The 86476-nt window shown below is 46.7% G+C and carries 80 protein-coding genes, 2 tRNA genes and 1 riboswitch (1 of these 83 only partly in view); of the genes, 44 read left to right on the forward strand and 38 right to left on the reverse strand.

The genetic code is table 11. The annotated features are described in order from the left end of the window. Positions 1 to 131, reverse strand: partial view of an ATP-dependent RNA helicase RhlB gene (gene rhlB / locus CWI81_RS11745; RefSeq protein WP_126785501.1) — the 5' end (the start) only. It extends 1138 nt beyond the left edge of the window; the window shows 131 of its 1269 coding nt (coding positions 1–131); the start codon lies at positions 129 to 131; its stop codon lies off the left edge, out of view. Positions 132 to 226: 95 nt separating this feature from the next. On the opposite strand from rhlB, the gene trxA reads away from it, so the two are divergent. The 8 genes from trxA to CWI81_RS11785 all read left to right on the forward strand — a co-directional run bounded on the left by trxA (position 227) and on the right by CWI81_RS11785 (position 9246). Continuing rightward, a complete protein-coding gene (gene trxA, locus CWI81_RS11750; protein WP_126785502.1) occupies positions 227 to 553 on the forward strand; it encodes a thioredoxin TrxA in 327 nt (108 codons plus the stop codon). Between the two features lie 278 nt (positions 554 to 831). Beyond that, positions 832 to 2100: a transcription termination factor Rho gene (rho, locus tag CWI81_RS11755; RefSeq protein ID WP_126785503.1), complete on the forward strand. Its 1269-nt coding sequence runs from the start codon at positions 832 to 834 to the stop codon at positions 2098 to 2100. 5 nt (positions 2101 to 2105) lie between these two features. Continuing rightward, on the forward strand, positions 2106 to 3578 hold the full coding sequence (ubiD, locus tag CWI81_RS11760) for a 4-hydroxy-3-polyprenylbenzoate decarboxylase (protein WP_126785504.1): 1473 nt from the start codon (positions 2106 to 2108) through the stop codon (positions 3576 to 3578). Beyond that, positions 3579 to 4280: an NAD(P)H-flavin reductase gene (gene fre, locus CWI81_RS11765; RefSeq protein WP_126785505.1), complete on the forward strand. Its 702-nt coding sequence runs from the start codon at positions 3579 to 3581 to the stop codon at positions 4278 to 4280. It begins immediately after the preceding gene. 39 nt (positions 4281 to 4319) lie between these two features. Continuing rightward, positions 4320 to 4420, forward strand: a riboswitch (TPP riboswitch). A 57-nt stretch (positions 4421 to 4477) separates the two neighbouring features. Then, on the forward strand, positions 4478 to 6598 hold the full coding sequence (locus CWI81_RS11770) for a TonB-dependent receptor (RefSeq protein ID WP_126785506.1): 2121 nt from the start codon (positions 4478 to 4480) through the stop codon (positions 6596 to 6598). Between the two features lie 8 nt (positions 6599 to 6606). After that, on the forward strand, positions 6607 to 7215 hold the full coding sequence (gene pnuC, locus CWI81_RS11775; protein WP_198678680.1) for a nicotinamide riboside transporter PnuC: 609 nt from the start codon (positions 6607 to 6609) through the stop codon (positions 7213 to 7215). Then, entirely contained in the window at positions 7212 to 7937 is a 726-nt protein-coding gene (locus CWI81_RS11780; protein ID WP_126785508.1) for a choline/ethanolamine kinase family protein, read from the forward strand. The genes pnuC and CWI81_RS11780 overlap by 4 nt, the downstream gene beginning before the upstream one ends. Further along, positions 7930 to 9246, forward strand: coding sequence for an MFS transporter (locus CWI81_RS11785; RefSeq protein WP_126785509.1), 1317 nt, complete (start codon positions 7930 to 7932; stop codon positions 9244 to 9246). Before CWI81_RS11780 ends, CWI81_RS11785 begins: the two co-directional genes overlap by 8 nt. A gap of 19 nt (positions 9247 to 9265) precedes the next feature. Here CWI81_RS11785 and CWI81_RS11790 read toward each other — a convergent pair whose 3' ends face one another. After that, entirely contained in the window at positions 9266 to 9466 is a 201-nt protein-coding gene (locus CWI81_RS11790) for a DUF3185 family protein (RefSeq protein ID WP_126785510.1), read from the reverse strand. 171 nt (positions 9467 to 9637) lie between these two features. Here CWI81_RS11790 and CWI81_RS11795 point away from each other — a divergent pair, with 171 nt between their 5' ends. Beyond that, the gene (locus CWI81_RS11795; RefSeq protein WP_126785511.1) at positions 9638 to 12103 is read left to right on the forward strand and encodes a TonB-dependent receptor plug domain-containing protein; all 2466 of its coding nucleotides are present in this window, start codon (positions 9638 to 9640) and stop codon (positions 12101 to 12103) included. 55 nt (positions 12104 to 12158) lie between these two features. Here CWI81_RS11795 and CWI81_RS11800 read toward each other — a convergent pair whose 3' ends face one another. Both CWI81_RS11800 and trhO read right to left on the reverse strand, forming a co-directional pair. After that, complete coding sequence (locus CWI81_RS11800; protein WP_126785512.1) at positions 12159 to 12635, reverse strand: Dps family protein; 477 nt, start codon at positions 12633 to 12635, stop codon at positions 12159 to 12161. Positions 12636 to 12693: 58 nt separating this feature from the next. Next, positions 12694 to 13623: an oxygen-dependent tRNA uridine(34) hydroxylase TrhO gene (gene trhO / locus CWI81_RS11805; protein ID WP_126785513.1), complete on the reverse strand. Its 930-nt coding sequence runs from the start codon at positions 13621 to 13623 to the stop codon at positions 12694 to 12696. A gap of 84 nt (positions 13624 to 13707) precedes the next feature. Here trhO and CWI81_RS11810 point away from each other — a divergent pair, with 84 nt between their 5' ends. Further along, on the forward strand, positions 13708 to 14469 hold the full coding sequence (locus CWI81_RS11810) for a sulfite exporter TauE/SafE family protein (RefSeq protein WP_126785514.1): 762 nt from the start codon (positions 13708 to 13710) through the stop codon (positions 14467 to 14469). Here CWI81_RS11810 and CWI81_RS11815 read toward each other — a convergent pair. Both CWI81_RS11815 and CWI81_RS11820 read right to left on the reverse strand, forming a co-directional pair. Then, entirely contained in the window at positions 14413 to 15432 is a 1020-nt protein-coding gene (locus tag CWI81_RS11815; RefSeq protein WP_126785515.1) for a CNNM domain-containing protein, read from the reverse strand. The two genes, CWI81_RS11810 and CWI81_RS11815, sit on opposite strands and share 57 nt — an antisense overlap. Positions 15433 to 15457: 25 nt before the next feature. Then, the gene (locus CWI81_RS11820; RefSeq protein ID WP_241970429.1) at positions 15458 to 16063 is read right to left on the reverse strand and encodes a YqaA family protein; all 606 of its coding nucleotides are present in this window, start codon (positions 16061 to 16063) and stop codon (positions 15458 to 15460) included. A 127-nt stretch (positions 16064 to 16190) separates the two neighbouring features. On the opposite strand from CWI81_RS11820, the gene hemH reads away from it, so the two are divergent. The 3 genes from hemH to CWI81_RS11835 are packed head-to-tail and all read left to right on the forward strand — an operon-like array spanning position 16191 to position 18364. Further along, positions 16191 to 17306 (forward strand): ferrochelatase, encoded by a 1116-nt coding sequence (hemH, locus tag CWI81_RS11825; RefSeq protein ID WP_126785516.1) that lies wholly within the window; start codon positions 16191 to 16193, stop codon positions 17304 to 17306. A gap of 34 nt (positions 17307 to 17340) precedes the next feature. After that, on the forward strand, positions 17341 to 17811 hold the full coding sequence (locus CWI81_RS11830) for a retropepsin-like aspartic protease family protein (RefSeq protein WP_241970430.1): 471 nt from the start codon (positions 17341 to 17343) through the stop codon (positions 17809 to 17811). A 16-nt stretch (positions 17812 to 17827) separates the two neighbouring features. After that, positions 17828 to 18364 carry a type VI secretion system-associated protein TagO gene (locus CWI81_RS11835; protein WP_126785518.1) on the forward strand — a complete coding sequence of 179 codons (537 nt, stop codon included), beginning with the start codon at positions 17828 to 17830 and terminating at the stop codon, positions 18362 to 18364. On the opposite strand, the gene CWI81_RS11840 is transcribed toward CWI81_RS11835, so the two are convergent. After that, the gene (locus tag CWI81_RS11840; protein ID WP_126785519.1) at positions 18357 to 21017 is read right to left on the reverse strand and encodes a putative bifunctional diguanylate cyclase/phosphodiesterase; all 2661 of its coding nucleotides are present in this window, start codon (positions 21015 to 21017) and stop codon (positions 18357 to 18359) included. The genes CWI81_RS11835 and CWI81_RS11840 overlap by 8 nt on opposite strands. A gap of 148 nt (positions 21018 to 21165) precedes the next feature. After that, positions 21166 to 24051 carry an insulinase family protein gene (locus CWI81_RS11845; protein ID WP_126785520.1) on the reverse strand — a complete coding sequence of 962 codons (2886 nt, stop codon included), beginning with the start codon at positions 24049 to 24051 and terminating at the stop codon, positions 21166 to 21168. Positions 24052 to 24198: 147 nt separating this feature from the next. Here CWI81_RS11845 and CWI81_RS11850 point away from each other — a divergent pair, with 147 nt between their 5' ends. Continuing rightward, positions 24199 to 24657, forward strand: a complete 459-nt coding sequence (locus CWI81_RS11850; protein WP_126785521.1) for a YaiI/YqxD family protein — start codon at positions 24199 to 24201, stop codon at positions 24655 to 24657. Between the two features lie 57 nt (positions 24658 to 24714). Here the strand turns inward: CWI81_RS11850 and CWI81_RS11855 are convergent, their stop codons facing one another. The 3 genes from CWI81_RS11855 to CWI81_RS11865 all read right to left on the reverse strand — a co-directional run bounded on the left by CWI81_RS11855 (position 24715) and on the right by CWI81_RS11865 (position 29305). Continuing rightward, the gene (locus tag CWI81_RS11855; protein WP_126785522.1) at positions 24715 to 25476 is read right to left on the reverse strand and encodes a hypothetical protein; all 762 of its coding nucleotides are present in this window, start codon (positions 25474 to 25476) and stop codon (positions 24715 to 24717) included. A gap of 32 nt (positions 25477 to 25508) precedes the next feature. Continuing rightward, complete coding sequence (gorA, locus tag CWI81_RS11860; protein ID WP_126785523.1) at positions 25509 to 26861, reverse strand: glutathione-disulfide reductase; 1353 nt, start codon at positions 26859 to 26861, stop codon at positions 25509 to 25511. 125 nt (positions 26862 to 26986) lie between these two features. Further along, positions 26987 to 29305, reverse strand: coding sequence for a S9 family peptidase (locus CWI81_RS11865; protein ID WP_126785524.1), 2319 nt, complete (start codon positions 29303 to 29305; stop codon positions 26987 to 26989). A gap of 158 nt (positions 29306 to 29463) precedes the next feature. On the opposite strand from CWI81_RS11865, the gene prlC reads away from it, so the two are divergent. Further along, positions 29464 to 31509, forward strand: a complete 2046-nt coding sequence (prlC, locus tag CWI81_RS11870) for an oligopeptidase A (RefSeq protein ID WP_126785525.1) — start codon at positions 29464 to 29466, stop codon at positions 31507 to 31509. A 9-nt stretch (positions 31510 to 31518) separates the two neighbouring features. Here prlC and CWI81_RS11875 read toward each other — a convergent pair whose 3' ends face one another. Both CWI81_RS11875 and CWI81_RS11880 read right to left on the reverse strand, forming a co-directional pair. Continuing rightward, positions 31519 to 31731: a DUF2970 domain-containing protein gene (locus CWI81_RS11875; RefSeq protein WP_126785526.1), complete on the reverse strand. Its 213-nt coding sequence runs from the start codon at positions 31729 to 31731 to the stop codon at positions 31519 to 31521. Then, a complete protein-coding gene (locus tag CWI81_RS11880; protein WP_126785527.1) occupies positions 31731 to 32057 on the reverse strand; it encodes a hypothetical protein in 327 nt (108 codons plus the stop codon). Before CWI81_RS11880 ends, CWI81_RS11875 begins: the two co-directional genes overlap by 1 nt. A 131-nt stretch (positions 32058 to 32188) precedes the next feature. On the opposite strand from CWI81_RS11880, the gene rpe reads away from it, so the two are divergent. From rpe to CWI81_RS11935, 11 genes are all read left to right on the forward strand, one after another. After that, positions 32189 to 32866: a ribulose-phosphate 3-epimerase gene (gene rpe / locus CWI81_RS11885; protein ID WP_126785528.1), complete on the forward strand. Its 678-nt coding sequence runs from the start codon at positions 32189 to 32191 to the stop codon at positions 32864 to 32866. Between the two features lies 1 nt (position 32867). Then, positions 32868 to 33875 (forward strand): tryptophan--tRNA ligase, encoded by a 1008-nt coding sequence (trpS, locus tag CWI81_RS11890; protein ID WP_126785529.1) that lies wholly within the window; start codon positions 32868 to 32870, stop codon positions 33873 to 33875. Between the two features lie 7 nt (positions 33876 to 33882). Beyond that, the gene (locus CWI81_RS11895; protein ID WP_126785530.1) at positions 33883 to 35943 is read left to right on the forward strand and encodes a putative bifunctional diguanylate cyclase/phosphodiesterase; all 2061 of its coding nucleotides are present in this window, start codon (positions 33883 to 33885) and stop codon (positions 35941 to 35943) included. Next, complete coding sequence (locus CWI81_RS11900; protein ID WP_126785531.1) at positions 35943 to 36542, forward strand: anthranilate synthase component II; 600 nt, start codon at positions 35943 to 35945, stop codon at positions 36540 to 36542. Before CWI81_RS11895 ends, CWI81_RS11900 begins: the two co-directional genes overlap by 1 nt. Beyond that, positions 36543 to 37718 carry an HDOD domain-containing protein gene (locus CWI81_RS11905; protein WP_126785532.1) on the forward strand — a complete coding sequence of 392 codons (1176 nt, stop codon included), beginning with the start codon at positions 36543 to 36545 and terminating at the stop codon, positions 37716 to 37718. A 206-nt stretch (positions 37719 to 37924) separates the two neighbouring features. Further along, entirely contained in the window at positions 37925 to 39148 is a 1224-nt protein-coding gene (locus CWI81_RS11910) for an aspartate aminotransferase family protein (RefSeq protein ID WP_126785533.1), read from the forward strand. Positions 39149 to 39163: 15 nt separating this feature from the next. Next, on the forward strand, positions 39164 to 40186 hold the full coding sequence (gene astA, locus CWI81_RS11915) for an arginine N-succinyltransferase (protein WP_126785534.1): 1023 nt from the start codon (positions 39164 to 39166) through the stop codon (positions 40184 to 40186). 14 nt (positions 40187 to 40200) lie between these two features. Further along, the gene (gene astD / locus CWI81_RS11920) at positions 40201 to 41670 is read left to right on the forward strand and encodes a succinylglutamate-semialdehyde dehydrogenase (protein ID WP_126785535.1); all 1470 of its coding nucleotides are present in this window, start codon (positions 40201 to 40203) and stop codon (positions 41668 to 41670) included. A gap of 12 nt (positions 41671 to 41682) precedes the next feature. Beyond that, complete coding sequence (locus tag CWI81_RS11925; RefSeq protein WP_126785536.1) at positions 41683 to 42024, forward strand: DUF3802 family protein; 342 nt, start codon at positions 41683 to 41685, stop codon at positions 42022 to 42024. A gap of 8 nt (positions 42025 to 42032) precedes the next feature. Beyond that, positions 42033 to 42452: an OsmC family protein gene (locus CWI81_RS11930; protein WP_126785537.1), complete on the forward strand. Its 420-nt coding sequence runs from the start codon at positions 42033 to 42035 to the stop codon at positions 42450 to 42452. After that, positions 42449 to 43306 carry a 23S rRNA (adenine(2030)-N(6))-methyltransferase RlmJ gene (locus CWI81_RS11935; protein ID WP_126785538.1) on the forward strand — a complete coding sequence of 286 codons (858 nt, stop codon included), beginning with the start codon at positions 42449 to 42451 and terminating at the stop codon, positions 43304 to 43306. The genes CWI81_RS11930 and CWI81_RS11935 overlap by 4 nt, the downstream gene beginning before the upstream one ends. Before the next feature lie 3 nt (positions 43307 to 43309). On the opposite strand, the gene CWI81_RS11940 is transcribed toward CWI81_RS11935, so the two are convergent. From CWI81_RS11940 to CWI81_RS11950, 3 genes are read right to left on the reverse strand one after another with little or no spacing between them, the layout of a single operon-like run. Further along, positions 43310 to 44209 (reverse strand): phosphoribulokinase, encoded by a 900-nt coding sequence (locus CWI81_RS11940; protein ID WP_126785539.1) that lies wholly within the window; start codon positions 44207 to 44209, stop codon positions 43310 to 43312. A gap of 54 nt (positions 44210 to 44263) precedes the next feature. Next, positions 44264 to 44494, reverse strand: coding sequence for a SlyX family protein (locus CWI81_RS11945; RefSeq protein WP_126785540.1), 231 nt, complete (start codon positions 44492 to 44494; stop codon positions 44264 to 44266). Between the two features lie 3 nt (positions 44495 to 44497). After that, positions 44498 to 45493, reverse strand: coding sequence for a WD40 repeat domain-containing protein (locus CWI81_RS11950; protein ID WP_126785541.1), 996 nt, complete (start codon positions 45491 to 45493; stop codon positions 44498 to 44500). A gap of 95 nt (positions 45494 to 45588) precedes the next feature. Here CWI81_RS11950 and fkpA point away from each other — a divergent pair, with 95 nt between their 5' ends. Continuing rightward, positions 45589 to 46347: an FKBP-type peptidyl-prolyl cis-trans isomerase gene (gene fkpA, locus CWI81_RS11955; RefSeq protein WP_126785542.1), complete on the forward strand. Its 759-nt coding sequence runs from the start codon at positions 45589 to 45591 to the stop codon at positions 46345 to 46347. Between the two features lie 45 nt (positions 46348 to 46392). Here the strand turns inward: fkpA and rsd are convergent, their stop codons facing one another. Continuing rightward, positions 46393 to 46869, reverse strand: coding sequence for a sigma D regulator (rsd, locus tag CWI81_RS11960; RefSeq protein ID WP_126785543.1), 477 nt, complete (start codon positions 46867 to 46869; stop codon positions 46393 to 46395). A gap of 92 nt (positions 46870 to 46961) precedes the next feature. On the opposite strand from rsd, the gene nudC reads away from it, so the two are divergent. The 4 genes from nudC to CWI81_RS11980 all read left to right on the forward strand — a co-directional run bounded on the left by nudC (position 46962) and on the right by CWI81_RS11980 (position 53173). Next, the gene (nudC, locus tag CWI81_RS11965; protein WP_126785544.1) at positions 46962 to 47768 is read left to right on the forward strand and encodes an NAD(+) diphosphatase; all 807 of its coding nucleotides are present in this window, start codon (positions 46962 to 46964) and stop codon (positions 47766 to 47768) included. 44 nt (positions 47769 to 47812) lie between these two features. Further along, positions 47813 to 48883 (forward strand): uroporphyrinogen decarboxylase, encoded by a 1071-nt coding sequence (hemE, locus tag CWI81_RS11970; protein ID WP_126785545.1) that lies wholly within the window; start codon positions 47813 to 47815, stop codon positions 48881 to 48883. A 132-nt stretch (positions 48884 to 49015) separates the two neighbouring features. Further along, on the forward strand, positions 49016 to 50071 hold the full coding sequence (locus tag CWI81_RS11975; RefSeq protein ID WP_126785546.1) for an efflux RND transporter periplasmic adaptor subunit: 1056 nt from the start codon (positions 49016 to 49018) through the stop codon (positions 50069 to 50071). A 3-nt stretch (positions 50072 to 50074) separates the two neighbouring features. After that, complete coding sequence (locus tag CWI81_RS11980; protein WP_126785547.1) at positions 50075 to 53173, forward strand: efflux RND transporter permease subunit; 3099 nt, start codon at positions 50075 to 50077, stop codon at positions 53171 to 53173. A gap of 6 nt (positions 53174 to 53179) precedes the next feature. Here the strand turns inward: CWI81_RS11980 and CWI81_RS11985 are convergent, their stop codons facing one another. From CWI81_RS11985 to rsgA, 3 genes are read right to left on the reverse strand one after another with little or no spacing between them, the layout of a single operon-like run. Beyond that, complete coding sequence (locus CWI81_RS11985) at positions 53180 to 53911, reverse strand: glycerophosphodiester phosphodiesterase (protein WP_126785548.1); 732 nt, start codon at positions 53909 to 53911, stop codon at positions 53180 to 53182. Next, positions 53908 to 54777, reverse strand: coding sequence for an archaetidylserine decarboxylase (gene asd, locus CWI81_RS11990; RefSeq protein ID WP_126785549.1), 870 nt, complete (start codon positions 54775 to 54777; stop codon positions 53908 to 53910). The genes CWI81_RS11985 and asd overlap by 4 nt, the downstream gene beginning before the upstream one ends. A 5-nt stretch (positions 54778 to 54782) precedes the next feature. Continuing rightward, positions 54783 to 55826: a small ribosomal subunit biogenesis GTPase RsgA gene (gene rsgA, locus CWI81_RS11995; RefSeq protein WP_126785550.1), complete on the reverse strand. Its 1044-nt coding sequence runs from the start codon at positions 55824 to 55826 to the stop codon at positions 54783 to 54785. Between the two features lie 72 nt (positions 55827 to 55898). Here rsgA and orn point away from each other — a divergent pair, with 72 nt between their 5' ends. The 4 genes from orn (at position 55899) to CWI81_RS12015 (ending at position 58304) form a co-directional block, all read left to right on the forward strand. Next, entirely contained in the window at positions 55899 to 56453 is a 555-nt protein-coding gene (gene orn, locus CWI81_RS12000; protein WP_126785551.1) for an oligoribonuclease, read from the forward strand. 42 nt (positions 56454 to 56495) lie between these two features. Beyond that, positions 56496 to 58037 carry a BCCT family transporter gene (locus CWI81_RS12005; RefSeq protein ID WP_126785552.1) on the forward strand — a complete coding sequence of 514 codons (1542 nt, stop codon included), beginning with the start codon at positions 56496 to 56498 and terminating at the stop codon, positions 58035 to 58037. Positions 58038 to 58119: 82 nt separating this feature from the next. Then, positions 58120 to 58194: transfer RNA gene (locus CWI81_RS12010), tRNA-Gly, on the forward strand. A 35-nt stretch (positions 58195 to 58229) separates the two neighbouring features. After that, positions 58230 to 58304 (forward strand) — tRNA-Gly (locus tag CWI81_RS12015). A 9-nt stretch (positions 58305 to 58313) separates the two neighbouring features. On the opposite strand, the gene CWI81_RS12020 is transcribed toward CWI81_RS12015, so the two are convergent. Together CWI81_RS12020 and CWI81_RS12025 are read right to left on the reverse strand one after the other, a co-directional pair. Next, the gene (locus CWI81_RS12020; protein ID WP_126785553.1) at positions 58314 to 59246 is read right to left on the reverse strand and encodes a histone deacetylase family protein; all 933 of its coding nucleotides are present in this window, start codon (positions 59244 to 59246) and stop codon (positions 58314 to 58316) included. 27 nt (positions 59247 to 59273) lie between these two features. Beyond that, the gene (locus CWI81_RS12025) at positions 59274 to 61124 is read right to left on the reverse strand and encodes a GNAT family N-acetyltransferase (RefSeq protein ID WP_126785554.1); all 1851 of its coding nucleotides are present in this window, start codon (positions 61122 to 61124) and stop codon (positions 59274 to 59276) included. A gap of 180 nt (positions 61125 to 61304) precedes the next feature. Here CWI81_RS12025 and CWI81_RS12030 point away from each other — a divergent pair, with 180 nt between their 5' ends. Together CWI81_RS12030 and CWI81_RS12035 are read left to right on the forward strand one after the other, a co-directional pair. Beyond that, positions 61305 to 63308 (forward strand): tetratricopeptide repeat-containing diguanylate cyclase, encoded by a 2004-nt coding sequence (locus CWI81_RS12030; protein ID WP_157983308.1) that lies wholly within the window; start codon positions 61305 to 61307, stop codon positions 63306 to 63308. Further along, on the forward strand, positions 63305 to 64522 hold the full coding sequence (locus tag CWI81_RS12035) for an Nramp family divalent metal transporter (protein ID WP_126785556.1): 1218 nt from the start codon (positions 63305 to 63307) through the stop codon (positions 64520 to 64522). The genes CWI81_RS12030 and CWI81_RS12035 overlap by 4 nt, the downstream gene beginning before the upstream one ends. A gap of 39 nt (positions 64523 to 64561) precedes the next feature. Here CWI81_RS12035 and CWI81_RS12040 read toward each other — a convergent pair whose 3' ends face one another. Next, the gene (locus CWI81_RS12040) at positions 64562 to 65557 is read right to left on the reverse strand and encodes a DUF4382 domain-containing protein (RefSeq protein WP_126785557.1); all 996 of its coding nucleotides are present in this window, start codon (positions 65555 to 65557) and stop codon (positions 64562 to 64564) included. Positions 65558 to 65733: 176 nt separating this feature from the next. Between CWI81_RS12040 and CWI81_RS12045 the strand changes: the two genes are divergently transcribed. Continuing rightward, entirely contained in the window at positions 65734 to 66105 is a 372-nt protein-coding gene (locus CWI81_RS12045; RefSeq protein WP_126785558.1) for a MaoP family protein, read from the forward strand. Positions 66106 to 66112: 7 nt separating this feature from the next. On the opposite strand, the gene CWI81_RS12050 is transcribed toward CWI81_RS12045, so the two are convergent. The 12 genes from CWI81_RS12050 to cutA all read right to left on the reverse strand — a co-directional run bounded on the left by CWI81_RS12050 (position 66113) and on the right by cutA (position 78655). Further along, entirely contained in the window at positions 66113 to 67843 is a 1731-nt protein-coding gene (locus tag CWI81_RS12050) for a bifunctional diguanylate cyclase/phosphodiesterase (RefSeq protein ID WP_126785559.1), read from the reverse strand. A gap of 126 nt (positions 67844 to 67969) precedes the next feature. Beyond that, positions 67970 to 69250 carry a phosphoribosylamine--glycine ligase gene (gene purD, locus CWI81_RS12055; RefSeq protein ID WP_126785560.1) on the reverse strand — a complete coding sequence of 427 codons (1281 nt, stop codon included), beginning with the start codon at positions 69248 to 69250 and terminating at the stop codon, positions 67970 to 67972. An 8-nt stretch (positions 69251 to 69258) separates the two neighbouring features. Then, positions 69259 to 70113 carry a class I SAM-dependent methyltransferase gene (locus CWI81_RS12060; RefSeq protein ID WP_126785561.1) on the reverse strand — a complete coding sequence of 285 codons (855 nt, stop codon included), beginning with the start codon at positions 70111 to 70113 and terminating at the stop codon, positions 69259 to 69261. A gap of 86 nt (positions 70114 to 70199) precedes the next feature. After that, entirely contained in the window at positions 70200 to 71765 is a 1566-nt protein-coding gene (gene purH / locus CWI81_RS12065; RefSeq protein ID WP_198678683.1) for a bifunctional phosphoribosylaminoimidazolecarboxamide formyltransferase/IMP cyclohydrolase, read from the reverse strand. Positions 71766 to 71842: 77 nt separating this feature from the next. Continuing rightward, positions 71843 to 72136: a DNA-binding transcriptional regulator Fis gene (fis, locus tag CWI81_RS12070; RefSeq protein ID WP_105307351.1), complete on the reverse strand. Its 294-nt coding sequence runs from the start codon at positions 72134 to 72136 to the stop codon at positions 71843 to 71845. 7 nt (positions 72137 to 72143) lie between these two features. Further along, positions 72144 to 73115: a tRNA dihydrouridine synthase DusB gene (dusB, locus tag CWI81_RS12075; RefSeq protein WP_126785563.1), complete on the reverse strand. Its 972-nt coding sequence runs from the start codon at positions 73113 to 73115 to the stop codon at positions 72144 to 72146. Between the two features lie 139 nt (positions 73116 to 73254). Further along, entirely contained in the window at positions 73255 to 74136 is an 882-nt protein-coding gene (gene prmA / locus CWI81_RS12080) for a 50S ribosomal protein L11 methyltransferase (protein WP_126785564.1), read from the reverse strand. A 4-nt stretch (positions 74137 to 74140) separates the two neighbouring features. Then, positions 74141 to 75490, reverse strand: coding sequence for an acetyl-CoA carboxylase biotin carboxylase subunit (gene accC / locus CWI81_RS12085; RefSeq protein ID WP_126785565.1), 1350 nt, complete (start codon positions 75488 to 75490; stop codon positions 74141 to 74143). A gap of 36 nt (positions 75491 to 75526) precedes the next feature. Beyond that, positions 75527 to 75994: an acetyl-CoA carboxylase biotin carboxyl carrier protein gene (accB, locus tag CWI81_RS12090; protein ID WP_126785566.1), complete on the reverse strand. Its 468-nt coding sequence runs from the start codon at positions 75992 to 75994 to the stop codon at positions 75527 to 75529. A 19-nt stretch (positions 75995 to 76013) separates the two neighbouring features. After that, positions 76014 to 76475, reverse strand: coding sequence for a type II 3-dehydroquinate dehydratase (gene aroQ / locus CWI81_RS12095; protein ID WP_126785567.1), 462 nt, complete (start codon positions 76473 to 76475; stop codon positions 76014 to 76016). 153 nt (positions 76476 to 76628) lie between these two features. Further along, complete coding sequence (locus CWI81_RS12100) at positions 76629 to 78338, reverse strand: protein-disulfide reductase DsbD (RefSeq protein ID WP_126785568.1); 1710 nt, start codon at positions 78336 to 78338, stop codon at positions 76629 to 76631. Next, a complete protein-coding gene (gene cutA / locus CWI81_RS12105) occupies positions 78335 to 78655 on the reverse strand; it encodes a divalent-cation tolerance protein CutA (protein WP_126785569.1) in 321 nt (106 codons plus the stop codon). The genes CWI81_RS12100 and cutA overlap by 4 nt, the downstream gene beginning before the upstream one ends. Before the next feature lie 207 nt (positions 78656 to 78862). On the opposite strand from cutA, the gene CWI81_RS12110 reads away from it, so the two are divergent. From CWI81_RS12110 to CWI81_RS12120, 3 genes are all read left to right on the forward strand, one after another. After that, complete coding sequence (locus CWI81_RS12110; protein ID WP_126785570.1) at positions 78863 to 79153, forward strand: co-chaperone GroES; 291 nt, start codon at positions 78863 to 78865, stop codon at positions 79151 to 79153. Positions 79154 to 79210: 57 nt separating this feature from the next. Continuing rightward, positions 79211 to 80857, forward strand: coding sequence for a chaperonin GroEL (groL, locus tag CWI81_RS12115; protein ID WP_126785571.1), 1647 nt, complete (start codon positions 79211 to 79213; stop codon positions 80855 to 80857). A gap of 148 nt (positions 80858 to 81005) precedes the next feature. After that, positions 81006 to 81524 (forward strand): DUF3016 domain-containing protein, encoded by a 519-nt coding sequence (locus CWI81_RS12120; RefSeq protein ID WP_126785572.1) that lies wholly within the window; start codon positions 81006 to 81008, stop codon positions 81522 to 81524. Here the strand turns inward: CWI81_RS12120 and priC are convergent. Beyond that, entirely contained in the window at positions 81521 to 81841 is a 321-nt protein-coding gene (gene priC, locus CWI81_RS12125) for a primosomal replication protein PriC (RefSeq protein WP_126785573.1), read from the reverse strand. The genes CWI81_RS12120 and priC overlap by 4 nt on opposite strands. A gap of 12 nt (positions 81842 to 81853) precedes the next feature. Continuing rightward, a complete protein-coding gene (gene epmB, locus CWI81_RS12130) occupies positions 81854 to 82891 on the reverse strand; it encodes an EF-P beta-lysylation protein EpmB (RefSeq protein ID WP_126785574.1) in 1038 nt (345 codons plus the stop codon). Positions 82892 to 82996: 105 nt separating this feature from the next. Here epmB and efp point away from each other — a divergent pair, with 105 nt between their 5' ends. From efp to CWI81_RS12145, 3 genes are all read left to right on the forward strand, one after another. Further along, positions 82997 to 83566: an elongation factor P gene (gene efp / locus CWI81_RS12135; protein ID WP_126785575.1), complete on the forward strand. Its 570-nt coding sequence runs from the start codon at positions 82997 to 82999 to the stop codon at positions 83564 to 83566. A 5-nt stretch (positions 83567 to 83571) separates the two neighbouring features. Next, a complete protein-coding gene (gene epmA / locus CWI81_RS12140; protein ID WP_126785576.1) occupies positions 83572 to 84552 on the forward strand; it encodes an elongation factor P--(R)-beta-lysine ligase in 981 nt (326 codons plus the stop codon). An 87-nt stretch (positions 84553 to 84639) separates the two neighbouring features. Continuing rightward, on the forward strand, positions 84640 to 85047 hold the full coding sequence (locus CWI81_RS12145) for a MerC domain-containing protein (protein ID WP_126785577.1): 408 nt from the start codon (positions 84640 to 84642) through the stop codon (positions 85045 to 85047). Here the strand turns inward: CWI81_RS12145 and trmA are convergent. After that, positions 85040 to 86149, reverse strand: coding sequence for a tRNA (uridine(54)-C5)-methyltransferase TrmA (trmA, locus tag CWI81_RS12150; protein WP_126785578.1), 1110 nt, complete (start codon positions 86147 to 86149; stop codon positions 85040 to 85042). The two genes, CWI81_RS12145 and trmA, sit on opposite strands and share 8 nt — an antisense overlap. Between the last annotated feature and the right edge of the window lie 327 nt (positions 86150 to 86476).

Raw genomic sequence — 86476 nt, forward strand, 5'->3', positions numbered from 1 at the left:
AGTGCAACGGGAAGACTTAATGCCTGGATTGGAGTACAATGCTCAAATCCGGCGCTGCTAATAGCTTGCTCAATCTGCGGGTGTAAGCCGAGTTCGGCAAAGCGTGTTTCTGTAAGATGTGTTTTAGTCATAAGTTATAAGCATATCAGTTTGCGCTTGTATTCAAAAACATAAATAATAGTATTTCGAAAAATATTTCCACGCGAAGAAAGTAGCGGAGAGTAACATGAGTGACGTAATTGTTCAGCTAAGCGATGACAGTTTTGAAGAAGATGTCATCAAATCCGATAAACCCGTTCTGGTTGATTTCTGGGCTGAGTGGTGTGGCCCTTGCAAAATGGTTGCTCCTATCTTGGATGATATCGCCGGGGAGTATGCCGGTAAATTAGTAATAGGAAAGCTGAACGTCGACCATAATGATCAGACTCCACCGAAGTATGGAATACGTGGTATCCCAACACTGTTATTATTCAAAAACGGTGAAGTGGTGGCGACTAAAGTTGGCGCACTGTCGCGTGCTCAACTCACAGAATTCCTTGACCAGCACGTATAAGTGGTTAACAAAACGGCGCAACGTGCGCCGTTTTTAGTTAGTTTTTGCTCAAATGAGGGCCGAAAACTGGACGAAACCAAAATTTAATGGTAGCTTTTGTTCATAAACTAGACATCTAGGTGATGCTCACCACCAAATCACCCAGAAATCAGGCTTTCAGCTTTTGGCTTCGCGCCTCGCGAAATCTAAACCAAATATAGCATTACATTAAAGAACGTAACCCTTAACAGAGTCATACTGACTTATATTCTATTAATCGATAACTCGAAAACCCTCCTATGAATCTAACAGAACTTAAAGAAAAACCGGTAAATGAACTTGTCGAACTTGCAGATAGCATGGGCCTTGAAAATATGGCTCGTCTTCGCAAGCAAGATATTATTTTTGCGATATTAAAAGCCCATGCCAAAAGCGGTGAAGATATTTATGGTGGTGGTGTGCTGGAAATCTTACAAGATGGCTTCGGCTTCTTGCGTTCAGCAGACTCCTCGTATTTAGCCGGGCCTGATGATATTTACGTTTCACCTAGTCAAATTCGACGCTTTAACTTACGCACAGGCGACACCATCGGCGGTAAAATCAGGCCACCAAAGGACAGTGAACGCTACTTTGCTCTGTTAAAAATCAGAGAAGTTAACTTTGACAAGCCAGAAAACTCCCGTAATAAAATCCTCTTTGAAAACCTAACACCGCTGCACGCCGATGAGCGTTTTCGCTTAGAGCGTGGTAATGGTAGTAAGGAAGATATCACGGCGAGAGTACTGGATTTATCGGCTCCTATCGGCAAAGGGCAACGTGGCTTGATCGTTGCTCCACCCAAAGCGGGTAAAACGTTACTGCTGCAAAATGTCGCGACATCGATAGCCGCTAATCATCCTGATGCCGAGCTAATCGTATTGTTGATAGACGAGCGACCAGAAGAAGTGACCGAAATGCACCGTCTGGTGAAAGGTGAAGTTGTTGCTTCAACTTTCGATGAGCCGGCTAACCGCCACGTTCAGGTCGCCGAAATGGTTATTGAAAAGGCAAAACGTCTGGTCGAGCACAAAAAAGATGTGGTTATATTGTTGGATTCGATCACTCGCCTGGCGCGTGCTTACAACACTGTAATTCCTAGCTCAGGCAAGGTACTGACCGGTGGTGTTGATGCTAACGCATTACATAAGCCAAAGCGTTTCTTCGGTGCAGCGCGTAACGTTGAAGAGGGTGGTAGCTTAACCATTATCGCCACGGCACTCATTGATACCGGCTCTAAAATGGATGAAGTTATCTACGAAGAGTTTAAAGGAACCGGTAATATGGAGCTGCATCTGAACCGTAAGATCGCTGAACGCCGTGTATTCCCTGCCATCGACTTTAACCGTTCTGGTACTCGCCGCGAAGAGTTGCTGACGTCGCCGGAAGAGCTGCAAAAGATGTGGATCTTACGGAAGATAATGCATCCAATGGGCGAGGTTGAGGCAATGGAATTTTTAATTGATCGTCTGCAGATGACCAAGACTAACGACGAATTCTTTGAGTCCATGAAGCGCCAACGTAATAGTTAGGCCACATGAAGTATCAAGACCTTAGAGATTTCATCGCCCAGCTTGAACAGCGAGGCGAGTTGAAACGCGTTAAGCAGGAAATCGATCCCTACTTAGAAATGACAGAGATTGCGGACCGAACGTTAAAAGCGGGCGGTCCGGCTTTGTTATTCGAAAATGTAAAAGGCCATTCCATTCCCGTATTGGCAAACTTGTTTGGCACGCCTGAACGAGTAGCTTTAGGCATGGGCCAAGAGTCAGTAACCGCTTTGCGAGATGTTGGTAAGTTACTGGCGTTTTTAAAAGAGCCAGAGCCACCAAAAGGTTTTAAAGACGCGCTGAGTTTGCTGCCTACCTATAAAAAAGTACTGAGCATGTCGCCCAAACAAGTAAAAAAAGCGCCATGTCAGGACGTCGTGCTAACGGGTGACGATGTAGACTTAACTCAGCTGCCGATACAGCACTGCTGGCCTGGTGATGCTGCTCCGCTGATTACCTGGGGATTGACAATAACCAAGGGTCCGCACAAGGAACGACAAAATCTGGGGATTTATCGGCAACAGTTGCTGGGGCCTAATAAGTTGATCATGCGGTGGTTGTCTCACCGTGGCGGAGCCCTTGATTTTCAGGAGTGGTGTCAGCAACACCCTGGTGAGCGGTTTCCGGTATCGGTAGCATTAGGTGCAGATCCGGCAACTATTCTAGGTGCTGTTACACCGGTTCCCGATAGCTTATCTGAATATGCCTTTGCAGGCTTACTGCGTGACGGTAAAACACATGTCACCACTAGCATAAGTAACGATTTACAAGTGCCTGCGCACGCTGAGATGATTCTTGAGGGGTACATTGAGGCAGGCGAAACAGCACCTGAAGGTCCCTATGGCGACCATACCGGTTATTATAACGAAGTTGATGACTTCCCAGTTTTTACAGTGACTCATATCACCCACCGTAAAGATCCGATTTATCATAGTACTTATACGGGCCGCCCACCGGATGAACCTGCCGTGCTAGGTGTGGCGCTTAATGAAGTGTTTATTCCGTTATTGCAAAAGCAGTTCCCTGAGATCGTTGATTTCTACCTACCCCCAGAGGGGTGTTCATACCGCCTGGCGGTGGTGACAATGAAAAAGCAATATCCGGGTCATGCCAAACGAGTAATGATGGGTGTGTGGTCTTTTTTGCGACAGTTTATGTATACCAAGTTTGTCATTGTTTGCGACGATGACGTAGATGCGCGTGACTGGAAAGATGTGATTTGGGCGATGACGACCCGAATGGATCCGGCTCGCGACACCACGTTGGTGGAAAACACGCCAATCGACTATCTGGACTTTGCTTCGCCGGTATCGGGGTTAGGTTCGAAAATGGGTATGGATGCAACCAACAAATGGCCGGGCGAAACGGATCGGGAATGGGGTGAACCGATAACCATGACCGACAGCGTTAAACAGAGAGTCGATGAATTGTGGGAACAACTCAATATTCTGGAGAAGTAAATGGCAGAGCAATTCACTTGTCAGGCAGGTATTAGCCGACAGCTAGCCGAATATGTTTGGGAAGTTAATGTCGAATTGCCTAAAGCGGTCGAGTTTAAGGCAGGTCAGTATTTACAAGTAGTGATGGGCGAGCGAGATAAACGGCCATTTAGCATCGCCTCAGAGCCGTCAGAGCATCACCAATGGTTACTGCACGTAGGGGCTACGCCTGATAATGCTTATGCTGGCGAAGTGCTGGAACGAATAAAGCGAGATGGGCAGTTAGTTATCGAAGCTCCTGACGGAGATGCATTCCTGCAATTGCCACAACAGCACCCAATTATATTGATCGCTGGCGGCACTGGGTTTTCTTATACTTATTCTATTTTACAAAAGTTACTTAAAGAAGGCCTGCAACAGCCAGTTTATCTATATTGGGGCGCCCGCGCACGGCAGGATTTGTACTTGCATGAACGGTTACAAACATTAGCTTCCGATCATCCGTTGTTTCACTACAGACCGGTTCTAGAAAGTGCCGATAGTGACTGGCCTTATGCCATAGGGCTGGTGCATCATGCGGTCGTTACTGAGCGCGATGACTTGAGCCAATGCCATATTTATATGGCGGGCCGGTTCGAGATGGTCCGTGTTATCCGCGATGACTTCGTTACACGAGGCGTGTCGTTGCAACAGTTACACGCTGATGCGTTAGCATTTATTTAAGATAAGTTGATTCATAGAATTTGCGCGTTATACTAGCGCGGCGTTACCAAGGGGTGCCCGTTTGGGCTGAGATGCAATCTAGCGAACCCTTTGTACCTGATCCGGTTAATACTGGCGTAGGGATGGTAGACAATTTTATACGCTCTCCATTTTAGCCTTACCGGATCGTTTCTTGCTAATAACAAAGGAAATGATCCATGAAACGAATACCTCTAATATCTTTATTATTTGGCTCCACGGTTGCGGCAGCAACGCCGTTACAACAGGACTCATCGGTTGATTCTTCAACGATAGAAGTTATTAACGTAAGTGCTGACTTCCAGCAACAAACTCTTAATGAGATCCCGCAAAGTATTGCAATATTAGATGCTGAAGCGATTGAACAGCGCAACGCAGAACATTTGCAGGGGGTGCTTAACGCCGTTGCAAACGTGAACTTTTCCGGCGGTACGTCAACCGCTCGATTCATTCAAATTCGTGGCATCGGCGAGCGCTCGCAATTCGTCGACGCTGTTAACCCGTCGGTAGGTTTACTCATTGACGGAATCGACTATTCCGGTCTTGGTGCTGCAGCAAGCCTGTTTGATATCGGTAAAGTCGAAGTTTTCCGTGGTCCACAAAGTGGTCGCTTTGGTGTAAATGCGTTGGCAGGTATGATTGTTTTAGATAGCGAAACGCCAACCGAGATGACGACTGGGGAATTCATGCTGTCCGCTGCTAATTATGATGAGTACCGCGGTGGATTGGCTATTGGCGGTAACCTCGGTGCGCTTGGCAACGCGCGCTTTTCAGTATCCAAATTCGCTAACGATGGATTTACCGAAAATACCTTTTTGCAACGCGATGACACCGAAAAGCGTGATGAATTAGCGGTACGTTTCGGCTTAGAATCCGAGCTCACAGACGACTGGCGTTTGAACAGTTACCTGCATCATATCAATACCGATAACGGTTATGATGCTTTTAGTTTAGAAAATAATCGGGAGACGCTGTCTGATGAGCCCGGCACCGATGCGTTGCAATCAACAGCAGTAAGACTGGTCGCCACGTACGGGGCATTAGATGACAGTGAAATCCAACTGTCAGTCAGCCAGCTTAATGCGGATAGCGAGTATAGTTTTGATGAAGACTGGACGTACGTTGGAATCGCTCCAGGTTGGGAATACTCATCTTTTGATGCCTACTTTCGCGATCGTGATGATACAACGTTAGAAGCGCGCTGGCGCTCAACGGAACCCGCTAATTTGTTTGGATACGAAACAGAATGGACCGCTGGAGTCTACTATTATCGTAAGCAAGAGCAACTTGTCCGGGATTATTTTAATTGGGATCTTGGTCAGCCCAGTATTTTCGAAAGCGAACAGGACCGTAACCACTGGGCAATTTATGGTGAGTTAATTCAACAGTTGGACAAGCGTTGGTCTTTACTGACAGGGTTAAGGCTGGAGCAATATGACACCGACTACCAGGACAGTAATGCGGTCAATGAACAACCTAACGATACAATGGTTGGCGGTACATTGAGCTTGCGCTACCAATATGCCCCAATGAGTTACTGGTATACAACCTTATCTCGGGGTTATAAAGCGGGGGGCGTTAATGGTGAAGCGCTGGGTCGAGCTAAAGATCAACAGTTGCAAGAGATAGAAGACTACTTGCTTGAGCGCGCCACCTTTAAGCCGGAAATTCTATGGAATCTTGAGTCTGGCGTTAAATGGATGAGCCCTTCGCAGGGCCTATCCGCGCAGGTGTCACTGTTCTATAACCAGCGAGACGATGTGCAGTTAAAAAGCTGGGTCAATCGTGATCAGTCGTTTGTCGGCTTTCTGGAAAATGCAGCGGAAGGCACGAACTATGGACTGGAAGCGGAAATTGACTGGCGAATCACAGACAACCTGACTGCGTTTTCTTCGTTAGGCTGGCTAGAGACTGAAATCGATGGGTTTACTACCGAAGACGGACAGGATATGAGTGGGCGTGATCAGGCGCATGCACCTCAATATCAAGCCAACGTTGGACTGCGTGGACAGTTATCGGAACATTGGGAATGGAGCGTTCAGGGTGACTTTAAAGACAGCTTCTATTTTTCCAACTCGCACAATCAACAAGCCGAATCTAGCGCTTTACTGCATGCACAGTTGAGCTACATTTGGCAAAACTGGCAAATCAGTCTTTGGGGTAGAAACTTAACGGACGAGGAAACAGAAATTCGCGGCTTCTACTTTGGTAATGACCCTCGCGATGAGTATGTTACAGAAACCTATCTGCAGTATGGCGAGCCTCGTCGCTACGGTATTACTGCACATTATCGGTTTTGAGCCAATTAATGATTCAGGAACTAATTGATCAATTATTATTGAGTTCGGTCTGGGAGCTAATAGCACTGCTATTAGCTCTAGCTTATTTGTTGTTCGCTGCTCACCAGCGCCAATGGTGCTGGTTGGCAGCGGGGATTAGTTGCACTATATACGCGATTATTTTTTGGCAAGCACGGCTTTATATGGAGGCACTGTTACAAGTGTTTTATATTGTAATGGCCGGCTATGGCTGGTGGCAATGGCAGAAATCAGTGATTGCTACGGAAGGTCCAAAACGCAAATTCAATTGGCGTTGGCACGCGTTACAGTGGGCATGGGTTATTCCTGCAGGTACGATTATCGCGATATTGCTTGACGTGTACACAGATGCCGATGCGGTATGGCTCGACACCTACACCACGTTATTTAGTTTGTTGGCAACTTGGCTGATTACACAAAAAGCGTACGAAACCTGGTGGTATTGGTTGGTCATTGATAGCGTTTATGTTTACTTGTACTGGAGTAAGGGCTTTGTTGCTACGGCGCTATTGTTTGTTGTTTATGTGATATTGGTGGTGTATGCGATGTATCGCTGGCGAGCCGATCAACAGAATCAGTGGGTACTGGAGAATCAATGATTGAAAGACCGGTAGAAGTTGTTCCTCTGGATGCCGGTCAGGCAAACGAAGTTCTGCTTTTAAAAGGCACTAATGAATCTTATGTTTTCAAATGGTTGCATCACTCAGCGACCCTTGGATTGGACCGTCGTAGCGAATTTGAGTTGCAGCGAGAATTGTCGAAATCCGGTTTAGCCCCCAAAGTTATTGGGTTTGATCCCAAACGTTGGGTGCTGCAGGAATACGTAGCGGCGACGCCTGTTTCAGCGGGTAGTTTACGCTGCGATCAAAAGCTCAGGTTAACCGCTAAGGCTTTAGCAAAAACCCATCAACAGACCCCCCGCTGGCAGGGCGCCTCTCTCTGGCAAAAGTTAGAGTATTACGTTGCAAAGCTAGGTGTTGTTGAACAACAGCAGTTAAAACGCTTTAAGGACCAGCTGAGTAGTAATGAGCGTCGTGTTTTGTGCCACCTTGATTTGGCATTTGACCATATTTTATGGCATGACTCGCTTACTATTATTGACTGGGAGTATGCCAGCTGGGGTGATCGAATGACGGACATCGCCAGTACCATTGAAATAAATCAGCTTGATAGTAGCAGTGCGGATAAGCTTTGTTATTATTATCAGCTAGAGACAGGTTATCGATTTGATAACACACAACTCGGCGCCCACCGTTCGTTTGTTCAGTGGATTAATCATCAGTGGCTACGACTTTTAAAACAGGGAATCCAGCATGAGTGATAAGGATTTAACGAAGCGCGTGTACGGCTATCTCGCGGAAGACGAAGATGCCCGTGTTTGTAAAGATATTCCGGATTCTGCCTGTAACCATCAACCACGCTCGTTTGTACTAATGCTACTGTCGTTAACTCTAACTAAACTTGGCGATACGCTAGTTAGTGCGCGACTTGTTTTACCGTGGATGCTGAGTGCATTAGGAGCTCCTGCAGTATTTATCAGCGCATTAGTGCCGCTACGGGAGTCATTAGCGCTGTTACCTCAGCTTTTCGTCGCGCAAAAGCTACGTCAGCAACCAGTACGAAAATGGTTCTGGGTTGCTGGCAGTTTTGGCCAGGCAATCTCTTTGGCACTGATGATAGTCGCGGTAGCCACCCTAAACGGGTCACCACTCGGCTGGAGTGTGGTCATTTTGCTTGCGTGCTTCTCGCTTTCTCGGGGTATTTGTTCAGTCGCTAACAAAGATGTGACCGGGAAGACCGTTTCTAAAACCCGCCGGGGTAGGCTATCGGGAGTGGCTGCTTCAGCCGCCGGTGTACTAACTTTACTAACTGCTATTACTATCGTGCTAAGTCCGGAAGTAGAAGGACAACGCTGGCTTTTCTTAATGTTATTGGGAGCGGGTGTTTTACTCTGGACAGCAGCCGCGCTGCTGTATGCTGGCATCCCCGAAGTCGCCGGCTCCACTGAAGGCGGCGGTAACGCCATAACTGAAGCCTTAAAATCGATTAGTATATTATGGAAGAATGGCCAGTTCGGGCATTTTGTATTAACTCGGGCATTGCTAGTTTCGGCTGCTTTTGCCATTCCCTACATCGTAGTGCTAATTCAACGAGAGGGTGACGCGGGGCTGACTAGCCTCGGCAGTTTGTTGTTAGCCAGTGGATTGGCTGGAATGCTGGCTGGGCGTTTTTGGGGGCGCTGGTCAGACACCGCAAGCCATCATGTAATGGCTGCTGCATCGGCAATGTCGACAGCGGTTATGTTATCAGCTCTGATTGTTTACTATTGGGTGCCTGAGGCATTATCAATGCAACTCGTTGCCGGTGGCTTATTATTCTTTTCAGCAGTGGCACATCATGGTGCAAGGGTTGGCCGAAAGACCTATTTGGTGGATATGGCCAATCAGAAAAATCGGGCTCAGTTAACGGCTGTATCTAATACAGTGATGGGTGTTATTCTATTGGCTGGTATTGCTTTAGGTTGGTTAGATGCTGCCTTTGGTACCGCTGCTGTGCTTTGGTTTTTGGTCGGGGTCGGAATACTGGCGTTGATTTCGTCACTTTCTCTACCAGATGTCTCCGGGGATTAATCCCCCGGAAACATTGTTATCATTTTTTACCTTTAAGTACCGCGTACAATCCAATAATTACTGCAGCGATGCCGCCAATCAAGTACCACATGGTGCTATCTGTAGGCTCATTCATAACAGCTTGAGATGCCTCTGACGCGAGTGATTCTGACGCCTGATACGACATATATAGCAAAATAGCGCCGACAATAACCAGTACTAATCCTATTGCCTTGTTCATCTTTTTCTCCCAGTCCTCTGATTTTTTTATTATTTCCTAATTCAATGTAGCACAGCTTATTGCATCTGCAAGTGTGTTGACGTGCACGTTACGTCATTTGACATATATCAAAACCACTAACTGCCGCGTAGAAAATGAAAGAGCCGACCCTTAATTTAGCGAGCGAAAAGAATGAAAAAAATACTAACAAAAACAACTTTAGCTTTAGCCGTTAGCTCGGTCTTATATGGGCCGTCTATCTGGGCACAACAGACGGACGAGGCCACAGCAGATACTAACAATATAGAACGCATCGTTACCTTAGGATCGCGTGTCAATGGAAGAACGGCGACAGAGTCGACATCGCCAATTGATATAATCTCTGGTGAGCAATTGGCAAGTACGGGTGCGAGCGAATTGGGTAAAGCACTGCAGATGAGTGCACCATCATTTAATTTTTCGACAACCACTATCTCTGACGGGTCTGACATTATTCGTCCTGCAACGTTGCGAGGCCTCGGTCCAGACCAAGTTTTGGTGCTGGTTAATGGTAAACGTAGGCACCAGCAGGCGTTGGTCAATGTGCAAGAAACAATTGGTAAGGGCTCGGCTGGCTATGACATTAACGCAATTCCGATATCGGCAGTGGCGCGGGTAGAGATTTTGCGTGATGGAGCCGCAGCTCAGTACGGGTCAGATGCCATTGCGGGTGTTATTAATATCACCTTAAAAAGTGGTGATGGAGGAAGTTTTAATGCCGAAGTGGGTCAAACCTATGAGGGAGATGGTGAGATCGCTCAGGTTGGTTTAAATGCGGGGCATGCGACCAATAATGGGTTTGTGAATTTCACTCTGGAGTACCGGGATCGGGGCATGACAAACCGAGCGTCTCCGGCGACATTGGAAGCTACCGGTGGTCAGCTTATTGGCGATTGGCTTGACCGTGATGGCGATCCAGTGGTGCGGTTACATGTTGGCGATGCCGACTCTGAAAACTATTATGCTTGGCTAAATGCTGGTTATAACATCAATTCAACTACAGAGCTTTATGCCTTTGGCGGCTGGTCAACCCGTGACGGCGGGTCTGCCGGGTTTTTCCGCGGCCGTGGACATCCAAGAACGATTGAGGCGTTATACCCTGATGGTTTTTTGCCTCAGTTAAAAACAGAGGCCGACGACCAGTCGATAGCCGTTGGTATTCGCGGTGATTTACCGAATGCCTGGTTATGGGATGCGAGTGTGGTCTATGGGCGCAACGACTTTGGTTTCAACTCAGCTAACTCGGCTAACGTCAGCTGGTATTATGAACCTGACGGCAACGGCGGTATTTATGCGGATACACCGACAGAAGCATTTGACGGAGAACTGGTTTTTGAGCAGACCACGTTCAATTTAGACTTTAACGGTACCATCGACATTGGAAATGAACTGCTGTATTTAGCCACCGGCTTAGAGTTTAGAACAGATAGCTATGCGATTAATCCGGGCGATCCTGTGTCTTGGGCATACGGGCGTACTAATGATCCGAGCATTGAAATTTTAACACCATCCGGGGCTCCGGCAGAGGCAGGAATACAAGGCTTTCCAGGCTTTAGTCCTGGCCAAGCGGTTGATGCGGACCGAGATAGCTATGGTGTTTACGTTGATGCAGAGTATTATTTAACCCCTGAATTTTTGGTCGCGGGTGCAGTGCGATACGAGGACTACGATATCGCAGGCGGTAACGTTTCCGGTAAGTTATCACTGCGTTATGACGTTGACTCTGACTTTTCTGTGCGCGGCACACTCGCGACAGGTTTTCGCGCTCCAGGCGTGCAGCAAATCTATTACAGTCAGGTACTGACCAACATCGTCAATGGCACCCTGGTACAAACAGGAACGGTGGCGAATGACGATGAGGTTGCTCGCCAATTCGGTATTAATGAGTTGGAAGAGGAGACCTCAGAAAGTATTAGCCTGGGGCTGGTCAAGCGTTGGGACAATGGCTTTGATTTGACCGCCGATATTTATCAAATAAATATTGATGAACGGATTGTTATTTCCGAGCCATTAACGGCATCAATTGGGCCTGAATTTGCTGATGTTTTGGCCGCTAACAACCTGGGAGCCGCTCAGTTTTTTACGAATTCGGTTGATACCAAAACTACGGGCGTCGATATCATTGGTTCATATCCAACCGAGCTTTTTGAGGGCAGCCTTGATCTGACCGCGGCTATTAGTTTTATGGATACCAATGTTGAACGGGTTAACTCGGTGTCATCATTGATCCCAGCTGAGCAAATTTTTAACCAAACGCAAGTATTACGGATAGAACAAGGCCAGCCGGGTGAGAAGGCTACCTTTAGCGGCAAGTGGCAGCGCAATGACTGGACTGTAAACTTGGCATTAAACTATTTTGGTTCAGTTGAGGGTCAGGCATTTACCGGTATTCGTCACGAGTGGAGTGCTAAGTGGTTAACCGATGTATCGGTAGCCTATGACTTAACCTCAGACTTCTCGGTTATGGTAGGCGCTAATAATGTGTTTGATACCTACCCTGACGAGTGGGGCGATGCTGGCATACCATTCTCACAAGCTGGCTTTAAATATGGCTGGGAGACATTGCCGTTTGGTATTAACGGAGGCTATTACTACGCACGTTTTAATTATCAGTTTTAATAAAAAACGCCCGCTTGCTGAGCGGGCGTTTCCTATTTATTTGTTACCGATAGTCTTAGTCACCTAAGTACGACGTCAACATCCAGGCTGTCTTTTCTTGCTCACGAATGTAGTCACTCATTAGTGCAGAAGTACCTTCATCGCCGGCATCGTCGGCAACTCGTTGGATATCGCGTTGCAGGCGTATAACGGTCTGATAACTGTCGAGAATGTTACCAACACAAGCACGGCCTTCGTGGACATCCTTGACTTCCTCAATCTCGCTCGCCTTAATGTAGGTTGAGTATGCGTGCATTGGGCGTTGTCCCAAAGTAAGAATACGCTCGGCGATTTCGTCAATTTTCATCAGTAAGTCATCGTAAGTTTCTTCAAACTTAGCGTGTAACTCGAAAAATTGTTGACCCTTGATATTCCAATGGTAGCCACGAACATTCATGTAAAATATTTGGTAATTTGCCAACAGCTCATTTAATCTTTCTGATAAATTCTCTGCTTTTTTCTCGTCGAGACCAATCACTTGTAGTTGCTTCATTGCGTCCTCCGCATTGACTTTTTGATACTACTATCTTACGAAATTACGGCAAATTCGATCAGCTTTTAGCTGAATCTTCGCGTTTACCGTCCCTGATATGTTGTTCTCCACGCAGTTTGGCCAGCTGAATTTGACGCTCTCGTTCGGCAAAGCGAGATTTCTGTTCGGCGGTTGTCTTCGCGTAACAATGCGGGCAGCTAACGCCTTTTTGATAATGCTCTGACTGCTTTTCTTGCTCTGTAATGGGCATCCGGCAGGCGTAACACTGGTCATAGTTGCCCTGTTCCAGGCCATGCTTAACGGTTACCCGTTGGTCAAAGACAAAACAGTCGCCATTCCAGCTGCTGCTACTCTCGGGGACCAGCTCCAGGTATTTCAAGATACCGCCCTTTAAGTGGTAGACCTCGTCAAACCCTTGCTCTTTTAAGTAAGCGGTCGATTTTTCACAGCGTATCCCACCCGTGCAAAACATAGCGACTTTTTTATGCTTTTGGGGATCTAAATGTTCTTTGACATAATCCGGGAACTCGCGAAAAGCTTCAGTTTTTGGATTTATCGCACCCTCGAAAGTACCTACCGCATATTCATACTCGTTGCGCGTATCAATAACCAGCACTTCAGGATCGGCTATTAATTCGTCCCACTGTTCTGGCTCCACGTAAGTGCCGACCGTGTGCTTGGGATCAACCCAGTCGACGCCCATAGTAACGATTTCTTTCTTTAACTTGACCTTAGTCCGGTAAAAAGCCTGAGTGTCGCTGGGCGATTCTTTGTGTTCAATATCGGCTAAACGCTTATCGTTAGCAAAATAAGCCAACACGTTATCAATAGCTTGGCGAGTACCACAAATGGTGCCATTAATTCCTTCGCGTGCTAAAAGCAGGGTGCCTTTAACGTCGTTATCAATTAAAGTTTGATACAGGGGCTCACGAAGTTGCTCATAATCGTTGAGCTCGACAAATTTATACAGTGCCGCGCAAATATACATAATAAAATACCTTCAGCTGTCCGGACCGTAAATCCGGGGCGTTTAAAATCGCGCGAATTATAACCGCAACGGGAGTTTTGCTCAATGGCCGCCAATGATGCTCTGTTTTGGCTACTGGTTGTTATTTCAAGTGTTACGTCGCTACTCACCGCGGTGGCGGGTGCTGGTGGTGGCGCTGTACTTATCGCAATTTTGGCTTTGGTGTTACCGGGGCCAGCGATTATTCCAGTTCATGGTGCTGTGCAAATGGGATCGAATATTGGTCGGACAGCGCTAGCGTGGAAATATATCGATTGGCCGACTATTGCATGGTTTGTGCCTTTTGGGCTGTTAGGTACATTGTTGGGGAGTCTGCTGTTGGTGCAGCTGCCGGCGACTTTATTACAGCTGAGTATCGCCCTTTTTTTATTGTACTTAACTTGGGGCCCCCCGTTACCGAGAGTTATGCTCGGTAAAGCTGGGTTAATGGCGGGAGGCTTTGTCACCGGCTTTATCTCGTTATTTGTAGGAGCTTCAGGACCCGTGGTGGCGGCTTTCATCAAAGCTCGTTTTACTGAACGAATGACGACAGTAGCCACCTTTGCCGCAGCAATGAGTATGCAACATGCGCCGAAAGCCTTGGTATTTGGTTTTGCTGGTTTTGTTTTTAAAGAATGGTTACTTTTAATTCTAGCGATGATGGTGGCCGGTTTTATTGGTACCTGGGTGGGGCTTAATTGGTTAAAGCGAATAACGAACTATCGCTTTAACCAAATTTTTCGTTGGATCATTACGTTGCTGGCGTTGCGGCTACTTTGGGTCGCTTTTGAGTCGTTTATCCCAGCGCTGGCGAGCATAACGTCGTAGGCTGGGTACATTATCGGTCTCATCCATAATTGGGGTTCCAAGGATAGTCTCGATAATATCTTCCAGGGTAATTAAACCTAGCCAGCTACCATGTTCGTCATACACCAGACATAGATGTTGACGCTCTTTCAGCAGATACGCCATTAAATTCTCAATACTGACCGTTTCGCTAACAATTTCTACCGGGCGTGCTAAGTCAGCCACCGTTTGCCCCTCGTCTGCATCCAGCGCATCACTTCGAAACAAGAGACCGTGCGGCTCTTCTTCGGCATCAATTAAAGGAAATCGAGAAAAAGGTAATGCCCGGGCTTTGTCGGCAAATTCGCGTACTGTCATATCAGGGCTGATAGTTTCGCAGACCGTGCGCGGTGTCATGACCTGCTTCACCCGAATGTCGTGTAGGTCGAGAATATTCCAGATAACCCGATGCTCATCTCTGTCGAGAACTTTCTGCTCGTAGCCCATTGTAGCCATCGCCTTAATCTCTGAACGCACATCGATATCGGGTTCGTTATTGCCTATACGACGCGTTATTTGGTCGGATAACCAAATAAAGGGCTTGAGTGAAACAATGAAAAAACGCAATACCGGCACGATCAAAGGTGCCAGACTTCGCCAAAACTTGGCGCCAATCGTTTTTGGAATAATTTCGGATAAAATCAGTATCAGTAGCGTCATTACAGCGCTAGCAACACCTAGATAACCGTCACCAAAAACGACTCCAACCTGCGCGCCAACCCCGGCAGCTCCAGCTGTGTGAGCAATGGTGTTAAGGGTAAGAATAGCAGCTAACGGCTGGTCGATATTTTGCTTTAAATGGTTTAGCTTTTCGTGCAGAGCTGGGCGTTGGTCTTTTAGTTGAGCTATATAACTTGGCGTTATAGAGAGCAAGGCTGCTTCCAGCACCGAACAGAGAAAAGATACGCCAACCGCCAGTACTGCAAAAACAATGAGTAAAAACATAGTGTCTTATTTATTATCTCGTTAATTAAACCAGTTGAAAGACCAATAGCGCCAAGCCAGCAATAATAGCAATCGACCAGCCTAAACGCGACGCGTTTTTTTGCCACCACTGTTGTGCATAGGGACCCAGCCATAATGCCAGGCCGGCGAGCCCAAAATAACGGATACCTCGCGCTAAGCCAGAGGCGAGTATAAAAAGCGATAACGGAAATGCAGCAGCACCTGCGGCTAGCATGGCCGTTTGGAACGGAACGGGTGTTACACCGACCAGAAAAATCGCCATAAAGCCGTCATCTTTTAATGTCATCTCAAAGCTTTGATAATACTCCTGAAGCGATAGATAGTTTATAAACCATTGCCCTACTGAATCGAATAAAGCAAAACCAATATAATAACCAATGAGTGCCCCGACTAGGCAACCCGCTAAAGCGACCGATGCAATTGCCCAAATGCGCTCGCGCTCTAGTATCATGTAAGGTATTAACACCAATTCAAGTGGAATTGGCACAATGGTGGCTTCTAAAGCGGACATAAAAAATAGCATGGACAACGCATATGGTGAGTTTATTAAACGTTGCAGCCATTTTTCGGCCGACTTGCTGGAAGGTTGTTGTGGCGTCTGTTGATTCACTATTAAATAATACTCGATTGATTCAATCGTACTGATTGTAACGTGAAATCTTTGCAATAGGGGATCGAAGTGGTTAAAAATGACGTATTTACGGCGCAGGTTGTCGAATTACAAATAAGGCGAAGACATGAAATATCGGGGTAGTCCTACATTTTCTCATCAGCAAGCCGACAAGCTTGGTGTTTTAATCACCAACTTAGGCACACCAGAAGCACCGACAAAGTCGGCGTTAAAGCCTTATCTTAAACAGTTTTTATCCGATCCCAGGGTGGTAGAAGTACCGCGCTTGCTGTGGTGGTTTATTCTAAATGGCGTGATCTTGAAGATACGACCTAAACGCTCAGCTGAAGCTTATAAAACCGTTTGGACGGAACGGGGCTCGCCGCTTTTGTACCATACTCAAGATCAAGCGAATGCAATACGAGAAAAGTTGCAACAACAATATGGTGAACACGTGATTGTTGACTTCGCAATGCGCTACGGTAACCCGGGAGTGCCTGAGGTTATTGAGCGGATGATGCAGGCTGGTGTGCGCAAGCTGCTTGTACTGCCCATGTATCCTCAATACTCAGCATCGACGGTTGCTTCAACATTCGATGCGATTGCGGCTGACTTTACTCAGCGGCGTTGGATGCCCGACTTCCGGTTCATCACGCATTATCATGACTATCCAGCGTTTATAGAAGCCGCGGCAGAACGTATTGAACGTCATTGGGAGCAATATCCGCGCGCGGATAAACTAATTTTCTCATACCACGGTGTGCCACTGAGATATTTGAAAAATGGCGATCCCTACCATTGTGAATGTTATAAAACATCTCGGCTGTTAGCAGAAAGGTTGGGTCTTAATGAGAGTGAGTATTTAACAACATTCCAGTCCAGGTTCGGGCGAGAAGAATGGCTGCAACCTTACACTGACGAGACAATGAAAAGCTTACCAGGTAACGGGGTTAAGTCAGTACAAGTGTTTTGCCCTGGGTTTTCTTCAGACTGCCTTGAGACCATTGAAGAAATTGGTGAAGAAAACAGAGAATACTTTATCGAAAACGGCGGTGAGCGATATGAGTATATCAGCGCGCTAAATGCAGAGCCGAAGCACATTGAGGCGCTGACTCAATTAATAAGCGATAACCTGCACGGATGGGTGCCGCAAGAGCAGCAAGCGCAAACGCTGGCGCAACGGCAACAACAGGCGGATAAAGTGAAGAACCAGTCATTCCCGTATGGTAAGACCAAGGATTAATGTGGCTAACTCAAATGGATTTGGAAAACCGTTTATGTTCATTGCCTGGGGCCTAGCTCTCGCTTTGTTAGTATGGTTTTTCGAAGACAAGCTGCAGCAACAATTTAATCCAAATCAGCAGTTAGCTACTCAGCAACAGGGTCAGCGTTTGGTGGTTGAGCTGCAACAGAACCGCATGGGGCATTATGTTGCTGAGGGCCAGGTGAATGGTCAGCAAGTGACTTTTTTGCTCGATACCGGTGCAACTCTGGTGGCTATTCCTGAATCTTTAGCCAATAGGCTGGGCCTTAAGAAAGGCAGACAAGGTATGTCGCAAACAGCAAATGGGCGAGTGATCACCTATCGAACGGTGGTTGACGAGTTACAGCTTGGCGGTATTACACTTAACAACGTGGCTGCGTCTATTACCCCCGGTATGGACGGCGATATTATTTTGCTAGGAATGAGTGCTCTGAAACAGTTTGAGTTAACGCAAAAAGGCGATACGCTAACCATACGTTATTAATAAATAGGAAAGCATAATGCAAAAAAAGCAATTTCATTTAAGTTTAGCTGCGCTAGCCTTAATGGTGGCAACTGGAGCACAAGCTCAAGAAAAGGAGTTGCAACGTTGCGCGGAAATTGAGGACTCCCTGGAGCGGTTGGTCTGTTACGACAACATCACCAAAGAGAAGCAACAAAAAAACTCAGCGAAGCAAAAGAAAAAAGCTGAAAACCATGGCCGTGACGTTGCTGAGAAAGCCCGCCAGAAAGGGCAGTCTATGCGTGATCGTAAGCAGCAAACTGCCGATGACCGGTTCGGCATGGAGCATAAAAAGTCGGAAGAAGAGGAAGAAATCGAGAAGATTCAAGTCGAAATCGAGAGTAAACGGCAAGATGCCTATGATAATTGGGTTCTGACTTTAGCTAATGGACAGATTTGGAAACAAACCGAAAGTGTGACCTATTTCCCCTGGAACGACGAAGACACCTATTACATTGAGAAAGGTGCCTTTAACTCATTTTATTTCGGTCGTGAAGGCATTAACCGGCGCTTCCGTGTGGAACGAATCAAGTAACTAGCTGCTTAAGCTGATCGAAGGGCATGGGTTTGTAAAACAGAAAGCCTTGCAAGCCCATGCAACCATGGCGAGTGAAAAAGTTAGCTTCTTGCTCTGTTTCTATACCTTCAACAATGACACTCTTTTCTAAGCCGTGAGACATTTCAATAATGGCTTTCGTAATAATTTGATTGGCAGGTACCGTAAAAATTGAACGCGTGAACTCACGATCTATTTTTATAATATCTACAGGAAGCTTGCTCAAGTAGGCCAACGACGAAAACCCGGTGCCAAAATCATCAATCGCGACCTTGCAGCCAATCGTTCTGAGTTCTGCTAATTCGTTAAAGACTTTTGCTGCATCCTCGACCATGACACTCTCGGTGAGTTCAAATTGTAACTGAGACAGCCGAATCTGATATTTTTCAGCAAAGACTGAAATATCGTTGATAATATTCTCTCGCTGAAACTGTTTTACTGACAAATTAATAGATAAAATAAAATCCGGTGATACATCCAATTCAGCCAGGTGTTTAAAGGCGGCCTCCATAATCAGCTTAGACAACGGAATAATTTGCCCCGTTTGTTCTGCGACTGGGATAAAGTCTGCCGGAGAAACATATTCCCCTGTTGGTAGCCGCCACCGAACTAAGGCTTCGGCGCCGATGATTTTTTTACTGTTAGCTGCGATGTAAGGCTGGTAAAAAACTTCAAATTCATGGTTGTCAATTGCTCGCTGAATATGATTGCGCAACTTCAGTTCGTTTTCGTATTGTATACCCATCGCTTGATTAAATACCTGGTAGGTATTACCACCGCTTTGCTTCGCATGACTCATAGCGACATCCGCATTTTGAATCATGTTCTCGGCGCTGACCGAGTGCCCTTGTCGACAAGCAATGCCGATGCTCGCTGTCAGGTGAAGATCCAACGAGTGGAATTCAAATTTTTGCCGAACCTGCCGGAGCACGTGTTGGGCAATCATTGAGGATTGCTCGACTGCCTGTCCAGGTATAAACAAAATAAACTCGTCGCTACTGAAACGGGCAATTTCGATACCCTTTTGCTCGTTCAGTAATAACCGCTCTGCGACAGTTTTCAGTAGTTCGTTACCAACCCGTAGACCAAGGTTGTCGTTAATGGCTTTAAACCCATCGAGGTCGACAAACAAAATACAGCAATCGTCATTTGTATTTTTGACCAAGTAGCTATTAATTCGTTGCTCTAAAACATCCCGACGAATTAGATGAGTGACACTATCGAAATTCGCAATTTGGAACAGTTTACTGCGCTCTCTGGCCAATCTATGATTACTTTCAATGGTTAGCAGTATCAACAACGCAAGTACAATACCTACTAGCAATACGGCTTGGTTGATAGTGGAGCTTTGCCAAAATACACTAGAGTCCTTAAGGACTGCGTGAAATTGCATGGGCTGTTCGCCAAACACTGAGAGCGCAGTGGTCAGTTGAAAAAAGTGCTCATTAGATAAATCCGCCAGTGGGCGTGTTGCAAATTGCGGTTGGTTAATGGGTAAAAGGTAGTTATCGGAAAGCTCTAAATAGGTCTTAAAAATATCAAGGTACTGTATTTTAGCAACGTTCAATAGTTTTTTTATGTTAATGGTGACAATCAGCTGTCTAGGTGGCTGACTTGGGTTCTGTATGGGATAAGACATTAAGAACCTGGGTTCTGTACTTTGTAAGCTTTTTTCAACAATCACCGCTGACTGCCGGGAAAAGTGCTGTCGTTGCCATTCCTTAATCGATGGAATATCTAACAAAGTAAATTCTTTAGGTGGACCGCTCCTAAAAATATAAGGTTGACTCGTATCAGGTGGATTAAAAACGATCAGAGATTCGATTAAATCAAAATCTTGCAAATAGCTGCTGCTGTCAAGCTCGACGAGCTCAAGCATACTGTCCGAGCCGACGGTATTCCAGCGTTGAACCAATCGTTGTATAGCTTCTACCTGCGAGTTGAGTCGGGCGCTAATGGCTTCGCTGGATTTCTGGAGGTTTAACCGACCGCGTTCTTTAATGTCCTGAATATCATTATTTGCTAATAGAAACCAAATAAGGGTGGTGGCTATTATGACTGTGCTGGCTACCAGGTAACCTGTTTTAGACGTTTTTGTGTACGAGCTATCGTTATTTTTTAACACTAATAATGCAATGCCAGCAAGGGCTGTTATTACCATCGCCGCTGTTATCGCGACCGGATTTGTTGCCCATGGCGTGGTGTAACCGCGCAACCATAGAGACAGGAATAAAAAGGTGGTTAGTAGCAGTAAAATACTACCGGCTATTCGATAGAGCGCTATTGAACGCCAATTCGAAAAGCTAAAGGTAAAAGCAGTACCAATTAAAATGACCGCAGACGGTAAAAAAACAGACAGTTGAGTTATTGGCGAGTAGAACGCATACAGACCTATACCCACCAGCAAAATACCGGAAATACGGGTTAGGCGCCAAAATCGGCGCGCGCGAAATAACAGAGCGGCCCCCGTCAGCAGCGAGGTGACTGCGAGCATTGGTGTTAGGGCAGGCATTAGTTGGGCGTTTTCGCTAACAACCAGGTTACCCAACCCAAGTGCACCAAACACTAAACAGTTTATCGCAATCATTGAAATAAGTGACGCAGCAAGATTGCCGGTCAACTGTTTAAACACAAGTGTTCCTTATGCTATCGCCAATAGCGTTGCAAGGTGTTACGCATGAGTTACATAGTAGCGTTTGTGGTGACGTTGTAAACCTTTAGCTTTGTTTTTATAAGTGACTGTTTACTCAACAAAAACAGTCACTCTGTAGTTACTCCTTTTATTGCTTGCTCATCGTCTCATGAAACTCTGACAAGTTGTCGATAAGTTGCAGGTTGGGTAATTCAGCATAAGGTTCATTGGCAAACTTTTCTCCCCGCAGCTGCACGGATAGACGAGCGGCGTCGTCATTTAGCATCGTTTGCTGATAAAATTTCTGTGCTTCTTCCAATGTTAACGACTCTACGGCGTCGATAAGTTGCTGTTTACTGTTAAAGTCGAAGCGCTGTAACCGCCAGTCACTAATAAATGGAGCTACCTCTTCGCTAAGGTTTTTCGGCGGTTCATTAAGAGTAACTAGCACACTTGACTGCAGTTGCTTAAACTTCTCTGGCGACATTGCTTTTAACTGTTGCCAGTATTCTTGCTTAAAGTCGTCAAATCGCTGCTGAATGTCGGCAACGCTTTTGACCGGAGTTTGAATATAAAGACCAAAACCAGTGTACATATCTAATGATGGAGCAAATGCGCCAACAGCGTAGGCAAGCTGCTCTTCGGTTCGCAGTGTATCGAATGCAGCCGTACGGAAATGGCTTTGTAGAACCGTACCCGCGGCTTGAGTCTTAAAGCCAGGCTGCGGATGAATATGTGCATCAATCAACCCGACATCAGCGACATTTAGATCCTGTCGGAAGGCAATCGTTGTTGCCGGTTGCGGCTTCCAGAAGCGAGCCTGACGATAATCGGTCAGTTGACGTTGCGGCGGGAAACTGGCTTTTATTTGACTTATTGCGTCGGCCAAGTCTGCTTTGTTGTAGTTACCAAAGGCAAAGGCTCTTACCGTGTTATTGGTGAGCAGCTTGTGCATAAAGCCCTTCAGATCCTGTGGCGTCAAAGACTGGGCTGTTTCAATAAGTTGCGGTTGGTTGAAACCTCCCTCACGAATAACCTGACCATAGGCATCAAACGACTGATATAGTGGAAATTGCTGGCCTTTATTTCGCAACGCTCTGACGTAACGGTCAACGGCTTGCTGGAAGTCACTTTTGTTGACATCAAATACCAGGCTGTCGAGGGCACGTTTTAGCAGCACCGGCTGCTTATCGGTAAAGCCTGATAAGGTGAGCGTCATACCGACGCTGTCGGTTAAGCTGATGTTCATTCCAGCGATGCTGGCCTCGGTTGATAAACCGCTGGTGTTTAGCTGGTAAAGGTTACGCCAAAGAGATGCCAGTACATTATCCTGGATGTTTTCAATGGTGCTGGGGTTGTTAATGTTAACCGTTAAAATTCCCCGAGGCTGGTTAGCAAACTCCTGGCTTGGGTACTGCCAGACATCAATCCCTTCCTCACTGATAATTAATTGTGGCTTATCAAATGACTGGCTGGTGCGAATATCAAAGCTCTCCGGTAGCAACGTATTCACATCGGGTAACTGGACAGTAATATCCGAGGGTTGATACCAACTTTCTATTTGCTGCTCATCCAACGCGGCGATCTGATATTTACCGTCATAAAAGTCAAGCTCGCTATCGTGCGGTTCTTGTTGACTAATATACCAAACCTGCATGCGCTCGGGCGTTAGCTGCGCCAGCACGTTGTTAATCGCGTCTGCATTAAATCGTTGATATTCATAAGGCGCGCTGATTGCATATTCAGCCGGGTAATTTTGCATCGCCTCTGCGAGTGACGATACGTAATCAAACTCGTCACCTTTTTCGAGAAAACGGAAACGGTTTTGTAAACTGGTTTGCATTTCTTTGAAATATTTTTTATCGACCCCTTCGGCTTTGATTTTCTCAATATAGTTTAACAGTACCCGCACTATTTCATCGCGTTGCTGCATGCCCGCATCTGTTAGTTTAAGGCTTAGTGCCAAAACGCCATAGTTTTCATAATAACTAGGCGACGCAGAGGCATTTAAGCTGGAGATTAAGCCGGCAGCCTTTAGCTGTTGGGCCGGAGTTCCTGGCATTTCCGAACCTAGCATATAGGTAACATAACGGTTGGGTTTTACCGCAAATTGTTGCTGGTTGTTGTCGATAATGAACTCAAGCCGCAATTGCTTTACATCTTCGTTGGGTACGTAATGAATAAGCTTTTTACCGATCTCATCAAAGTTCAGTTGCTGAGTCACCTCAGGATTATCGATTGCATCGTTTTCGATGCTGGCAAAGTGCTTATGCGCCAACTCTTCCATTGCATCCAGTGGCAGATCGCTAATCATAGCGACTTTCATTATGTTGGCCGAATAATATCGTTGATAAAAATCGACGGTTTGCTGGTGTAAGTTGCTACCCTCTTTATCGCTTAAAGTTTCCAGGTTACCGATTAAAAAACGGTTGGCGGGATGTTCTCCTAGTAAAGAGCGAGCGAGTTTAAATTGTCCAAAAAAGTCCATTTCACGGCGCATAGACCATTCAGCATTGACGGCGTTACGCTCTTTATCAACATATTCTGGGTACAACATCGGCGCTTTAAAAAAGTCAGAAAAGCGATCAAGCCCTTGGTCAAATGCGTCGTTATTCACTTTGAACATGTAGTTGGTGATATCAAGCCATGTATAGGCATTTTGGCTACCACCATTGCTGCTCATAAATTCGCTGTAGCCGTTGGTATCCGGATATTTTTCAGTGCCCAGAAAAAGCATGTGCTCCAGATAGTGAGCCATACCTTGCTGGGTTATGGGGTCGTGTAACAAACCTACGTCAACACTGAGTGACGCAGCTGATTTTTCTGTTTCGGGATCAGAAATCAGCATGACTTCTAACTGGTTGGGTAAGGTAATCGTGCGGTAAGCTCGATCATCGTTCGGGCTTTTGATCACGCCTGCAGCCTGAGCCGGCTCTGTTGAATTAACCGCAGTTGCGGTCGAGTCTTCCGTTTGTGAACAACCACCAACAAGTAATGCTGCTGTGATTGAGGAGACAAATAACAATTTTTTCATAGCGCCTGTGCCCAAGAGAAGTCAAATCATTGAGTTAAACCTTAGCACTAGATTGCATAATCTCGATGACGGGCTGTCGATTAATTTGTAACAGAATTTTAGTTAGCCGATAATGCAGATTGATTAAAATGAAAGGAATAAGTGTTTATGAAGGTTTGGGTTGATGCGGATGCTTGTCCGGTTGTGATTAAAGAAATGCTCTATCGTGCGGCTAACCGCAAGCCGGTTGAAGTTACGTTGGTGGCTAACCAACCGATTCGCGTGCCCCCTTCTAAATGGGTAACCAGTATTCAGGTAAGCAGTGGCTTTGATGTTGCCGATGATGAAATTGTGGCGCGGGTGAAAACTGGCGATTTAGTGATAACCAGTGATATTCCGCTGGCTGACGAAGTGATTAGTAAAGGTGCTTTAGCATTAAGTCCAAGAGGCGAGTTATTTAGTAAAGAGAACATAAAAAGCCGGCTAAATATTCGTGATTTTATGGATACTATGCGAGCCAGCGGCATTCAGTCTGGCGGTCCGGCTGCATTGTCACAGCGTGACAAGATGAACTTTGCTAACCAACTGGATCGTTGGTTAGCAAAAGTTCCGGGAGCTAATGCTTAATTCACAGTGGCTCCCTATGGTTAAGAAAGTAGGTTTAATGTTCCGACAATCTTAAATTTATCGAGACGGTGCCTTAACGAGGTAGGGAGTAAACAGTAACAGCCCGATAGTACTCACAAACAAGCCAGAGTGAGAGCCGGAGGTAAGAACAGTCAGAACACTGTAGTAAACCACATCAATCAGTAAATAGCTTGCGAAGGCTTTTTTGAACCATGGGCTACCTCGCCAAACAGCAACCATCAGTAGCAGTTGAAATGGAATAAACAGGATTAATTTCCAGCTCCAGCTGCCAATAAAAGCGCCGGACAGGCTCGAAACTTGAGTCCTTAAAGGCCCTAAAAGCGCATCCTGATAATTTCGTGCAAATTGCAGGTCAAACATAATCCAATAAAAAAACGCAATGGTGTACGCAAGGTTTAGCAGCAAATAGAGCGTCACCGTTTTTTTAGGTGCGGATTGCCGGACTGTCTGCGAACTTGAAGCCGTAGCCGTTTTCGTCGCTAAAACAACAACAGCAACTAAATACAAAACCTCGGTCGCAATGTAGAGTCCGCCGGCAAATACGCCCACATTGCTTTTTTTGGCAAATGAGTAGTATGAAGGTTGTAGATCATTCGATAGACCGGCTAGATGCATAAGGCTGTTGGCGGTTAGCTCAACATTACGTAAAAAGTCGCTGAGCCATTGCATTGGGTGAATGAACCAATCTGCCATGTAAATTGATGCAAGAGCACCCACGGTTACGGCGATCCCGAGTAAACCGAACATACCAGCTACTGGCGGCAAACGCCCGCTGAGTGTCGTATGCATTGCAATCATAATTTATAAGTTCCCAAGTTTATTCTATAAAGTTATCTGAGGGTAACGAACTCTTCAGCAGAAGTCGGGTGTAATGCGACGGTTGAATCAAGGTCTGACTTACGAGCCCCCATCTTCAACGCAACTGCAAAGCCTTGTAGGATTTCATCCATGCCTTCGCCAATACCATGCACCCCAATGACCTTTTCTTCGGGGCCGTAGCAAACCAGTTTAAAGTAGCTCAGCGCACGGTGAGGGGTTACTGCGTTGTACATTGCCGCAAACGAGGAGGTATAAACTTTGACGTTTCCGGCACCGTATTTAACGATTGCATCTTCCTCGCTGAGGCCCACCGTACCAATAGTTGGGTGGCTGAAAACGACAGTCGGAATGTGTTCGTAATCCATATGTGCATCTGGCATGTCATTAAATAAGCGCTCGGCCAATTGGCGGCCGGCTTTTATTGCTACCGGAGTTAATGCGGCTGCACCGGTATTGTCGCCGACGGCATAGATACCTTGCACGTTGGTATTCTGATATTTATCGACTTGAATAAAACCATCTGCATCAAGGTCGACACCGGTTGCCTCGATATTTATTTTATCGGTCGACGGTACACGCCCAATGGCCCAAACAAGGCAGTCGACCCCTGTTAAAGATTCCCCGTTCTTATAAGTCAGGGTGAGAGTGCCGTCGTCTTCTTTGGTCACTTCCTGAACGGTTGTTTCGGTGTGCAATGTTGGACCGTCTTGCTTCATCCGTTCTAATAACCCGTCGGTGATGTATTTATCGAATGTGCGTAATGGCCGATCGCGGCGGACCAATAAGTGGGTATCGGTACCTAGCGCGTGGAATACCCCAGCAATTTCTACGGCAATGTAGCCGGCACCAATAACCGCCGCTTTTTTGGGTTGTTTGGTTAGCGCAAAAAAGCCGTCTGAATCAATACCATGCTCAGCGCCTGGAATGTTGGGGATCATCGGACGGCCCCCGGTCGCGATAGTAATATGGTCAGCCGTTATTTGCTCGCCATCAACTTCGACGGTTCGGTGGTCGACAAACTTGGCGAAGCCCTCGATAAATTCGACGCCGTTGCCTTGAAAACCACGGTGATAACCACCGTGAATTCGTTCAATATAGGCTTCACGGTTTTTAACCATGGTTTCCCAATCAAAACCTTTTTGCTCCAGGTCAAATCCGTAAGCAGGTGAATATTTTATCGCCTCAGCAACATGAGCACCGTACCACATGACTTTTTTGGGGACGCAACCTACGTTGACACAGGTACCGCCGACCGCATTGGCTTCGATGACGGCCGCCTTAGCGCCGCGTATTGCAGCTCGATTGGCGGAGGCAATGCCGCCACTCCCTGCGCCAATAGCTAAATAGTCATAATGTCTGCTCATACTGCTTAACTCCCGTCAGAATTTTAAAGTTCGCACAATATCTTGAATAAAAACCCCACATCATGCAATTAACACGTGAGGTTGTCTGCCAGACTATACCGATTAAGTCTATCGAAAGATCAGAATTAACGGCCTCCGGCTGCGAGGTTTTCTTTGACAAATTGCGTCATCATGGTGCGCAAGTGTATGACTGTTCCTGCTCCCTCATAAATACCGTGAGAACGGTTTGGGTAGGCGAAAAAGTCAAATTGCTTACCGTGCTTGATAAGCTCGTTTACCAAACGTTCAGAACCTTGAAAGTGTACGTTGTCATCGCCGGTTCCGTGCACCAGCAGCAAATCACCCTCTAAGTGTTCCGCGTGAGTAATTGCCGATGTCTCGGTATATTGTTTCTTTGATTCAGGTAGCAGGCCGGAATACCGCTCCTGATAAATGGTGTCATACAACGTTAAATCAGGGACGGGCGCCAACGCCATCCCAACATGGTAGGTCTCCGGGTACCGGAATAAGGCGTTTAGTGTTTGTGAGCCACCACCGCTATGCCCCCAAATACCGACACGTTCGGTGTCAATAAAAGACCAGCGGTCAGCCATTTGCTGTAACGCATCGTACTGATCGCGAACGGTAATAACACCCAACTTCTTGTAAATTGAGCGACGCCACTCGAAACCGCGTGGCGACTTAGTGCCTCTGTTGTCGATCGAAGCCACAATATAACCCTGCTGCGTCAGCATGGTATGCCAAAGAAAAGTCGAGCCTCCCCATCTGTTGGCTACAGTCTGGCCCCAGGGTTCACCGTAAACATAAAACAAAATCGGATACTTTTTATTGGGGTTAAAGTCAGCTGGACGCATGATGTAGCCGTCTAACTTGACACCGTCTCTGGCGTCGACCCGAAAAAATTCAACGGGCTTTCGGTCGATAGCGTTTACGGCAGCCTGGGCTTTATTGTTGGTCACAACCGATCGAATTACCTGATGATCAGGCAGACTGATCATATTGGTTTTCGGCACCTCTGATACTGAACTATAGGTGTGCTCTGCATAGCTGGCGTTGGCTGAAATACTGTATGAGTGAGTGCCAGCGACAGCAGGTGTTAGTCTCTCTAAAACGCCACTGCCATCGAGCTTTGCGCGGAATAGGTAACGTTCCAGTGGGGATTCTGGAGACGCGATAAAGTAGGCCCAACCGTCATCCTCGTTAATGTTAAGCACCTTGACCACATCCCAATTACCTTTTGTAACGGCAGTCATTCTGCCACTTTCGCGAGTGACCACATACAAGTGCCGGTAGCCGCTCCGCTCTGATAACCAGGTAAATGACTCACCGTTGTCCAGAAATTTAACGTGGTCAACGTATTCGGCCCATGAGTCTGTTGTTTCGCGGATTATCTGCTGACTTTTACCGTTTTCGGTATTACTTAAAAATACCCGGTTAATATGCTGCTTACGGGTTAATTGTTGAATAAGTAACTGTTCATTACTGCCCGCCCACTGCATGCGTACAATATAGTGTTGGCGAGGATCTCCGGGTAACTGCATCCAGGTTGTCTTGCCACCGTCGGAGGGTAAAACTCCCAACCGCATTGCCGCATTGGTTTCGCCAACCTTGGGGTAAGGAAATTGCTTAAGCGTTGGATACAGCTCGTCGGTGTTATTAATCATGGTAAACAGCGGCGTGCCCTCGGTATCGAGCTGCCAATAGGCTATGTGCTGACCATCAGGGCTCCAGCGAAAACCATCGCGCAGAAAAAATTCTTCTTCATTAACCCAGTCAAAGGTGCCGTTGACGATGGTATCACTGCCGTCGGAGGTCAATGGCAGGATATTGAAAGAGCTTAAGTCCTGAACATAGATGTTATTTTCCATGACATAAGCGACTTTGTCGCCCTGAGGGTTAAATTTAGCAAACTGCAGTGTCGATTCCGGAGCATTGCCACCAAGCTGCCTTAGCTGGTCGGTCTCTCGATTAAGGACCCAGTAATCGCCGAGCGTATGAGTACGCCAGGAGCGCTTAGTGTTGGTAAAAATTAACACTTTACTGCTGTCTGCAGACCACTGGTAATCGGCTATCGACAGAGCCTTGTCGTGGTCTGCTGGAGTCAGCTGTTCGGCACTGACCAATATATCCCGTTGATTGGTTTCGGGATGATAACGAACAATATCGCGGCCATTGCCTGTCTTCGACTGCTCAAGCGTTGTATAGCCGGAACCGTTCTTTAGCCAGCGGGTGGGAGCGGGTCGTTTAATGGTAAATTTATCGGTTTGATAAATTTCGGCTAAGTTTAGTCCGTCCCCATTGTCGCTCAGGTAGGTAGGATTATTGTCGGTATCATTGTTGACTGCTGAACAGCCAGCTAATGACATTAGGGTAATACCGGTTATCAATAATGCCTTGTGTACTTTTTTAAGAAATAAGCTGTGCCTATTATCAAAGACCGCCATAGTGTCGCCTTGTTATGATTTTCGTTCGTATAATGCGGGCCTGATAATACCTTAACTAAAACATAATTGCAGATCGTTAGCTTGAAGAAACCCGTATAACCCCAATATCTAAACTTATAGTTATTCGATTTTAGAGACCAAGGTTAAAAGAGGCGTAAATGACACATAACCCGTTGTTACAAACTAATGCGAGTGGCGAAAGCCTGCCTGATTTTGAGGCTATTAATCCTGAGCATATAAAGCCTGCCATGGAGCAGCGCATTAATGAAGCGAAACAAGCTATTGATGATGTATTAGCTGCTGGTGACTATAGTTGGGCCGGGTTGGTAGAGCCGCTAACTGATGCCGACGAGCGTTTGGAGCAAGTCTGGGCGCCTGTGTCTCATTTAAATTCAGTGGTCAGCACTCAAGAGTTGCGGGAGGCGCATGACGCCTGTCTGCCAATGTTATCTGACTATATGACCTTTGTTGGTCAGCACAAAGGTTTGTTCGATGCTTACAGTGCTTTAAAAGACAGTGATGAATTTGAGCAGTTATCCGAAGCCCAACAAAAACTGGTTAATGATACGCTCCGGGACTTTCGGCTATCTGGCGTCGACTTGTCACCGGAGAAGAAAAAGCGTTATGCCGAAATCTCCGCTGAATTATCAGAGTTGTCCTCTAAATACAGTAATAACTTACTGGATGCGACACATGCATGGAATTGTCACATTACCGATGAAAGTCGCTTAGCAGGCTTGCCTGAAAGCGTAAAAGAGGCGGCGGCAGAAGCCGCGGGTGACAAGCAGGGATGGTTGTTCACACTGGATATTCCAAGCTATTTACCGGTGATGTTGTATGCCGAAGACCGAGAGCTGCGCCGCGAAATGTATCAGGCGTTTACTACCCGAGCTTCTGATAAAGGGCCAAATGCTGGTGAATACGATAATAGCGCGATTATGGATAAAACCATTGCGTTACGCCACGAAATGGCTGAGCTATTAGCGTTTGATAATTACGCAGAGATGTCATTAGACACTAAAATGGCGGATTCGCCGGCTCAGGTGCTTGAGTTTCTCGATGATTTGGCCAATCAATCTTTACCGCAAGCTAAGCAAGAATATGCAGAGGTTGAGGCATTCGCTGAGCAAGCGGGTCTATCCCAGCTGGAAGCATGGGATGTGCCGTACTACAGTGAGCAGCTTAAGCAACAGCGGTATGCTATCTCGGACGAAGTTTTACGGCCCTACTTCCCTGAGCAACAAGTGCTGAATGGATTATTCGAAGTTGTGAAAAGACTGTTCGGAATGACCGTCAGTGAGCAAAAAGACGTGAACAGATGGCATCAACATGTGCGCTTTTTCCGTATTCACGATGCGGACGGTAATTTGCGCGGCAGCTTTTACCTGGACTTATACGCACGCTCAGGAAAACGCGGGGGTGCATGGATGGCTGACTGCGTGGGGCGGCGCCAGAAAACGAGTGGAGATATTCAATATCCAGTCGCTTTCTTAACCTGCAACTTTAATAAACCCATTGGTGACAAGCCCGCACTCTTTACTCATGACGAGGTATTAACGCTCTTCCATGAATTCGGTCATGGCTTACACCACATGTTAACTCAGGTCGATACAGCCGGTGTTTCAGGTATCAATGGTGTTGAATGGGACGCGGTTGAGTTACCCAGTCAGTTTCTTGAAAACTGGTGTTGGGAACCCGATGCACTAGCTCTTATTTCCGGTCATTATGAAACCGGAGAGCCGCTGCCGGAAGAGCTATTGAAAAAGATGCTGGCGGCTAAAAACTATCAATCCGCCATGCAAATGGTTAGGCAACTTGAGTTTTCTTTGTTTGATATGCGTCTGCACTATGAATTTAACCCGTCAGAAGGTGCACGTATTGCTGATATTCTGCAACAGGTTCGGGAGCAGGTCGCGGTTCGCATGCCACCGGCATACAATCGTTTCCAACATAGCTTTGGCCATATCTTTGCAGGCGGCTATGCGGCTGGTTATTATAGCTATAAATGGGCAGAAGTGTTGTCCGCAGATGCCTTTGCAAGGTTTGAAGAGGAAGGAATCTTTAGCGCAGCAACCGGCCGCGACTTTTTAACGGCGATTCTTGAGCGTGGCGGTAGCCGTAGTGCTGCTGATTTATTCGTTGAATTCCGTGGGCGCGAACCTGAGATAGGGCCACTACTACGACATAGCGGAATCGCGGCTTAGCTAGTCAGGTTAGGCAGGGCTGTTTGCCAGCACCAGTTTCACGATGGCAATCAGCCCTAATACCATAAGTGCTGCCAGTACTACGCCTACAATAATATATATGAGTGGATTGCCGTGCTGAAAATCGCGCTGCCGGTTGGTGTCACTCTGCACACCGAAAAAAGCGGCAATAACGCTTAGGATAGTCGCAAAAATACCAGGGCGATGCTTAGACTCAGGCATTATAAGGAAGATTGCTGATTAAACTGATCGTTTGCTTTTTGTTTTTTGTCGGCCGAGCCGAATAGTAACTCAAACAAGTCAAAAAAGTGAAATTGTGCCGAGCGGCTCTCCCCTTTCACCCAATTGCTCCAGGTTACCGCATTTGCAGGAGCTTCGCATTGCGAGATGGCTCTTTGGTTTTCAGAGGAGGACAGTAGTTGCTCGCATTGTTGCGTTGAGTTACTGACCGATGTAACCGGGGAAGCAGGAGACATCAACAAATATGCCGACAGGGAGAGTCCTGTGACGATTGCTGTAGCTGTTGCATATTTGATCGTAGAAGACATCAAACAGTTTCCTCCGTGGTTATCGCTGATTAATTTATCAGCGAATTGTTACAATTACTAGCATTTACTAACAATTTTTTTGTCCGCTGAGACCTGCTATAATTCGCGCAACTTGAGTTCAGGGGAAAACCATGCAACCACTTATTGCACCGTCTATTTTGTCGGCTGACTTCGCTCGCTTAGGTGAAGAGGTCGAAGAGGTTCTTAACGCTGGCGCGGATGTTATCCATTTTGATGTCATGGATAATCATTATGTGCCCAATCTAACGATTGGTCCGATGGTCTGCAAAGCGTTGCGCGATTATGGCATTACGGCGCCCATTGATGTGCATTTGATGGTAAAACCGGTAGACCGGATTATCCCAGATTTTGCCGCGGCTGGCGCATCAATTATTACTTTTCATCCAGAAGCATCGGAACATATCGACCGTACCTTACAAACCATAAAAGAACATGGTTGTCAGGCAGGACTCGTGTTTAACCCCGCTACTCCGTTGCACTATCTGGATTACGTAATGGATAAGATTGATGTCATTTTATTAATGTCGGTTAACCCGGGGTTTGGTGGGCAATCTTTCCTTCCCTCAACACTTGATAAGTTGCGTCAGGTAAAAGCGCGCATTAAGGCGAGTGGAAGAGAGATTCGCTTGCAAGTTGATGGTGGAGTTAACGTCAATAATATTGGAGAAATAGCCGCTGCTGGCGCGGACATGTTTGTTGCCGGCTCAGCGATCTTTAATCAGCAAGACTATGCTGAAGTCATTCAGCAAATGCGTCAGCAAATTTCAATGTCAGGATCAGGAAAATAAGATGTCAAAACCCATTGTACTGAGTGGATGTCAGCCTTCGGGGCAGCTCTCAATTGGTAATTATATTGGTGCGATAAGTAATTGGGTGAAAATGCAGGAAACCCATGACTGTAAATTTATGTTGGTGGATTTACACGCCATTACTGTACGTCAGCAGCCCGAGCATTTAACGGCTGCAACATTAGATGGCTTAGCCCTTTACCTGGCCTGTGGTCTTGATCCTGATAAAAGTACGTTGTTTATTCAGTCCCATGTGCCTGAGCACGCCGAGCTTGCCTGGATTTTAAACTGTTACACCCAAATGGGCGAACTCAACAGGATGACGCAATTTAAAGACAAGTCGGTGCGTCATAGTGGCAATATCAACGCTGGCCTGTTTACCTATCCGGCATTGATGGCAGCTGATATTTTACTGTATCAGGCAAATGAGGTTCCAGTAGGAGATGACCAAAAGCAACATTTAGAGCTGTCACGTAATGTTGCGGAGCGATTTAATAATTTATACGGAAACGTTTTTACGATACCGGAGCCGATGATACCGAAAGTGGGAGCGCGCGTAATGTCGTTGCAGGAACCCACTAAAAAAATGTCAAAATCTGACGATAACCCAAATAACTATGTTGGTTTATTGGAAGAGCCTAAAAAAATCGCTAAAAAAATAAAGCGTGCGGTGACAGACTCTGACGAGCAAGCGCGGATTTACTTTGATCCGGCCGAAAAAGCCGGGGTCTCAAACTTACTCAGTATTTTATCGACAACCACCGGTCGCCCTATTGATGAATTGGTGCCAGAGTACGAAGATAAAATGTATGGGCACCTAAAGAAAGACGTTGCGGAGTCTGTGGTGGCGATGCTAGAGCCTATTCAACAGCGTTACCAAGAAATGCGTAACGATCCGGAATTTCTACAACAGGTAATGAAACAGGGAGCTGATAAGGCCCGGGAAAAAGCTGCAGAAACGTTAAAAGACGTTTATCAGGCGGTTGGTTTTGTACCTTACCCAGGCTAATTAAAATATGCCAGTTGATGAGTCCAGCAAGTTTTTTCAATTGCACAACAATATGGAAACCATGGCCAATATTGGTGGCTTTTGGTATCAGCCTGAGCTTGAAGAGCTGAGCTGGACGCGTCAGCTAAAACGCATTCACGGTGTTGCAGAAGACTTTCAACCTACCTATGCAAAAGCAATGGCATTTCATCTGCCGGCTCATCGTTTGTTTGTTGATCAGTTAGTTACCGAAAGCATTGAAAGCGGCGGTAGTTGGTCCACTGAAAGTGAAATTGAACGTGCTGATGGTAACCGTCGTTGGGTCGCTATTTCCGCCGAAGTAACAACCGACGACAGCGGGTACATTACTCTTTTTGGGTCAATGCAGGATATTACTGCGAAGAAACGCCGGCTGGCACAATTACAGGAGCAGGCGGGCACCCTCAAATCAACGTTGGATAACTTACTAGACGCTGTTATTACGATTGATAGCAATGGCTTGATTAAGCACTTCAGTCAGCCAGCAGAAAAAATGTTTGGCTATTCATATGCTGATGTAAAAGACAAAAATGTTAGCGTTTTGATGCCGGAACCCTACGCGTCAGAGCACGATAATTACATGCATAATTATCAGCGCACCGGCAAAGCCAGAATTATAGGTATTGGCCGCGAAGTAACCGCACAACGCAAGTCCGGCGAAACTTTCCCGGCGGATCTTGCTGTCACCGAAGTTAAGCAAGCGGGCGCTACTCATTATGTTGGTATTATTCGAGATATTACTCAACAAAAAGAAAATGCCAAGAGGCTCGAATACCTTGCCAACTTTGATGAGTTAACCGGGCTGCCTAATCGACACCGCTTTCTGGACTTGGTTGATAAGCAGTTAGAGCAAAGCATGCCGGTACTGGTTGCCGCAATCAATATTGATTATTTTAACCGGGTTAACACTTTGCATGGTCACGCTGAAGGCGACCGAGTGATTAAAATGATTGCCTCTCGCTTACGCAAACTACTGGGTAAGAGTGGGTGGGTCGCCCGTGACCTAGGGGACCGGTTTTGGATTGGCTTACCGACCAATGGCACTGCCCAGGATCCGATAAAACGACTTGAGCATATCCACCAGAAGCTTAGAACACCTTTTGTCACTGAGAATCAAGGCTATTATCTGACGGCTAGTGTCGGTGTCGCTTATTCAACTGAGGACTCAGAAGAGAATGCCTCGGAATTGTTGGGTATGGCCGATGCAGCGACTAATAAGGCCCGCAACCTGGGGCGGGACTGTATTAGCGTATACCGAGCTGAGATCAAGACGGATGTTAAACGGGATCTGGAAATAGAGAGTCAGATTCGTCATGCGTTAGGTCAGGGGCAATTCGAATGTTGGCTGCAATCAAAAGTGGTTGCTGATGGCAGCGTTGATGGCGCAGAAGCACTGGTTCGATGGCGGCGTGCCGACGGTCAGCTGGTGCGCCCAGATGAGTTTATTCCGGTCGCGGAACGGCTAAAGTTAATGATTCCGATCGGCATCGAAATGCTACAGCAGGTGGCTCAGGTGATTCATCAGCTAGAGCAGGCCAAGGTCCCCCAGGCGATTGCCGTTAACGTCAGCCCAGTCGAATTTCTGGCCCCTAATTTTGTTGAAAGTGTAAAAGAAATCTTCACCGAGGAAAGCGCTTCTTTATCGTTGCTAACGATAGAGATTACTGAGAGTTTATTGGTGTCCGGTGAGGAGCAAGTGCAGCAAAGAATGGAACAGCTTAGACTGCACGGAGTAACCTTTTCCATTGATGACTTTGGTACCGGTTATTCAAACCTTGTTCGGCTGCAACGACTACCGATCAATGAGTTAAAGATTGACCGTCAGTTTGTCCAGCAAGCTGAGGGAAACCCAAAACATAAAGCATTGCTTGACGCGATGCTATCGATGGCTAAGGCATTGAATATGAAGTCTGTTGCGGAAGGTGTTGAAACCGCCGAACAGGCCGACTATTTGCTGGCGCAGGGTGCCGACTATTTACAAGGCTTTTACTACGCGAAACCAGAGCCTTGCCGCAGCTGGCTTGAGCAGCAATTAAAGGCGCGCCGCTGATGGTCGTGCTAATTGATAATTATGATTCATTTTCGCATAATCTCGCCCGGTACTTAGTGGAGCTGGGGGCTCAAGTTCAGGTCTATCGTAACGATCAAGTGACGGTAGAACGGTTGCGGCAATTGCCGGTCAGCGCAATCGTCATATCACCCGGCCCGTGTACCCCCAGTGAATCGGGCGTCTCGCTGGAGGTCATTAAAAGCTTCGCCGGTCAGCTACCGGTTCTTGGTGTATGCTTAGGGCATCAGGCAATTGCACAGGTTTTTGGGGCGAAAATTGTCAGGGCAACCAATGTAATGCATGGCAAAATATCGATGATTTGTCATAATTCTCAGGGCATGTTTACAGGGCTGCCAAGCCCATTGCCGGTAACTCGCTATCATTCATTGGTAATTGCTGCCGATACCTTACCAGAGAGTTTTGCCGTGGACGCCTGGTTGGAAAGTGACGATTACGGGTTAGAAATTATGGCGATACGGCATAAGCAACTGCCAATTTTTGGTGTTCAGTTTCACCCGGAATCGGTAATGACGAAACAAGGCCACCAGCTTTTAAGGCAGTTTCTAGCAGTAGTAAATAACGATAAGTACGGAGAATAGATGTACGACTTTTTTGCAGTTTCTACCGAAGGTGGCAGTCAGGACCCGGCCGAGCGGCTGGAGAAACGGTTTATAAATTACTTGATTAGCTTTCCTTTTGCCCGTAAAAGTCGTGATAAGGCTGATGGCAAAGGTGATGAAGAGCTCGAGCAGAAACGCCGCTTGTTGCAGGTCGAGCAAATTAATCACGACGAAAGAGAGCGCATGAAAAAAGCGCGGCAACGTTATCAGGACCGTGTCTCTGAGGAACTGCATGAAGCCATTTACTATCGTATTTTAGAACGTATCGAAGATTCTGAGTACGTTCGCGAACGTTTAATCCCATTGCCTGAGAACTTACCCGAGCTGTTGGACTTACTCAGTACTAGGGCTGCGTCTATGCGGCGGGTTGAAAATATCGTGCAGGGCATGGACTGGTTCCATAATGGCGTACTGAAAACCGTGAACCAGCCGCCTTTCATTGATAAGCGACGCAAGGAAAAACAGGTTAAGCTGGAAAGCTTACGCACGGCCATGAGCTTTATGGGAGCAGAAAACTTACGAATACTAACGCCTTCCTATATTGTGCAACATTGGCTGCCGCCTTCAACCGCTCCATTTATGTTATTTCGTCGAAAAGTCTGGGAGCATAGCTTAGGGACAGCGGTATTAGCCCATGAAATTGCCATTAGCCAAGGTTTAAAGGACCCTGTTTTAGCGTACACCATAGGCATGTTTCATGAGTTAGGGAAAATTGCCCTAACCAAGCTTTATTTACGTGTGTTTGATGATATGCAACGCGAAATGGCGATGAAGTCCATCAAAGATAGTACGCCGGATAAACATAATGCTTTAGTAGAGCTTAAGCCCGATGAACGGTTCCTAAGGAACCTGATGTTAGAACAGGATAAAAAGGTCAGTTATTTGGTTGCTGAAGGCTGGGGACTACAGCGCGTTCCAATTAGTAAGCACTTACTTAGCTATACTCAGGCAAAATCGGCCGAGGATTATACAAACTATGCCAAGGTATTGGGTCAGGCAAATGCGTTCTGTGAATATCGCCTGTTGCGAGATGTCGACCTTGCTTCGGTCGAGGAGGGCCTGCAGTTATTGAAAAAACACGATGTCGACGCCAACCTGGCCAGTAAGCTAAACAATGTGAACCTAAAGCGGCCCAAAGTGATTGTCCCCAATTGATTTAGAACCTGACTATTAATGCGCCAATATAGGCCTTAAACGAATAGTTATTCCAATCCAGTGAAATTATACCGAAGCCCGCGTATATTCTGGCTTTAAGTCCAATTTAAAAAGACATAGCGGTTAATTTTTGGCATACTATACCGCTATTCATTTAACCATGAGCTCTTATCAATTAATTCGCATCAGCGATAAGGAAGTGATCAATGGCAGATAACCAGCAAGCAGTTTCAGTCACCCGCGATCTATTTAATGAAGTAATGGTCCCCAACTATAACCCAGCACAAATGATTCCTGTTAAAGGAGAGGGTTCAAAAGTTTGGGATCAGGATGATAAAGAATATATCGATTTTGCTGGGGGAATCGCGGTTAACTGTCTTGGTCATTGTCACCCGGCAATGGTCTCAGCACTGCAAGAGCAAAGCCAGAAGCTTTGGCATCTGAGTAATGTGTTTACTAATGAGCCAGCAATTCGTTTAGCAAAAAAATTAACCGATGCGACCTTTGCCGATCGTGTTTATTTTGCAAACTCAGGCGCTGAAGCTAATGAAGCGGCACTTAAGTTAGCTCGTCGTTGGGCTCTGGAAGAACATAATCAAGATAAGCAGCAAATCATAGCCTTTTCCAAAGGCTTCCATGGCCGCACGTTCTTTACGGTTACCGTTGGCGGACAGCCTGCATATTCTGAGGGTTTTGGGCCTAAACCCGGCGCGGTTGAGCATGTTCCCTACAACGACATTGATGCGTTAAAAGCCTTAATCTCTGATAAAACCTGTGCCGTTATGATGGAGCCACTGCAAGGCGAAGGTGGTGTGGTGACTCCGGATGCAGAATTTGTTAAAGCTGTACGTGAGCTGTGTGATGAAAACAATGCACTGTTAATCTTTGACGAAGTGCAAACAGGATTTGGCCGTACTGGTAGTCTATACGCATATCAGCAGTTGGGCGTGACACCGGATATTTTAACCAGCGCGAAGTCACTTGGCGGCGGCTTTCCAATTGGTGCCATGTTGACTACTGAAGCAATTGCAGCACACCTTAAGCCGGGTACGCATGGCAGTACTTATGGCGGTAACCCATTAGGATGTGCCGTATCCGAAGCCGTCCTGGACGTGGTCAATACTGACGAAGTTTTAAACGGAGTCAAACAGCGTGAACAGTGGTTAAAAGACCAACTTAGTGCTATTGGCGAAAAGTATGGGGTGTTTAAAGAAGTTCGTGGCAAAGGTTGTTTGATTGGTGCCGAACTGTCAGAGAAATTTGAAGGGCGAGCGCGTGACTTCTTGCTCGCCGGTCAGGAGCATGGCGTTATGGTACTTATTGCTGGAGCTAATGTTATTCGCTTCACGCCTTCTCTTATTATCCCGGAAGCTGATATCAAAGAAGGTTTGCAACGCTTCGAAAAAGCGGTTGCGCAAGTCGCCGGCTGATTAAGGAGCAAGGCTATGTTGCTGATCCGACCCATTGAGTCGTCAGATTATGAGTCGCTGTACAGCTGTGCGATAGAGTCAGGTCATGGTTTTACCTCGTTACCGGTTGACCAAACATTACTTGAACGTCGCATTGAGCGGGCGCGGCAGGCTTTTCGTAAAGAGGTTGTAGAGCAGCCTGGCGATGAGGGCTATTTATTTGTCATGGAAGATACAGGCACTGGCGAAATTGCCGGTGTCAGCGGTATCGAGGCTGCAGTAGGTTTAACGGAGTCGTTTTGGCATTATCGCTTGGGTAAAGTTGTTCACCATTCCGAAAAGCATAATATTTATAATGCGCTGGAGACATTGACTCTGTGTAATGACTACACCGGTGTATCAGAGTTATGCACTTTATTTTTGCGAGAACCATACCGGCGCAGTCTCAATGGACGTACTCTGTCTCGCTTCCGAATGTTATTTTTAGCGCAGTTTAAGGAGCGTTTTAGCGACTGGGTGATCGCTGAAATGCGTGGCGTGTCGGACGATAATGGCGACTCACCTTTTTGGCAGTGGTTACAGCAGCACTTTTTCTCTATGGACTTTCCAAAAGCCGACTACTTAAGTGGTGTTGGGGATAAAACGTTTATTGCAGAGTTAATGCCGCGCTTTCCGATATACACTAGCTTACTATCGGAGCAAGCCCGCTCTGTTATTGGCAAGGTGCATGATAATACCCGGCCGGCAATAAGGCTTTTAGAATCGGAAGGGTTTCGTTTCAGGGGCTTTGTCGACATTTTTGATGCCGGGCCAACAGTGGAAGCGGAAGTTTGTAATTTACGCAGCGTGCGTCACAGCCGATTAGTACCGGTCAAACTGGTTGAAACAGTCGAAACCGAGGGGCTTGAACCGCACATTGTGTGTAATACCCAACTGCAGAATTTTCGGGCTGCGCAAGTATATTGCCAACCGGAAACTAATGAGCTGGCAATAACTACCGAGCAAGCACAACATTTAAAATTATCATCAGGTGATGAGGTTCGTCTCGTCGCTTTGTAACAGGAGATCAGTTAATGAGTTCCAGTGTACAGTTTATTGATGGCTGCTGGTCAGCCGGTAATGGGAAAACATTCAAGTCAATCGATCCGGCACGTAACCAGCCCGTCTGGAGCGGTGCCGCCGCCGATGATAACCAAGTAGATGCTGCTGTCATGGCAGCTAGAAAAGCATTTCCGGAGTGGTCTCAGCGGTCGCTTGAAGAGCGGCTAGCTATTTGTAAGCGCTTTTCAGAGCTGCTTGCAGAGAACAAAGAAGAGCTAGCGCAGACTATGGCCGAAGAAACGGGTAAGCCAGTCTGGGAAACAAGGACTGAAGTGGGCGCAATGGTCGGCAAAGTCGCGATTTCTGAACGTGCCTATAACGAACGGACTGGCACGGTAGAAAATGATATGCCTGGCGCCAAGGCGTTCATTCGTCATAAACCGCATGGTGTAGTGGCGGTATATGGTCCTTATAACTTCCCCGGGCACCTGCCAAATGGGCATATCGTGCCTGCGTTAATTGCTGGTAATACGGTTGTATTTAAACCGTCTGAGCTAACGCCAAAGGTAGCCGAGCTGACGGTTAAACTTTGGGAAAAAGCGGGTATCCCAGCTGGCGTACTCAATCTGGTACAAGGTGAAGTGGAGACTGGCAAAGCGTTGTCAGCACATCCACAAATTGACGGCCTGTACTTTACCGGCTCATCAAACACCGGCCATTTGTTGCATAAACAATTTGGTGGTCGTCCAGATAAAATTTTAGCGTTGGAGATGGGTGGTAATAATCCGCTGGTCGTTACTAATGTCAGTGACATTGATGCGACAGTGCACAACATTGTGCAATCAGCCTATATTACCTCAGGGCAGCGTTGCACCTGCGCACGTCGGTTGTTTATTGAAGATACTGAACAAGGCCGTGCGGTGCTGGACCGGCTAGTGGAAGTGACCAAGAATATCGAGGTTGGCGATTATGAAGCAGAACCTCAACCATTTATGGGGGCAATGATTTCTGCGCAAGCGGCTGCCGGCATGGCCGATGCACAAAGTGAATTGTTGCGGTTAGGGGGCAAGTCATTAGTGAAATTAGTTCATGAAGACCCTAAAACCGGCTTAGTAACACCTGGTATTGTAGATGTTACCGATGTCGAAGATATCCCTGATGAAGAGTACTTTGGTCCTTTACTTAAAGTGTATCGCTTTACGTCATTAGACGAAGCAATTGCAGAGGCTAATAATACCCGTTATGGTTTATCGGCTGGTATTTTGTGTGATGACGAAGAAACCTATCGCTACTTTTTCAAACACATTAGGGCTGGTATTGTAAACTGGAATAAGCCAATTACGGGTGCCAGCAGCGCTGCCCCATTTGGTGGTATTGGTGCCAGCGGGAACCATCGTGCCAGTGCCTACTATGCAGCAGACTATTGTTCGTACCCTGTTGCTTCAGTAGAAGCTGATTCGATGTCATTACCTGAGAGCTTGGCGCCGGGGCTAAAATTTTAAATCGAGCGACCTATGATTGTAGAAACCGACGGTTATATTGAGTTGGTCCAATATTTGACGGGCCAACTACCGTTGTTCTCCCAAAACACTGGCAGTGCAACTACCGCTAACTATACATTGCGCGAACTGGTCGAAGAAAAGCTCGGCGAGAATATGATGGCGGTGTTTGAACAAAACGAGCTGGATCAGGAAACACGGCTTAATATTGTTCGTGAGGCGGACGCTATTATGTACGACCTTGAAGAAGTATTGTCGAGTGTTTTGGACAATCACCCTACAGCAGAGCAGGAAGAGTTTGTCACCGAGTTTGTTGGCTTGGTTAAAAACTTACTGGATCAACAACTGAATCAATAGGCGAGTAAATGGCAGACAATAAGCTCACGGCCACCGTTAAGTGGCTGGATGAAATGACATTTGTAGCTGAGTCAGGTAGTGGCCATCAGACTGTTTTTGACGGCAACAGTCCCGGTACAGCAGCCAGCCCAATGGAAATGATTTTAATGGCGGCAGGTAGCTGTGCATCCGTTGATGTTGTCAGTATTTTGGAAAAGACTCGGCAGCAAGTGGTTGATTGCCGTTGTGAAGTGACCGGTGAGCGTGTTGGTGAAACACCCAATGTTTTTAAAAAAATTCATCTAGAGTTCGTTGTGACCGGCCATAATGTTGAAGACAAACATGTTGATCGAGCGGTTAAGTTATCTGCTGATAAGTATTGTTCAGTCGCTAAGATGCTAGAGGCTAGTGTTGAGCTTAGCCATAGCTATAAAATTATTGCTGTATGAATTATCGTCATATTTATCACGCCGGTAATTTTGCTGATGTGTTTAAACACTTATTATTAACTCGGGCGCTGAACCATTTTAATAAGAAGAATAAACCCTACATGGTGCTCGATACACATGGCGGTATTGGTAAATACGATCTGGATAGTGAATTAGCCGGCAAGACAGAAGAGTTTACACAAGGTATTAGCCGGCTGGTTGAACAAACCAACTCTCCTGCTTTCGTGCAGCCTTATATTGAGTCGGTTAAGCAGCTTAATGACGACAATCAATTGCGGTTTTATCCAGGCTCTCCGTGGCTGATTCAGGCGTTAATGCGAGCGGATGATAGATTGATAGTGTGTGAGTTGCATCAACAAGACGCAGTCACATTAAAGCAAACGTTGCGGCCGCTTAGTGGGAGCAAAAAGCTCGAGGTACTAGCTCCGCAGGACGGTTATCAGGCAGTGAGCGCAAAATTGCCGCCGGCGGAAAAGCGTGGCCTTGTTGTTATCGATCCCCCGTTTGAGCAAGTGGACGAATTTGACCGCGTGATTGAAGCCTTAACGCAAGGGTTGAGGCGTTGGCAGAGCGGCAGTTATGCGCTCTGGTATCCAATAAAAGATCCAGTAAAAATTGCTAACTTTCATCGAGATGTCACTACTATTGCGGGTATCCCTAAAACATTAGTTATTGAGCTGATGATTCGCTCACCCGACGAATGTGCCGGGTTAAACGGGTGTGGTTTTGTGTGGGTAAATCCGCCGTTTGGGCTGGTTAATGAACTGGATGAGATACTCGCCTATATCTCACCATTGTTAGCGCAGAGTGAAGGCGCGGAGAGCCATTATAGATGGTTGGTCGAAGAGAGCTAAAGCTTATTTAGAGCTTATCCAGTCTAGCTGAGTCCTGGCTTTAAGTTTACGCTCGATTATCTGCTCTATCAGTGGCGTCAAAATAAGCTCCATCGCCAACGCCATCTTACCACCAGGAACTACCAGCGTATTAGTTCGTGACATGAAAGCACCTTCAATCATTTGTAGGTAGTAGGGAAAGTCGACATTCTTAATGCCACGAAAACGAATAACCACAAAACTCTCATCCAGTGATGGAATGTCCTTAGCGCTGAATGGGTTAGAAGTATCGACGGTTGGCACTCGCTGAAAATTAATATGAGTACGTGAGAATTGCGGAACAATGTGGTGAATATAGTCTTCCATACTACGCACAATGCTGGTGGTAACTGCCTCACGCGAATGTCCACGGTCTTGCGTATCGCGAATGAGCTTTTGAATCCACTCGAGGTTTACAATTGGCACCATACCGATGAGCAAGTCGACGTGCTTGGCGACGTCGTAGTCTTGGCCAGCAACACCGCCATGTAGCCCCTCGTAAAATAGCGCGTCAGCATCTTCCGGCAAGTCTTCCCAAGGTGTAAAAGTGCCCGGCATTTGGTTGTAGGGAACTGCGTCGTCGAACGTGTGTAGGTAACGCCGTACCTGCCCTCGGCCAGTTTTCGCATAGGTCCGGAAAAGTTCCTGCAAACGTTCAAAATCATTCGCCTCGGCGCCAAAGTAGCTAATGTGCTTACCTTGTTCCTGTGCTTTGCGGATGGCTAGATCCATTTCCGGGCGCGAATAACGATGAAAACTATCGCCCTCGACAAATGCAGCCGACACATCTAACGAACGGAAAATATGTCGAACCGCTTGACCGGTTGTGGTGGTGCCTGCCCCGGAAGATCCGGTGACAGCTATAATTGGGTGTTTCGCAGACATACTCAGCCATTAACAAAAAATGAACATCTGTTATACATGAGCTTCTCGTCCGTTTCAATAATGCGGGGGCGGCGGCTCCTGTTCCGAATTAGAGTTTTCCCCACTCGAATCATGTTGTAATTGGCTGACTTTTCGCCCGAGCCAGCGAATTTTCTCGTGCACATTGGCGAGCTCAGCGTTTTGCTGAGTGACCAACTGATTTAACGAATCAATAATATCTTCCTGAAAAGTCAGCTGGGTTTCCAGATTTTCTATGCGTTTTATTAGGTTATCGTTTGCACTCATTAACTACTCATTCCAATTTTTATCAAGTTGCCACCATTCCGCCAGGCCTGCAGAGTTCTCGCTAAAAACAATTTCTTCGGCTGGATAATAATGCACGGCAAGCACCGCAGCGCTGCTTGGCGTACGGTCGTCCACTAAGCTGACATTCCAGTGTTTAAGAGAGTCACCGGTCTTTGTATCCCACAGGTTTATGCGGCGTGAGGGCGAGCCTGTAATCAGCAACTCGCCGTTATCACTAAAGCGGGCACTACTAAATATTCGTTGTCGGTCAATAAACTGCAACTGACTGTGTTCCGAGCCATCGGGCAACCGCCAAATTTTGGCATTATCGGTACTGCCGGAGGTAAATACATATTTAGCCTGAGGATGAAGCGCGATTTGAGTAACTCGGTTTTTGTGCTGCCAACGGTGAACAATTTGACCACTGCGGGTGTCCCAAAGAATCGCAGATGCATCATTGCTACCACTAAGCACGTAAAAGCCGTTGGCCGATATCTCTACGGCATTAACTCGTTCGGAATGACCGTAGAACTCCAATCGTCTCCCGGATTTTGGAGAAAAAGCGACTTGTGTGCCGTCGCGCTTTGCCAGCACAATAGTGTTGCCATTGTCGCTGACGGCTAAATCCTGAATGCCACCACTGCCGATTTTCCAGAAGCCGAGGTTATTTCCGGCTTGAGCATCCCATAAGGCAAATTGGAAACGTGTGGCGGTAGCCACGACTTGGTCATCGGGGCTAATATCAATAGCAATAATTTGTGAAGCTTGGTCGTCATGTTGCCACTGAAACTTTGCGTTACCGGCGTAACGAGGCCACATTAGCAGCCCGTTTTCGTTAGTCGAAACCACACTGAATTCACCGCTGTCGGCAATATCAACAACGTAGGAGCCCTCGTCTGCATGAAGCTTTTGATGAACCTTTTCCGGTGCTGGACTACAAGCTGAAAGTACCAATAAAAGGAATGGCACTAAGACACTTAGTTTGTTACCAAAAGTCATGGGCAAGCTTCCTGTGGTTGTGTAGTATGGTGCTGACCTCATTATTGAATTATGGCATAGTCCGTTAAATAACGGGACGTAAATTGGAGAAAAAGATGAATCGAATGATAAAGCCTCTCGCGTTATCGGCGTTGACACTTACGTTGGCGGCCTGCTCGCAACAGGAGCAATATCCGGTCAGTGAAAAAGAATTAACAACAGAAGAACAGAAGCAAGCTTATGCTCTGGGCTCTTCGGTAGGTCGCTTTGTTGGGCGTAACCTCGATCAACAGGAAGATGCAGAAGTTATGCTTGACCGGAACATGGTTATCGCCGGCTTCGTTGATGCGGTTAAAGGTGAGGTTAAACTGTCCGAAGAAGAAGCAGAGACATTATTGAATGACCTACGCTCAACCGTAATGGAACAGCGTAAGAATGTATTAGGCTCTAAAGCTGCTGAAGAAGGCGAAGCCTATCAGCAGGAAAATGCTGAAAAAGAAGGTGTGACGGTTACTGATTCTGGTTTGCAGTACGAAGTTCTGGAACAAGGTTCAGGCACCAGTCCAGTGGCTGAAGATACTGTAGAAGTGCATTATGAAGGTAGCTTGGTTAATGGCGAAGTATTTGATAGTTCGTATGAGCGCGGCGAACCTACTGTTTTTCCTTTAAATCGTGTTATTCCAGGCTGGACAGAAGGTCTGCAACTGATGAAGGAAGGCGGCAAATACCGCTTTGTTATCCCTTCCGATTTAGCGTATGGCGAGCGTGAAGTGGGTGATGGCCAAATTCCACCTAACTCTACACTGATCTTTACTGTCGAGTTACTGGATGTGAAAGAACAGCAAAATCAAGAGTCAGAAACAAACGGTCAATAGCGTAAAAAGAGTTAGTTGAGGTGCCGGCTTTATGCCGGCATTTTCTTAGACACTTAGTAATTCGTTTTCATGTAAGTGATTTAATAAACGATCTTCAAACTCCATCCGCAGCTCCAGGGCTTCGCCTAGAGCGGATAAGTCACGATCAAACTGCGTCAAGTCATTACTATTTTCAATTTCACCGTAGCTATCGTTGAAGTCGAGTGCGATATCAGTAGTATCAGAAATTAGCGGGAATAAGTCATCCATCAAATCGTCCATCTGAATGTCTTTTTCTCGACCGGTGCGAACCAGTTGCCCGTAAATTTCAAAATGACCACTGGATACGTAATCCACTAGCTGACCGCAGAACTCGCGAATATCAGCGATATCAGGCAAACCATTGCGAACCGTTTCGTAAGGTGGCAACGCGGCCAATTTAAAATAATTGATTAATAGCTCCTGGCGTTCTGCCAGCCATTGATCAATGCTGTCATTGGCTCCGCCCCATTTTTTTTGGGCTTGTTCGCCTTTCGTTAACATGCGCTTCTCCGAACATCCATTATCTGTCACAATTTACTGTAAAAGTGACGTCTTTTAAATTCCCAACTCTGATCTCACCACAGGAGGCTCAAATGGTAAAGCCTTATTCAAGACCCGCTGCTGATGAACCCGCCTGGTGGTTTGTCGTTAGTTCTGATCAGATCTTATTAACTGAAGATAATGATTTACCGTTTGGCTGTCTAGCGGATTTGTCGTTTCCCTCACTTGATGACTACACCGTGGTGCAAATAGGCGAGCTGCGCGAAAGAAGCTGCTATCTGGTTATTGCTGACTACCTTGATGATAACTTTGTTGACGGTAAGTTTGAGCCCTTACGACAGCTGCTTGATGCAAGCGACCTGGAAAAATTTGCGATGGCGGGGAGAGCAAGGCAGTTCAGTGACTTTATTAGTACGCATCGCTTTTGTGGCCGCTGTGGTACTCGCATGCAAGCGGTCGACTGGGAGCTGGCAATGCATTGCCACCAATGTAACCATCGTTGTTATCCGCGAGTATCGCCCTGCATCATCGTCGCAATAACCAAAGGCGAGCAATTACTATTAGCCCAAGGCAAGCGGCACAAGCAAGGCATGTACTCAATTTTAGCGGGTTTTGTCGAAGCGGGAGAGTCGCTAGAGCAAGCTCTAGCTCGCGAGGTTCACGAAGAAGCAGGTATTCAGGTACAGAACATTGAATACCAATTAAGTCAGCCCTGGCCTTTCCCGCACTCATTAATGATGGGCTTTACCGCTGAATGGGCTGGCGGTGAGCTGCATATTGATCCACATGAACTGGTAACCGGAGATTGGTTTGATTTTGATGACTTGCCGCCGACGCCACCGGCGGGAACGATTGCTCATACATTGATAGAAAAGGCTATCGGCAAAAAAGCTGATTAGTGGTAAAATTTATAGTTATTGAAACCTAATATTGGATAGTAGTAATGCTAAAACCGGCGTTAAAGAATGACCGCTATTTGCGGGCCCTACAACAACAACCAGTCGACCGCACACCTGTATGGATGATGCGCCAAGCCGGTCGTTACCTTCCTGAATATAAGGCAACACGGGCCGAGGCGGGTGACTTTATGTCACTGTGTCGCAATACCGAGCTTGCCTGTGAGGTAACTTTACAGCCCCTACGCCGTTTCGATCTCGATGCTGCCATTCTATTCAGTGACATTCTGACCATTCCAGATGCTATGGGTCTGGAACTGTACTTTGAGACCGGAGAAGGCCCGAAGTTTGCGAAACCAGTGACCACACTTAAGCAGATTGAAAAGCTCGCCGTACCCGACATGGGCAGCGACCTTAAGTACGTTACCGACGCAGTTAGTTTGATTCGGCAAGAGCTAGATGGTGCGGTACCACTAATCGGTTTTTCTGGTAGTCCATGGACGTTAGCAACCTATATGGTAGAAGGTGGAAGTACTAAAAACTTCTCTAAAGTAAAGAAACTGATGTTTGCAGAGCCACAGGCCATGCATCAATTATTAGATGTGCTGGCAGAGTCGGTGATCCAGTATTTGAATGCGCAAATCGAAGCTGGAGCACAGTCAGTGATGGTATTTGATACGTGGGGGGGCGTGTTGTCGCCGCGCGATTATCAGCAGTTTTCGTTAGCCTACATGGAAAAAATAGTTAAAGGCTTAACCAAAACCAGTGAAGGACGTTCGGTGCCAGTGACTTTGTTTACCAAAAATGGTGGTCAGTGGCTGGAAGCTATGGCTGCAACTGGCGCCACCGCACTGGGTGTTGACTGGACTACTAACTTGGCTGAAGCTCGGCAACGAGTTGGTGGCAAAGTTGCGTTGCAAGGTAATATGGACCCGAGTGTGTTATACGCTAGTCCTCAGCGAATTGAGCAGGAAGTACAGGAAATATTGAAGAGCTATGGCCGAGGTAACGGTCATATCTTCAATTTGGGACATGGAATTCATCCAGAAGTCGACCCGGAACACGCAGCTGCTTTTATCGAAGCTATACACAAACATAGCCCTCAATATCACGATTAAGGCTAAGTTAGCGAAACCTCAGAACTTTTTGCGATTAATGCCCGCTTATCTTCGTTGGATGCACCGCCTTTTAGGCGGTGTTTTGCGTACAATAAGCTATGTTTATAAGTTTACATAGCCTTAGAGGTAAGCATGGCTCGACGTTCCTGGATCAATCCGCTGACAGTGGTTGTTGTTATTCTCCTTGCACTTGCAGTGTATTTCTTTGGGTTTCCGCCTGAAGAGAAAGTCCAGCAGCGAGAGCAGCCGAGTGTTCCGGTGCGGACTCAAGTTGCGGAAATAAGTGAGTTTCGCGATGTTATAGAAGCACTAGGTACAGCACAAGCAAATGAGACGGTATCCATTACTGCGCAAACTCAGGATGTGGTGCAGGCCATCTACTTTGAAAGCGGTGACTCGGTGGAAAAAGGTCAATTGCTTGCCGAGCTAAATGCCCGGAAAGAAGTTTCTCGAGTTCAGCAGCTAAAATTTAGTCTCGGCGAAGCTGAACGTCAGCTTGACCGGCTGACTGAGTTGCGTCGTGAAGATGCTGCGTCGCAGCAGCAACTGGAAGAACAGCAGGTTGAAGTTAACCGGATTCAGGCTGAGCTTGAAGTTGCCGAGGCAACCTTAGCAGAGATGAAAATTTATGCGCCATTCTCTGGGCGTGTCGGTATCCGTGAAGTGAGTCCGGGTGCGCTGGTTTCTCCTGGCGAAAGCTTTACGACTCTAGATGATATAAGCCCCATTAAGGTGGACTTTAGTGTTCCAGAGCGATACTTCGCTAGTTTAGCGCTTAACCAGGAAGTGATTACGCGCAATCGAGCTTACCCCGGCCAACAATTTATCGGCCGAATTACTAGTATCGATTCCAGAATTGACCCTGTCACTCGCTCGGTACGCGTGAGAGCTGAGCTACCCAATGAGAATGATTTACTACGCCCAGGGATGTTGCTGCAGATAACGTTATTAAGAAGTATTGATGAAACTTTGCTGTTGCCGGAAAAAGCGTTAATGCCAATACAGAGCCGACAATACGTGTTTAAACTGACGCCGGACGGGCGCGCTCAGCAAGTAGAAGTGCAGATTGGCCGCCGCAAGCCTGGTATTGTAGAAATTACCAATGGTGTAGAGCCCGGTGATGAAGTGATTGTGGAGGGCCTGGTTCGCCTTCGCGATGGTGTTCCTGTTAACGTACAGGAGGACTAAGCTGTGTTTTTATCCGATGTATCGGTAAAGCGCCCGGTTTTTGCGACGGTCCTGAATATTCTGTTGCTGATTTTCGGCATTGTCGCCTTCACCATGCTGCCATTGCGTGAGTTTCCGGATATTGATGCCCCTGTTGTAAGTGTCAGTACGGATTACCCGGGGGCTTCGGCAGAAGTTGTTGAAACTCAGATCACGCAGCTCATAGAGGAGCGAATCAGCGGCATAGAGGGTATTAAAAACATCAGCTCCAGCAGTCGACCAGGGCGTTCCAATATAAGTATTGAGTTTAATCTGAGTCGCGATATTGACGCCGCATCTAATGATGTCCGCGAGCGCGTATCACGAGCACTTGATAACCTTCCGGAAGAATCAGACCCGCCCGAAGTGTCGAAAGCATCTTCTGATGAAACCACCGTCGTTTGGTACAACTTGCGTAGTGAGAGCATGTCGATTCTGGAGCTCACCGATTACGCTGAGCGATATATCGTCGACCGACTGGCCGTTGTGGACGGTGTAGCCCGTGTCCGCATTGGTGGGGACCGTCGCTATGCGATGCGAGTATGGCTTGATCGTGATGCTATGGCAGCACGACAAATAACCGTCACCGATATTGTAAACCGCTTGCGCGAAGAAAACGTCGAGCTTCCCGCCGGCGAAGTTGAATCAACGGAGCGTGAGTTTTCGGTACGAATGGCAAGAGCCTATTTGTCCGAGGAAGATTTTAAGAATTTAGTCGTGCGCCGTGGCGACGACGGCTACTTAGTCAGGCTGGGTGAGGTAGCTCGGGTCGAGCTCGGTGCCGAAGACGATAAAACGGACTTCCGTGGTAACGGAGTTAACATGGTTGGCATTGGTATTATAAAACAATCCAAAGCCAATACGTTGTCGGTAGTAGAAAACGTTCGCGAAGAAATGGAACGGCTGGAGAAAACACTACCGGAAACGATGTATCTTGCAACCAGCTACGATTCGTCCATATTTATTCAAGGCTCCATCGACGAAGTTTACAATACATTGCTGGTCGCTATGTGTTTGGTGATTGTTGTCATCTACCTGTTCCTGGGTAATGTCAGAGCCACCATAATCCCGGCACTCACAGTGCCAGTAGCGATCATTGCGTCCTATATTGTGCTCTTTGCCCTGGGCTTTTCGATCAACCTACTGACGTTGCTGGCGCTGGTTTTGGCAATAGGCCTGGTGGTCGATGATTCGATAGTGGTACTGGAGAATATATACCGACGGATAGAACAGGGAGAGCCGCCTTTACTAGCGGCATATCGCGGTGCAAGGGAAGTAGGCTTCGCGGTGGTTGCCACCACCTTAGTATTGATATCGGTATTCGTGCCCTTGGCCTTCCTGGAAGGCAATATTGGTAAACTATTTACTGAGTTTGCCATCGCTATCGCTGCGGCGGTGGCGTTCTCCAGTATTGCCGCATTGACGTTAACTCCAATGTTAAGCTCCAAAGTACTGAGTCATAAGGAACGCACGAGTAAGTTCGGTAGAGCTTTTGATGCTTTCTTTGCCTGGTTGGAGCGTAAATACCGCTGGCTGTTAGAGGGCGCGGTAGCTAAGCCGATATTTGCGCTATTACTTGTCGTTCTGGCAGGTTTCGTCAGCTATGGTGTTCTCAAATTGGTACCGCAGGAGTTTGCTCCTCCTGAAGACCGAGGCACATTTTACATCAGTATACGCGGTGCTGAGGGGGCCAGTTTTGAATCCAACTCGAAGCACATGGATGAAATTGAACAAATTATCCTGCCTTATATCGACGAAAATAAAATAGACCGCGTGATTGTCCGTGCGCCAGGTTGGGGTAACTCAGCCGGTATTGCGATAGTTGGTGCCATTCCCTTTGACCAACGAGAGTGGTCGACGTTCGAACTAATGGAGGAAATGCGCGGCAAGCTCAATGAAGTTGTTGGCGTTCAGGCATTCGCCTTTATGCGATCTGGAATCAGCGGTGGCGGCGGCCGGCCAGTGCAATTTGTATTACAAGGTAATACTTATGAAAAGCTGGCAGAGTACCGCGACATTGTTATTGAGGAAGCGTCTAAGAATCCAGGTTTGCAGGAAGTGGACAGTGATTATAAAGAGACACTACCCCAGTTATTAATAGAAGTTGATGAGTCGCGCGCGGCGGATCTTGGTGTATCTGTGCAGGATATTGGTATTACTTTGCAGTCAATATTGGGTCAACGACGAGTCACTACTTATCTCGATCGGGGAGAAGAATATTATGTAATGCTTGAAGGAGAAAAAGCGGATTATCGCAGCCCAACGGCAATTGATAATATCTATGTTCGGTCAAGTCGCAGTGACGAGTTAATTCCATTGTCCAATGTGGTTCGTATTACCGAGAAAGCGACCTCCGGGGAGCTCAATCGCTATAACCGCATGCGCAGTGTCACGATAGAGGCTAACTTAGCGGAAGGCTACTCGCTCGGCGAAGCTTTGAGCTATCTAGAGGGTGTGGTAGACGAGAAACTGCCTGAGGATGTTTCAGTCGACTATAAAGGCGAATCACAGCTGTATCAGGAAAGTGGCAGCTCAATTATCTTTGTGTTTGGACTAGCGCTGATTATCACTTTCTTAGTGCTAGCCGCCCAATTTGAGAGCTTCGTGCATCCACTGGTTATTATGCTGGCGGTACCGATGGCAATTGTTGGTGCCTTTATTGGCCTTTATGTGACCGGGCAGACGATCAATATTTATTCGCAGATCGGTATTGTCATGCTGATTGGCCTGGCCGCAAAAAACGGGATCTTGATTGTGGAATTCGCCAACCAGCTGCGTGATTCTGGTATCGAGTTTAAAGAAGCCGTACTACGCGCGTCGCAGCAACGGTTGCGACCTATAGTCATGACGGCTTTTACCACGCTGATGAGTGCCTTACCGTTAATTTTAGGAAGCGGACCGGGCCACGAAAGCCGCATGGTAATAGGGATAGTTATTTTCTCAGGAGTGGCTGTTTCGGCCTTTCTGACGTTATTCGTTATCCCGGCGCTGTATGTTTTAATGGCGAAGAACACGTCTTCACCATTGACCAGAACCCGCAGACTAGAATCTATGCAAGAGGACTACCCTGACCATCATCACTAGTCAGTGTTAGCAATAGTGATAAAGGGGTTCGTTACCACGAGGTGGCAACCCCTTTAGTATGTTTTTGGCGAATACGGGGTTATTGGTGAAGATCCCGTCGACCCCCATTGCATAAAGCTCTTCGATATCATGTTGCTCATCGACGGTAAAAACAAACACTTCAAGATCTCGGCGATGGCCATCATCGACCAATTCCTGGGTTACAAAATCGACATTTACGTGAGCGGCACAGGCCTTAAGGCGCGACGCAAAATCACAGTAATCGAGTGGGCAGGATGTTGTTAATGCTCCGATGGCAACCTGCGGGCGGCGATGTTTTAAGCGTTGTAGCCAATGATGGTTAAACGATGAGACTAAAAACTGAGGCAACTCAAACTCAGTATTCTCCAATGCGTAATCAATATCTTGCAGTAGCTCTGGGCTTGGCACATCCCCCTTAAGCTCTATATTGACGTTACAGCGGCCGTTTATGTGTTCTAAGGCTTGGCGTAAAGTGGGTATGGGCTGCTGCCCAAATACTTTTAACTGATTGATTTGGCCAACCGATAAATCTTTAAGACGCCCGGGCGTTGCGGTGAGACGTTCAAGGTAACGGTCATGGAAAACAAACCGCTCGCCGTCAATCGCATAGACATCCAGCTCGATTCCATAGACTTGTGCATCCAGAGCTTTGCTAAATGCGGCTAAGGTATTTTCCGGCGCCTCTGCGCTGGCACCACGGTGCGCCCAAACCTTCATTTTGCCTTGCGTGCCATAACCTGACCCATCCGGGTAACTGACTCGGGACCAAGCTGAACATCAAACTGCACTGCGTCTTCAGCGAATGCCAGCACGACGGTAGAACCTAATTTAAAGTGACCCATTTCCTCGCCCTTGCTCAGCCTTATTGCATTGGCACCGGATGTTGGATAGTCCCAGCTGTGCACCCGATCGCCGGTTGGAGGGGTGACTGTGCCCGACCACACGGTACCGATACTGGCGACAATGGTGGCGCCAACTAAAACCATGGCCATGGGTCCATGATCGGTCTCAAACAAAGCCACAACGCGTTCATTGCGAGCGAATAAATTGGGAACATTTCTTGCTGTTAACGGGTTTACAGAAAATAGATCGCCTGGAACATAGATCATTTTTGTTAAGGTACCGTCACAGGGCATATGAATTCGGTGGTAGTCTTTAGGGGCTAGATAAATAGTCGCAAAATCACCTTCCATAAACGGCTTTGCGTCCTGTTTATCACCGCCGAGCAGCTCGGTTAACGAGTAATCGTGTCCTTTCGCCTGGAAAATCTGTTCGCCGTTAATCTTTCCAAGTTGACTGACAGCACCGTCAACCGGATGGGCCAATTCGTCCTGCTCTGTAAGCAGCGGTCTCATCTCTGGTTTAAGATAGCGGGTGAAAAAATCGTTAAAGGTTTGATAATCAGCAGGTTGCTCGTGAATAGCTTCACTCATATCCACTTTATAGTTTTTAATAAACCATTTAATAAATAATTGAGTAAAAATACCGGCCTGAGCAGCCGCAAAGTAACCCACCAAACGCGACAACAAGTGTTTTGGAGTCACGTACTGCAGAGTAATTTTAATTCGATCGGTTGTTGACACCTTAATTAACCTCTTACTAATGCCCGAGGGGGCTTTTTGGTATTCATTGATTCGATAATACGGTGATAGTTCTGTAATCGCCAGTCGGCGACCTCCCCTTTTTCGACCGCTTCTTGCAACGCACAGCCTGGGTCGTTTTTATGTTTACAGTCGCGAAATTTACAGCCGCCCAGGAAAGGACGAAAATCTTTATAACACCATGCGACTCTCTCCGGCTCAAGGTGCCATAACGAAAACTCTCTAATGCCCGGAGAGTCGATCAGGGCTCCTTCTTCTTCTAACAGGTACCAGGTCGCGACCGTAGTGGTATGCTGCCCCAGTCCGGAGTTTTCAGATACTTCCTTAGTGTGAGTATTCACCTGCGGCAAAATTTGGTTAACGAGTGAGGACTTACCAACGCCAGACTGACCGACCACAATTGAAGTATGCTGGGGAAGCTGCCGCATTAATGGGGTTAAATCTTGCTGAGTCGTGCTGCTGACTTTTAAGGTTGTGTAGCCAATCCTCTGATAGTGTTCAAAGGACGATGTAATCTGTCGCTGTTGCTGCTCATCCAGATCGCCGAGTAAGTCGGTTTTATTGAGCACGATAATGGGTTCAATGCCAATATCTTCGCAAGCAACAATATAGCGGTCGATTATTTGAGTACTGTAGGCGGGTAGCACACTGGACACGACCAGAATCTGATCAATATTTGCCGCAACCGGCTTTAATCCGTCGTAAAAATCTGGTCGCGAAAGTAGGGTTTCGCGTTCGTGTACGGCCTCTACAACGCCCTGCATACCGTCCATTGATGCCGTAGCGCGGCGCCACTGGACACGGTCGCCACAAACCAAACTGTTAATATTACGCCTTATATGGCAGCGAAAAGTCTCGGCGTTGTCGCTCATCACGTCAGCGTGCTGGCCATAACGACTAATAACACGGCCTTGCTCGGCTGGACCGAGTTGGTCGCTTTGGAAATCAACATCGACTTGCTCAAGCCGTTTACGCTGATTGCTTTTAACGCGCCGCTGCTGACCTTTATTGAGCCGTTTTTTATTCACCAAGCCATTCAACCTGTTGCTGTTTAAAAATTAACGCTATCATACCTGAAATTATAGCGGTTTTAGAGTGTGATTATGAGTGATAACGAGAAAAGTCAGCGGCTGGTATGGATAGACCTTGAGATGACTGGGTTAGAGCCGGAACAGCACCATATTATTGAGATAGCAACGATAGTGACTGATGCCGAATTAAATACGATTGCAGAAGGTCCTGTCATCGCCATCAATCAGCCTCAACACTTGTTGGATCGGATGGACGACTGGAATGTGAAAACACACACTGGCTCGGGACTTGTCGAACGCATTAAGCAGAGCAACCACGACGAAGGCCAGGCGGCCAGAGAGACGCTGGAATTTTTAAAACAATACGTGGAGCCTGGAAGCAGCCCAATGTGCGGTAATAGTATTTGTCAGGATCGGCGCTTTTTAGCCAAACATATGCCAGAACTGGAAGCTTTTTTCCATTACCGAAACCTTGATGTTAGTACCTTGAAAGAACTTGCTAAACGCTGGAATCCGACGGTCTTAAACAGTTTTAAAAAGCAAGGTGCACATGAAGCATTGGCAGATATCCGTGAGTCGATTGGTGAACTAGCCCATTATCGGGAAAACTTTTTAAGGCTGCCCTAAGTACTTTATGTGAGTGGAAACTGATAAAGAGAGAGACAAACTATGGCAACGGAAAGCGAGCAACGCCGTTTAGGAGATCCAATTGTGCTAGTACTGACAATGGGATTTATAATTGCTTTTGTTGCCCTGTCTCTTTGGGATATTGAGTATACAGCGGCAGCGATTAGTTCGGGGTTTGGCTGGACAGCTAAGTATTTTGGTTCTTTTTTTCAGGCGCTGCTGCTGCTGACTTTCTTTATTGCGCTGTTTACCGGGTTTAGCCGCTATGGAACGGCAAGAATTGGTGGCACCTCGAAGCCTGAAATAAGTACGTTCCGCTGGTTATCGATGATCCTATGTACATTGCTGGCTGGTGGTGGTGTTTTTTTTGCAGCCGGTGAACCGATTTATCACTATCTTGTTACGCCACCAGCCTATGATACCGAAGCGGCGACGCCGGCAGCTATCGCTCCTGGCTTGGCTCAATCGTTCATGCACTGGGGTTTTTTAGCATGGGCGGTGCTAGGCTCATTGTCCGCAATCGTGTTGTCGTACTCTCATTATGTAAAAGGCAAACCATTGCAACCGAGGACATTGCTGTACCCGGTGTTTGGCGAACGAATATTAAAAGGCTGGGTTGGCAGCGTAATCGATGCTTGCTGTGTCATTGCGGTGGTCGCTGGTACCGTCGGGCCTATAGGATTTCTCGCTACTCAGGTAAGCTTTGGCTTGAGCGAACTGTTTGGAGCAAAAGACGGTTTTGCATTGCAGCTGACTATTTTAGCGATGTTAGCTGCTATTTATATGACCTCCGCATTAACGGGTATTCATAAAGGGATTCAGTTTTTAAGCCGGATGAACGTGTTTTTGGCGTTGGCCATAGCGGCGGTTATTATTTTGTTCGGGCCTACTTTGTTCTTAGCCAATAGTTACTTGCAGGGGATGGGGAACTACCTTGGTTCGTTCTTTGAGATGGCGACCACAACTAATGTAACGGCTCCGGATTGGTGGATGCAATGGTGGACCGTATTTTTCTTTGCCTGGTTTATTGGTTATACCCCGTTAATGGCCGTATTTGTGGCCAGAATTTCAAAAGGTCGAACTATCCGGCAAATGATAACCGCGGTCGCTATCGTAGCGCCCGTTGTGACGACTCTTTGGTTCACGCTACTCGGCGGCTCGGGCATCTATTTTCAGGCCGAAGGAAGCTTCGACTTAACTGAAGCGTTAAAGAATTTTGAGTTTGATATAGCCACATTAACAGTGGCTCAGGCTTTGCCGGGCGGTAAGATTATGGCCGCGGCGATACTGTTGCTAACCACTGTGTTTGTGGCGACAACCGGTGACTCCATGAGTTACTCAATCGCGATGGTTGGTGCCGGTCACGATGAACCGAACCCCTGGGTGCGAGTTTTTTGGGGTGGAGCAATGGCGACGATGGCAGGTGTGTTGTTATATATGGGGTCGGGCCAAATAGGCGTACTCCAGCAGTTTATTGTAATCACCGCACTGCCGGTGTCGCTTATTATTCTGCCAACCCTTTGGACAGGACCGCAAACCGCGAAAGCGATGTGGCACGATGAACAACGAACAGCAACTGACTAAATGTTCAGCAGCCACCGCAAAATTGCCGAAAAACTATTGACGTATCCGGTGTAATGGGTAGAATACACGCCGCACTGACGAAGCGGGAATAGCTCAGTGGTAGAGCACAACCTTGCCAAGGTTGGGGTCGCGAGTTCGAATCTCGTTTCCCGCTCCAGCGTCAGCGTCCTCATAGTAATATCTTCATTGAATGCGGGAATAGCTCAGTGGTAGAGCACAACCTTGCCAAGGTTGGGGTCGCGAGTTCGAATCTCGTTTCCCGCTCCAAAGTTTTCGTTATACTCCGTCGTTACCGAGCATAGCTTTTAAATGAGCGACTACGCTGCGGCCTAAGGCACTCAAGTCATAACCACCTTCAAGTGTCGACACGATACGCCCATGGCAATGCTTATCAGCAAGTCGTTTTACGTGTTCAGTTACCCAAAAATAATCATCTTCTTTTAACAGAAACTGTGACATCTCGTCTTCGATGTGGCCATCAAAGCCGGCTGAAATTAAAATAAGTTGTGGCTTAAACTGATCAATTTTAGGAAACCAGTTGTTATAAACAGCTTCACGCCACTCCAGACTTTTGCAGCCCGGTGGTAGCCCAATACTGAGTATGTGCTCATTGTTATGATTCTCGTCAACAAACGGGTAAAGCTGCTTCTGGAAAGAAGAGCAAAACAATACCCGCGGGTCGTCCTCGAAAATATCTTCGGTGCCATTACCATGGTGAACGTCAAAGTCGATAATAGCGATTCGTTTTAACCCGTATTGATGCATGGCATAATGCGCTGCTATTGCAATATTATTAAAAATACAGAAGCCCATAGCTTGGTTCCGGGTAGCATGATGTCCAGGTGGTCTAACTGCACAGAATGCCTGGTGATTTAGGTTCTGCATAACGTGGTCAACGGCGTTGAGGTTAGCACCTGCTGCCATTAGCGCTGCAGCAAGCGTCTGAGAAGTCATAGGAGTGTCCGGGTCAAGCCAGATATAGCCGTCGTCCGGGGCTTTATCGAATAGTTCATCGACATAGGCATGGTCATGCGCGCGATAGATGTCTTCCAGCGAGGCTGCGGTTGCCTGCTCTCGGACTAATACAAAGTCCAGCCCCGAACGTATTATTTGATCGTTGATCGCATCGATCCGGGCCGGACTCTCAGGGTGGTTTGGCTCAGGGTTGTGTAGCGAGCAGTCATTATGAGTGAACAGCGTAATAGACATCGTTTTTCCTGTGCGAGCAGTTAATAATTAGTCGTTAGATTCTGCTTTTTGGGTTAATGATAGCTTCAGCAAAACTTCACCCGGTTCGTCAGCGGGGATTCGCTTAAAGCCTGCTTTTTCAAAGACATTCAACATTGGCGTATTGTTGGCTAATACGACAGCCTGCATGCTGTCTAAACCGCGAGACATAGCAATACGTGCCATCTCCTGGAGCAGCATGCTCGCCATCCCTTGCCCTTGATAATGTTCTCGTGTGACAAACGCAACTTCGCAACTGTTTTGTTGCTCAATTAAGTAGTAGCGGCCTACAGCCATAATTTTTGCTGCTGAACCCTTTTGGCGGACAATACACAACGCCAAATCTTTGGACTGATCGATGCTGACCAAGGTGCAGGACTTTTCCCGGCTCATATGAGTGGGGACAGCGTTATATCGGAGCTGTAAGGTGTCTTTGGTATGCGAGTAAAAAAACTCCTGCAAACGACGCTCGTCCGAGGGGTATAAAGGCCTTAAGTCAAACTCTTCGCCTTTAAAGTTAATCTTTTTAAAGCCAATAGAGCCCAGCTCCGGCACATCGGAAGGTGTTTGTTGTTGATAATGCGGTACCCAATAATGTTTGCGTACTTGTTGTAGTAGGTGCTGCCGAAATTTTGGATGAGCTACGCGAATCAGCTCCAGAGCCCGTTCCCGAATACTCTTGCCGCGCAAAGAAGCAACACCAAATTCTGTCACTACGTAATGAACGTGTCCGCGTGAAGTAACGACGCCAGCTCCTTCTCTAATATGCGCAACAATCCTCGATACTTTGCCATCCGCAGTGGTCGACGGTAGTGCAATAACCGGTTTTCCGCCTTTGCTCAACGAAGCTCCCCGGCTAAAGTCAACTTGACCGCCAATGCCACTGTAAAACTGATGGCCGATAGAATCAGAGACAACTTGCCCGGTTAAATCGACTTCGATAGCACTATTGATAGCGACTAAATTATCATTACGCGCGATATTGGTGGGTGAATTAACATATTCACTCGGATAAAAGCCGACATGCGGGTTTTTATCCACAAAGTCGTAGAGCTTTTGGGTACCCATGCAGAAGCTGGTAACAATTTTGTTCGGATGGAACGTTTTCTTCCGGTTGTTAATCACTCCGTTAAGCATTAACTCCATGATGTCATCGGTGATAAGCTCGCTGTGCACGCCAAGATCTTTGTGGTTGGCTAAATATCTTAGTGCAGCGGCGCAAACACGACCGACCCCAATTTGAAGGGTACAGCCATCATGCACTAACAACGCAATGTACTGTCCAATACGTTCGATAATTTTATTGTCTTCGGTGGACGGCGGTTCAAGAACTGGTAGCGCTTCAGAGTGTTCCCAAAAATGGTTAATTTGGTTTTTATGCAAGAAAGATTGGCCATAGGTTACCGGCATTTGAGGATTAATCTGAGCGATAACGGTATTAGCCGATTTGGCAGCGGCGGAGACAACGTCGACTGCAACTCCCATTGAGTGGTAGCCGTATTTATCCGCAGGGCTCACCATAATGAGTGCCGCATCCAGCGGTAAAATTCCATTTTCGAACAAATTGGGAATATCAGAAATAAAGCATGGTGTGTAATCCGCACGTCCTTCATTAACCGCGGTACGGACTGTCTCTCCACCAATAAAAAAGGTATTTACTTTAAATAACTGCTGGTGCTCCGGCCGCGCCCATTTGTTGTCAGATAACGTCATTAATTGCACCACTTCAATATCGTGCAAGTTTTTTGAGTGCTCAATCAGATCGTTGATCAAAGCCGTTGGCACTGCGGCGTGAGAGCCAATAAAAATGCGCTGCCCTGACTTTAAAATTTTTGACCAATCAAGTTTACTAGTTGCCATGTCAGCCTCAGAATATTCCTTTCTCAGTACTTGGTATCGGTGTTAAAAATAAGTTATTATTTGTCGACTCTTTAACCAATAGCGAAAAGCAGCCCAAAACAAGTAAAGCGAATGAATATAATAACAAAAAGCTTGCTACCTAACCCCCGAACAGGCTGCTCATACCGTGTGCTGCTTTTCATGGTTATACTCCTGTTGCCGGCCATTGGCTATGCGCAAAAAGTCGTAGACCCTGAATTAAAATCACCTGCGCTGGAACAACGGCTCGATGACTATTTAAAGTTACCGAGTGACGCAGATGTTGAAAGCAAACAGTTCCTCGCTGAAATCATTGATGATGTTAGCGAGAAAACCCCCATAATGACGCGTGTGCGAGCGATGTCGTACTGGGCAGGCGAATTAAGCTATGAAGAGGACTTTGAGGCAGCCTATCAAGTTTTAAATGACCTTAGCGAGCCGGTTGAAAACTCAGGAGCGATTGATCCCCAGGCGGAGCTATTAGCGACGCGAGTTGATTTGCTGACCCGGCAAGGAAAGCGCGGGGAAGCGTTCCTGCTGGTGCCTAAATTGGAGCGTCTATTAGAACAGACGAGCAGTCCTAGAATCCGCTATTATGCACATAATCTGCTGGCATCGGTGTACACCCAATGGGAACGCTATGATACGGCACTATCTAATTTACTCAGTGCACAGCAAGCGCTTGGCGAGATGGAATCAACTCTCAATACAGGGCGCAGACTTTATTTACTCAGTCAGATCGCAGATATTCAGACACGCCTGGAGCAGTGGAAGAGTGCGATAAATACCGTAGAAGAGAACGTGTCTACCGCTGTAGCGGAGGGCTTTGACGGCATTGCCTATAATTTATGGTTTACGAAATATTACGCGCAGACTTCCAGTAAAAAATATGAGCAAAGCCTGGAGTCGCTTGCGAAAGCTTTTGCGATAGCAGAAAAACACGACTTTATGGCTGATCAAGTCATCATCCTTAATAATTTTGGTGACGCTTATATGAAGTTAGGGCAATACGAAAAGGGAATTGCCCATTTACAAGAAGCGAAGGCTTTAGCGAAACAGACTGACTACCAAGAGATGGCGGCAACTATCGACTTTAATCTCGGCTATATTGCCGTTAAGCAAGGCGATAGTCTTGGTATTAAACAGATGGAGCAGATGCTAAAAAAGTTTCGTGAAACTCTGCCAGACAGCGAGTTAGAAGTAGTTTTAGGAGAAATGGCCGATGCTTACGGGTTAGTGGGCAACTATCAGGCCCAGGCAAAACTTTTAAAAGAGCGAATCGACTTAAAACAAGAGCTGTTGCAACAATCCCAATCGGAAAATTTAGCGACCCTACAAGCGGTCTATAAGTCTCGCGACAAAGCACAGCAAATTGATTTGCTGGAACAGCAAAATGAATTAAAAGAGCAGCAGATTCAAAACAATAAACAGAAACAGTTAATTTGGTTGCTATTAGCGATTGTTGGACTAGTCAGTATTGCGCTTGTAGTTATGCTTTATTTAAAGTCAAAGCGAGCTAATCAGCTACTGAATAAAGCTAATGAGCAATTAGCCGACCAATCGCAGCGGGATCCTTTAACCGGTCTTTGGAATCGACGCGCATTACAAGAAGCAATGCAAAGCCGCTCGCAGTTGCAGCAGACCAGTACCGATGGCCTTATCCTGCTGGATATTGACTACTTTAAAAAAATAAACGATGTCTATGGACATGCAATAGGCGACACGGTGTTAAAAGAAATCGCCCGTCGTTTACAGAATGTTTGTCGTGGCTCAGATCGGTTAATTCGCTGGGGTGGGGAAGAGTTTTTGTTTTATGTGAAAGATATTGATCTTGAACAGTTACAACAGCTTGCCGCAAGAGTTTTACATGCCGTTGGAACCGACCCAATAAAAGTGGATAAACACATGATCCAGATGACCGCCACGGTCGGCTTTATACAGTTACCTTTTGCTGGTGTTAGCGAAGAATTTGTAGATTGGGAAAGAACCTTACAGATTGCTGATATGGCACTTTATTCCGGAAAAGCCCACGGCCGTAATAGGGCATGTGGTGTCGCTGGTTTAAACGTTGATTACGAGACTGCTAAACACGCACTGGAAAATGATTTCTCAGAAGCGATTGAACAAGGTTGGGTCAGTATCGTAACTATCCCCGGTCCGAAATGATAAAGCTCGCCAATTTTGGGCCCGGAGCACTGGTTGCTGCTGCCTTCATTGGTCCAGGCACAGTGGTCACTGCGTCGTTAGCTGGCGCTAACTTTGGCTATGCACTGCTGTGGGCATTGCTATTTTCCGTTTTTGCTTGCTTGATCCTGCAGGAGATGGCATTACGTATTGGCGTGTTAACACAGCAAGGGCTGGGCGAAAATATCCGGGCTGAATTAAGTACTCCATTATTTCGGTGGTTGTTTACCGCGCTTATTTTTACTGCGGTTGTGGTCGGTAACAGTGTTTACCAAGGCGGTAATTTGTCCGGCGCCAGTTTAGGTATTAGTGGACTCATCGGCGAATTGTCATTTGCTGGTATAGGTTTGCAAGACGGTTGGCCGATTATCGTTGGGCTGGTTGCTTTTGCTGTTCTCTGGAGTGGTAACTCCCGCTTTATCGAAAGGTCACTGATTGGCCTTGTGCTGTTGATGAGCCTCGCCTTCGTTGGCACCTTTTTAATAACCAACCCCGATTGGTCTGAGTTAGTCGCCGGCTTATTAATTCCTCAGTTGCCAGGTGAAGCGACGCTAATGGTCGTTGCACTTATTGGTACCACAGTAGTTCCTTACAACCTATTCCTACACGCAGCCAGCGCCGCTAAAAAGTGGCGCACGAAAGAACAATTACGAGCGGCTCAGGTCGATAGCCTGATTTCTATCCCAGTTGGAGGATTGATTTCTATGGCGATTTTAGCAACCGCGGCATCGGCTTTTTTTGGCCACCAGGTAACCATTACCAGCGCTGCTGACCTGGCTGGCTCACTAGAACCCTTATTTGGAGTGTCAGCCCAATATTTAATGGCTGCCGGGTTGTTTGCCGCGGGAATTTCTTCAGCGACAACAGCGCCCTTGGCTTCTGCTTATGCGCTAAGCGGTATCATGGGCTGGTCGAAGGACCTAAAAAGCCGCTCTTTCCGTCTTACCTGGCTGTTTATTTTGATTATAGGAGTTGCAATAAGTAGCCTGGGTATCGAAGCTGTTACGGTAATTTGGGTTGCGCAAATAGCCAATGGAATTTTATTACCGTTGATGGTTGGGTTCTTGTGGTGGTTGTGTAACAAACCCGTTATGGGAGTTCAGGCGAACAGCCGCCTTCAGAATATACTGGCTGCGTTGCTAATGGGAGTGTCGTTAATACTAAGCGGCAAGAGTCTGTTAGCCGCGCTGGGGTAAAGTATAGGCAACGTCCGTGTCACCTAAAGCAGGGAACTATTACTGAGTTGTTACCGGCTCAAAAAGGATGGTCTGTGGTTCTTCTCCTTCAGTCACCGTTACGTCCTGTGTGTGAATGAAGTTAATATCATCGTCGGTTTCTGGATCATCATTACCGTCACAAGTCAGTGCGGCAATATAATCGCCACTGCTGACAAAGCCTATTTCGAAGTCATAGCTGTCAACACCATCGAAATAAACCGCAGTACTGGTATATGGGAGCTGTCCTTCGCTGCCACCATTGTCGGCTAACTCGGCAAGCTCGTGCTCCAGGCCTTGGTATAGATAGACATAGGCAACTGGCGTGGTAAGTTCTTCTGGTGCCACGTCGCAGCTTTCTTCAAGCAATAACAGCTCTTCTGATACGGAGCCATCTATATGCCCAATACTGGAGTTATCGACTAACCTGACGCCTCGTGGCTTAAGAATAAAGCCTGCTTGTCCAACGGGGTTGGTCATTGCATGTCGCAGGTCAAACTCGACGGTAAAGTTAAGAGTGCTGCCCGCATCTGCGGTAAAGCCATCCAGCTTTAATTCGTTGGATGGAACTCGTATTGGAACCTGAGTGACATTGCCGTCATCATTGCTATCTACTGATGCGTAGGAGCCCTCGCCCATTTCGAGTCTTAGTTGGCCGTAGTCACCGGCCTCAATTTCTGCCTGCTGTAAAAAGTCAACCTGGTCGCTGCCGGTAAACTGCAGTAAGTCGATACCAATGTTGTTGGCAATTGGATTGCCTTCGTCGTCCTGGCAAAGATCGTTTTCGGCAGGTACTTCAACATCGGTGCCGACTTCGTAGACTTGAGAGCCATTAGCGCCACCGACCATCTCCACGGCGTTAAAACATACGACCACTGATTCTGCATTGTCGATGGGGGCATCACTAATCCCAAGGTTAAATGTTGCGGTGCCTGCATCGTTGTTTGAGTCACTGCCGCCACATGCAGCCAGAGTCGCTAATGCGACAGCTGAAAGAATAAAATGTTTCTGGTACATAACCAAACTCCTTGGGTTATTGCGTTGAGAACGAGTGTGGACAATATGACAAAATAATTAAAGTGGCTTTACAGAAAATTTTCGTTGACAAACTTAGAAACTCGCTCTATATCGTCATTGTCGTTTTATTGTTATCGACGTTATGTTCGGTTTTAGTCTGTAAGGAAGGGCTTGCCATGACCAATTATACCCGCGAATCTCTGCTAAAGAGACCATTTAATGACTTTCGTCATTATCCTTATGGCTTTTCACGCTCAGGTGATTTTTCCATACGTGAGAGTGATGCATTAACCCAGTATGGCTGTTTGATTGCAGCGCTTTTGCGTGGCGATTATCAACCAGTGAATAGTGAAGATCAGGCGCTACTGGCAGCGGCCCGTGGAGAGCAGGCCCCGGTCTCTGTGGTGGAAAAAGCCTGGGCTAAATATCAGGCTCGTATTCACCGCCCGAAAGTGGCAAGTATGTACGGAAAAGGTAAATTTGCTGACGAAAGCTTTAGTTCCGGCAGCGTTGAAGGTAGTGAGGATGACCTAATCGTCGAAGACTAGTTTGTTGTTAGTGGTAGTCGACATAGCAGTGGCTACCGCTATGCTTCTTAGCTTGTTTTTTGGCATCGCTGACAAGTGTTGATATCTCGTGATGGGAGCTGAAGTTGGCCGAGTTCAAAATGACAAGTCCGACGGCTAAACCGAGTAGGGGAAACCTGGTCCTTTTCTCATCGCGACCGACGGCTTCTACATAGCCTCTCTGAACTGTATCCAATGGATAGAATGTATCTAGGTGGTTATCGAAGTCAGTAAGGACCTTATTACAAAGCGGTTCGGCAACTTCGGCATTATTGAAGATGGCGACAAAGTCATCGCCTCCAATATGGCCAACAAAAAAGCCTTTTGTTTGTATATGTCTTATAAGCAGCTGGCTCACTTTTTGAATGACTAGGTCTCCTTGAGAGTAGCCGTAGCTATCGTTGTAGGGCTTAAAGTGGTTCACATCAAAATAGCCTACCGCGAGGGATTTGTGAGTTACCAAAAAGTTATCCAGCGTTTGGTGGATAGGGACATTACCGGGCAACAGCGTTAAAGGATTAGCGTAGCGTGCATTCTGTATACGCACTTCTGTAATCCGTCTGAGTAAGTCGCGCACAGAAGCGACCCCGTAGTATAGGCCTTTGTTTGTTACTATAAATTCGCGAAATACATCCACATCATGATCATCGGTAATAATAGCCGATACTTGCTCTATCGGGCTTTTCATATCGACGATGACAGGGTTCGAATCCATGATTCGGGCAACGTCTTTATGTTCGTACAGAGCCCTGCCATAAGAGCCGGAGAATAACTCCATTAAGGATTCACGGCGAAGCATACCAACCGGAAAATTGTTATCGATAACTGGAATTGCGTTAAGCAGCTTATTTGAAGTAAATAGCTTAAGAGCTAAGTGTGCTTTGTCGGAAGGCGCCATAGTGACGGTGTCTTTAGTCACTACGGAGATCCGTTCAGTACTTCTTGTATTCAGATCAACTGATGGGGGCTGGTATGTTTTATTGGGCCTAACCACTAACGACGGTGTTTTTGAGGGGCGTTCAAGTAAAAAACCCTGACACAAAAAGAGATCGAGTAATTGTAACTGAGCAAGCTCTTCAGGTTGCTCAATACCTTCGGCTATAACGCGGGCGCCTAGATTACGAGCGAGCGAGAGAATTGACTGAACAAATTCTCGTTTGGTTACGTCATTTTGAATATCTGTTATAAAGTAACGGTCGATTTTGACGAAATCCGGCTTTATCTCTGACCATAACTTAAGTCCGGAATAGCCTGCCCCCAAGTCATCGATAGCAACCATAAAGCCGAGGCTCTGATAGTGTTTTGTTGCCGTTTTGAGAAGCTCCGGATGGTCAATTGGGTAACGTTCTGATAGCTCGATAACGATCCGGCTAGGCTCTAGGCCATACTGAGCAGATAATCTAAGCGTTATACCGTGTGGGTGGTCGTCATCTTGTAAAACATTCGGGTTTACATTAAGAAAAAGCTTTGCAGTTGTGTCAATTTTTAAAAACTCTTCGATAGCTGCTTCACGACATGCAATCTCTAATTCCGACAGCAACTGATGTTCTTGCGCAACTTGAAATAGCCTATCCGGGAATTCGAAAGGGTGCCCCTCTGGACCTCTAATCAGAGCCTCATAACCAATAATTGAATTAGAGGCTGTATCTATTATGGGTTGGAATAGAGGCGTTAGTGTCTTTTCATTAATAAGATTTTGTAGCAATTGAGCTTCAGTCATAAACCTGGAACAACTGGGTATCAAAGATACGTTAGTTTAAGACGTTTGGGTGACAATATGATGACAGGTTTCAAACTGGAGAGCGGCCGACGCTGAGAATTCAGCGCCAACCGAGTTTACTGCTGGTTACTGCTCGCGTTTTACCGCACGGTGAGCAATATCGGAGCGGTAGTAGACATTGTTCCATTGGATTTTATCAACCAGCTGATAAGCACGCTGTTGTGCTTCGGTCACATTATTGCCCAAAGCCGTGCAGCACAATACTCGACCACCATTGGTCACTACTTTGTTATCAACTAATTTTGTCCCTGCATGAAATACTTTGCTGTCATCCGTTTCATCCGGGAGTCCGGTAATTGGGTCCCCTTTCTGATAGGACTCAGGGTAACCCCCGGCAGCCATAACAACCCCAACAGCGGCTCTAGGATCAAAATCTACGGGGGTTTGTTTAAGCTCACCGGCAATCGCTTGCTCGCAAAGCTCGACTAGATCAGACTTCAATCGCATCATTATGGGCTGAGTCTCTGGATCACCAAAGCGGCAGTTGTACTCCAGTACCTTGGCGCTGCCGTCGTCGGCAATCATCAATCCAGCATATAAAAAACCTGTGTAGGAGTGGCCTTCAGCAGCCATGCCGTCAACAGTTGGTTTGATCACATGCTGCATAACCCAATCGTGCACCTTCGGTGATACTACCGGTGCTGGAGAATAAGCGCCCATGCCACCAGTGTTAGGCCCAGTATCGCCGTTATCCCGTGCTTTGTGGTCTTGGCTAGAAGCAAATGGAACCGCATGTTTGCCATCGACCATGACGATAAACGAGGCTTCTTCGCCGGTTAAAAACTCTTCAACGACAACGCGGTGTCCTGCTTCACCAAAACGGTTACCGGCTAACATATCATCGATAGCAGCATCTGCCTGTTGCTGTGTCTCAGCGATAATGACACCCTTGCCGGCTGCCAGCCCGTCTGCTTTTATAACGATAGGTAGACGGTTATTAGCGACATAATCTTTGGCCGCTTGAGCATCTGTAAAGTTTTGGTAGGCGGCGGTTGGGATATTGTGACGCTTGAGAAAATCTTTACTAAACGCTTTCGATCCCTCAAGTTGTGCCGCGGCAGCAGTTGGTCCGAATATAGCCAGACCAGCCTGCTGGAAACGATCCACGATCCCTTCAACTAATGGGGCTTCGGGCCCAACGATGGTTAAATCGATAGCTTGTTGCTGCGCAAACGCAAGTAACCCATTGATATCTTCGGCATTAATATCAATATTGGTTAGTACTTCCTCTTTTGCAGTACCGGCGTTACCCGGGGCAACAAAAACTTCATCAACTTTAGGCGATTGTGCCGCCTTCCATGCTAGCGCATGCTCGCGGCCACCACCGCCGACAACCAAAACTTTCATGAGGTTCCTTATTCTACTGGTTTTCTAAATTTCAGAGTAAATCGGTCACTTTCACCGATTTCTTCATAAACAGATGCATCATCGCCTTCTTCAACATTTAATGTTGGTGGTAAATTCCAGACGCCATTGGGATGATCAGCCGTGTCTTTGGGGTTAGCATTTATCTCGCTACTGGCAACAAATTCAAAGCCCGCTTGTTCGGCGAGATCGATCACCCAGCTTTGTTTAATATAACCACTGTTCTCCATCGCGTCATCACTTGCATCCTCTGGTAAACGATGATCAACGACGCCTAACATACCATCCGGCACCAGTGCCTGATGAAACTGTCGGAAAGCGTTTAAGACAGCTTCTTCACCACCGTTCATGTACCAGTTGTGTAAGTTGCGAAAGGTAAGTACACGATCCGCGCTATTGGGGGGCGCAATATCTGAGTCGAGCGGTGTATTTGGCGCAAACTGAGTAATATTGGCGCGACCAAATACAGGTTCCTCTGCTACCCGTTGCTTAAACTTTTCGAGTGACTGTTGATAATAGTCACTGTTGGTTTCTTCGGGAAAGTGTGCCGCGTAAAAGGTTCCTTCCGGAGCTAAGAAGGGGGCAAGAATTTCACTGTAATAACCGCCACCAGGCCAGATTTCTACCACGGTCATGGATGGCTCTAGTTCAAAGAACTTCAGCGTCTCGACTGGATGGCGATGAGCGTCCCGACGTACATAAGCAGGTGTGCGATCAGAATGTTTAACTGCTTGTTCTAGCGTGGTCGTCTGATTCTCCGTTGGTGCTGTCTGTTGAGGAGCGGAGTCGCAGGCAGACAGAGCAAAGAAAGAACTTGTTACTAAAGCAATTGCTGTATATCTCATTAGCAGGCCTCTTTGTTTAAAGTGTGTATTATTAAGATTAGCCCCGAATGGTCGGGGCGACAACCTACATCACTTATCACTACGTACTAATGACGAAAATGGCGCATTCCAGTAAAAATCATTGCGATACCGTGCTCATCCGCGGCAGCAATTATCTCATCATCGCGGATTGAACCACCAGGCTGAATGATTGCCTTAATGCCTGCTTCGGCCGCCGCATCAATACCGTCCCTAAAAGGGAAAAAAGCGTCCGATGCCATGACTGAGCCGGGAACCTCCAGGCCTTCATCGGCGGCTTTAATGCCGGCAATTTTCGCACTGTAGACTCGACTCATTTGGCCAGCTCCAACGCCGATAGTCATGCCATCTTTGGCATAGACTATAGCGTTTGATTTAACAAACTTTGCGACTTTCCAACAGAACAATAAATCAGTCATTTGTGTGTCAGTCGGCTGAACTTTGCTAACCACTTTTAAATCGTCCGCTATAAAGTCAGCCAAGTCGGCTTGCTGAACCAGTAGGCCGCCGTTTACGCGCTTATAATCCATTCGCTTTTCGTCTTGCTGGAAATGACCGGATTCCAATAAACGAACATTTTTCTTTCCAGCAACGGCTCGTTGTGCCTCGTCACTGACAGAGGGAGCAATGATAACTTCAACAAACTGTTGCTCAATAATCGCAGTGGCGGTAGCAAGATCGAGCTCACGGTTAAATGCAATAATTCCGCCAAATGCTGATGTGGGGTCGGTTTTAAAGGCACGTTGATAGGCTTCGTTTAAATCGCTGCCGATAGCCACCCCACAAGGGTTTGCGTGTTTAACGATAACGCAGGCTGGCTGTTCGAAGCTTTTAACACACTCGAGCGCTGCGTCAGTATCGGCAATATTATTATAGGACAGAGCTTTACCCTGCAGTTGGATGGCGCTGGCTACTGTGCCTGAAGGCGCATCTTGCTCAGTATAGAAAGCGGCTTGCTGATGACTATTTTCACCATAACGTAAGCTTTGCTTATGTTGCATCTGCAGATTATAAGTACGGGGGAAAGCCGAATTATCGGTCACTTTACCGCCCAAATAGTTAGCAATCATGCCGTCGTATTGTGCGGTATGTTCGAAGGCTGCGACAGCCAGTTCAAAGCGGGAGTGCTCAGAGACACTGTCGCCGTTATTTGCCATCTCGTCGAGCACTCGTTGGTAGTCATCGGCGTTGACCACTATCGTAACGTCTTGGTGGTTTTTTGCCGCTGCTCGAACCATAGTCGGGCCGCCAATATCGATATTTTCTATAGCATCTTCTAAGCGGCAGTCCGGATTAGATACCGTCTGCTTGAACGGATAAAGGTTAACAACGACCAAGTCTATCGGGGCAATTTCTTGTTCCTGCATAATGGCCTGATCAACATCGCGACGGCCGAGAATACCGCCATGAATCTTAGGGTGCAGTGTTTTAACGCGACCGCCCATAATCTCAATTTGACCGGTATGTTCAGAAACGTCTTTAACTGCAATGTCGTTGTCGCGAAGTAATTTCGCAGTACCGCCAGTGGAGAGGATTTCTATCCCTTTGGCGGCTAATTGAGTTGCAAATTCTACAACCCCTGTTTTGTCAGAAACACTAATAAGAGCACGTTGAATGGGTCGGTTATGCATCAGCTTGCCTTTCGTTTAAGTTTTCGAACGATAAAATGATTATAAAAAAAAGAGCGCCTGAAGGCGCCCTTTTTGCAGAATTAATTCATACCGTACTTTTTCAACTTCTTGCGAAGTGTACCACGGTTAATGCCGAGCATTGTTGCAGCGCGGGTTTGATTACCGCGAGTGTAAGTCATCACTTCTTCTAATAACGGGGCCTCAACTTCAGAAAGCACCAATTCGTATAGCTCTTCGGGATCCTGGCCGTCTAATTGACGTAAAAAGCTGTTGAGCGCTTGCTTTACCGAATCGCGTAGCGGCTTCGGTTGTGAGTTATTACCAATAGTGGTTAAAGGTGATGTGTTCTCACGGTTAGGGTTCTGATCAAACATAGTGCGCTTATCTCTTCTCTACAGTGACAAAATAATTTTCTAGTGAATCGAGCTGGCTATCAGCCTGCTCAATTTGATTAAACTGTTGGCGAAACCCATGGCTGTCAGGTTGTTCTTTCAAGTACCAACCGACATGTTTACGGGCTATCCGAACTCCTTGAAACTTGCCATAAAACTCATGTAAACGAGCAACATGAAGAATCACGGTCTCTGCTACCTGTTCTAGCGATGGTGGTTGAAGATACTTACCATGCTCTAAATAATGACTGATTTCGCGAAACAGCCAAGGGTTTCCTTGTGCTCCACGGCCAATCATAATTGCGTCTGCATTGGTGTATTCAAGCACCTGTTTTGCCTGCTCAGGCGTTGTAACATCGCCATTAGCAACAACCGGAATTGCTACCTTCTGCTTGATTGCTCTAATGGTGTCGTATTCAGCCTTACCTTTGTACATGCAGGCTCGCGTGCGGCCATGTACTGCAAGTGACTGAATACCACTTTGCTCGGCTATCTGAGCTATTTCAACGCCGTTTTTATGGTCTGGGTCCCAACCCGTACGGATTTTAAGGGTAACCGGCACCTCAACGGCTTCAACCACAGCAGTCACTATATCTTTAACTAGCTGCGGGTATTGCAGTAACGCCGAGCCTGCAAGCTTCTTATTTACCTTTTTTGCCGGGCAGCCCATGTTGATATCAATAATCTGAGCGCCTTTGGCAACATTTACTCGCGCGGCTTCAGCCATCAACTTTGGTTCTGAGCCGGCTATCTGCACAGCTCGTATACCAACTTCACCCGAGTGATCCATACGGTGCCGAGATTTATCGGTCGCCCACACTTTGGGGTTGCTCGATAACATCTCAGATACGGTTAACCCCGCACCAAGCTCATGGCACAACTGGCGAAATGGTTGGTCTGTAATACCAGCCATTGGCGCAAGGATCACATTGTTTGTTAATTGGTAATTACCAATCCGCATCGGTCAAAAACTACGCAGCGAAAAGGGTGAGGAATTTTATGGAATTTAGGCGCTAAAGAAAAGGCTAAAAAGTATGCAATTTTAGCCTTTTTTTAGATTTTTACTATTGACAAAATCAGCGCTTAGTCAGCTAACACTGCTAAGCGCGGCGGGTACCGGCTAACATCACCCAATCACCGTCGTTGGTGACCGGCTCGAATTCAATTTCCGGCTGGTAGGCTTGCATAACGCTATCTGCCTGACGCTGCAAGATCCCCGAAAGCACTAACTGGCCTCCCGGAGCCACATAATTGAGAATAACCTCGGATAATTCCCGTAGCGGTCCAGCCAGCACATTGGCTATCACTAAATCAGCTTGTTGGTCGGGCTGCTCAGATGGCAAAAACACATCAAAGCCAGCAGCAACCTGATTTCGCTCAGCATTATCTTTAGTCGCGATTAATGCCTGCCGATCAATATCAATACCCAACGCATGTTTAGCACCTAATTTAAGAGCCGCAATGCCTAAAATACCCGAGCCACAACCAAAATCGACAACCGTTGCATCGGTTGGTGGGTTAGCGTCCAACCACCGTAAACACATAGCTGTAGTGGGGTGAGTACCAGTGCCAAATGCCATCCCCGGGTCCAATAAAATATTGACCGCGTCAGGCTCGGGTATATCGCGCCAACTGGGACATATCCATAATCGCTGACCAAATTGAATAGGGTGGAAGTTGTCCATCCACTCGCGTTCCCAGTCTTTGTCTTCTAACGGATCAACTTTGTACTGCAAGGGCGTTGTCAGAATTCGAGCTTTTTCCAGGTTCGCTACTACCGCTTTAATATCTGTTTCAGCATCGAATAACCCGGTAACAAGTGTGTGTTGCCATAACAGCACTTCACCAATAGGAGGTTCAAATATTGGAGTGTCAGCGCCATCCCGGTAGGTAACCGCTTGTGCGCTATTTGCCATTAGCATGTCGCCCACTTGGGGCGCATGCGCTTCACTGCTGGATAGCGTTAACTGAATCCATGGCACAGTTCTAATGACCCCCTAAACCGAGTTTTTTCTCCAGATAGTGGATGTTAGTACCACCATGCTGGAAATTCTCATCGGCCATAATATCCTTTTGTAATGGCACGTTGGTTTTTATGTTCTCAATAATCAACTCGCTTAACGCATTACGCATGCGGGCCAGGGCAACATCTCTATTCTCGCCGTAGGTAATTAATTTGCCGATCATTGAGTCGTAATTAGGTGGTACTTTATAGTCGGCATACACATGTGAGTCCCAACGTACGCCAAAGCCGCCGGGTGAGTGGAAGCGGGTGATTTGCCCCGGTGACGGAACAAAAGTATCGGGATCCTCAGCGTTAATTCGACATTCAATCGCGTGACCGCGAATCACCACGTCTTCCTGGCTAATCGATAACTGTCGACCAGCGGCAATGCGAAGCTGTTCTTTAATGAGATCAATGCCTGTTACCATTTCAGTAACGGGATGTTCAACCTGAATACGAGTATTCATTTCGATAAAGTAGAACTCGCCGTTCTCATATAAGAACTCAAAGGTGCCGGCTCCCCGGTAACCAATCTCGACGCATGCTTTTGCGCAACGCTCACCGATAAATTTACGCAATTCTGGTGTTATTCCAGGCGCCGGCGCTTCTTCAACGACCTTCTGGTGGCGGCGTTGCATAGAGCAATCACGTTCACCTAAATGGATAGCATTGCCCTGACCGTCGGCAAGAACCTGAACCTCTACATGGCGAGGATTTTCCAAAAACTTTTCCATGTAAACAACAGGGTTGCCAAAGGCTGCACGAGCTTCGTTTTGGGTCATAGTGATGGCACTGAGTAATTCGCTTTCCTGACGAACCACTCGCATTCCCCGGCCGCCACCGCCGCCTGCCGCTTTAATAATTATTGGATAACCAATGCGCTTGGCTAGCTTAATATTACGATCGTCGTTATCGTCTAACGGTCCGTCAGAGCCAGGAACGCAGGGTACGCCCGCTTTCTTCATCGCTCTAATAGCCGATACTTTATCGCCCATTAGGCGAATAATATCGGCGGTGGGACCAACAAAGATAAAACCGGATTTTTCCACTTGCTCGGCAAAATCCGCATTCTCTGCCAGAAAGCCGTACCCCGGATGAATTGCAGCAGCATCAGTTATTTCAGCCGCACTAATAATACGGGGAATATTCAGGTAGCTTTCTGCTGCAGGTGCTTTGCCAATACAGATAGACTCGTCGGCTAGCAGCACGTGCTTTAAATTTCTGTCGACAGTTGAGTGAACAGCAACAGTCTTGATGCCTAACTCTTTGCACGCTCTTAATATCCGTAGCGCGATTTCGCCTCTATTGGCGATGACCACTTTATCTAACATGATAAATTCCTGGTATTTTTGTTAGTCGAAAACGGTTTATTCAATGACAAATAAAGGCTGGTCAAACTCGACCGGCTCTTCGTTTTCAACCAGGATTTGTTTAACCACGCCGCCTTTATCCGCTTCGATCTGGTTCATCATTTTCATGGCTTCAACAATGCACAGTGTGTCACCAGCATTAACTTTAGAGCCAACAGTGACGAATGGCCCTGAATCTGGCGAGGGAGACTCGTAAAAAGTTCCTACCATTGGTGACCGAACAATATGGCCAGTCGGCTCTTCTACAGCGGCTGGCTGTGACTGGGCTTCAGCAGGTGCGCTAGTTTGAGCTGGTGCATTTGCCGCAGCTGGCGCTGGTGCTGGACCGGCTGCATATTGCACGGGGGCTGGCTGCGGGCTATAACGGTTGATACGAACCGCTTCTTCACCTTCCGTAATTTCCAGTTCCGCAATGCCAGACTCTTCGACAAGCTCGATAAGCTTTTTAATTTTACGTATATCCATGATAACTGTCTGCCTCAGATTATTTACGATGTAATTGGTTAATGATCGCTTGCATTGCCAGAGAATAACCATCAGTACCAAAGCCACTTAGAGTACCAACTGCTATGTCGGCTAAGTAAGAATGATGACGAAATGCTTCACGACGATAGATATTAGAAATGTGTACTTCAAAAAACGGAATATTAACCCCGGCTAGCGCATCACGAAGAGCAATGCTGGTGTGTGCAAATGCACCGGGGTTGATAATGATAAAGTCAGTTTGTTGCCGTGCCTGATGTACTTTGTTAATCAGTTCAGCTTCGGCGTTGCTCTGCAGAAACTCGACTTTAAGTCCATGCTCACTAGCTTGAGTTGCTAATTTACTGTTAATAGTGTCGAGAGTCGCATGCCCATATATCTCCGGCTCGCGAGTGCCGAGCAGGTTCAGGTTAGGCCCATTAAGAACCAGGATTTTAGTTTCTTTATGTGTTTCTGGGTTCATTTTGCTGCCAACTGTTGCGAACGTGTCAAACTACATCCTGTAGCTTAAAAAATCGACCACGTGTTGCCTAAAAAGTTCCACTATTTGGCATTATAGAACATTGAGCGGTGATTGCAGTAAATTACTGGTCTTATCACCGCTTTTCGATGCAAGTTAGGGTTTAGTGCTGGCTTTCATTTGTTCGATGTGTTGAAGAAATGCTTCTGCATCCTTAAACCCGGTTATTCGCCAATGAGTTTGTTGTTCTCCGTTTGGCGAAAAAAACATGACTGTGGGTAGCCCAAGCACTTGAAAGCTCGATAGTATTTTTTGTTCCACTTGATTGTTGGCGGTTACATCTGCTTGTAATAGCTTGAAGGAAGCAAGCTGCTCGCGGACTTTTTTATCCGCAAAAGTATACTGTTCAAACTCTTTACATGCGACGCACCAGTCGGCATAGAGGTCCAGCATAACCCATTGGTCGTTAGCCTGAGCTTGCTTTAACTGCTGCTCAATATCGGATAGGTTATTGACCTGGGTGAACAACGAATGCACTTGTTGTGCGTTGTTAAGTTTATTGACCTGCCAGTAAATGCCGCTTGAGCTGCCGCCGACCAAAATAATAAGTAGCATTAAACGGGCTAAAGGCTTTTTGAGAGTGACTAGGTGCTGTCCCATAAAAGCAGCGAGCGCCACAAAGTAAACCAACCACAAGACAAAGCTTTGCTGAGTTGACAGCAAGCGCTCCAATAGGACTACGACAACCGCTAATAGCAGCCAGCCGAATCCATGTTTGATAATATCCATCCAGGCACCAGCTTTGGGCAGTAACTTCCCTCCAGAGACACCAAAGATAATGAGAGGAACCCCCATGCCGAGACTCAGCGCATAGAGGATAGCGGCACCCGAAGTAACATCGCCGGACTGGGCTATATAGAGAAGTGCCCCCGACAGTGGCGCGGTCGTGCATGGTGAGGCGACTAGTCCGGAAATAACACCGATTATAAACACACCAATGGTGCTTCCGCTTTTTTGCCGACCGCTCAGTGTTTGCAGTTTGGTTTGCCAGGTGGCTGGTAGCTGAATGCTATAAACGCCCAGCATACTTAGTGCAAATGCCGCAAATGCGATACTTAACACGACCAGGACCGCCGGGTGCTGGAAATAGGCCTGGTATTGCATACCCGCGAGAGCAACCACGAGTCCCAGTAAAGAGTACGTAATCGCCATTCCCTGCACATAAATGAAGGAAAGCCAAAACGCGTTCTTGAATGTTCTTGGACGGTCACCAATAACCACTGACGATAAAATCGGATACATCGGGAAAACGCAAGGGGTAAATGCAAGCCCAATGCCAAGCACAAAGAAAACAATCAACGACCAGCTTAGCGGCTGCTTGTCCAGCTCAAACAAGCCCGGGCTGTTTTCTTGCTGCATTGCTGGCTCATTTTTCTCGCTTTGTAACTGAACCGTGGTTGGTGGGTAACACAGGCCAGCATCAGCACAGCCCTGATACTGCAGAGTGATCGATTGATCTTGGTATTCGGGTTTGATGGCAATGGGAAACTCTAGATAGTCGCGGAATACTTGGCTTTCGCCAAAAAACTCATCGACGTGCGATTCTGCTGGGGGAAAGTTGAGTGGCTGCTCTAAAGCCTCGGCCGGCTCTATTTTAAATTGCTGCTGATAGAGATAGTAGCCAGGCTTAATATTAAAGCTAACCAGCAAGGGCTGTTGTTGAACCACTTTGGGCTCAAAGGCCCGCTCGACCGGTAAAAACTCGGGCTCGTTACTAAATGGATTTGTCGACTGTGCGTAGCTTGTTGATAGCTGAGTTAAAAAAATTATGATTAAGGCAAAAAATGATACAGCGACTTTCTTCATTTGGTTTGCGCCTCAATCCAGCTAAGGTATTCCGGCAAGCCATCGTCTATTTTAAAACTAATCAGCTCCGGAGAATCGTATGAGTGCTTCTGCTTAATTGCATCTTTTAACGATTGCAATTTCAGCTTTGAAGTTTTGATGATTAACAGCAACTCAGTGTCACTCTCTACTTTTCCATTCCACTCGTAGACCGACTGAACTTTAGGAATAATATTGACACAAGCAGCCAACTTTTCTTCAATAAGGTAATGAGCTAAGGCGCTGGCCTCCTGTTCGTCCCCACATGTGCAGAACAGCATTCTTGTAGAATGTGACATTGCTCACCTCATCAGCATCGTTTCTAATTTGATTAGAAAATAACATAAATTTAGAAAGAGCTGAGCAACCGCTAAAAAAAAATAGAAATTTTTTGCGTTGCCCCTTGATAACAAATTTTCTTCACCCCATTTATAGTGCACGACATCTTCTAAATGCCCCAAAGGGGTTTTATCCACTAACAACAATAGGTTGAGGAGTTATCAACAATGAAACTTCGTCCTTTACACGATCGAGTCATTATTAAACGCACCGAAGTCGAAGCAAAATCGGCGGGCGGCATTGTTCTGACTGGTTCTGCGGCAGAAAAGTCAACGCGCGGTGAAGTCGTCGCGGTAGGCAATGGCCGTATTCTGGATAACGGTGAAGTGCGTGCGCTTGACGTAAAAGCCGGTGATAAAGTGCTGTTCAGCGAAGGTTATGGTGTTAAAACCGAAAAAATCGATGGCGAAGAGTATTTGATCATGAGCGAAAGCGACATTCTTGCAATTGAAGAGTAAGACGCTTGAGTCGCTTATTAGCACAACCGAATAAACGTATTTAAGAGGAAAGCAAAAATGGCAGCTAAAGAAGTCAAGTTTGGTAACACAGCACGTCAACAAATGCTGAAAGGCGTTAATGTCCTTGCTGACTCCGTAAAAGTTACTTTGGGCCCGAAAGGCCGCAACGTAGTATTGGATAAATCATTTGGTGCTCCTGTAATCACCAAAGACGGTGTTTCTGTCGCCAAAGAAATTGAACTGGAAGACAAGTTCGAGAACATGGGCGCGCAAATGGTTAAAGAAGTGGCGTCGAAAGCGAACGACGAAGCCGGCGACGGCACCACTACTGCAACCGTGCTGGCACAAGCTATCGTCAACGAAGGCTTGAAGTCTGTTGCGGCAGGTATGAACCCGATGGACCTTAAGCGTGGTATCGACAAGGCTGTTATTGCTGCAGTTGAAGAGCTGAAGAAAATTTCTCAGCCATGTGCTGACAGCAAAGCGATTGCTCAGGTAGCAACGATTTCTGCAAACGCTGATCACACAATTGGCGAAATCATTGCTAAGGCGATGGACAAAGTAGGTCAGGAAGGTGTTATTACCGTTGAAGAAGGGCAGGCCCTAATCGACGAATTGGATGTGGTTGAAGGTATGCAGTTTGACCGCGGTTATTTGTCGCCTTACTTCATCAACAATCAGGAAAGCGGTTCTGTTGAACTAGACAACCCGTTCATCCTTCTTATTGATAAGAAAATCTCTAATATCCGCGAATTACTGCCGGTATTAGAAGGTGTTTCTAAAGCAGGTAAGCCACTGCTTATTATTGCTGAAGACGTTGAAGGTGAAGCGCTGGCAACTCTGGTTGTTAACAACATGCGCGGCATTGTTAAAGTTGCAGCGGTGAAAGCACCAGGTTTCGGTGACCGTCGTAAAGCAATGCTTCAGGATATCGCTGTTCTGACCGGTGGCACTGTAGTATCTGAAGAAATCGGTATGGAGCTGGAAAAAACTCAGCTGGAAGATTTAGGTACTGCGAAGCGCGTTGTTATTACTAAAGACAATACGACAGTAGTTGATGGTAACGGCGACGACAATGCTATCGAAGGGCGCGTTAACCAAATCAAGCAGCAGATGGAAGATACCACTTCTGACTACGATCGCGAAAAACTGCAAGAGCGTCTGGCTAAATTAGCTGGCGGTGTTGCGGTGATTAAAGTCGGCGCTGCGACCGAAATGGAAATGAAAGAGAAGAAAGCACGCGTTGAAGATGCATTACACGCGACTCGTGCAGCGGTTGAAGAAGGTGTTGTACCTGGTGGTGGTGTAGCCCTTGTTCGCGCGGCCAGTCAGTTAGCAGAATTACGCGGTGATAACGAAGAACAGAACGTTGGTATTCGCTTAGCTCTGCGGGCGATGGAAGCACCTCTGCGTCAAATCGCGATGAACGCTGGCGCTGAAGGTTCGGTCGTTGCTAACAACGTGCGTGCAGGTGAAGGTAACTACGGTTACAACGCCGGTAACGACACATATGGCGATATGCTGGAGATGGGTATCCTGGATCCAACCAAAGTGACCCGCTCAGCACTTCAGTTCGCAGCTTCTGTTGGTGCACTGATGATCACGACTGAAGCAATGATTGCTGACATTCCACAAGATGACAACGGCGGCGGTATGCCTGGCGGTGACATGGGTGGAATGGGCGGCATGGGTGGCATGATGTAAGCTGCCCGGCCACTGTTGAAAAAGGAGCCTGCGGGCTCCTTTTTTTATGGGTAACAAAAAATTGTAGCGAGAACTCGTTGTATTATTGAATTTTTTTGCTAAACCTTACTCTAAGGATATAAATCAGCATTCATCACTGGAGGTGACCATGCGTAATTTATTTCTTTTAGCTCCTGCAACTATTGCACTGATGTTAAGCCCGGCAGTGTTAGCCGGTGAGGCAAAAGTGACGTTTGAAAATATCGAAGATTACACCGATTTTAGACCGGCAAACGGTATTGAAGAACGTTTTCAGGAAAGGAAAAAAGAACAGTTTACCGAAATTTTTAACGAGCTGAGTGAACAGCTTCCCGAGGGGCAGGTGCTCTCGGTTACGATTAAAGACATCGACTTAAGTGGTCGGCTTGAACCTACTTTTGGGCAGACAACCGCAGCTTATGCGAGGGTGGTTCGATCCATTGATTTTCCAACAATGGAGTTTGATTACGCATTAACAGACAGCGCCGGGCAGGTCCTGGAAGAGGGCTCAGCCAAGATTAAAGACATGGCTTTTGATCTTGACCAAGCGAAGTCGTTAAAAGTTCGTAGACAAGCACTCTACTTTGAAGAGCAAATGCTCGAAGACTGGTTCAACAAAACTTTCAGTAAGCGACTGGCGGCTAATTAACCCGCTTGGCGAATTTGTTTAAGACGGGCTAGCGTTTCCGTCATTAACTGGAGCTGCTGCACAATAGTTTGTAGCAGCTCTTTATCGTCAGGCTGTTGCTGCCACTTCTCAACATTCTCGGTTATCTCTTTTAAATAAGGTTGAAACCGGTTACTGCGGGTATCAAATATTTTGTTGTCCGCAAACACGTCTTGAAATTGGGCTTTTCCCTGCTCTCTTAAATTGTCTAAATAAGCGTCGGCATCAACCACTTGACGGTATATGACTTGCAAATGTTGTTGTAACTTGTCTTCTATCTGCGTCATTTCTTCGCTCATATAAACCTCTTTTTAAGTGATTGATACAGGCCCGGGGGGCATTATAGGTGTTTTACTGTGTTCGCCGGCCACTTCCCGGACTAACTTAGGCACCAAAAAACCTGGCAACGCTTGGTTCATCTCTTGCCAAATTTGCTGAGCCCTATAGTCACTGACCTCAAAGTGAGCTGCACCGGTTACTTTATCCAGTTGATGTAGATAATAGGGTAACACATTAGCGGCAAATAATCGTTCGCTTAGACTGCTTAAAGCACTGCTGGAATCGTTAATTCCCGCTAACAAAACGCTTTGATTTAACAGCAAGATACCAGCTTGATTATAATCGTCTAAATGTTGCTCAAGTGTGTCAGACAGCTCGTTACCATGATTCGCGTGAATCACTAAAATGGGTTTTAGCCGAGTTGACACTAACAGCTCTTTTAACTGTCGAGTGAGGCGGGAAGGAATAACGACAGGGAGCCGACTATGTATACGGATTCGTTTTAAGGTAGCGACAGAAGCGAGCTGTTCAATTATTGATTTTAATTGTGCATCGGACGCCATTAGAGGATCGCCACCACTTAAAATAACTTCATTGACTTCAGGGTGGCTGCTTAAATAATCAAGTGTTTGTTGCAGTTGGCGCTGGTTAAAACGAATGTCTTGATAGGGAAAGTGACGCCGAAAACAATAGCGGCAATTAACGGCGCAGCCACCTTTAAGGATTAATAGCACTCGCGAACGGTATTTATGCAATAAACCATCGACCTCATCGGTTAAAACGTTATCACTGACTTCGCCTAAAGGATCGTCCGTATAGCCTTCTGCTTGATCAAATTCCTGAGAGCGGGGTAAAACCTGCAGCAATAGGGGGTCGTCTCGATTGCCCTGCTGCATTAATTCAACAAAAGGGCGTGGAACCCGCATTGGAAAAAGAGCCCGAGCTTTACAGTCTGCGTGAAACTGGGCGGGTTCAAGTCCCAAATTAGTGAGTAAAAGCTCTGGGTTGGTGTAGGCGCGTTGTATTTCTAACCGCCAGTCGGGCCGCGTTGCGATCTGCGTCTGACTCAAAACTTCCTCTCTTTCATTAAACTCGACTTATTATTTTACCTGAAAATTTTTATCGTTTGTTTTATTATTGCGGGCATCGAGAGTTACTTATATAGGAATAGGGTAATGGCGAATTATAGCACTAACGAATTTAAAGGCGGCTTAAAAATCATGCAGGATGGAGAGCCGTGCAGTATTGTTGAAAACGAAATGGTAAAGCCGGGCAAAGGTCAGGCATTTAACCGAGTAAAAATTCGGAAGCTTATCAGCGGTAAGGTCGTCGAAAAGACATTTAAGTCTGGAGAGTCGGTTGAGGGAGCTGATGTTATTGAGCTGGAATTAGCCTACTTATATAACGATGGTGAATTCTGGCATTTCATGAATAATGAAACCTTTGAGCAGGTACCGGCGGACGCCAAAGCGGTAGCCGATGCTGAGAAATGGCTGGTCGAACAGGATGTATGTACATTAACGCTGTGGGAAGGCAATCCGATTAATGTACAGCCGCCGAACTTCGTTGAATTAGAAGTTACTGAAACAGATCCGGGTCTGAAAGGCGATACCGCAGGCACCGGTGGTAAGCCAGCAACCTTGAGTACCGGGGCAGTAGTCAGAGTACCGTTGTTTGTACAAATTGGTGAAGTGATCAAAGTGGATACCCGTTCAGGTGAATACGTATCGCGAGTACAAAAGTAATTTGAATGAACGATAGCAACTGGCGTTCAGCGGCAACACTCGACACGCTCCGTTATAGGGCAAAGTTGATGGGGCAAGTGCGCCAGTTTTTTGAACAGCGTGATGTACTGGAAGTGGATACCCCGACTCTCGCTCGAGCTGGAGTCACAGACCTTTATTTAGAAAACCTGACCAGCCGGTTAGCAGCCGGCGCCGATGGTCAACCTATGACATTGCATTTACAGACATCGCCAGAGTTCGCTTTAAAAAGACTGATTGCGCAACATCACATCGATGTTTATCAATTAAGTCACGTTTTTCGTGATGATGAGATTGGCCGTTTCCATAATCCCGAGTTCTCGCTATTGGAATGGTATCGACTTGGGCTCGATACTCAGCAATTAATTCAAGAAATCTCTGAGTTATTGACAGAGACAACAGCGGCGCCGCCGGTACAAGCATTGTCCTACCAACAAGCATTTATCCATTATTGTGAGGCAGATCCGCTTACCGCTGATGGTATTGCTGCGATTCATCAACAGTTGCTGGCGCGCGATGACACACAACAATGGATGCAGCAAGAGAGTGATACCGATACTATTCTACAGGTTGCTTTTAACCTTTTAGTAGAACCCCGGCTAGATGAAAAAACACCCATCGCGATAACCAACTTCCCTGCGTCTCAAGCGGCTCTCGCCCAACTATCGGAAGATGACCCTCGGGTCGCCCACCGTTTCGAAATTTACTATCAAGGAGTAGAGTTGGCCAACGGTTATAAGGAATTGACTGACGCTACTGCTCAACAGCAGCGGTTTGAACATGATAACCGTCGCAGACAAGAGCAAGGTAAGCCAGTTAAGCAGCTGGACTTTGCACTAATTGAGGCATTAAAGCATGGGCTTCCGGATTGTTCCGGTGTTGCATTAGGTTTTGATCGTTTATTGATGATTGCTCTCGGAGCAAAACATATAAAAGAGGTGTTACCCTTTTCGATAGAGTCTTGCTAGCTTAGTTTTATAAATATTTAAGCGATCGCCTTGGCATTTAAAAGCGTATGTTATAATATAACAGAGTTATTTAGCCAAGGGTGAGTCATGACACTATCAAAGCAGAAAAAGCTGGACCGAGCCGGAATGTGGATTACCACATTGTGTGCGATCCATTGTCTGCTGCTACCTCTGATTCTTCCGTTATTGGCATTAGCCGGTTTAGCTTTTATCGGTGAAGATTTATTAGAAAATACGATCTTAGGTTTAAGTGTTGCTGTCGGCCTTTGGTCGTTGGTCGGAGGCGCCCGCCGCCATGGGGAATGGCGTTTGCTGATTCCTTTGTTAGCAGGGGCAGCTATCTATTCGCAGCGCGATATTTTTGGCCACTGGGGTGAGCCTGTCATTATCCTGGTTGGTGCTAGTCTGATTATTTATGCGCACTGGAGTAATTTAAAACGGTCGCGCAAAGTACGTACTCTCTCCCCAAGCGCGCCGCTTGCCGATATTAACTAGCCGATTTTCTTTCCAATATGATGCCGGACTCAATATGGTCGGTATACGGGAATTGGTCAAAAATAGCTGCTGCCGAGACATAAAACTCATCAGATAGTGATTTCACGTTATCAATCAGCGTTTCCGGGTTGCATGAAACATAAATAATTCGCGAATATCGCCTTACTAAAGACAGAGCAAGCTCGTCTAACCCTGCGCGGGGCGGATCGACTAACACGGTTCGACAATCAAAACGGCCGATATCGGCTTCTTCGATTCGGCGTGATGTTAATCGACCTTGTAATGCTTCACTAAAGTCCTCTGCTGACATTCTTACAACCGTCACATTATCAATATTGTTAAGAGTTGCACTTTCGCGGGCTGCTGCAACTGAGCTCTTGCTAATCTCGGTCGCTAGCACTTGGCGAAAATGATCGGCTAAAGGCAAGGTAAAGTTGCCATTGCCACAATAAAGCTCCAACAAGTCGTGATCAGTACTGCCGCTATGTTGAGTTACCCAGCCGATCATTTTTTCATTAATACCGGCGTTGGGTTGGGTAAAGCTATTTTCTGTTTGGATAGACTGGTAAACCTTGCCGTTTACCTGAACATTTTCGATGACAGACTCTGACCCAAGTACTACCTTTTGCTTACGAGCTCGACCAACCAAGTGGACTACCTCGGCAAGTTGTTGTAGATGTTGACGAAGCCTTTCGGCGGCGGCTCTCCATTCGTCGTCTAATTGACGGTGGTATAAAACAGACACAATAGCTTGATTAGAGGTCGTGGTTAAAAAGTCGACCTGAAACAACTTATTTCTTAGCACCGGTTTATCAAGAACAAACTCCCGAACCGCTTGCATTAGTTGGTTAATCAACTGGCTGCCAGGTAAAAACTCGTCTTTGCGTATCTTTTCACGTGTTTCGGGGTTAAACATGATGTAATACAAATCATCCCCTTCGTGCCAGACCCTAAATTCGGCCCGCATCCGATAATGGATTGGCTCTGAACGATAAGTGTCAAACTGTGCTACCCCAATTTCCTTAAAACGCTCTGCAATAGTTTCTGCTTTGCGACGAAGCTGTTGTTCGTAGTCTGAGGGATCAATTGCCTTATACGTCATTACTGAGAGCCTATTTAGAGAGTTATTTGTTGCGAAACTTGTTTCTACTTTGGACATTGTAAGTTAAATAAAACCTGGCTGCGAGTTAAGACCGGCGAAAAGCTAGCTTATTAATGTTGAGTTTTTTTACATTTGCGGGAGTTTTGGGCAATTGAATCAGTATAGAGTTAAAATCACTAAAAAGCGCTTGACGGTGAGAGATAAACGTCTAAAATGCGCTCCACGTTCAAGGCAGGCAACGAAGCCGCCGAAAACAACGGTTTTCTAAAAAATCTTTTTTCAAAAAAGTATTGACGGAAAACATCAGGTGTGTAGAATACGCACCTC

This window comes from Idiomarina seosinensis (genome assembly GCF_003987275.1).
In the GTDB taxonomy this organism is placed as follows: Bacteria; Pseudomonadota; Gammaproteobacteria; order Enterobacterales; family Alteromonadaceae; genus Idiomarina; species Idiomarina seosinensis.

Coding starts and splice junctions, on each gene's coding strand:
- trxA (WP_126785502.1), top strand. CDS start 227: ATGAGTGACGTAATTGTTCAGCTAAGCGATGACAGTTTTGAAGAAGAT.
- rho (WP_126785503.1), top strand. CDS start 832: ATGAATCTAACAGAACTTAAAGAAAAACCGGTAAATGAACTTGTCGAA.
- ubiD (WP_126785504.1), top strand. CDS start 2,106: ATGAAGTATCAAGACCTTAGAGATTTCATCGCCCAGCTTGAACAGCGA.
- fre (WP_126785505.1), top strand. CDS start 3,579: ATGGCAGAGCAATTCACTTGTCAGGCAGGTATTAGCCGACAGCTAGCC.
- CWI81_RS11770 (WP_126785506.1), top strand. CDS start 4,478: ATGAAACGAATACCTCTAATATCTTTATTATTTGGCTCCACGGTTGCG.
- pnuC (WP_198678680.1), top strand. CDS start 6,607: ATGATTCAGGAACTAATTGATCAATTATTATTGAGTTCGGTCTGGGAG.
- CWI81_RS11780 (WP_126785508.1), top strand. CDS start 7,212: ATGATTGAAAGACCGGTAGAAGTTGTTCCTCTGGATGCCGGTCAGGCA.
- CWI81_RS11785 (WP_126785509.1), top strand. CDS start 7,930: ATGAGTGATAAGGATTTAACGAAGCGCGTGTACGGCTATCTCGCGGAA.
- CWI81_RS11790 (WP_126785510.1), bottom strand. CDS start 9,466: ATGAACAAGGCAATAGGATTAGTACTGGTTATTGTCGGCGCTATTTTG.
- CWI81_RS11795 (WP_126785511.1), top strand. CDS start 9,638: ATGAAAAAAATACTAACAAAAACAACTTTAGCTTTAGCCGTTAGCTCG.
- CWI81_RS11800 (WP_126785512.1), bottom strand. CDS start 12,635: ATGAAGCAACTACAAGTGATTGGTCTCGACGAGAAAAAAGCAGAGAAT.
- trhO (WP_126785513.1), bottom strand. CDS start 13,623: ATGTATATTTGCGCGGCACTGTATAAATTTGTCGAGCTCAACGATTAT.
- CWI81_RS11810 (WP_126785514.1), top strand. CDS start 13,708: ATGGCCGCCAATGATGCTCTGTTTTGGCTACTGGTTGTTATTTCAAGT.
- CWI81_RS11815 (WP_126785515.1), bottom strand. CDS start 15,432: ATGTTTTTACTCATTGTTTTTGCAGTACTGGCGGTTGGCGTATCTTTT.
- hemH (WP_126785516.1), top strand. CDS start 16,191: ATGAAATATCGGGGTAGTCCTACATTTTCTCATCAGCAAGCCGACAAG.
- CWI81_RS11830 (WP_241970430.1), top strand. CDS start 17,341: ATGTTCATTGCCTGGGGCCTAGCTCTCGCTTTGTTAGTATGGTTTTTC.
- CWI81_RS11835 (WP_126785518.1), top strand. CDS start 17,828: ATGCAAAAAAAGCAATTTCATTTAAGTTTAGCTGCGCTAGCCTTAATG.
- CWI81_RS11845 (WP_126785520.1), bottom strand. CDS start 24,051: ATGAAAAAATTGTTATTTGTCTCCTCAATCACAGCAGCATTACTTGTT.
- CWI81_RS11850 (WP_126785521.1), top strand. CDS start 24,199: ATGAAGGTTTGGGTTGATGCGGATGCTTGTCCGGTTGTGATTAAAGAA.
- CWI81_RS11855 (WP_126785522.1), bottom strand. CDS start 25,476: ATGATTGCAATGCATACGACACTCAGCGGGCGTTTGCCGCCAGTAGCT.
- gorA (WP_126785523.1), bottom strand. CDS start 26,861: ATGAGCAGACATTATGACTATTTAGCTATTGGCGCAGGGAGTGGCGGC.
- CWI81_RS11865 (WP_126785524.1), bottom strand. CDS start 29,305: ATGGCGGTCTTTGATAATAGGCACAGCTTATTTCTTAAAAAAGTACAC.
- prlC (WP_126785525.1), top strand. CDS start 29,464: ATGACACATAACCCGTTGTTACAAACTAATGCGAGTGGCGAAAGCCTG.
- CWI81_RS11875 (WP_126785526.1), bottom strand. CDS start 31,731: ATGCCTGAGTCTAAGCATCGCCCTGGTATTTTTGCGACTATCCTAAGC.
- CWI81_RS11880 (WP_126785527.1), bottom strand. CDS start 32,057: ATGTCTTCTACGATCAAATATGCAACAGCTACAGCAATCGTCACAGGA.
- rpe (WP_126785528.1), top strand. CDS start 32,189: ATGCAACCACTTATTGCACCGTCTATTTTGTCGGCTGACTTCGCTCGC.
- trpS (WP_126785529.1), top strand. CDS start 32,868: ATGTCAAAACCCATTGTACTGAGTGGATGTCAGCCTTCGGGGCAGCTC.
- CWI81_RS11895 (WP_126785530.1), top strand. CDS start 33,883: ATGCCAGTTGATGAGTCCAGCAAGTTTTTTCAATTGCACAACAATATG.
- CWI81_RS11900 (WP_126785531.1), top strand. CDS start 35,943: ATGGTCGTGCTAATTGATAATTATGATTCATTTTCGCATAATCTCGCC.
- CWI81_RS11905 (WP_126785532.1), top strand. CDS start 36,543: ATGTACGACTTTTTTGCAGTTTCTACCGAAGGTGGCAGTCAGGACCCG.
- CWI81_RS11910 (WP_126785533.1), top strand. CDS start 37,925: ATGGCAGATAACCAGCAAGCAGTTTCAGTCACCCGCGATCTATTTAAT.
- astA (WP_126785534.1), top strand. CDS start 39,164: ATGTTGCTGATCCGACCCATTGAGTCGTCAGATTATGAGTCGCTGTAC.
- astD (WP_126785535.1), top strand. CDS start 40,201: ATGAGTTCCAGTGTACAGTTTATTGATGGCTGCTGGTCAGCCGGTAAT.
- CWI81_RS11925 (WP_126785536.1), top strand. CDS start 41,683: ATGATTGTAGAAACCGACGGTTATATTGAGTTGGTCCAATATTTGACG.
- CWI81_RS11930 (WP_126785537.1), top strand. CDS start 42,033: ATGGCAGACAATAAGCTCACGGCCACCGTTAAGTGGCTGGATGAAATG.
- CWI81_RS11935 (WP_126785538.1), top strand. CDS start 42,449: ATGAATTATCGTCATATTTATCACGCCGGTAATTTTGCTGATGTGTTT.
- CWI81_RS11940 (WP_126785539.1), bottom strand. CDS start 44,209: ATGTCTGCGAAACACCCAATTATAGCTGTCACCGGATCTTCCGGGGCA.
- CWI81_RS11945 (WP_126785540.1), bottom strand. CDS start 44,494: ATGAGTGCAAACGATAACCTAATAAAACGCATAGAAAATCTGGAAACC.
- CWI81_RS11950 (WP_126785541.1), bottom strand. CDS start 45,493: ATGACTTTTGGTAACAAACTAAGTGTCTTAGTGCCATTCCTTTTATTG.
- fkpA (WP_126785542.1), top strand. CDS start 45,589: ATGAATCGAATGATAAAGCCTCTCGCGTTATCGGCGTTGACACTTACG.
- rsd (WP_126785543.1), bottom strand. CDS start 46,869: ATGTTAACGAAAGGCGAACAAGCCCAAAAAAAATGGGGCGGAGCCAAT.
- nudC (WP_126785544.1), top strand. CDS start 46,962: ATGGTAAAGCCTTATTCAAGACCCGCTGCTGATGAACCCGCCTGGTGG.
- hemE (WP_126785545.1), top strand. CDS start 47,813: ATGCTAAAACCGGCGTTAAAGAATGACCGCTATTTGCGGGCCCTACAA.
- CWI81_RS11975 (WP_126785546.1), top strand. CDS start 49,016: ATGGCTCGACGTTCCTGGATCAATCCGCTGACAGTGGTTGTTGTTATT.
- CWI81_RS11985 (WP_126785548.1), bottom strand. CDS start 53,911: ATGAAGGTTTGGGCGCACCGTGGTGCCAGCGCAGAGGCGCCGGAAAAT.
- orn (WP_126785551.1), top strand. CDS start 55,899: ATGAGTGATAACGAGAAAAGTCAGCGGCTGGTATGGATAGACCTTGAG.
- CWI81_RS12005 (WP_126785552.1), top strand. CDS start 56,496: ATGGCAACGGAAAGCGAGCAACGCCGTTTAGGAGATCCAATTGTGCTA.
- CWI81_RS12020 (WP_126785553.1), bottom strand. CDS start 59,246: ATGTCTATTACGCTGTTCACTCATAATGACTGCTCGCTACACAACCCT.
- CWI81_RS12025 (WP_126785554.1), bottom strand. CDS start 61,124: ATGGCAACTAGTAAACTTGATTGGTCAAAAATTTTAAAGTCAGGGCAG.
- CWI81_RS12030 (WP_157983308.1), top strand. CDS start 61,305: ATGGTTATACTCCTGTTGCCGGCCATTGGCTATGCGCAAAAAGTCGTA.
- CWI81_RS12035 (WP_126785556.1), top strand. CDS start 63,305: ATGATAAAGCTCGCCAATTTTGGGCCCGGAGCACTGGTTGCTGCTGCC.
- CWI81_RS12040 (WP_126785557.1), bottom strand. CDS start 65,557: ATGTACCAGAAACATTTTATTCTTTCAGCTGTCGCATTAGCGACTCTG.
- CWI81_RS12045 (WP_126785558.1), top strand. CDS start 65,734: ATGACCAATTATACCCGCGAATCTCTGCTAAAGAGACCATTTAATGAC.
- CWI81_RS12050 (WP_126785559.1), bottom strand. CDS start 67,843: ATGACTGAAGCTCAATTGCTACAAAATCTTATTAATGAAAAGACACTA.
- purD (WP_126785560.1), bottom strand. CDS start 69,250: ATGAAAGTTTTGGTTGTCGGCGGTGGTGGCCGCGAGCATGCGCTAGCA.
- CWI81_RS12060 (WP_126785561.1), bottom strand. CDS start 70,113: ATGAGATATACAGCAATTGCTTTAGTAACAAGTTCTTTCTTTGCTCTG.
- fis (WP_105307351.1), bottom strand. CDS start 72,136: ATGTTTGATCAGAACCCTAACCGTGAGAACACATCACCTTTAACCACT.
- dusB (WP_126785563.1), bottom strand. CDS start 73,115: ATGCGGATTGGTAATTACCAATTAACAAACAATGTGATCCTTGCGCCA.
- accC (WP_126785565.1), bottom strand. CDS start 75,490: ATGTTAGATAAAGTGGTCATCGCCAATAGAGGCGAAATCGCGCTACGG.
- accB (WP_126785566.1), bottom strand. CDS start 75,994: ATGGATATACGTAAAATTAAAAAGCTTATCGAGCTTGTCGAAGAGTCT.
- aroQ (WP_126785567.1), bottom strand. CDS start 76,475: ATGAACCCAGAAACACATAAAGAAACTAAAATCCTGGTTCTTAATGGG.
- CWI81_RS12100 (WP_126785568.1), bottom strand. CDS start 78,338: ATGAAGAAAGTCGCTGTATCATTTTTTGCCTTAATCATAATTTTTTTA.
- cutA (WP_126785569.1), bottom strand. CDS start 78,655: ATGTCACATTCTACAAGAATGCTGTTCTGCACATGTGGGGACGAACAG.
- CWI81_RS12110 (WP_126785570.1), top strand. CDS start 78,863: ATGAAACTTCGTCCTTTACACGATCGAGTCATTATTAAACGCACCGAA.
- groL (WP_126785571.1), top strand. CDS start 79,211: ATGGCAGCTAAAGAAGTCAAGTTTGGTAACACAGCACGTCAACAAATG.
- CWI81_RS12120 (WP_126785572.1), top strand. CDS start 81,006: ATGCGTAATTTATTTCTTTTAGCTCCTGCAACTATTGCACTGATGTTA.
- priC (WP_126785573.1), bottom strand. CDS start 81,841: ATGAGCGAAGAAATGACGCAGATAGAAGACAAGTTACAACAACATTTG.
- efp (WP_126785575.1), top strand. CDS start 82,997: ATGGCGAATTATAGCACTAACGAATTTAAAGGCGGCTTAAAAATCATG.
- epmA (WP_126785576.1), top strand. CDS start 83,572: ATGAACGATAGCAACTGGCGTTCAGCGGCAACACTCGACACGCTCCGT.
- CWI81_RS12145 (WP_126785577.1), top strand. CDS start 84,640: ATGACACTATCAAAGCAGAAAAAGCTGGACCGAGCCGGAATGTGGATT.
- trmA (WP_126785578.1), bottom strand. CDS start 86,149: ATGACGTATAAGGCAATTGATCCCTCAGACTACGAACAACAGCTTCGT.